Genomic DNA, 115,343 nt, shown 5'->3' with positions numbered 1-115,343 from the left:
GCCGATGTGCCGCTGCAAACGCTGCGCATCCTCCCGGCCAGCGAACGCGAACACTTGCTGTACGGCGTCAATTCGCCGCTGGCACAGTTCCCGGAAACCCTGTTGATTCATCAGCAATTCGAAACCCATGCCCAGGCCCAGCCTGAGGCCACGGCGCTGATATTCGACGGACAAACCCTCAGTTACGGCGAACTCAACCGCCGTGCCAACCAGGTTGCACATCATCTGCTGGCTCTGAACATACGTCCCGACGACCGCGTGGCAATCTGCGTCGAGCGTGGCCCGCAGATGATCATTGGCCTGCTTGGTGTGCTCAAGGCCGGCGCCGGTTACGTGCCGATCGATCCGGCCTATCCGCTCGACAGAATCAGCTTCACCTTGCAGGACAGCGCCCCGGCAGCGGTGCTGATGCAGGCGGCGACGCGCGAGCGCGTGGCCGCTCTCGAAGTGCCGCAGATCGACCTCGACAGCGCTCACCTCAAGGCCGAACTCGACAGCAACCCGCAGATCCCCGAGCTGACCCCGGCGCATCTGGCGTACGTGATCTACACCTCCGGTTCCACCGGTTTACCCAAAGGCGTGATGGTCGAGCACTGCAACGTGGCGCGGTTGTTTTCCGCCACCCACGATTGGTTCCAGTTCAACCCGCAAGACATCGGGGTGTTGTTCCATTCCTTCGCGTTCGACTTCTCGGTCTGGGAAATCTGGGCCGCGCTGGCGTTCGGCGGGCAATTGCTGCTGATCCCGCAAGCCGTCAGCCGTTCGCCGGACGACTGCTATGCATTGCTCTGCCAGACCGGCGTGACCGTACTCAACCAGACGCCGAGCGCCTTCCGCCAACTGATCGCCGCGCAGGGCCGCAGTCAGCTGCAACACTCGTTGCGGGAAGTGGTGTTCGGCGGCGAAGCGCTGGAACCGGGCTTGCTCAAGCCGTGGTATGCGCGGGTCGGCAATGCCGGCACGCGGTTGGTGAACATGTACGGCATCACCGAAACCACCGTGCACGTGACCTATCGGCCGCTGCAAGCCGCCGACGCGCAGTTGCTCGGCGTCAGCCCGATTGGCGTGCGCATTCCCGATCTGCAACTGTATATCCTCGATGCTCAGCGCGAACCGGTTCCGGTCGGCGTGGTCGGCGAGTTGTACGTCGGCGGGGCCGGGGTGGCGCGCGGTTATCTGAATCGTGAAGCATTGACTGCCGAGCGTTTTATCAATGATCCGTTCACTGAAAATGTCGATGCGCGGCTGTACAAAACCGGAGACCTTGCGCGCTGGGCTGCGGATGGCAGCCTCGAATACCTCGGTCGCAATGACGATCAAGTAAAAATTCGCGGCTTCCGCATTGAGCTGGGCGAGATCGAGGCACGTCTGTCTAGTTGCGAAGGCGTGCGCGAAGCCGTGGTCATCGCCCGGGAGGACAGCCCCGGCGATCAGCGTCTGGTCGCCTACTGGCTGGCCGATGAAGGTGCGGCGCCGGATGTGGCGCAATTGCGTGATCAGCTGTTGGCGGGGTTGGCTGACTACATGGTGCCGAGCGCCTTCGTGCGCCTGGAGGCCTTCCCGCTGACCACCAACGGCAAGCTCGACCGCAAAGCCTTGCCGGCACCGGACAGCGATGCATTCGCGCGGCGCGGTTTCGAAGCGCCGGTCGGAGCGGTAGAGAATCTGATCGCTGGTCTCTGGCAGACATTGCTTGGTGTCGAGCAGGTCGGGCGTCATGACAATTTCTTCGAGCTCGGCGGTCATTCGCTGCTGGCAGTGAAGCTGATCGAACGCATGCGCCAACAGGATCTGCACTGTGATGTGCGCGTGCTGTTCGGTCAGCCGAGTGTGGCCGCGCTGGCGGCGACCTTGAGCAGCGAACGCGGCATCGTCGTTCCCGACAACCTGATCGAGCCGGGTTGTATGCGCATCACCCCGGCCATGCTGCCGCTGAGCAATCTCGATCAAGCCGCGATCGACCGTGTCGTAGCAACCGTGCCGGGCGGCAGCGCCAATGTGCAGGACATCTATGGCCTGGCGCCGTTGCAGGCGGGGATTCTCTATCACCATCTGGCAACCAGTGCCGGTGATCCGTATGTGTTGCAGGCGCAATTTGCCTTCGACGGTCTGGCGCAGATCAAAACCTTCGTTCGCGCCTTGAACGGCGTGATCGCGCGCCACGACATTCTGCGCACCGGCATCTTCTGGGAGGGGCTTGAAGAGGCGGTACAAGTGGTCTGGCGCGAGGCGCCGCTGGCGCTGGAACGCGTCGATGCCGACGAACTCGACGGCGACGTGCTCGAGCAGATGCAGGCGCGTTTCGATCCACGCCACTATCGTCTGGACCTCAATCGCGCGCCGCTGATGCGTTTTGTCTACACCGAAGATCAGCCAAACCAGCGCTGGATCGGCATTCTCCTGATGCACCATATCGTCCTCGACCACACCGCACTGGACGTGCTGGTCGCGGAAATGAATGACGTCATGCTTGGCCGCAGCGAGGATCTGCCGCCGCCGGTGCAATACCGCCACTTTGTCGCCCAGGCGCGGCTCGGCGTTGATGATCAGGCCCATGAGGTGTTCTTCCGCGAGATGCTTGGCGATATCGACGAGCCGACCGTGGCCTTCGGTCTGCAGGACGTGCACGGCGACGGCAGCGACATTCTCGACAGTCATTCCGAGCTCGATGCCGACCTCGGTAAACGTCTGCGTGAGCAGGCGCGGCGGCTCGGTGTCAGTGTGGCCAGTCTGGTGCATCAGGCCTGGGCTCAGGTGTTGGCGCAGGTGTCCGGCCAGCAGGACGTGGTGTTCGGCACGGTATTGCTCGGGCGCATGCAGGGCGGCGAAGGCGCAGATCGGGCGTTGGGCATGTTCATCAACACCTTGCCGCTGCGCGTCAGCGTCGGGGCGGATTCGGTAGAGAGCAGCGTGCGGGGTACCCATGCGCGTCTGGCGCAATTGCTCGGCCATGAGCAAGCCTCGCTGGCGCTGGCCCAGCGTTGCAGTGGTGTTAGCGGTGCGCAGGCGCTGTTCAGCACTTTGCTCAACTACCGCCACAGCGCGCCCGAGTCGGCCGCTGTAGCGTGGGACGGCGTGCAGATTCTCAGCTCCCGCGAGCGCAGCAATTATCCGTTGGTGGTCAGCGTCGACGACCTCGGCGAAGGCTTCCGTGTGAGCGTGCAAGCTGTGCCACAGGTGGACGGCGCGCGGGTCTGCGATTTCTTGCAAACCGCGTTGCACAGTCTGGTCACGGCACTGGAGTACACGCCGCAGGCACCGTTGCAGCAACTGTCGATCGTGTCGCCGAGTGAGCGGCAGCGCGTGCTGGTCGGCTTCAACATCAGCGGTCGTGAATTCCCGCCGGCGCAGACCGTGCCGCGCCTGTTCGAAGCGCAAGTGGCGGCACATCCCGAAGCGCTGGCGGTGGTGCAGGGCGAGCAACGGCTCAGCTACCGCGAACTGAATCAGCGCGCCAATCGTCTCGCTCATCACTTGATCGGCCTCGGCGTACAAACCGATGACCGTGTCGCGCTGTGCCTGCGTCGCGGCCCGGACATGCTGGTTGCGCTGCTGGCGATTCTCAAGGCCGGCGCCGGTTATGTGCCGATCGATGCGGATTACCCGGCTGAACGCATCGCCTACCTGTTGCAGGACAGCGACCCGATCGCGGTGCTGGCGCAGGCGTCGACGCGTAACCTGCTTGGCGCTGTCCCCGTGATCGATCTGGACGCCACCGACTGGCAGCACTTGCCTGACACCAACCCAGCGCTGTCGAGGCTGACCCCGGCGAATCTGGCCTATGTGATCTACACCTCGGGTTCTACCGGGCAGCCGAAAGGCGTGATGGTCGAGCACCGCACCCTGGAAAACCTCGTGCACTGGCACGCCGAGGCCTTCGATCTGCATGCCGGCAGCCACACTGCCAGCGTCGCCGGTTGCGGTTTCGATGCCATGGCCTGGGAAGTCTGGCCGGCGCTGTGCGTCGGTGCGACCGTGCATCTGCCTCCGCCCGCGATCGGCAATGAACACCTCGACGAACTGCTCGAATGGTGGCGCGCGCAGCCGTTGCAGGTGAGTTTTCTACCGACTCCGGTGGCCGAATACGCCTTCAGTCGCGGGCTGGGCCATCCGACCCTGCGCACGTTGCTGATCGGTGGCGACAAGTTGCGCCAGTTCCCGCGTGATCAGACATTTGCCGTGATCAATAACTATGGCCCGACCGAAGCCACGGTGGTGGCGACGTCCGGGCGCGTCGAACCCGGGCGGGTTTTGCACATAGGCCGGCCGATTGCCAATGCCAAAGTCTATTTGCTGGACCGTCAGCAACAACCAGTGCCGACCGGTGTGCAAGGCAAGTTGTATGTCGGCGGCGCCGGGGTTGCGCGCGGTTATCTGAATCGTCCGGAACTGACCTCAGCACAATTCCTTGACGACCCGTTCAGCGATGAACCGCATGCGCGGATGTACCGCACCGGCGACCTCGCGCGCTGGCTGGCGGACGGCAATATCGAATACCTGGGGCGTAACGATGATCAAGTCAAACTGCGCGGCGTGCGCATTGAACCCGGCGAAATCGAAGCGGCGCTGAGCGCTCACGCCGCGGTGCGCGAATGCGTGGTGCTGGTGCGCGACGGCCGTCTGGTCGCCTGGTTTACCGCCATCGAGTCTGTCGAGATCGGCGATTTGCACCAGCATCTGCAAGCACTCTTGCCGGACACGTTGGTGCCGGCGGCGTACGTGCGTCTGGACAGCCTGCCGCTGACCGCCCACGGCAAACTCGACCGCAAGGCCTTGCCCGAACCGGATCAGGACGCGTGGCTCAGCCGTGAATATGAAAAGCCCCAAGGCCCGGTCGAAATGGCGCTGGCGCAGATCTGGGCCGACGTCCTCAACATCGATCAGATCGGCCGTCACGACAATTTCTTCGAACTCGGCGGCCATTCGCTGTTGGCGGTGAGCCTGATCGAACGCATGCGTCAGGCCGGTCTGAGCGCCGATGTGCGCGTGCTGTTCAACCAGCCGAGTCTGGCCGCACTGGCGCGAGCCTTGGGCAGTGGCCGGGAAATCGCAGTGCCGGCCAATCTGATTGCGGCCGATTGCACGCACATCACCCCGGACATGCTGACCCTGACCACGCTGGATCGGGCCAGCATTGATCGTATCGTCGCGACGGTGCCGGGCGGTGCAGCGAATGTGCAGGATATCTATCCGCTGGCACCGTTGCAGGAAGGCATTCTTTATCACCACCTCAGTGCCGAACAGGGCGATCCGTACCTGCTGCAATCGCGTCTGGCCTTCGACAGCCTTGAACGTTTGCACAGCTTCGCTGAACACTTGCAGCAGGTCATCGCCCGTCACGACATTCTGCGCACCAGCGTGGTCTGGCAAGGCTTGCCGAGCCCGCAGCAAGTAGTCTGGCGGCAGGCGCAGATGGTCGTCCAGCAGGTGCTGCTGGATGCGCAGGACGGCGACATTCTCGAACAGCTGCACGCGCGTTTCGATGCCCGGCATTTCCGCCTCGACCTCAATCAAGCTCCGTTGATCCGCATGGTCTACGCCGAGGATCCGTTGAACCAGCAAGTGGTCGCCATCGTGCTGTTCCATCACTCGATTCTCGACCACACCGCCATGGACGTGATCGGCCGGGAAATGCACGCGTTGATGTTCGATCAGCTCGACACGCTGACGCCGCCGATGCCGTACCGCAATTACGTGGCGCAGGCACGCTTGGGCGCCGATGCGCAGGAACATGAAGCGTTCTTCCGCGAGATGCTCGGCGACATCGACGAGCCGACTTTGCCCTTCGGTCTGCAGGATGTTCAGGGCGACGGGCGTGGCATCGAAGAAGCGCTGCAAGCGGTCGATGCCACGCTCAATCTGCGCCTGCGTGAACAGGCGCGGCAGTTGGGCGTCAGCCCGGCGAGCCTGATGCACATGGCCTGGGCGCAAGTGTTGGGCGTCGTTTCCGGCCGTCGCGACGTGGTCTTCGGCACCGTGTTGATGGGGCGCATGCAGGGCGGTGAGGGCGCCGACCGCACGTTGGGGGTGTTTATCAACACCCTGCCGCTGCGGGTGGGGCTCGCTGAAAGTGTGCGCGCCGGGGTGAAAACCACCCACGCGCGGCTGACGGCGCTGCTCGCTCATGAACACGCGTCACTGGCGCTGGCTCAACGCTGCAGCGGCATGCCGGGTTCGGCGCCGCTGTTCAGCGCCTTGCTCAATTACCGGCACAGCGCCGCCGCACAACAGCCGCGCGACGGCCAGGGGATCTGGCAAGGCGTGCGCATGCTCGGTGGCGAGGAGCGCAGCAACTATCCGCTGACCCTGTCGGTGGATGATCTGGGCGACGGTTTTGCCTTGGACGTGCTGGCGCTCGCCGAGATCGGTGCGCAGCGGATCTGCAGTTACATGCACACCGCACTGGAGCAACTGGTGCAAGCGCTGGAGCAGCAGCCCCAAATGCCACTCAATCAGCTACCGATTCTGTCGCTGCCGGAGCAGGCGCGACTGCTGGTCGATTTCAATCGGAGTGCCGTCGCGTTTCGCCGTGGCGCAACCCTTCATGCGCTGGTCGAGGCTCAGGCGGCACAACGGGCGCATGCGCTGGCGGTGGTGCAGGGCGGGCAAGCGCTGACCTATGGCCAGCTCAATCAACGCGCCAACCGCCTGGCTCACCATCTGCTCAGCCTTGGCGTGCAGCCTGACGACCGCATCGCCGTGTGCGTGCGGCGCAGCCCGCAGATGCTGGTGGCGCTGCTGGCGATCCTCAAGTCGGGCGCCGGTTATGTGCCGGTCGACCCGGCCTACCCGGCGGAACGCATTGCTTACTTGCTTGAGGACAGCGCGCCGTTGGCGGTTCTGGCCGAGGCTTCGACGCGTGATTTGCTCGGTGCTGCGTCTGTGATCGATCTCGATGGCAGTGACTGGGCGCATCTGCCGGACCGCAATCCGCAGGTGCCGACGCTGACCCCGGCGCATCTGGCCTACGTGATCTACACCTCGGGCTCCACCGGCCAGCCGAAAGGCGTGATGGTCGAACACGCGACGCTGGAAAACCTCGTGCACTGGCACAACGGCGCCTTTGACCTGCACGCCGGCAGTCACACGTCGAGTGTCGCCGGGTTTGGTTTCGATGCCATGGCGTGGGAGGTCTGGCCAGCGCTGTGCATCGGCGCGACCGTGCATCTGCCACCGCAATCGGTGAGCAATGAGCACCTCGACGAGTTGCTGGCGTGGTGGCGCGCGCAGCCGTTGCAGGTGAGTTTCCTGCCCACGCCCGTCGCCGAATACGCCTTCAGTCGTGACCTCGGCCACCCGACCTTGCGCACGCTGCTGATCGGTGGCGACAAATTGCGCCAGTTCCCGCGTCAGCAGACGTTCGCGGTGATCAACAACTACGGCCCGACCGAAGCCACGGTGGTTGCCACCTGCGGCGCGGTCGAGGCCGGGCGGGTGCTGCATATCGGTCGGCCGATGGCCAACGCGAAGATTTACCTGCTCGATGACCAGCAGCGCCCCGTACCGGTTGGCGTTGCTGGCGAGTTGTATGTCGGCGGTGCCGGCGTGGCGCGCGGTTATCTGCATCGCCCCGAGCTGACTGCCGAACGCTTCCTCGGCGATCCGTTCAGCGATGAACCGCAGGCGCGCATGTACCGCACCGGCGACCTCGCACGCTGGCTGGCTGACGGCAACATCGAATACCTGGGGCGCAACGATGATCAGGTCAAACTGCGCGGCGTGCGCATCGAATTGGGCGAAATCGAAGCGGCGTTGAGCGCTCACGAGGCTGTGCAGGATTGCGTGGTGTTGGTGCGCGACGGCCAGTTGCTGGCGTGGTTTACCGAACGCCTGAACGTCGAGATCGAGGATTTGCGCAGTCATTTGCAAGCGCAGTTGCCGCAAGCCCTGGTGCCTGCCGCTTACGTGCGCCTGCCAGCACTGCCGCTGACCGCCAACGGCAAACTCGACCGCAAGGCGTTGCCAGAACCGGATCAAATGGCGTGGCTGAGCCGTGAATATGCCGCGCCACAAGGTTCGGTGGAAATCGCCTTGGCGCAAATCTGGTCGGACGTCCTCAAGGTCGAAAAGATCGGCCGTCACGACAACTTCTTCGAACTGGGCGGGCATTCATTACTGGCGGTAACGCTGATCGAACGTATGCGTCAGGTCGATCTGAGCACCGACGTGCGCGTGCTGTTCAGCCAACCGACCCTGGCTGCGCTGGCGGCGGCGGTGGGCAGTGGCCGCGAGGTCGCCGTGCCGGACAATCTGATTCCTGCCGATTGCACGCGCATTACCCCGGAAATGCTGCCGCTGGTGCAACTGGATCAGGCCAGTATCGAGCGCATCGTCGCCACGGTGCCGGGCGGCGCGGCCAACGTGCAGGACATTTATCCGCTGGCACCGTTGCAGGAAGGGATTCTGTATCACCACCTCAGTGCGGTTCAGGGCGATCCGTACCTGCTGCAATCGTGTCTGGCGTTCGACAGTATTGAACGGTTTCAAGGGTTCGCGGCGGCGTTGCGTCAGGTCATGACGCGCCACGATATCCTGCGCACATCGATTGTCTGGCAAGGCTTGGCGGCGCCGGTGCAAGTGGTCTGGCGCCGTGCGGAGTTGCCGGTCCAAGCGGTGGTGCTTGAAGCCGCGCAGGGCGAAGCCATCGATCAACTACGCGCACGCTTCGATGCGCGGCACTGGTGTCTGGAACTGGATCAGGCACCGTTGCTGCGTTTGGTGTATGCCCTCGATCCGGACAATCAGCGTGTCGTCGCCATGCTGTTGTTCCATCACATCGCCATGGACCACACCGCGCTGGCGGTGGTCAGCGCAGAAATGCAGGCGATTTTGCACGGTGATGAGCGACTGCCTGTGTCCGCCGTGCCATACCGCAATTATGTCGCGCAGACCCGCCTCGGCGTCAGCGAACACGAGCACGAAGCGTTCTTCCGCGAGATGCTCGGCGACATCGACGAGCCGACACTGCCGTTCGGTTTGCAGGATGTGCATGGCGACGGGAATGACATCGAGGAAGTCTGCCAGCCACTGCCTGCCTCGGTGGCGCAGCGTTTGCGCAGTCAGGCGCGCTTGCTCGGCGTCAGCGTCGCCAGTCTGTTTCATCTCGCCTGGGCGCAGGTGCTGGCGGCAACGTCGGCCCAGGAGCGCGTTGTCTTCGGCACGGTGCTGCTGGGCCGCATGCAGGGCGGCGCGGGCGCAGATCGCGGGCTGGGCATGTTCATCAACACTTTGCCATTGCGCGTGGATGTCGACGAAACCGCCGTGCGCGCCGGGGTCAAGGCAACGCATGCGCGGCTCAGTGCGCTGTTGGCACACGAACATGCTTCGCTGGCATTGGCCCAGCGTTGCAGCGGTGTCGCGGCGCCGTCACCACTGTTCAGCGCGATGCTCAATTACCGCCATAGCGACAGCGAAGCTCAGCAAAATACCAAGCGCGAGGCCTGGCAGGGCATCGAATCCCTTGCTGGCGAGGAACGCACCAACTACCCGTTGACCCTCAACGTCGACGATCTGGGCAGCGGTTTTGAACTGACGGTGATGACGCCGTCGCGCATTGGCGCGGCACGTCTCGGCCAGTACATGCACAACGCGCTGATCGTGCTGGTTGAAGCGTTGGAGCACACACCGCAGCAACCGTTGAACGGCCTGACGGTGTTGCCGGACGAAGAGCGCCGGGCGTTGCTGTTCGGCCTCAACGATACCGCCGTCGATTACGACTTGCAGCAGACGCTGCACGGCTTGTTCGAAGAGCAGGTGCAGCGTACGCCGCAGGCTGTGGCCGTCGTCGCCGGCGAACAGGCATTGAGCTACACGCAGTTGAACGAACGCGCCAACCGCCTGGCCGGGCACTTGCTCAGTCTCGGCGTGCAAGTGGATTCGCGGGTGGCGATCTGCGTCGAGCGCAGCCTGGAAATGGTCATCGGCCTGCTGGCAATCAACAAGGCCGGTGCTGGTTATGTGCCGCTCGATCCGGCCTATCCGCCGGAGCGTCTGGCCTACATGCTCGAGGACAGCGCGCCGGCCGTGGTGCTGGTGCACGGGGCTACCAGCGAGTTGCTGGGAGATATCACGGCGGCAGTGGTCGATCTTGACCAGAACAGCTGGCACTCCTTGTCCGCCGAAAATCCGCAAATCCCGACGTTGACACCACAGCACAGCGCCTACGTGATCTACACCTCCGGCTCCACCGGCCAACCGAAAGGCGTGGTCAACGAACATGCCGGGGTGGTCAACCGCTTGCTGTGGATGCAGGACGCCTATCGCCTGACCGCTGCCGATTCGGTGTTGCAGAAAACCCCATTCAGTTTTGACGTCTCGGTATGGGAGTTCTTCTGGCCGCTGATGACCGGCGCGCGCCTGGTCATGGCGCAGCCCGGCGGGCACAAGGATCCGCAGTACCTGAGCGAAGTGATCGAGCGCGAACACATCACCACGCTGCACTTTGTGCCGTCGATGCTCGATGTGTTCCTCGCCAACAGCGACACCACACGCTGCGACAGCGTGCGGCAGGTAATGTGCAGCGGCGAGGCGTTGCCGGGCCGTGTGGTGCGGCGTTTCAAACTGCAATTGCCGGGCAGCGCGTTGCATAACCTGTACGGCCCGACCGAAGCCGCCGTCGATGTCACCGCGTGGGACTGCGCGGGAACGATCGAGCAGACCCCGGACAACACGCCAATTGGCAAACCGATCGCCAACACCCGCATGTACATCCTTGATGCGCAACAGCAACCCGTGCCGCAAGGCGTGATCGGCGAGCTGTACATCGCTGGCGTGCAGGTGGCGCGCGGTTATCTGAACCGACCTGAGCTGAGTGCCGAGCGCTTCCTCGACGATCCGTTCCAGGCCAACGGGCGGATGTATCGCACTGGTGACGTCGCCCGCTATCTGGCGGACGGCAACATCGAATACCTGGGGCGTAACGACGATCAGGTGAAGATCCGTGGCTTGCGTATCGAACTGGGCGAAATTCAGGCCGGCATTGCCCGGATCGAAGCTGTGCAGGAGGCGGTGGTGGTCGCCCGCGAAGATGTGCCCGGCGACAAACGTCTGGTCGCCTATTACACCGGCGAACGCCTGGAAATCGACCTGCTGCGCAGTCACTTGCTCGAGCACTTGCCGGATTACATGGTGCCTACGGTGTTTGTGCATCTCGATAGTTTGCCGCTGAGCCCCAACGGCAAACTCGACCGCAAGGCCTTGCCGGCGCCGGATCAGCAATCGCTGAAAACCCGCGAATACGAAGCCCCGGTCGGCGACGTCGAAATCACCCTGGCACGGCTCTGGGCCGAACTGCTCAACGTCGAACGGGTAGGGCGTCACGACCATTTCTTTGAACTGGGTGGTCACTCATTACTGGCGGTCAGTCTGATCGGCCGGTTACGTCAGGAAGGCATGGAAGCCGATGTCAGGGCGTTGTTCGAACAACCGACCCTGGCCGGCTACGCCGCAATTACGGAAAGAATGGAGATCGTCCTGTGAATGTGCTCGAACTGTTGGCAACCCTGAAGACAAAAGACATTCAGTTGGCGGTGACCGATGAGCAATTGCGCGTCAACGGCAACAAACAGGCGTTGAGCGATCCGGCGCTGCTGGCCGCGCTGCGCGAGCACAAACCGGCGCTGATCGAACTGATCAAGGCCGGCCAATACTCGGCCAGCCGCGTCGGCCAGATCGACGTTCCGGCCAACGGCATCCTCCCCGGCACCACGCGCATCACGCCAGCGATGGTGACCCCGGCTGACGTGGATCAGGCGACCCTCGACCGCTTGCTCGCCGAGGTGCCGGGCGGCGCCGCCAATGTGCAGGACATCTACCCACTGGCGCCGTTGCAGGAAGGCATCCTCTATCACCACGCGAGCAACGAGCAGGGCGATCCGTACGTCATGCAGTCGTACTTTGCGTTCAGCAGCCGCGAGCGTCTGCAGGACTTCGCTCAAGCCTTGCAAAAGGTCATCGATCGCCACGACATCTTGCGCACGGCGGTGCATTGGGAAGGGCTGGACGTGCCGCTGCAAGTGGTGTGGCGTCAGGCACCGTTGCCGATGGAGGAGATCGTGCTGGCAGACGGCGCAAGTGATGCGCTGCAGCAACTGCACGAACGTTTCGATGCGCGGCATTTCCGTCTGGACGTCCGGTGCGCGCCGATGATGCGTCTGGCCTACGCGTGGGATGAGGGCGGTCAGCGGGTGGTCGCGACGTTGTTGTTCCATCACATGGCGCTGGACCACTCGGCGCTCGACGTGGTGCGTCACGAACTGCTCGCCTGCCTCACTGGCCAGGCTCAATCGCTCGGGCGTCCGGTGCCGTTTCGCAATTACGTGGCGCAAGCGCGACTGGGCATCAGCGAAGCCGAACACGAGGTTTTTTTTCGCGACATGCTCGCTGACATAGCCGAGCCGACCCTGCCCTACGGTTTGCAGGATGTGCAGGGCGACGGCCTCGGTATCGCCGAGCTGAGCCTGCCGGTCAACCCATTGCTCGGCCAGCGTTTGCGCGCACAGGCGCGGCAGCTCGGCGTGAGTGTCGCGAGCCTGTTTCATCTGGGCTGGGCGCAGGTACTGGCGGTGCTCACCGGCAAACAAAACGTAGTGTTCGGCACGGTGCTGATGGGGCGTATGCAAGGTGCCGAAGCCACCGAGCGGGCGCTGGGGATTTTCATCAACACCTTGCCGCTGCGGGTCGATGTCGATGCACAAGGCGTGCGTGCGGCGGTGGAGGCGACGCACAAACGCCTGACCACGCTGATGCGTCACGAACACGCACCACTGGCACTCGCCCAGCGTTGCAGTGGCGTGGTCGCACCGACACCGTTGTTCAGTGCCTTGCTCAATTACCGCCACAGCCACACGGCGGCGACGGCGAGTGCCGAGACCCTGGCGGCGTGGGAAGGCATCAGCACGATCAGCTCCGAAGAACGCACCAACTACCCGCTGACCCTGAGCATCGACGATTTCGGCGATGCCTTCAGCCTGACGTTGCTGGCCACCACCGAGGTCGATCCACAGCGCATCTGTGATTACCTGCACTGCGCCATGGAGAGTCTGGTGCTGGCACTGGAGCAGGCACCCGACACCGCGCTCAACCAGTTGCCGATTCTGCCGACGGCCGAGCGCGAGCAGGTGCTGTTGGCGTTCAATGACAACCACGCCGAATTCCCGGCAATGTTGACCATCGCCCAGCGTTTCGAGGCGCAAGTGGCGCAGCGGCCCGAAGCCGTTGCCGCGCAATACCTCGGTGAGCAATTGAGTTACGCCGAGCTCAACCGGCATGCCAACGCCTTGGCTCATCATCTGATCGCACTGGGTGTGAAACCCGATGATCGCGTCGCCATCGTCGCTCGCCGTGGCCTCGATACGCTGGTCGGGCTAGTGGCGATTCTCAAGGCCGGTGCCGGTTATGTACCGGTCGACCCGGCGCACCCGGCCGAACGTCTGCACTACTTGCTCAGCGACAGCGGCCCCGTTGCTGTGCTGACCCAAAATAATCTGCGGGAGCGCTTGCCGACGCTGGCGGTGCCGGTGATCGATCTTGACCCGCGCACCTGGCCGCTGAGCGAGACCCTTGATCCGCAGGTGCCGGGCCTGACCGCCGCGCACCTGGCCTACGTGATCTACACCTCCGGCTCCACCGGCCTGCCCAAAGGCGTGATGGTCGAACACCGCACCTTGTCGAATCTGGTCGACTGGCATTGCACAGCGTTTGATCTGTGCGTCGGTCGCCACACTTCAAGCCTTGCCGGGTTCGGTTTCGACGCCATGGCACTGGGAAGTCTGGCCGGCGCTGTGTGCCGGCGCGACCCTGCATCTGGCACCGACTCACGAGGGCACCGAGGACATCGATGCGTTGCTCGAGTGGTGGCGCGCGCAGCCACTGGACGTCAGTTTCCTGCCGACGCCCGTCGCCGAATACGCCTTCAGCCAGAACCTTGAACACCCGACGCTGCGCACACTGCTGATCGGTGGCGACCGCTTGCGCCAGTTCAGCCGCAACCAGCAATTCGACGTGATCAACAACTACGGCCCGACCGAAGCCACCGTGGTCGCGACCTCTGGGCGAATCGAGGCAGGCGATGCCTTGCACATCGGCAAACCGGTGACCAATGCCACGGTGTATCTGCTCGACGAACAGCAGCGTCCGGTGCCGATTGGCGTCATGGGCGAGTTGTATGTTGGCGGTGCCGGGGTCGCTCGCGGCTATTTGAACCGTGCCGACCTGAGCGCCGAGCGCTTCCTTCATGACCCGTTCAGCCCTTTGCCGAACCCGCGCATGTATCGCACCGGCGATCTCGCACGCTGGCGCGCGGACGGCACGATCGAGTACCTGGGGCGTAACGACGATCAGGTGAAAATCCGTGGCGTGCGCATCGAACTCGGGGAAATCGAAACCCGCCTCAATCAGTTGCCCGGCATTCAGGAAGCCGTACTGCTGGCGCGTGAAGATGAACCCGGCCAGCCGCGGCTGGTGGCGTATTTCACCGAGCAGAGCCAGGTCGAACCGTTGGCCGTGGCCGAGTTGCGCGCGCACCTGCTGACCCAGTTACCGGAGTACATGGTGCCGGTGGCCTTCGTCAGACTCGACGCGCTGCCGTTGACCGCCAATGGCAAGGTCGACCGCAAGGCCCTGCCGAAACCCGAGCGAGCGGCGCTGTTCACCCGCGAATACGAGGCGCCGCACAACGAACTGGAAAGCGCCTTGGCGCAGATCTGGGCGCAGGTGCTGCAAGTCGAGCGAGTCGGGCGTCAGGACCATTTCTTCGAACTCGGCGGCCATTCGCTGTTGGCCATGCGCATGGTGTCCCAGGTTCGCCAGCGTCTTGGTGTCGAGCTGGCGCTGGGCGACCTGTTTGCCAACGCCGAACTGGCAGCGGTTGCCGAGGCGGTGGCGCAAGCCGGGCGCAGCACGCAACCGGAGATTGTCGCGGTGGCTCGTGACGGCGCGTTGCCGCTGTCGTTCGCCCAGCAACGCTTGTGGTTTCTCGCACAAATGGAAGGCGCCAACACCGCGTACAACATTCCCATCGGCCTGCGCCTGCGTGGGCAACTGAATGAGCATGCGCTGCAACAAGCCTTGGCGCGTATCGTTGCGCGTCACGAAACCCTGCGCAGCCGTTTCGCCCAGTTCAATGACCAGGCGCAAGTGCTGATCGCCCCGGTCGACAGCGGTCTGCTGCTGCGCGTTGAAGATCTGCGCCAGCATCCGCAAGCCGACCAGACCTTGGCGGCGCTGATTCAGGGCGAGGCCTCGGGACCGTTTGACTTGCAGGATGATGCACTGATTCGCGGACGCCTGGTGCGGCTGGCCGACGATCATCATGTGCTGTTGCTGACCCTGCACCACATCATCTCCGATGGCTGGTCGATGGGGGTTTTGACCCGCGAACTGATGGCGTTGTATCAGGCGTTCAGCCACGGTCAACCAGATCCACTGCCGCCGCTGGCGCTGCAATACACCGACTACGCAGTGTGGCAGCGGCGCTGGCTCAGTGGCGAGGTTCTGGAGCGTCAAAGCGAGTATTGGCAACAAACGTTGGCGGGCGCTCCGGCACTGTTGACGCTGCCGACTGATCGCGTGCGCCCGGCGCAGCAGGATTACGCCGGCAACACCGTCGAGGTGGTGCTCGACGAACGCCTGAGCGCCGGGCTCAAGGCTTTGGCCCAGCGTCACGGCGTGACGATGTACATGCTCATGCTCGGCGCATGGGCGAGCCTGTTGAGTCGGTTGTCCGGGCAATCGGAAGTGGTCGTCGGTTCGCCCGTGGCCAACCGCAGTCGGGCCGAGATCGAAGGCCTGATCGGCATGTTCGTCAATACCCTGGCCCTGCGTATCGATACCTCGGGCGCTTTGAGCACCGAGGCGCTGCTGGCGCGGGTCAAGGCGCGGACGCTGGATGCGCAGACGCATCAGGACCTGCCGTTCGAACAAGTGGTGGAAATCACCAAGCCTGCACGCAGCATGGCGCACAGCCCGTTGTTTCAAGCGATGTTCAGTTGGGACAGTGGCCACGGTGCCAGCCTGAGTCTCGGCGAGCTGACGCTGGAAAGTGTTGCCGAACCGAGCCACTTTGCCAAATTCGATCTGTCACTGACGCTGGCAGACGCGCCGGACGGGATACGCGGTGTGCTGGAGTACGCCGTTGCCTTGTTCGATGAGTCGACTATTCAACGTTACGTCGGCTACTTCCAGCGCCTGTTGCAGGCCATGGTCAGCAACGATCAAGCGGTGTTGGAGCAGGTAACGTTGTTGGCGGACGATGAGCGTCAGCATCTGCTGGTCGATCTGAACGCAACCACTGTCACCCACGATCTTGAGCAGACTGTTCATGCTCGCTTCGAGACGCAGGTGTTGCGCACGCCAGACGCGGATGCCGTGGTGGCCGGTGAATTGCGTTTGAGTTACGCCGAGTTGAACCATCGCGCCAACCAGCTCGCCCATCACCTGCGCCAGTGCGGCGTGGGCCGCGATTCGCGGGTGGCGATCTGCGTCGAGCGCGGGCCGCAATTGCTGGTCGGTCTGTTGGCGATTCTCAAGGCCGGCGGCGCTTATGTGCCGCTGGACCCGGGGTATCCTGCTGAGCGTCTGGCCTACATGCTTGAGGACAGCGCGCCAGTGGCGGTGCTGGTGCATGCGCCGACGCGTGCGCTGATCGGCGAGTGGGCCGGCGTGTTGGTCGATTTCGACCATTGCACCTGGCAAGACCTTGCGCAAAGTAATCCGCAGGTGCCAGGCCTGAGCGCCGCGAACCTGGCCTACGTGATTTACACCTCCGGCTCCACCGGCATGCCGAAGGGCGTGATGGTCGAACACCGCAATCTGGGCAATCTGCTGCACTGGAGCGCCAGCCTGTGTCCGCTTTCTACCGGCGCCGCGCTGTTGCAGAAAACCCCGCTGAGTTTCGACGCCTCGGTGTGGGAGCTGTTCTGGCCGTTGAGCTGCGGTATGCGTCTGATCCTCGCTGGCCCGGACGACCACCGCGATCCAGCCGCGCTGGTGCAACTGATTCGTGAGCAACAGGTCAACGTCGTTCAGTTTGTGCCGGCGCTGTTGCAGCAATTCCTTGAAGTGGCAGAGGTGGGCGAGTGCAGCAGCCTTACCGATGTGTTCTGTGGTGGCGGTGCGCTGACGGCCGCGTTGGTGCGCAGCGTGCGCGAACATCTTCCGCAGGTGCGCCTGCACAACGTTTATGGCCCGACCGAAGCCACCGTCGACAGCACCGTATGGACGCTGGAGGCGAATTCGCCGGTACCGCAAGGCGCGCCACCGATTGGCAAACCGCTGTGCAACACCCGCGTGTACATCCTTGATGCTCACCAACAACCGACGCCATTGGGTGTGGTCGGCGAGATGTATCTCGGCGGCGTGCAGGTGGCGCGGGGTTATCTGAATCGGCCTGAGCTGAGCGCCGAACGTTTCCTCGACGATCCGTTCAGTGATCAGCCCGGCGCACGTTTGTACCGCACGGGTGACGTCGCACGGTATCTGGCCGATGGCAACATCGAGTACCTGGGGCGTAATGACGATCAGGTCAAAATCCGTGGTTTACGCATCGAACTGGGCGAGATTCAGGCGCATCTGGCGCAAGTCGACGGTGTCCGCGAAGCGGCCGTGCTGGCCCGTGAAGACGTGCCGGGCGATCAGCGTCTGGTCGCGTACTACAGCGGCGAACTCGTCGAAACAGATCAGCTACGCAGCCAATTGCTCAAGCATCTGCCGGCCTACATGGTGCCTGCCGTATTTGTGAATCTGCCGGCGTTGCCACTGAGCCCCAACGGCAAACTGGATCGCCAGGCCTTGCCGGCTCCTGACCAGACTGCGCTGCTGAGCCGGGAATACGAAGCTCCGATCGGTGAAGTCGAAACCGTGATTGCCGGGATTTGGGCCGAGTTGCTGAAGGTCGAGCGGGTAGGGCGCTTCGATCATTTCTTCGAACTGGGCGGTCACTCGTTGCTGGCGGTCAATCTGGTTGCGCGCATGCGTCGGGCCGGCCTGTCGGCGGATATTCGTGTGCTCTTTGGCCAGCCGACATTGGCCGCGCTCGCTGCGGCTGTGGGCGGCGAACCTGATGCGGCGGTGCCGGCAAACCTCATTGCGGCCGATTGCCCGCGCATCACCCCCGAATTGTTGCCGCTGGTAGCGCTGGACCAAGCGACGATCGACCGTATCGTTGCGAGCGTCCCCGGCGGTGTGCGCAATGTTCAGGACATCTACCCGCTGGCACCTTTGCAGACCGGCATCCTGTTCCATCATCTGTCGGCCGCGCACGGCGATCCATATGTGCTGCAGGCGCAGTTTGCCTTCGCCGATGAACAGCGTTTGCAAGTGTTCACTGATGCCCTGAAACGGGTAATCGAACGCCATGACATTTTGCGCACGTCGCTGTTCTGGGAGGGGCTGGAAGAGCCGGTGCAAGTGGTCTGGCGTCAGGCTTCGCTGGGCTGCGAGGCCTTGCCGCTAGACGCCGAAGCGGGCGATGCGCTGAGCCAGTTGCGCAGACGCTTCACCATCGATAACTACCGTATGCCCGTCACCGAGGCGCCGCTGATGCGCGTGGTGCACGGCCGCGATGAGGCCAATCAACGCGTGGTGGCGTTGCTGCTGTTCCATCACCTGGTGATGGATCACGTGGCGCTGGAGGTGTTGCAGCACGAGATGCAGGCGTTTCTGCTGGGCAACGACGGGCTGCTGAGCGAACCGGTGCCGTACCGCAATTACGTGGCGCACACCCGTTCCGGTCTGACCGCGCAAGCGCACGCCAGTTTCTTCGGCGAGATGCTCGGCGCTGTTGATGAGCCGACCTTGCCTTACGGGCAGAATCTGGCCAGCGACGGCCCTGCACAAGAGGCGCAACTGGACCTGGAAAACGCGCTGAGCCACAGCATCCGTCAGCAGGCCAGGCGTTTGGGCGTCAGCGCCGCCAGCCTGATGCACCTCGCCTGGGCACAGGTGCTGGGGCAATTGTCCGGACGCGACGCCGTGGTGTTTGGCACGGTGTTGCTCGGGCGATTGCAGGGCGGTGAAGGATCGGAGCGGGCACTCGGTGTGTTCATCAATACCTTGCCGCTGTGCATCGAGCTGAACGCCCATAGCGTCAAAGGCGCCGCACTGGCGACCCACGAACGCCTGAGTCAGTTGCTGGCCCATGAACATGCACAACTGGCGCAGGTGCAGCAATGCAGCGCCATGCCGGCGGGCACGCCGCTGTTCAGCACGCTGCTCAACTATCGTCACAGCGTGCCGGTCGGGCCGATATCCGCTGAGGTGCAAGCGGCGTGGCACGGCATGCAATTGCTCGCTGCCGAGGAACACACCAACTATCGCCTGACTCTCAGCGTTGATGATCTCGGTGAAGACTTCCGCCTGAAGGTATTGGCCGGGGCCGGCATTGATGCGCAGCGTATCTGCGGGTACATGCAGGGAGCGTTGATGACGTTGCTGGAGGCACTGGAGCACACGCCGCACGTGGGCTTTGACCGGTTGTCGATCCTGCCGGCAGCTGAGCGCGAACAGTTGCTGGTGGATTTCAATGCGACCGAGGCTGACTACCCGCGTGAGCTGACGATTGCCCGGCGCTTCGAGTCGCAGGTCACCGAGCGTCCGCAGGCTATTGCAGCGGTGTTTGCCGGACAGCCACTGACTTACTTGCAGCTCAATCGCCAGGCCAATGCCTTGGCGCATCACTTGATCGCCATCGGGGTGAAAGCCGATGACCGCGTGGCCATCGTCGCCCGCCGGGGTCTGGATACATTGGTCGGGCTGGTCGCCATCCTCAAGGCCGGCGCCGGCTATGTGCCGATCGATCCGGCGCATCCTGCCGAGCGGATCAGTTATTTGCTGAGCGACAGCGCACCGGTCGCGGTGCTCACGCAAAGCGATCTGCACGAGAGACTGCCGCAATCGGGCGTGCCAGTGATTGATGTCGATCTGTGCGCATGGCCGGCGCAGGCGCAGCACAACCCCGCAGTGCCGGGCCTGAGCGCTGCGCATCTGGCGTACGTGATCTACACCTCGGGTTCGACCGGTCTGCCCAAAGGGGTCATGGTCGAACATCAGACGTTGTCCAATCTGGTCGACTGGCACTGTGAAGCGTTCGATTTACGCGCCGGCAGCCACACCTCAAGCCTTGCCGGATTCGGTTTCGATGCGATGGCGTGGGAAGTCTGGCCGGCCATGTGCGCGGGCGCGACCCTGCACCTGGCCCCAACCCATGACGGCGCTGAAGACATCGATGGGTTGCTCGACTGGTGGCGTGCGCAGCCGCTGGACGTGAGCTTTTTGCCAACACCGGTCGCCGAATATGCGTTCAGCCAGAACCTCGATCATCCGACCTTGCGCACCTTGCTGATCGGTGGCGATCGCTTGCGCCAGTTCAGCCGTCAGCAGCGCTTCGCCGTGATCAACAACTACGGCCCGACCGAGGCCACCGTGGTCGCGACTTCCGGGCGTATAGACGTTGGCGCGGCGTTGCACATTGGTAAACCGGTGGCGAACGCGGCGGTTTATTTGCTCGACGAGCAGCAACGGCCAGTGCCAATGGGTGTCATGGGCGAGTTGTACGTCGGTGGCGCGGGCGTGGCCCGGGGTTATCTGAACCGCGCCGATCTGACCGCTGAGCACTTTCTGCACGACCCGTTCAGCCCCTTGCCGAATGCGCGCATGTACCGCACCGGTGACCTTGCCCGTTGGCGCGAAGACGGCTCGCTCGACTACCTGGGGCGTAACGACGACCAGGTGAAAATCCGTGGCATGCGCATTGAATTGGGCGAAATCGAGACTCGCCTCAATCAGCTCCCTGGTATCAACGAAGCGGTGTTGCTGGCCCGCGAGGACCAACCCGGCCAGCCGCGACTGGTGGCCTATTTCACCGAACAGGCGGGGGCCGAGCCACTGGCAGTGGGCGAGTTGCGCGAGCATCTGCTGACGCAGTTGCCGGACTACATGGTGCCGGCAGCGTTTGTCCGGCTCGAGGCTTTGCCGCTGACCGCCAATGGCAAGGTCGACCGCAAGGCATTGCCGAAACCGGACCTGGCCGCGCTGCCGACCCGCGAATACGAGGCTCCGCAAGGTGAACTGGAAACCGCGCTGGCGCAGATCTGGTCCGAAGTGCTGCAAGTCGGGCAGATCGGCCGTCACGATCACTTCTTCGAACTGGGCGGTCATTCGCTGTTGGCGATGCGCATGGTCTCGCTGATCCGTCAGCGCCTCGGCGTCGAACTGGCGCTGAGTGATCTGTTTGCCGATGCGCAATTGAGCGCAATCGCTGCAGTATTGAACCGCGCCGGGCGCAGCGCGTTACCGGAGATCTTGCCGGCACCGCGTGCTCAGGCGCTGCCGATGTCCTTCGCCCAACAACGCCTGTGGTTTCTTGCGCAAATGGCGGGTGGCAACTCGGCGTACAACATTCCTCTCGGCTTGCGCCTGCGCGGTCACCTCGACGTCGATGCCCTGCAATCGGCGCTGGCGCGGATCGTCGCCCGCCACGAAACCCTGCGCAGCCGTTTCATCCGCCTCGACGACAGCGCGCAGGTGTCGATTGCCCCGGTCGATAACGGTTGGCTGCTGCGCGTAGAAGATCTGCGCCAACAGCCGCAGGCCGAGCACACCTTGCAAATATTGCTGGCGCAGGAAGCCTCGACAACGTTTGATTTGCAGAACGATTCGTTGATTCGTGGACGATTGGTGCGTCTGGCTGACGATCATCATGTGCTGCTGTTGACCGTGCATCACATCGTTGCCGACGGCTGGTCGATGGGCGTGCTGACCGGCGAGTTGATGGCGTTGTATCAGGCGTACAGCCAGGGACAGCCTGACCCGTTGCCAGTCCTGACGTTGCAATACGGCGACTATGCCGTGTGGCAACGGCGCTGGCTCAGCGGTGAAGTGCTGCAGCAGCAAAGCCAATATTGGCAGCAGACCCTCGACGGTGCGCCGGCCTTGTTGACGCTGCCCACCGATCGCCCGCGACCGGCGCAGCAGGATTACACCGGCGGCAACGTCGAAGTGTTGCTGGACGAGCGCCTGAGTACTGGCCTCAAAGCGTTGAGCCAGCGTCATGGCGTGACCCTGTTCATGACCCTGATGAGTGCCTGGGCGTTGCTGATGAGTCGGCTGTCCGGGCAATCCGATGTGGTGATCGGCGCGCCGGTGGCCAACCGCAGCCGCGCTGAAATCGAAGGCCTGATCGGCATGTTCGTCAATACGCTCGCCGTGCGCATCGACACCTCGGGCGCGCCGAGCGTCGAAGCGCTGCTGGCACAGGTCAAGGCGCGGACACTGGAAGCGCAGGCGCATCAGGATCTGCCGTTCGAGCAAGTGGTGGAAATCGTCCGACCGGTGCGCAGCCTGGCGCACAGCCCGTTGTTCCAGACCACGTTGAGCTGGGACGGCAGCGTTGGCCCGCAACTGGCCTTGGGCGAGCTGACGCTGGAGGGTGTTGCCGGGACCGGCGATGTCGCCAAGTTTGACCTGACGCTGACACTGGGCGAGGTCAACGGAGTGCTGCGCGGCACGCTGAACTACGCCACGGCGCTGTTCGATGCGCTGACGATCAAGCGGTACATCGGCTACTTCGAACGTCTGCTCGAGGCGATGGTTGCCGATGATCAAACGGTGCTGGAACGTGTGCCATTGCTGGCAAACGATGAGCGCCAGCGCTTGCTGTACGACTTCAACGCCACGGCGCGTGGCTACCCGCAAACACTGACCGTACACGGGGTTTTCCAACAGCAGGCAGCCGCGCATCCCAAAGCTGTGGCGGCCGTGCATGGCGCGCATTCGCTGAGCTACTTTGAACTCAACGCCCAAGCCAACCGCCTGGCCCATCACCTGATCGCTCACGGCGTGCAACCGGGTGACCACGTGGCGATCCTGTTGCCGCGTTCGCTGGAGTTGCTGGTCGCGCAACTGGCCATTGCCAAATGCGCGGCCGCTTATGTGCCGCTGGACATCAATGCACCGAGCGAACGCCAGGCGTTCATGGTCGAGGATTGCCGCGCGGTGGCGTTGTTGACCTTGAGCGGCGAAGTCATCGACTACGCCGCGCCGCGTATCGACCTCGACAGGCTGACCCTCAACGGCCAGCCGACGCACAATCCGAATCTGCTGCAGTCGTCCGAGTCGCTGGCGTACATCATGTACACCTCCGGTTCGACCGGCACGCCGAAAGGGGTGATGGTGCCGCACCGGGGTATCGGCCGCTTGGTGCTCAACAACGGTTACGCCGATTTCAATGCACAGGATCGTGTGGTCTTCGCCTCGAACCCGGCGTTCGATGCGAGCACCATGGACATCTGGGGGCCGCTGCTCAATGGCGGTCGCGTGGTGATCATCGACCATCAAACCTTGCTCGATCCGCATGCCTTTGGCCGTGAACTGAGCAGCAGTGGCGCAACGATCCTGTTCGTCACCACCGCGCTGTTCAATCAATACGTGCAACTGATTCCGCAGGCGCTCAAGGGCCTGCGGATTCTGCTGTGCGGCGGTGAACGTGGCGATCCGGCGGCGTTTCGTCGCCTGTTGGTCGAGGCGCCAACACTGCGCATCGTGCATTGCTACGGCCCGACTGAAACCACCACCTACGCCACAACCTTTGAAGTGCGCGAAGTTGCGGAAAACGCCGAGAGCGTGCCGATTGGCGGGCCGATTGCTAACACGCAGGTTTACGTGCTCGATGCGTATCAGCAGCCGGTGCCAATGGGCGTCACCGGCGAGCTGTATATCGGCGGGCAGGGCGTGGCGCTGGGGTATCTGAACCGGGCGGATCTGACTGCCGAGAAATTCCTCTGCGATCCGTTCAGCGAGATGCCGGGCGCGTTGCTCTATCGCACGGGCGACCTCGCGCGCTGGCTGGCGCCGGGGCAACTCGATTGCATCGGGCGTAACGACGATCAGGTGAAGATTCGCGGTTTCCGCATCGAACTGGGAGAAATCGAAAACCGCCTGCTGAATTGCCCGGGGATCAAGGAAGCGGTGGTGCTGGCGCGCCGCGACGGACAGGACTCCCCGCGTCTGGTGGCGTACTACACGGCGCACGATGAACACTTGGACAGCGCTGAGCTGCACGCGCAAATGCACGCGCGACTGCCGGAATACATGGTGCCCACCGCGTGGGTGCAACTCGATGTATTGCCGTTGAACAACAACGGCAAGGTCGATCGCAAGGCGCTGCCGGCACCGACGCAGGAGGCACTGCTCAGTCGGGCCTACGAGGCACCGGCCAATCCTCTGGAAGCAAGCCTGGCGCAGGTCTGGGCCGAGGTGTTGCAGGTCGGGCAGGTCGGTCGCTATGACAACTTCTTCGAGCTCGGCGGCCATTCATTGCTGGCCATGCGCATGCTCTCTCAGGTGCGCCAGCAATTGGGCGTGGAGCTGGCGCTGGCCGATCTGTTTGCCAACCCGGAACTGGCGACGGTCGCCGAAGTGTTGAGTCAGGCCGAACGCAGCAGTTTGCCGCCGATTCTGCCGGCGCCGCGCGATCAGGCACTGCCGTTGTCGTTCGCCCAGCAACGCTTGTGGTTCCTCGCGCAAATGGATGGCGGCAACACCGCCTACAACATTCCTCTGGGCTTGCACCTGCGTGGCCGACTCGACGCCGTGGCACTGCAACGGGCATTGGCGCGAATCGTCGCTCGTCACGAAACCCTGCGTAGTCGGTTCACCCAACTGAACGACGAAGCTCAGGTGCTGATTGCCCCGGTCGACAGTGGTCTGCCGCTGATTGTGGAAGACTGGCGGCAACAGCCGCAGACCGAGGAGGCCTTGCGTGCTTTGGTCGACGCTGAAGCGCGCGGGCCGTTCAACTTGCAGGACGATCCGTTGATTCGCGGTCGGCTGGTGCGTCTGGCCGATGAGCACCATGTGCTGTTGCTGACGATGCACCACATCATCTCCGACGGTTGGTCGATGGGCGTGCTGACCCATGAATTGATGGCGCTGTATCAGGCGTTCAGCCGTGGCGAGGACGATCCGCTGCCACCGCTGGCCTTGCAATACACCGACTACGCGGTATGGCAACGGCGCTGGCTGAGCGGCGAGGTGTTGCAGCGCCAGAGTGATTACTGGCAGCAGACCCTGGCCGGCGCTCCGGCGTTGTTGAGCCTGCCGACTGACCGACCACGGCCGGCGCAACAGGATCACCGCGGCGGCAGTGTCGAGATCGTACTGGACGCGCAGACCAGCGCCGGTCTCAAGGCGTTGTGTCAGCGCCACAGCGTGACGCCGTACATGGTGATCATGAGCGCCTGGGCGATGCTGCTTACGCGTCTGTCCGGGCAGTCCGATGTGGTCATCGGCTCGCCCGTCGCCAACCGTACCCGCGCCGAAATCGAAGGGTTGATCGGCATGTTCGTCAACACCCTGGCGCTGCGCATCGATACCTCGGGCGATCTGACGGGGGCAGCGCTGCTGGCGCGGGTCAAAGCGCAGACGCTGGCCGCGCAGGCGCATCAGGATCTGCCGTTCGAACACGTGGTGGAAGTCACCCGACCGCTGCGCAGCCTTTCCCACACACCGTTGTTCCAGACTTTGCTGAGCTGGGACAGCAGCGTGGCGCCAGCCCTGGCACTCGGCGAGCTGACGCTGGAAGGCCTGGCCGGGGAAAATCACTTTGTGAAGTTCGACCTGTCGCTGAGTCTGGGCGAAAGCCAGCACGGGGTTCGTGGCTCGCTGCGCTACGCCACCGCGCTGTTCGATGAGTCGACCGTGCAGCGTTTTGTCGGTTACTTCCAGCGCTTGCTGGCGGCGCTGGTCAGTGATGATCAGGCGGTGTTGGCGCAAGTCGAGTTGCTTGCGGCGGATGAGCAGCAACGCCTGCTCGGCGACTTCAACGCGACGGCGCTTGATTGCCCGGTCGAGCAACCGGTGCAGAGCCTGTTTGAAGCACAGGTGCGGCGTCAGCCGGACGCCATCGCCGTGCAGTCGGGCGAACACAGCCTGACCTATCGCGAGCTGAATGCCCGTGCCAACCGCCTCGCGCATCACCTGCGTGAGCAAGGCGTCGGGCCGGATGCGCGGGTGGCGCTGTGCGTCGAGCGTGGGCTTGATCTGGTGGTGGGGCTGCTCGGCATTCTCAAGGCCGGTGGCGCGTACGTGCCGCTGGATCCGGCTTATCCGGCGGAGCGCCTGGACTTTATGCTCAGGGATTGCGCGCCGGTGGCGGTGCTGGTGCAGACGGCCACGCGATCGCTGTTTGCCGAGGCCGGGGCAGTGCTGATCGACTTTGACCAATGCACCTGGCACGACCAGTCAGAATACGATCCGCAAGTGCCGGGCCTGAGTCCTTCGAATCTGGCGTACATGATCTACACCTCAGGTTCGACTGGCACACCCAAAGGCGTGATGCTCGAACATCGTGGCTTGTGCAATCTGGTGCATTGGGGCTCGCAGATTTGCCCGCCAGCTCCAGAGGGCGCGTTGTTGCAGAAAGCCCCATTCAGTTTCGATGGTTCGGTGTGGGAATTCTTCTGGCCACTGACGGCCGGTGTGCGTCTGGTGCTGGCACGGCCGGGAGGTCACCGGGAACCGGCATACCTGGCGCAAGTGATTCGTCAGCAGCGGGTCACGGTGGTCAAGTTCGTGCCGGCGCTGTTGCAGCAATTTCTCGAGCTGCAAGACGTCAGTGAATGCACCAGCCTCACCGATGTGTTCTGCGGTGGCGGCGAACTCACGGCGGCCCTGGCCCGCGAAGTACGCCAGCAACTGCCGTGGGTGCGCCTGCATAACGTGTATGGCCCGACCGAAGCCACGGTCGACAGCACCGCGTGGACACTGGAACCGCACATGCCCGTGCCATCCACCGAATTGCCGATTGGCACGGCCATCTGTAACACCCGTTTGTACGTGCTCGATGCGCATGACCAAGCGGTACCGCTCGGTGTTATTGGCCAGTTGTACATCGGCGGCATCGGCGTGGCGCGAGGGTATATGGGACTGCCACAGATGCAGGCCGAGCGCTTTATCGACAGTCCGTTTGTGCCCGGGGACCGCTTGTACCGCACCGGCGATCTGGTGCGGTACCGCGCGGACGGTAACCTCGAATTCCTCGGGCGCAATGACTTCCAGGTCAAGCTGCACGGCTTGCGCCTGGAACTCGGTGAAATCGAAGCGCGGTTGATCCAGCACCCGGGTGTGCGCGAGGTGGTCGTGCTGATGCGCGACGAGCGTCTGGTCGCGTATTTCACAGTGCGCGAGGGCAGCGCTGCTCCGGCTATCGACATGCTGCGCGCGTTCATTCTTGAGCAGTTACCCGAGTACATGGTGCCGGGTGCGTTTGTTGCGCTCGACGTCCTGCCCTTGAGTCCCAACGGCAAGATCGACCGTCAGGCGCTGCCGGCGCCGGGCCTCGACGCGGTACTCAGCCGACATTACGAAGCACCTGAAGGCGAGGTCGAAACCGTGTTGGCGCGGGTCTGGGCTGAGGTGCTGAATGTCGAGCAGGTCGGACGCCACGACAACTTCTTCGAATTAGGCGGGCATTCGCTGCTGGCGATTCGTCTGGTCAACCTGCTGCAGCGTGCGGGGCAACAGGTGACGCTGGCGGAGCTGTTCCAGCGTCCGAGTGTCGAGTCGCTGGCCGCATTGCTCGGTCAACGCCATGCCGCGCCCGAACAGCCGGAAGGACTGGTTGTGGTGCGGCCGGGCGAGGGCGGCGATGCGCTGTTCCTGATCCATGAGTTCAGCGGCAGGGAGGTGTATTTCCCGGCATTGGCGATGCACATCGAGGGGCAGTTTGCGATTTACGGTTTGCCCGGTGTGCCGTTGGGGCAGCCGCAGCTGCGCACGCTTGAGTGCATGGCCACGCGGATGGTCGGGATTATCCGGGCGGTACAACCGCATGGGCCGTATCGTCTGGCCGGGTGGTCGTTTGGTGGCTTGCTGGCGTATGAAATCGCTCAGCAGTTGCTGGGTCTCGATGAGACGGTGGCGTTTGTCGGCCTGCTCGATACTTACGCGCCGCATCCGGCCAGTCAGGATAAAACCCGCTGGAGCGGCGCGCATCGCGACAAGCATCAGTTGCTGGAGCACTGCCGCGCGCGTTCGCAGATGCGCGGTGCGGAAGGGCTGCCGGCGTTGGCTGAGGTCGAGCGGCTGGAGGCTGAAGTCGAACGCATTGCGTTCGATGAGCTGTTCCAGCGCTGCTGCGAACAGCAATTGCCTGACCCGGAACTGGCCGCACTGAGTGCAGCGGATGCCTGGAGTTACTTTGATCGTGAGGCCGCTCATGGCCTGGCGCTGGCGCATTACCGGGTCAGCCCGGCCAGTCAGCCGGTGCACTTGTTCCGCGCTCAGGCACTGATGCCGGGGCAGGCGCAGCCGAGTCCGACCCGTGGTTGGGAAAACAAGATCAGTACAGGTTTGCTGCGCTGCATCGATGTCCCGGGTGATCACCGCAGCATGATGAAAGCTCCGGATATTCAGGCGCTCGGCCAGGCCTTGAGTCAGGCTATGGCCGCTGCGCTGGTTCCGGAGCCAGAGACCTATCAGCCGCTGTTGACCATTCAGAGCGGGCACGCTGGGCATGCGCCGATCTTCTGCGTGCCGGGGGCGGGCGACAGTGTCACCGGGTTCATTCACCTGACCGAGGCCTTGGGCCCGGAGTGGCCGATCATCGGCCTGCAACCGCGCGGGCTCGATGGCAGCGGCGTGCCGCACAGCCAGGTTGAAGCGGCAGCGAAGTGCTATCTGCAAGCTGTCGAGCAGTTGTATCCGCAAGGTCCGGTGCACCTGATCGGCCATTCCTTCGGCGGCTGGGTCGCGCATGCCATGGCCGCGCAGTTACAGGCGGCGGGGCGTGAGGTGGCGTCATTGACCCTGATCGACAGCGAATCGCCCGGCGGCAACGGTACGGCGGGCAAACCGTACACCACGACTGCCGCACTGGAACGCTTGATCGAGACGCTGCAACTGTCCAGCGGCAAGTCGTTGGGCATCGACCCGCTGGCGTTCGCCGAGGCTGACGACACCACGCAAATGCGCCTGTTGCACGAGGGCATGGTGCGCGCCGGTGTGTTGTCTGCGCGTTCGTCAGCGCAGGCCATGCACGGCCCGGTCCGCACCTTCGCCACAGCCTTGCGCACGGTCTATCAACCGCAGTTGGCCTACACCGGGCCGGTGCGGCTGGCGCTGGTCGATGACCCGACGCTGGATGCGTGGGGCAATCAGCGTGAGCAAGCGGCGATGGTCGAAGGCTGGCAACGCCAGGTGACGGATCTGGCGGTGTGGTACGGGCCGGGCAACCACTTCACGATTCTCAAGACGCCCAACGTTTTCAGTCTCGCGGCGTGGTGGCATGACGGCCTGAAAGTGCCTGCCGGCCAAGTGGTTTCCTGATTGTTGTTTATCTACCAGAGCCCGGCTGCTGGCCGGGCTCACCCCTGAACGGACTTGTGGTTATTTATGGAAAAGTCGAAGTTGCGCAAAGTCGGTATGGGTTTAGCGTTAGTGGCAGTAGCGGGATTGGCTTTCTACACGGTGCAGGCACCGGCCGAGGCGCCGCAATACCTGACCGCGCCGGTGGAACGCAGTGACATTGAAAACGCGGTTCTCGCCACCGGGTTGCTCGAAGGCATCAAACAAGTGGACGTCGGCGCGCAAGTGTCGGGGCAATTGAAGTCGCTCAAGGTCAAGGTTGGCGACAAGGTGAAGAAAGGGCAGTGGCTGGCGGAAATCGATCCGCTGGTGTTGCAGAACACTTTGCGTCAGGCCCAGGTTGATGAGGAAAACCTGCAAGCGCAAAAACGCGCGACCCAGGCTCAGCTCAGGCAAACCAAAGCGATTTACGAGCGCTACAAGAACTTGCAGGACGACGCGTCGATCTCGCGCCAGGATTTTGAAACCGCCGAGTCGGACTATCAGGTGCAGCAGGCCAACCTGATGTCGCTGGATGCGCAGATCAAAAGTGCGCATATCCAGATCGACACGGCCAAGGTCAATCTGGCGTACACGCGGATTGTCGCGCCGATTGATGGCGACGTGGTCGGCGTGGTCACGCAGGAAGGGCAAACGGTGATTGCCAGCCAACTGGCGCCGGTCCTGCTGAAACTGGCAGATCTGGACACCATGACGGTCAAGGCGCAGGTGTCCGAAGCCGACGTGATTCACATCGCCCCGGGGCAAGAGGTGTATTTCACCATTCTCGGCGAGGACAAACGCTACTACGCGAAACTGCGCGGCACGGACCCGGCGCCGCAGAACTTTCTTGAAACACCGCCCGCCGGCACGCCTAAGCAAAGCAGCGCGGTGTTTTACAACGCGTTGTTCGAGGTGCCCAATCCCGACCATCGCCTGCGCATCTCGATGACCGCGCAGGTGCGCATTATCCTCGACACCGCCAAGTCGGTGCTGACCGTGCCGGTGGCGGCGCTCGGCCCGCGCAATGCCGACGGCAGTTTCCCGGTACGCGTACTCGACGCCAAGGGCCACGCGCAGTCGCGCAACGTGCAGACCGGGATCAACAACAACGTCAAAGTGCAGATCAACGCCGGTCTGGCAGAAGGCGACCGCGTGGTGATCGGTGATCCGGTGAACAATGTGGCGGGGGCCTGAGCATGACTGAGCCACTGCTACAACTGACCGGCATCACCCGCAGTTTCACCGCTGGCGACCGCGAGTTTCTCGCGCTGAACAACATCAACCTGACGATCAATGCCGGGGAAATGGTGGCGATCATTGGTGCCTCCGGTTCCGGCAAATCGACGCTGATGAACATCCTCGGTTGCCTCGATTACGCCACCGCTGGCAGCTACAGGATCAACGGCCAGGAAACCCGTGATCTGGACAATCAGGCCCTGGCCGAGCTGCGCCGCGATTACTTTGGTTTCATCTTCCAGCGTTACCACTTGCTGCCGCATTTGAGCGCAATGCACAACGTCGAGATGCCGGCGATTTACGCCGGTACGCCGCAGCTTCAACGCCATGCCCGTGCCCGTGAGTTGTTGGCGCGACTGGGTCTGGAAGGCCATTTGACGCATCGGCCGAGCCAGCTCTCCGGCGGTCAGCAACAGCGCGTGAGTATCGCCCGCGCCTTGATGAACGGCGGCGAAGTGATCCTCGCCGACGAACCGACCGGCGCCCTCGACACGGCCAGCGGCAAGGAGGTCATGCGCATCCTGCTGGAGCTGCACGCGGCGGGGCACACGGTGATTCTGGTCACTCACGACCCGAAAGTGGCGGCCAATGCCGAGCGCATCATCGAAGTCAGCGACGGCGAAATCCTCAGCGACCGCAGCAACGAACGCGATACCACGCACCTGCTCAGCGAAGAACCGGTGGCACCGAAAGCCACCGCTTCGCGTCGCCTGGTCGCCAGTCTCGGGTTGTTCAAAGAAGCGTTCGCCATGGCGTGGGTGGCGTTGATCTCGCACCGCATGCGTACCTTGCTGACCATGCTCGGCATCGTCATTGGCATCACGTCGGTGGTGTCGATTTCGGCGGTCGGGGAGGGTGCGAAAAACTACGTGCTCAAGGACATTGCGGCGATTGGCAGCAATACCATCGATGTCTATCCCGGCAGCAGTTATGGCGACAAACGTGCCGCCGCCATTGAAACCCTGACGCCGGCCGACGTCACCGCGCTGAATCAGTTGTACTACGTCGACAGCGCCACGCCGATGATCGGCCGCAGCCTGTTGTTGCGTTATCGCAATATCGATCTGGATGCGCAGGTCAACGGCGTCAGCGATCAGTACTTCAAGGTGCGCGGGATCAAAATGGCCGCGGGCATCCCGTTCAGCGAAAGCGATGCGCGGCGCCAGGCGCAGGTGGTGGTCATCGATCACAACACCCGGCAGCGCCTGTTTGGCCAGGATGTCGACCCGTTGGGCCAGGTGATCCTGATTGGCAACCTGCCATGCACAGTGATCGGCGTGGCCGCGCAGGATAAAAGCCTGTTTGCCTCGGGCAAGACCCTCAACGTCTGGGTGCCCTACGAAACGGCGGCCGGGCGGGTGTTGGGCCAGCGTTATCTGGACAGCATCAGCGTGCGCATGAAGGACGGCCAGCCGAGCAAAGTGGTGGAAGAGCACGTCACCCAACTGCTGCTGCAACGCCACGGCACCAAGGATTTCTTCACCAACAACCTCGACAGCGTCTTGCAGACCGTGCAGAAAACCAGCCGCTCGCTGGCGTTGCTGCTGTCGCTGATTGCGGTGATTTCCCTGGTGGTTGGCGGCATCGGCGTGATGAATATCATGCTGGTGTCGGTGACCGAGCGCACTCGCGAGATCGGTATTCGGATGGCGGTGGGGGCGCGGCAGTCGGACATTCGTCAGCAGTTTCTGGTGGAGGCGGTGATGGTTTGTCTGTTGGGCGGGGCGATCGGGATTTCCCTGTCGTATGCCATCGGGCACTTGTTTTCGGTGTTTATCAAGGAGTGGGAGATGGTGTTCTCGCTGGGGTCGGTACTGACGGCGGTGGTGTGCTCGACGTTGATCGGGATTGTGTTTGGCTTTGTGCCGGCGCGGAATGCTTCGCGGCTTGATCCGATCGAGGCGTTGGCGCGGGATTAAAAGCGGCCCTCATCAAACCTGCTGGGCATTGGGGGGGATTGCCGGTGAATCAGGCATTGGAGCACGTCGCGGGATTGCCCTCACCCTAACCCTCTCCCAGAGGGAGAGGGGACTGACCGCAGTGTTTGCTGGAGATACGCCGACGTGGGATACCGAGTCGAACTCAGGTTTTGAACAGCACAAAAATCGGCTCCCTTTCCCCCTCGCCCCCCTGGGGGAGAGGGCTGGGGTGAGGGGGTAGATCCAACTGACACACCGCAAAACCTCGAATCACCGCCATCCAGAATTTCCATCAATAAACATAACGCCGTGAGCGCGTTTAAATTACACGACCCGTTACGTCATACCGCCTACAACACCTTGCGTCGTTACCTACGCGTACGCCAGAATCCGCCGGCTTGTGCGCTTATCCCATGGGCTCTATCGTTTCCCTGCCACTGCCTATCAGTGGTCGGGTTTAGTAGCCCGATTGGTATTAGTAAGTGCATGAGTTCCATTTAGTCAGGTGCGTCTCTGCCTGCACTCAATGGTGGTTGTGCGCAGGGCGCCCTCGGGCGCGCCGGTCTTGCTAATTCCACCGGTCTACTAACCTGTGCACAGCCGCCACCCTTCTTTTAGTAGAGAACGGTCGCGGCCCTATTTCAGGAATTAGATGAATATGTTCAAAGTTACGCCGAACCCTCCGGACACCGATCCGATCCCCTACGACGCCGCACTGGAACCTCAAAACATCAAAGAGGCCACAGAACGGGCGATCAATTTCTACCTCAATCCTTCCGCGCTCAAAACCTCAAAACCCACCCGCAAAACTGGCAAGATCTACCTGATCGACCCCACCATCGACGACGAAACCCTACTCGTTGAAGCCTACGAATCGTTGTCCTCGGCCAGTGACATGGCCCGCGACCTTGCTGACTCGGTCGACAGCCCTCACCGTAAGAAAATGCTGATCCTGCAGCAGGTGATCATGTTGAGTGAATTGGTGGTGAGTCGCGTCCTCGACAACCAGCGCCTGCCCAACTAATTGCGGAACAGCCGCGGGAGGGAGCCTGCTCCCTTGCTGCGCAGAAGGAGTTTGAGCTTATGTCCAAGACATCTGATCCACCGGTGACTGCAGCCAACATCATGGCCACGCCCTATACGCCCAACGCTATGTTCCGGGTCAACCCGCAAACCGATACCGAATCCCTGCTGGCAAACGCCTGTGAATCGCTGGCCTCGGCCTCGGTCATGTTGGCTGATTTTGCCGGGATGCTGGAGGGGCCGCATCGCAATACCTTGCTGGGTATTGCGCAAGTGGTGATGTTGGGGGAATTGGCGGTGAATCAGGCATTGGAGCACGTCGCGGAATTGCCCTCACCCTAACCCTCTCCCAGTGGGAGAGGGGACTGACCGCGGTGTTTGCTGAAGATGCACCGACGTGAACTACCGAGTCGAACTCAGTTTTTGAAAACCACAATGATCGGCTCCCAAGCCGAGCTCAGGTTTTGAACAGCACAAAGATCGGCTCCCTTTCCCCCTCGCCCCCTTGGGGGAGAGGGCTGGGGTGAGGGGGTAGATCCAACTGACCCACCCAAATACCGAAGGCGTCGCAATCCCGGCGTATCAAGCCGCACTCGACGCCAACGCCTCCAACGGCGAATACATCCAGCGCATCAACGAATGCCGCCCGCTGATGCCCAACTTGATCGCCGCGCGTTTCAGATAACTCTCGACGGTGTTGACCTTCAACGCCAATTGCTCCGCCAGTTCCGGCGCCGTGCGGCCGGCGAGCAGGCCGACACACACTTCGGTTTCGCGGTTGGACAGGCTCAGTCCCAGTTGCTCCAGGCGCTCGTCAAAGCGCAGGCGCAAGGTTTCCAGGCCGCTGCCTTCGGCTGCTTCGGAGGGAATTTGTGGATCAGGGGTGGCCGGTTGCAGGGCGTTGATGTGTTTTTCCACCATCGGCAGCAGCACCGGGGAAATGTCCTGCAACAGGCTGCGCTCCTGCGCGGAAAAGCGCTGCGACTCGCCGTTGCGGTACACCGAAATCACGTAGCGATAGCCGTCCTTGCGCCGGGTCAGGTGCAGTTGCGAGGCGTCCGCACTGGTCGCGGCCGGCGGATTCTGTAAATGGTGAGCCGCCGCACTGTGTTCGGAAAACACCGTTTCGGCGAGCAGGGCCGGCTCTTTCAGTGGCTCCGGCTCACTGCGGCTCGACGCGCGGCTCACCGGTTCGACACGCATCTGCCGGATGTGCGTGGCGTCGACCGCCAGTTGCGTCAGGATCAGGTCATGCAGCATGCGCGGAAAGTGCCGGCTGCCGGTGCTGGCGATGACCTTGCCGATGTGGGGGAACAAGTGTGAATTCATATGCGTGTCATCCCTGAGAGGCGTTAATTCAAAAACGTCTGCAGCCCTGTCGACGATCTCCTTGGTCGACGAAAAACCGCAGACTTGGATCCTATCCTAGTACAACGTTTGAGCGACGGTTTAATGAAGGTGTTATTAGCTAATAACCCTGAATTTGCTGGCTTCAACGTGGGAACAAAGAGAATACCGTCATTGAATTGTCCTGTTCAGGTTGACGGTGAAACCCATTTCAACCGATTTATCCCTTTTTGATGCGTCAGTAACCTGTACACAACTTGAACGCAACAACAACTTCCAACATTGAAAAGGGACGCACACCATGACCACTCCAACCTACAACCGCCTGAACAAAGACGACGCTATCGTGCTGCTGGTCGACCACCAGACCGGCCTGATTTCCCTGGTGCAGGACTTCTCGCCAAACGAGTTCAAGAACAATGTGCTGGCCCTGGCTGATCTGGCGAAGTTCTTCGAACTGCCGACTATCCTGACCACCAGTTTCGAACAAGGCCCGAACGGCCCGCTGGTACCAGAGCTGAAAGAGATGTTCCCGGACGCGCCGTACATCGCTCGTCCAGGTCAGATCAATGCCTGGGACAACGAAGACTTTGTGAAAGCGATCAAGGCTACCGGCCGCAAGCAGATCATCATTGCCGGTGTGGTCACGGATGTCTGCGTAGCGTTCCCGACCTTGTCGGCGCTGGCAGAAGGGTTTGATGTGTTTGTGGTGACCGACGCTTCCGGCACTTTCAACACCACCGTGCAACAGGCTGCGTGGAGCCGCATGACCCAAGCCGGTGCGCAGATGATGAACTGGTTCTCGGTGGCCTGTGAGCTGCACCGCGACTGGCGCAACGATATTGAAGGCTTGGGTAATCTGCTGTCGCAGCGCATCCCCAACTACCGCAACCTGATGAACAGCTACTCGGCGCTGACGGCTCAGCAGAAGTAAGCCGACGCGACCGAACAAAAGCCTGCTCTGAAAGCAGGCTTTTGTCGTGTCTGCGCTTTAACGTGCTAGCAGCGTTTCGATGACGTTACTTCAGGTTATGGCTGAAGAACGTGGTCAATTTGGCGAAGGGAATCAGGTTGACCCGGTCGTACAAGTCGACATGGCCGGCCCCTGGAATGATCAGCAGCTCTTTGGGCTCGGCCGCGCGCTGGTACGCGTCTTCACTGAACTCGCGGGAGTGCGCCTGAGCACCGGCGATGAACAGCAGCGGGCGCGGGGAGATGCTCTCGATGTCATTGAACGGGTAGAAGTTCATGAACTTCACGTTGCTGATCAGCGTCGGCATGGTGGTGGTCTGCGGCGAAGCACCGGCCGGGGTGACCTGGCCACGCGGGGTGCGGTAGAAATCGTAGAACTCGTCACCCACGGCATTGCCAGTGAGTTTGAGCGGTGTGCCGCCGGTGTAGCGGACCGGGCCGCCCCAGGACTGCGCGTCACGCTGCTGCGCCGCCTGTTCAATGATCGATTGGCGTTGCGCTGGCGTGAGCGAATGTTTGAGACCGTTACGGTTGGCAGCACCCATGTCGTACATGCTGACGGTGGCAATCGCCTTCAAACGTGGGTCGATCTTGGCGGCGCTGATGGCGAAGCTGCCGCTGCCGCAAATACCGATAACGCCGATACGCTCGCGATCGACCAGTGGGCGAGTGCCGAGAAAGTCCACCGCTGCGCTGAAGTCTTCGGCATAAATGTCCGGCGCAACCGACTGGCGTGGCAGGCCCTCGCTTTCGCCCCAGAAGGACAAGTCGAACGACAGCGTGACGAAACCCTGTTCCGCCATTTTGGTCGCGTAGAGATTGGCGCTTTGCTCTTTCACTGCGCCCATCGGGTGGCCGACGATGATCGCGGCATTTTTTGACTGTGGGTCAAGGTTCTTCAGGCTGAACAGATTGCCTGCGACCTTCATTCCGTACTGGTTCTTGAAGGTGACCTTTTCCACGGTCACTTTATCGCTGGTGTAGAAGTTGTCTGCGCCGTTCGACATATCGGCTCCCATGGCTGAAAAAGTACTGAAGAGCAGCCCGAAGGCCAAGCAAAAACCTTTCACTGGAATGTCCTTGCGATTGAGGGTTTATTCGTCTGAGCCTGTGCACGAACATTCTCTCGATCAGCGCCTCGGCGCCGAAGTGCATTCCTCTGGATTGCTTGCCTGATCCACTGAGTCCTGGATTTTTAATGCCGCGCAAACACGATTTGGCGGCGATGAGAGGGCAGGGACGGGATATGGATTACGCTGAGGATTCGGTGCTGGCCTCGACCAATCCGGTTTCAGCTTGCCGGCCACTGCGCTGAGTTTCCGGAACACCCATCGCGAGCAACACAACCGCTACCGCCGCAATAGCGGCCAGGGTCAGAAACGCCGCGCTGTAACCAGCCTCTTGCACCACGAGTCCGGCGAGGCCGTTGCTCAGTGCCGCGCCGAGTCCGAAGGCTGTCGTCAGCGCGCCGAGGCTGATGTTGAAGTGACCGGTGCCCTGGGTGAGGTCTTTGACCATGATCGGAAACAAGGCGCCGAACAGACCGGCGCCGACGCCGTCGAGCAGTTGCACCGCGACCAGCCAATAGGCATCGTCCGACAGCGTGTAGAGCACGCCGCGCAAGGGCAGGATCAGAAAACCGGCCAGCAGCAGCGGCTTGCGTCCCCACAGATCGGCTTTTGCCCCGACCAGCAATGCCGCCGGCACCATCACCAATTGCGCCGCGACGATGCAGGCCGAAGTCAACGGGGTGGCCATCTGCAAATTGGCTTGCGCGAGTTTTTGACTCACCAACGGCAACATCGCCGCGTTGGCGAGGTGGAACAGCGCACAGCAAATGGCGAACAGCAACAGCGGCCGGTTGCTCAGCAGCACCGACAAACCGGAAGGCTGGCGGTGGCTGGCGTCGGCCGGATCCAGTCCACGGGCCAGATCATGGTCGATGGCGGCTGGCGAAACGCAGGCGATGGCAATGACACTGGCCAGGGCCATGGCCGCCATCAGATAGAACACCGCCACCGGGCCGAACAGGTAGGCAAATATACCGGCCAGCAGTGCGGCGCAGGCATTGCCGGCATGATTGAAGGTTTCGTTGCGCCCGGTTCGCCGAGTGAACGCCCGTGGCCCGGTCATGCCCAGGGTAATCGCACAAATGGCCGGGGCGAATATCGAGGCGGCCATTGCGCTCAAGGTTTGCGTCAGCGCCACCCAAGTGAACGACGTCACGAATGGCAGCACCAGGCAGCTTCCGGTCACCACCAGCGCGGCGATCGCAATCAACGCACGTTTGCGCCGGCTGTTGTCGACCCAGGCGCCGGCGGGTGTCTGGGTGATCAGCGCAGCGACCCCGGCGATGGTCATCACCAGACCAATGCTGGCCGGCTCCCAGTGATGCACCGCCAACAGGTAAATGGCCAGATAGGGGCCGAGGCCGTCGCGCACGTCGGCGAGGAAAAAGTTCAGGCTGTCCAGGGACAGGTTGTTGCGGCGATCGAGGTCAGCGGCCACGGCGGTGTCTTCAATGTTCGAGGTTTGCGGATGGATTCAACCTCAGCAAGCCTAATGACCTGCGCCCGTGAATATAAGTTGCAGGCCGCTGCCGTGTCGTTGCGAAACAACACCAAGGGGCTGAAAACGACGTTCCGTCATACGGTTGCTGCACGTTCGACGCGCTACTTGTATCCTTGCGCCGGTCGAGGACATACGACCGCTGTTATTGCCTTGAATCAGTAACGGCCGGAACCGGAAACCGGACTTTCCATTAGGTACTTTCGTGAAGCGTGATACACACCTCGTCATCCTCTTGCTGCTGGTCATCGGCTGCTCCCTGGCGTCGCTGACCATCTGGAAAGTGCTGTCTTCGCGCGATCGCGCGCTGGAGGAAGTCAACGTGCACGGGTTGAACCTGACCCAAGCACTCGAGACCTATTCCGAAGGCATTGTCCGGCAAAGTTCGCTGCTGTTGCTCGGGCTGGTCGAACGCCTGGAGACCGAAGGCAGTGGCCCCGCGCAGATTCAGCGCCTGAGTGCCCTGATCAACCGCCAGCAACCGCTGATGCCACAACTGAGCGGTATCACCATCTATGACCGCCATGGCCATTGGCTGATGTCGTCGAACCGGCCGATTCCGGTCGGTGCCAACAGCAGTGATCGAGCCTATTTCATTCATCATCGCGCCGATCCGAGCCGCGAACCCTTTATCGGGCCACCGATCCGCAGCCGTTCCAATCAGGAGTGGGTGATCACCGTCAGCCGCCGTTTCAATAATGATCGCGGCGAGTTCGCCGGGGTTGTGGCCGTGACCCTGGGCGTGGAAAACTTTCTGCGCCTGTTCGGCAAACTCGACATCGGCCAGGACGGCGCCATCGGCTTGTCCTATACCGACGGTACGTTGCTGGTGCGCTATCCCTTCCGCGAGCAGGACATGGGCCGCAACTTTTCCAAGTCGCCGATCTACGCCAAGTACCTGGTCGATCAATCGGTCGGCACCGCGTCTTATACCTCCAGCCTGGATGGCGTCGAACGCCTCTACGCCTTCCGCAAAAGTGAGAAGTTGCCACTGATCACCACGGTCGCCATCGGCAAGCGTGAAGCGCTCAAGGCGTGGCGAACCGAGGCACTGCTGTCGGCGGTGGTGGTGGCGGGGCTGTTGGGGCTCACCGGTCTGATCGGCTGGTTCTTGATCCTCGACATCCGCCGTCGGACCCAGGTTGAAGGCGAACTGCGCATCGCTCAGCAGCAGTTGCTCGGCTCCAATCGGCAACTTGAGTTGTTGGCCATGAAGGATGCGCTGACCGGGCTGGCGAATCGGCGCTGCTTCGACCAGACCCTGGCCACGGAGGCGCGTCGGGCAAAGCGCGACGGATCGTCACTGGCCTTGCTGATGATCGATATCGACTATTTCAAGCGCTTCAATGATGCCTTCGGGCATGTTGCCGGCGACGCTTGTCTACAAACCGTCGGTAGCGTGCTGGATGAGTGTGTGCGGCGACCGTCGGACCTGGTGGCGCGCTACGGCGGCGAAGAGTTCGCCGTGATCATGCCCGACACCGATATGGGCGGCGCTGCGGTGGTGGCGCAGCTGATTATCGAGCGCCTGCAGCAAGCCAACATTGCCCACCCCACCAGTCCGGTGGCTCGTGTGAGCCTGAGCATCGGCATCGCCGCTGCGCGCGGTGCGCACCTGGAGCCGGTGAGCGCTCTGATCGAGTGCGCCGACCAAGCGCTGTATCAAGCGAAAACGGCAGGGCGCAACAGGTTCATGACATCCGCTGCGCAACCCTCACTCAACGTCGATGGACAGCAGGCCACCGACCCTTGACACCAGCGTGTCGACGGCAAACGGTTTGGTCAGTACCTGCATGCCCGGGCCGAGCTGACCGTTGCCGATCACTGAGTTTTCCGCGTACCCGGTGATGAACAAAGTCTTCAGCCTCGGCCTGATTTCCCGGCCCGCATCGGCCATCTGCCGGCCGTTCATGCCGCCCGGCAAGCCGACATCGGTGATGAGCAAATCGATGTGCGCGCTGGAACGCAATACTTCCAGTCCCTCAACGCTGTCGGCCGCTTCGAGCAGGTTGTAGCCGAGGTCGTTCAGCACGTCTTTGAGCAGCGTTCGAACGGTGGGTTCGTCGTCGACAATCAGGATGGTTTCACCGGCCTTTGCCGGTAAGGTTGCCGAGTTGTGCGTGTCATCGTGATTGCGCTGCGTTTCGCCGCGGTAGCGCGGCAGGTAAATGCAGATGATGGTGCCTTGCCCCACGGTCGACTGCACCCGCACCTGGCCGCCGGATTGCTTGGTGAAACCGTAGATCATCGACAGCCCCAGCCCGGTGCCCTGGCCCAGCGGTTTGGTGGTGAAAAACGGGTCGAACGCCTTGGCCATGACCTCCGCACTCATACCGGTACCGGTGTCGGCAACCGACAGGCACAGGTATTGCCCTTCGGGCATCTCCCTGATGCGCGCCGATTCAGCATCGAAGGTTCGATTCGCGGTTTCAACGGTAATGCTGCCGCCATCGGGCATCGCATCACGGGCGTTGATGCACAGGTTGAGCAAAGCGTTTTCCAGTTGGCTGGCGTCGACCAGCGCCGGCCACAGATCGGCGGCAACGACCGTCTTCAGGCGAATGCTCGGGCCGACGGTGCGCTGGATCAGTTCGGTCATGCCGGCAATCAGTGCGTTGACTTCAGTCGGCCGAGGATCGAGGGTCTGCCGGCGGGAGAACGCCAGCAGGCGATGGGTCAGGGCGGTCGCGCGTTTGGCGGCGTCCTGGGCGATCAGCATGTATTTGTCGATGTCCTTCAGACGACCTTGGGCGATGCGTTTTTCCATCAGCTCCAGAGAGGCACAGATCCCTGCCAGCAGGTTGTTGAAGTCATGGGCCAGACCGCCGGTGAGTTGCCCGACGGCTTCCATTTTCTGCGATTGGCGCAACTTCTCTTCGGCCTGCATCAGCTCTGCGGTGCGCGCCGAGACCCGTTGTTCCAGTGTGTCGTTGAGCGCTTTTAAAGCGGCGGTGACCCGGTCGCGTTCGTCTTCGACATTGCGCCGGTCTTCGACATCGATCAGCACGCCGGGAAAGCGTAAAGGCGTGCCGTCCTCGGCGCATTCGACGCGTCCGTTGGCTTCGATCCAGGTGTATTTGCCATCCGCACCGCGCACTCGGTACTGATGCGAATAGGCGCCACCGCGGGCAAGGGCGTCATTGATTGCCATTGTCAGCCCCTCGCGGTCATCGGGGTGCACGGTGACTACCACTTGCTCCAGGCTCAGACCGTCGCGGCCCAGTGCCGGGTCAAGGTTGAAGACCCGGGCGAAAGCTTCGTCGACGTAGAAACGATCGGTGGGCAAGTGCCAGTGCCAAGTGCCGATAATGGCGCCGGCGGCCAAGGCCAGTTGGACCCGTTCGACGTTTTCCCGAGCGATCGCCTCGCTGACGCGCAAGCGTTCCTGCGCGTCGCGGCGCTCGGTGACGTCGCTGAAGAAGATCGCAATCTGCCGATCGGCCGGGTCACCGACACGGACGGCGCGCACGTCGAACCAGCGTTCGAAGGTATTGGCGTAGTTCTCGAAGTTTGCCGGCTCGCCGGTCTTGGCCACATGGCCGTAAGTCTCGAACCAGAATTTCTCCAGGTTGGGCGCAAACTCGGTGACCCACTTGCCCCGCAGGTTGACCCCGGCCTGACGCTCGAACGCCGGGTTGGCTTCAACGAAGCAGTAATCGATGGGGTAGTCGTCGGCGTCGAATTTGACTTTGACGATGGCGAACGCGGCTTCGATGGTTTCCAGAATGGTACTGAAGCGCTCTTCACTCTTGCGCAGTGCGGTTTCGGCACTTCGCGAACGGGTCAGGTCGAGCATGGCCCCGATCATGCGTTCGGCTTTGCCGTCGGCATTGCGGATCAGATGCCCGCGGTCGAGCACCTCGGCGTAGGATCCGTCCTGACAGCGGAAGCGGTACTCGGCACTCCAGGTGGTGCCTGTGCCCGCCATCGCCGCCCGAATCGAAGTCTCGACCCGCGCGCGATCCTGCTGGTGGATCTGCGCAAAGCGCCAGTCACACGTCGGTTCGATGGCGCTGGGGGCATAGCCGTACGCCTGTTCCAACGCGTCGTTCCAGACAATCTGATGGGTTGTCAGATTCCAGTCCCAGACGGCGTCGCAGGTCGCTTTGACGGCCAGGCGCAGGCGCGTGACCTCGGACTCAAGCTCCTCGCGAGTAAGCTGTTTCAGGATATCCACCCCTCATGCCTTGATTATTGGTCTGCGTTAAATAGGCGTGTTTCAAGCGAACACCCAGGTTGCTTCGTAAGCTTTGTGAGCCATTGACCCGGGGCGCCCTGTTTAAGTTGCACGCGGGGCACGGGTGCGTGCGTTTTCATAACGAGTCGCCGTTATCCAGCGTGTCGAGCAACTGTTGGCCGCGTTGCCACAGTGCCTGTTGTTTGGCTGGCGGCATGCGGTCGAGGTTTTTGTACATCATGGCCATGCGCTGATTGCTCCGTAGAAGGTCGGCGTGGCGCATCAGGAAATGCCAGTACAGGGCGTTGAACGGGCAGGCGTTGTCGGCCGTGGTTTCGCGCACGGAGTAAGCACAGTCGCGACAGTAGTCGGACATCCGGTTGATGTACTGGCCGCTGGCGCAATAAGGCTTGGAACCGAGGTAACCGCCATCGGCGTGCATGACCATGCCGAGGGTGTTGGGCAGTTCGACCCAATCGAACGCGTCCATGTAGATCGCCAGATACCATTCACAGATCTGCTTCGGCGCGATGCCGGCGAGCAGGGCGAAATTACCGGTGACCATCAGGCGCTGGATGTGATGGGCGTAGGCGTGTTTGAGGCTTTGGCCGATGGCCTGGCGCATGCAATTCATTTTGGTAGCACCGGTCCAGTAGAACTCCGGCAATGGCCGCTGGTTGGCGAATGCATTGCCCTCGGCGTACTCGGGCATGTGCAGCCAGTAAACGCCACGGACATATTCGCGCCAGCCGATCAGTTGGCGGATGAAACCTTCGGCAGCATTCAGCGCGATGCTGCCGGACCAATAGGCCGACTCCACATCAGCGCAGAGCTGGCGCAGGTCGAGCAAGCCAATGTTCAGCGCCGCGCTGATGCGCGCATGGAACAGAAACGGCTCGTCGCTGGCCATGGCGTCCTGATAGTCGCCGAAGCCGGCCAAGGCGTAGTCGAGAAAGTACGCCCAGAGCGCCTGCGCATCGGCGTGCGTCACCGGATAGTTGAAGTCCTCCAGACTGCCGTAATGACTGGCGAAACGGTGTTTTACCAAGGCGAGGACTTCGACGGTGATTGCATCGTTGGCAAAACCGGCCGGGTAGGGTGCCTTGACGGTTTTCGGCAAAGCTTTGCGATTCTCGGCGTCAAAGTTCCACGCGCCGCCGACCGGCGTGCCGTCACCGTTGAGCAACAGGCGACTTTTGCGGCGCATCTCGCGGTAGAAGAATTCCATGCGCAACTGTTTTTTGCCTGCGGCCCAAGCGCGAAACTCATCGCGGCTGCACAGGAAGCGGCCGTCGGCGTGCCAGTGGATCGGCACACCACATGCTTTGAGCGATTGCTCCAGGCGCCAGTCTCCGCACTCCGTCACGTGCAACTCGCTGGCCTGCAACAAAGCCTGCCAGCGCTTCAGCTCGCCGAGCACCGAGCCGCTGTTCTGCGGGTCGTCGAGGGCCACGTAATGCACGTGGATGCCCTGGTTCTCCAGCGCCTGAGCAAAGTGACGCATGGCACTGAAAATCAGCGCGATCTTCTGCGGGTGATGGGCGACATGGGTGGCTTCTTCCATGACCTCGACCATCAGCACACGGTCGTGTTCGCTATCCAGTCCGGCCAATGACGCCAGATCAAACGATAACTGGTCACCCAGCACCAGGCACAACCGACGGGTTTTGTTCATTTCACGAATTCAGCGTAAAGGCAGCAGGCTGCCGCGTGGACGTTTAAGTGCTAAGTCCAGATAGTTGTACAGATTGTAGTTTGTGTATAGGTTTTTGTGCGGTGAATTGCGTGATATTCAGATCTTCCCTGTGGGAGCGAGCCTGCTCGCGAAGGCGGCGTCACATTCAATATTTTGGCTGACTGACATGCCGCTTTCGCGAGCAGGCTCGCTCCCACAAGGGCTTGCACTCTGACTCGGATGAACGCTCCCGCTGTTGCGGGAGCGCTTGACGCCGCGTGGAAAGGGTTAGCCGGGATAAACGGGGTAATCCACATAGCCCTCGGCGGTGCCGCCATACACCGTCGCCGGGTTCAGCGCGTTCAACGGCCAGTCATTGGCAATGCGCGCCGGCAGGTCGGGGTTGGCCATGAACGGGCGGCCGAAAGCGATCAGATCCGCCAGCCCGGAGTCGAGCAGTTGCGCCCCGGATTCGGCGGTGTAGCGCCCGGCGTAAATGATCGCGCCGCTGAAGGTTGCGCGTACTGCCTGACGAAACGTCAATGGCATCGCCGGGGCGTTGTCCCAATCGGCTTCGGCGATCGACAGATAGGCGATGCCCACGTCCTGCAGCACTTTGATCGCTTCGATGTAAGTCGTGTGCGGGTCTTCCTCGACCATGCCCAAATAGGTCCGCGCTTCATCAGTGGTGGTGAACAGCGGGGCGAAGCGCACGCCGACTTTTTCCTTGCCGATGCATTCGGCAACACCGGCCACCACTTCGCGCAGAAAACGCAGGCGATTGTCCAGCGAGCCGCCGTACTGATCGGTGCGCAGATTGCTGTGGGCCGAGATGAACTGGTTGACCAGATAACCGTTGGCGCAGTGCAATTCGATGCCATCGAAACCCGCGTCCATGGCGTTGCGCGCAGCCTGGATATACAGCTGCACCAGTTCCTGAACTTCATCAGTGCTCAGTGCGCGAGGTGCTGACGGTGGAACCAGTTCACCGGCGCCGGGCGCGGTTTCGATAAACACGCTGACGCGGTCGGTGGCCACGGCGGAGGCTGAAACCGGAGCTGCGCCGTTAGGCTGCAACGCGGTGTGCGAGACACGGCCAACGTGCCACAACTGGGCGAAAATCACCCCGTCCACGGCGTGCACGGCGTCGGTGACTTTGCGCCATCCGGCGATTTGCTCAGGCGTATGAATACCCGGCGTCCACGCATAACCCCGGCCACGAGGTTCGATTTGTGTGCCTTCGGTGACCAGCAGACCGGCGCCGGCGCGCTGTTGGTAATACTCGGCCATCAGCTCGTTGGCGATATTGCCCGGTTGCGTGCTGCGCTGGCGGGTGAGGGGCGGCAGGACGATACGGTTTTTCAGGGTGTGATGACCCAGTTTGGCGGGGGTGAAGAAACTGCTGTGGTTCATGGATGACCTTGTTTGTGGCTTATTAGACCAGTCGTCTATTGGTTGGGCGAAAAAATAACGCCGGGCAAGACGCACCCGGCGTTTGGAAGGGTTGTTCGAGGTTTTAGCCGAGCATCTTCAGCAGTTTCTCGGCGACGGCGGCGGAACTGGCCGGATTCTGGCCAGTGACCAGTTGCCCGTCGGCGACCACATGAACCTGCCAGTCAGCGACTTTCGAGTAATAACCACCGAGACGCTGGAATTCGTCCTCGATCAGGAACGGCACCACTTTTGTCAGGCCGACTGCTTCTTCTTCGGCGTTGGTGAAACCGGTGACCTGGCGATGCTGCACCAGCGGTTTGCCGTCAGCGGTAAGGACATGACGCAATACGCCAGGCGCATGGCAGACGAAACCGTGGGGTTTGTTGGCGCGGTCAAACGCTTCGATCAACGCGATCGACTGCTTGTCTTCGGCCAGATCCCACAGCGGGCCATGGCCACCCGGGTAAAACACGGCATCAAAGTCATCAGCGTTGACGTCGGCCAAGCGGCCGGTGTTGGCCAGTGCCTGTTGTGCGGCCGGATCCTGGCGGAAGCGATCGGTCTCGGCGGTTTGAGCATCAGGCTCATCGCTTTTCGGGTCGAGCGGCGGCTGGCCACCGGCTGGCGAAACCAGGGTGACGTCGGCGCCGGCGTCCTTGAAGGCGTAGTAGGGCGCGGCGAACTCTTCCAGCCAGAAGCCGGTTTTCTTGCCGGTGTCGCCGAGTTGATCGTGGGAAGTCAGAACCATCAAGATTTTCATAGAGCACCTTGCGTAGGTTGGGCGTTTTCGATTGGGCGAAACATTCGCGCATCGGCCACACCGGTCAGAAAACGTTTGTCGGGGCGCAGCATAGATTCCAATTAGACCAGTCGTCTAGTAATTTTTTATCCGAAGGTTTTTCATCGACAGGTATGGCAAACTTCCGTTCCTCCGAAAATACGACTGGTCTATTGCCTGGTAATTCGCGCCCCATGAAACCGACCTACGACGACACCCGCCAACACTTGCTCGACACCGGCCACCGGATGATGGCCGAAAAGGGCTTCACCAGTGTCGGCCTCAACGAGATCCTGCAAACCGCCGGTGTGCCCAAGGGTTCGTTCTATCACTACTTCAAATCCAAAGAACTGTACGGCCAGGCATTGCTGGCGGATTACTTCGTCGATTACCTCGCTGACATGGAACGGCGCCTGACGCTGCCAGGACTGAGCGCGTACGAGCGGCTGATGGATTACTGGCAGGGCTGGCAGAACCGCTGCACCCTCGAAGGCCACGGCGATGAATGTCTGGTGGTAAAGCTCAGTGCCGAAGTCGCCGACCTGTCGGAGTCGATGCGCCTCACCTTGCGCGATGGCGCCGAGCAAGTGGTGGCGCGCATTGCGCTATGCATCGAACAGGGTCAGGCCGAAGACAGCCTGCCCAAAGGCGATGCCCGGCATCTGGCGGAAACCTTGTATCAGCTGTGGTTGGGCGCGAGTTTGCTGAACAAGTTGCAGCGTACCGGGCAGTCGCTGGAGACCTCGATGGCGATGACGAAACAACTATTGCACGTTTGACCAAGGTTTTTGTGCGACGCAATGGGTGACCTACCTGTCGGCACTCGATCGGTTAAATATACGAATGGGAATAAGTTTCAATAACGGAACGCTTGGTATACCATCGCCGCGTTTTGCTGGCGGTTTTACCCTTCGTTCTGGCCTATTCGTAAGGTTTTCATTTCATGCGTCGTACTCTGCTTTCAATTTGCGTGCTGCAGGCGTTGTCCCCTTCCACATGGGCCGAACAGGCCGAATCAACACCCGCAGCGCTAGAGCTGGAGGCGACCGATGTGGTTGGTACAGCGGATTACGAACGGGCCGACGGCCCGGTGCAGGGTTACCGCGCCACACGTTCCGCCAGTGCTACCCGTACCGACACCTCTATTCATGAAACCCCGCAATCGATCAGCGTGGTCACCAAGGATGCTGTCGAAGACCTCGGCGCCACGCGTCTGCAAGATGCGCTGGACTATGCCGGTGGTGTGGGCCGGGCGAACAATTTCGGCGGGCAGGGTCTGACGACGTTCACTGTGCGTGGCTTTACTACCGGCGAGTTCTATCGCAACGGTTTCCCGATCAATCGTGGCTACCCGAACATGCCCGACGCCAACACCATCGAGCGTCTGGAAGTGCTGCGCGGGCCGGCAACGATGCTCTATGGCCGTGGCGATCCCGGCGGCACCTTCAATGTCGTGTCCAAACAGCCGTTGGCCGAGCGCACGGTCACGTTGGGCAGTCAGTTGAATGATCAAGGCATGAAGCGCGGCACCCTGGACGCGTCCGGCCCGCTGGATGAAGACGGGCGTCTGGCCTATCGACTGAACGTGGTAGGTGAGGGCGGCGATACCTTCCGCGATCACGTCGAGACCGAGCGCTACGGCGTGACCCCGGTGCTGACCTGGCAGGCCAGCGATGCCACCCGGGTGATCTTCGAAGGCGATTTCATGCGCAACAATCATCCGCTGGATCGCGGCGTGACGCGTTACGCCAAGCAGATTGGCACCGCCTCGCGGGATACGTTTTTCGGTGAGAAAGACGCCGGCAAATTGCACAACGACAACAACATGGCGCAACTGCGCTTCGAACATCTGCTCAACGATGACTGGACCCTGGGCGGTGGTTTCCAGTGGCTCGACGGCTCGCTTGAGGGCAATGCGATCGAGGCCAACGGCATTGCCGCTGACGGTCGAACCCTGGGGCGCAACTTCAACTACCGCAAACTGGAGTGGACCGACAAGGACACCCAGCTCAATCTGACCGGGCATTTCAGCACTGGTGGTTTGCAGCACACCTTGTTGACCGGCATTGAGTATGAAGATTATGACTACAAGTCGATCATTCAGCGCTCCAGCGGAGCGGTCGGCGCCTACCCGATCGACATCTTCGATCCGGTCTACGGCCAGCCGCGTCCGGCACTGACGCGCACGCCGACCCATGACAAGGAAAATCTCAAGACTTACGCCGCGTTTGTGCAGGATCAGGTCGCGTTGACCGAGCGTCTGAAGGTCTTGGCCGGCGCACGTTTCGAGCGTTTCGAGCACGACTATGAAACCTATGTGCCGGGCGGCAAAAACTGGCAGGCCAGTGACAACGCGGTGACTCCACGCCTCGGCGTGACCTACGACCTGACCGAGACCCTGGCGATCTATGCCGACACGGCGCGCTCGTTCAAGCCCAACACCGGCGCGAGCCGCACGGGCGGAGGCTTCGCACCGGAGAAAGGCAAGTCTTACGAAATGGGCATCAAGTGGGAAGCGCTGGACCATCAGTTGAGCGTGGATGCGGCGATCTACCAGATCGAAAAACGCAATGTGCTGACCACCGACCCGGTGGACTCGACCTTCAGCGTCGCCGCCGGGGAAGTGCGCAGCCGTGGTTTTGACCTGAACGTCGCCGGCAACCTGACACCCGAATGGCGGGTGATCGGCGGCTACGCCTACGTCGATGCCGAGGTGACCAAGGACAACGTGATCCGCTCTGGCACGCGCCTGATGAACATTCCGCAGAATAGCTTCAGTCTGCTCAACGTCTACGAGTTTCAGGACGGTGCACTAAAAGGTCTGGGCCTGGGCACCGGACTCAAGTACGTCGACCAGCGTGCCGGGCAAACCGCCAATACCGCGTTCTCGATGGACAGTTACACCGTTGTCGACCTGCTCGGCTTCTACAAGGTCAACGAGAAAGTGCGGCTCAACCTTGACCTGAAAAACCTGTTTGACCGCGATTATGAAGAGGGCGCGTTCGGTAACGTCTACGCCTATCCAGGTGCACCAAGAACCGTGCAGGTGGGGATTTCCTACACCTTGTAAGCCGAGCTCGACGCTGCAACCACAGCCCCTCACCCCAGCCCTCTCCCTGAGGGAGAGGGAGCCGACCGAGGTGTTTTGCGTTATGCATCGACCTGACAGGTCGTGTCGATTACGCGGGCATCGGCAATGCTTGGTGGTATTGGATTCACCGGCGCTATTGCACGTCGGCGCTCATCGCCAATATCCCCCAATCGGCCCCCTCTCCTCGGGAAGAGGGAGCCGACCGAGGTGTCTTGCGTTATGCATCGACCTGAAAGGTCACGTCGATTACGCGGGCATCGGTAATGCTTGGCGGTATTGGATTCACCGGTGCTATTGCACGTCGGCGCTCATCGCCAATCTCCCAATCGGTCCCCTCTCCTAGGGGGAGATGGAGCCGACCGAGGTGTGTTTTGTTATGCATTGACCTGACAGAACGCGTCGATTACGGGTTCATTCGTAGTGCTTGGCGGTATTGGATTCACCGGCGCTATTGCACGTCGGCGTTCATCGTCAATATCCCCCAATCGGTCCCCTCTCCTGAGGGAGAGGGCTAGGGTGAGGGCAGCTGCTTCGGCACATGCCCGTTAGTGAGCGAGTGCTCGAAATCAGGATGCACGCGGCGCGCAATTTCTTGCTCAACAGCACGCGCTCGTGGGCGAAGTGGCGCGATTGTGGTCGCTAGAGATTGTCCTTTTTGAGTTGACGGATAAACGCTTTTCAGCCGATTTATCCCGTCCCTGTGCGTCAGTAATCTGTACCCAACTTGAACGCAACAACAACTTCAAAAACTCAAAAGGGAAGCAAATCATGACCACTCCAACCTACAACCGCCTCAACAAAGATGACGCCATTGTGCTGCTGGTCGACCACCAGACCGGTCTGATTTCCCTGGTGCAGGACTTCTCGCCAAACGAGTTCAAGAACAACGTGCTGGCCCTGGCCGATCTGGCCAAGTTCTTCGAACTGCCAACCATCCTCACCACCAGTTTCGAACAAGGCCCGAACGGCCCGCTGGTGCCAGAGCTGAAAGAGATGTTCCCGGACGCGCCGTACATCGCTCGTCCAGGCCAGATCAACGCTTGGGACAACGAGGACTTTGTGAAGGCGATCAAAGCCACCGGCCGCAAGCAGATCATCATTGCCGGTGTGGTAACGGATGTCTGCGTAGCGTTCCCGACCTTGTCGGCGCTGGCAGAAGGGTTTGACGTGTTTGTGGTGACCGACGCTTCCGGTACCTTCAACACCACCGTGCAGCAAGCCGCGTGGAGCCGCATGACCCAGGCCGGCGCACAGATGATGAACTGGTTCTCGGTAGCCTGTGAGCTGCACCGCGACTGGCGCAACGATATTGAAGGCTTGGGCAATCTGCTGTCGCAGCGCATCCCCAACTACCGCAACCTGATGAACAGCTACTCGGCGCTGACCGCTCAGCAGAAGTAAGCCTGCGCGATCCGGACAAAAGCCTGCCCTGAAAAGCAGGCTTTTGTCATTTGTTGCGCCGATTTAATCCGCGTTAACCGGCCCACTCATCACGAAACTGCAGCAGAAAATCGACAAACGCCCTGACCCGTTGCGGCACATACCGGCCGTGCGGGTAGAGCAAGGTGTAAGGTCGCGAGCGCCCGGCGTAAGGTTGCAGAACCTCGACGAGGCTGCCGTCGGCCAGTTCTTTTTCGACAATGAATTTGTAGGTCTGAAAGACCCCGGCGCCATGTTTGGCCAGCGTGACGCCGCCGAGCACATCGTCTGAGCAGGAGTAGCCGCCGTCGGAAATCACTTCCCGATCATCGCCATTTTCCTCGAACAGCCAGGAGATCCGCCGTCCGCTGCTCGGCAGTTCGAACTGAATGCATTCATGTTGCACCAGGTCTTCCAGCGTCTGCGGTGTGCCAGCCTTTTTCAGATAGTCGGGAGACGCGACCACCACCAGTTTTGCATCCTCCAACAGGCGCGCGACCATGGTCGAGTCCGGTTGGGCGCGGACGCGGATCGCCAGATCGTAGCCTTCGCCGACGAAGTCGATATTACGGTTGCCCAAGTGGATGTCGACGGTGACGTCGGGATAGAGCGCACGGAATTTCGGCAGCAGCGGCAGGATGCGGTGATGGCCGTAAGTGGTGGGAAGGCTGATGCGCAACTGACCGGACGGTGAGGTCTGTGCGCCCATGACTTCTTGTTGCGCTTCGACCAGTTGGGTCAGGGCCTGGCTGCACTGCAGGAAAAAGTTTCTACCGGCCTCGGTCAAGCGAATGCTGCGGGTAGTGCGGGCAAACAGGCGTGAACCCAAGCGCTTTTCCAAGCGAAGAATCGACCGGCTCACGGCGGCCGGTGTAACCCCAGCGAGCTGGGCGGCAGCGGTGAAACTGCCGGCTTCAGCGGCGAGGCAAAAGAGTTCGATACTGCCTAACTGCAAGTCTTCAAAGTGGCGCTTCATGGGATAAGCCTGAGGATCAACTGACGGTTCATCCTCAGGCTTATCTCATGAAGCGGCACCGCCGGTACACACCGACGATGCAGCAGGGAGGTATCAATGGCCAGCGCTTTGACCACCGTCGACATGGAGGATTTCGCCAGTGACGAAGTTCGCGCCGTCCAGGTAAAGGATCGCTTGCACAATGTCATCGATCTCACCCATATGCCCGACCGGGTGCAGGCTACCGAGGGCGGCGTGAGTTTCTTCGCCGTGCATCGGCGTTTTGATGATGCCGGGCGATACCGCGTTGACCCGAATGCCGCGCTTGGCGTACTCGATAGCCAGAGACTTGGTCGCCGCGTTGATGCCACCCTTGGTCAGCGAAGCGAGCACCGACGGCACGCCGTCAATCGCGTGGTCGACCAGGCTGGTGGTGACGCTGACAATATGGCCGCTGGCGTTTTTCTCCATTTCGGCAATCGCCAGTTGCGAGATATGGAAGAAGCCGCTCATGTTGGTCGCCACCACTTGTGCGTAGTCTTCCTGGCTGTATTCAGTGAAGGGTTTGGCGACGAAGATCCCGGCGTTGTTGACCAGCGTATCGATACGGCCGAAATGTGCGACGGCTTCACGGATCACGCGCTCGGCGGTTTGCGGGTCGGCGATGTCTCCGGCGACGGCGAGAATGTCCGGGTCAGAGGAAGGCTTGATTGAGCGCGAGGTCGCGACAACCTGATAGCCGCGCTCACGGAATCCCTTGACCAGGCCTGCGCCAATGCCTTGCGAGGCGCCGGTAATCACTACAACTTTCTTGGACGTGCTCATGATGTTTCCTCATGCAATCTGGATGGTTTGAATAAACGGATTTCGAAGGTCAGGCGTGAGCCGCAACCTGTGCTGCCTGACGTAGCGCTTGCTCGTAATAAGCGACGGACTGGGAACCGGGGATGACCTGTTTGTCATCGATGACCATGGCCGGAACCGAATCGATGCCGCGTTGCTGATAAAACCGTTCGAGTTCACGTACTGGCTGGCTGAACTCAGCGGTGGCCAGAAGCGCTTGCGCACGCTGGCCATCGAGTCCGACTGCTTCTGCCAGTGTCACCAGCGTGGCGTGGTCATTCGGGTTCTTGCCGTCAGTGAAGTAGGCCTTGAGCAAGGCCTGCTTCAACTCACGCTGACGTCCTTGTGTGGCGGCCCAGAACAGCAGTCGATGGGCGTCGAAGGTGTTGTGGAAATGGCTGCGTTTTTCCAGGTCGAAGTGAAAACCGATCTGCTCGCCGCGCTCGACGATCATCGCGTTGCGGTCCGCCACTTGCTCGGCGCTGCGTCCGTATTTGCGCATCATGTGTTCGATGGCGTGTTCACCTTCGGCGGACATGTCCGGATTCAGTTCGAACGGTTTGTAGGTCAGCTCCACGTCGACTTCGCCTGCCAGGTTGCGGATCGCTTGCTCCAGAGCGATGGCGCCCAACGCACACCAGGGGCAAACGACATCCGAGACGAAATCGATTTTCACGGCCCGGCTCATGACTGCGAGTCCGCCAACTGCTGGCGATACTCGGTGGTGGTGATGCCGGCATAACCCCAGTTATCGGTGTCGACTTCTTCGATCACGATGTGGGTGAGTTTCGGATCCTTGTGCAGTACCCGCTGCATCGTTTCGGTGATTTCCTTGATGACCTGGGCTTTCTGCTCCCGGGTCACGCCGTCACGGGTGCTACGTACGCTGATGAAAGGCATTTGGGGTATCTCCAGTCGCTGGCCCGTCGGAGTGATGGGCGGCTGTTGGAGAGGACTTTAGGGGGAGGGCTGGAATTGATAAATGGGGATTGAGGTACATCATTTGTGATGTGGTGTATCAAATGAGGGCGTGAGGACTCAGGTGATCCTGGCGCGAAACGCTGGCGCTCAGGCCAGCAGTTCGTTGATCCAGCGTGCTTGTCGGGTGATGTCCTGCAGCTTTTGCTCAGGCAGATTGTGCTGCACGCGAGCGAGATGGCTCAGGGTCTTTTGCTTGTGGCGGAGTTTGTGCTGCCACTTGGTCAGGAATGCGGGGCTGCGGGTCTGCAGGTGCAAGGGGCCGAAGTACAGTTCCTGGTCGGAATAGCTCACCGGTTCGGCGCGTTCGGCGACGATGATTTCGTAGTCGAAGCGGTTTTCCCGCAGCACTTCTTCGCTGAGGATGCGGTAGCCGTTTTCCATCAGCCACTGGCGCAGGGGTTGTTCACCGCCGTTGGGCTGCAGGATCAGACGTTCCTGGCCGCTGAGGTGAGCCTTGCCGCTGTCGAGGATGTCGCGGATGGTTTCGCCGCCCATGCCGCAGACGCTGACGGCGGTGATGCCATCGCAGGCTTTGATCGCCGCCAGACCATCAGCCAGGCGCACGCTGATGTGCTGTTGCAGATCGTTCTCGCGCACGGTGCGTTCGGCCGCGTGGAACGGCGTCGCCGCAACCTCGCCAGCCACCGCCGCAGTGATCGAGCCACGACGCATTAGCGCCACCGGTAGATAGCCGTGATCCGAGCCGATATCGGCCAGTCGCGCACCGGCAGGTACGTGGGCAGCCACGCGCTCGAGGCGCATGGACAATGTCTGTTCGTTCAACGGCAACCCCTTGATGGCAGGCAAAGGGGTGCGACTCTGGCGAGCAACGCCGGGCCTGTCAAATCCCGGCGACGGAATTCAATGGCCCATTGGCCGCACTTAATGGCCAATGGGCGCTGAGGCTTAGCCGGCCAACGTGGCGTTATCGATCACGAAACGATACTTCACATCACCCTTGAGCATGCGCTCGTAGGCGTCGTTGATCTGGTCGGCGCGGATCAGTTCGATGTCGGAAACGATGCCGTGCTCGGCGCAGAAATCCAGCATCTCCTGGGTTTCCGGAATGCCGCCGATCATCGAGCCGGCAATCGTGCGGCGCTTCATGATCAGATTGAACACGTTCGGCGAAGGGTGCGAGGTGGCCGGCGCACCCACCAGCGTCAACGCACCATCTCGCTTGAGCAGCACGAGGAATGCGTCGAGATCGTGCGGCGCGGCGACGGTGTTGAGGATCAAGTCGAAACTCTTGGCGTGGGCGGCCATTTCTTCGGCATTGCGCGACACCACCACTTCATCGGCACCCAGCGCTTTGGCCGCTTCGCGTTTGGATTCGGAGGTGGTGAAGGCCACAACGTGGGCGCCTAGGGCGTGGGCCAGTTTGATGCCCATGTGGCCGAGGCCGCCGATGCCGACCACACCGACTTTTTTGCCCGGGCCAGCGTTCCAGTGGCGCAACGGCGAGTAGGTGGTGATGCCGGCACACAGCAGCGGTGCGACGGCGGCCAGTTGCGCTTCGGGATGACGGATGCGCAGCACGTAGCGTTCATGCACGACGATGTTTTGCGAGTAGCCGCCCAGCGTCCAGCCCGGTGCATCCGAGGTCGGGAAGTTGTAGGTGCCGATCATGCCGTCGCAGTAGTTTTCCAGCCCGCTTTCGCAGTCATCGCAATGTTTGCAGCTGTCGACGATGCAACCGACGCCGACCAGATCACCGACCTTGAAATCCGCGACGTGCGCACCGACAGCCGAAACACGACCGACAATTTCGTGCCCCGGTACGCACGGGAACTGCGTACCGGCCCATTCCGCCCGTACCTGGTGCAGGTCGGAATGGCAGATACCACAGAACGCGATGTCGATCTGCACATCATGGGCGGCCGGCGCGCGGCGGTTGATCTGCATCGGCTCAAGGGGTTTGTCGCCAGCGTGGGCACCGTAGGCTTGAACAAGCATGGGAACATCCTCAATCGGTTTGTCGTAAGGCATTGTTGCTTGTTCAGCGCTGCGGGCAGTAGTGCATTCCTGTGCAATCCTTGCCTGATCCTGTGCGTCGTTGTGACATTGCGCGGACAGACGCTCGTGGCGTTTGCAGGTAATCTCCCGGTTCACTGACGACAACAAAATCAAAACAGGAGTCATTGATGCAACCAATCCGTCTCGGTCTGGTGGGCTACGGCAAGATCGCCCAGGATCAACACGTCCCGGCGATCAACGCCAATCCCGCTTTCCACTTGGTCTCCGTCGCCACTCAAGGCAAACCCTGCGCGGGCGTGGAGAACTTCCAGTCCTTGAGCGAGTTGTTGGAAAACGGTCCGCCGGTGGATGCGATTGCCTTCTGCACGCCGCCGCAAGGTCGTTTTGCGCTGGTGCAGCAGGCACTGGCCGCCGGCAAACACGTGCTGGTGGAAAAACCGCCGTGCGCCACCTTGGGCGAGGCGCTGGCGCTGGTCGATCAGGCTGCCGGGCAGGGCGTCAGCGCCTTGTTTGCCTGGCACTCACGCTACGCGCCAGGCATCGAAGCCGCCCGCGACTGGCTCGCCTCGCGCACCCTGCAAAGCGTGCAGATCGACTGGAAAGAAGACGTGCGCAAATGGCACCCCGGTCAGGCCTGGATCTGGCAACCCGGCGGCCTCGGCGTATTCGATCCGGGCATCAATGCCTTGTCGATCGTCACTCATTTGCTGGCGCTGCCGTTGTTTGTCGAATCGGCTGAACTGCGCGTGCCAAGCAACTGCCAGTCGCCAATTGCCGCGTCGATCAAAATGTCCGACCCGCGCTGCCTCGATGTGCGCGCAGAGTTTGATTTTGACCATGGGCATGATGAGCTGTGGAGCATTGAGGTGCGTTGCGCTGAAGGCGTGTTGCGCCTGGATAACGGCGGCGCGCTGTTGAGCATTGACGGTGTGCGCCAAGCGGTGTCGGAGGAGGGTGAGTACGCAGCGGTGTATCGGCATTTTCAGCAGTTGATTGGCGACAAGGCCAGTGACCTGGATGTGCAGCCGTTGCGCTTGGTGGCGGACAGTTTTTTTGTCGGCAGTCGGGTGTTGGTTGAGGCGTTTTACGACTAGTGCACCTTCAGCGCTCACCGCTACACACAACGAAAAAAGCCTGCCCTGAAAAGCAGGCTTTTCGTTTGTGGCGTGACCGTCAATGCGACGAAACATACTCCGACGGTGTGGTTGGCAATGGCAGTGCATACGTTGCCTTCATCCATTCGATCTCTGCCTGTGGCGTTCTGCCGAAGAAGCGTTTGAACTCACGACTGAATTGCGAAGCACTTTCATAGCCAACGTTGAAGGCGGCTGCCGAGGCACTCATGGCCTGGCGCAACATCAACAGGCGCGCCTGATGCAAACGCGTCGACTTCAAATACTGCATGGGTGAGGTGTCGGTCACGCTGCGAAAGTGCAGGTGGAAGTTCGGCACGCTCATGCTCGCTTCATGGGCCAGTTGCTCGACGTCGAGTCGCTGCTGATAACAACTATGGATCTTGCGGATCGCACGACTCACTTTGCCGAAATGTCCCTGCCGGTTGAGCGCGGCGCGCATGGAGCCACCTTGCTCGCCGGTCAGGATGCGGTAATAGATTTCCCGCAACAGTGCCGGCCCGAGGATTTGCGCTTCGCCGGCAACGCTCATCGCTTCCAGAAAACGCAGGGTGGTTGCCCGCAGTGAAACGTCCATCGGCGAGGCATACATACCTTTGGGCGGGGCATCGCTTGGGCCATGCACGTCATCCACTTGCAGCATCAACTCGCTGGCCAACTGGAAATCGAGGTGCATGTAGATCGCGAGCATCGGCTCGGTCTCAGTGGCATCGGTCTCCATGGTGAAAGGGATCGGCACCGAGACCACCAGATAGTGCTGGGCGTCATAGACGTAGGTGTCCTCTCCCAGATAGCCGCGTTTGCGGCCCTGGCAGAGAATCACGATGCCGGGGTCATACAGCACCGGGGTGCGCGTCAGGGGGCGATTCGAACGCAGGAAGCGCACGCCTTCGAGGGCGCTGAGGTTGTAGCCCTCGATCGGTGCGAGGGCTTTCATGAGCTGCACCATGCGCGCGGTGCCTGCATCGACCTGCGTCATCACATCCTCTCTCAATGATCGGTGGACCGGCTCAGCGCTTCCCATTGGTCAATCTCGCTGGCAGCATTTTTCAGTTTGTCACGGACCAGACGCAAGGCGTCACTGCCCAATAGCAAATGGGCCGGTGGTGTCGGGCTGGCGATGATCTGCAGCATCGCTTGGGCAGCCTTTTGCGGGTCGCCGAGTTGCTTGCCGCTTTTCTCTTCGCGGGCTTTGCGGATCGGATCGAAACTGGCGTCATAGTCGGCAATGCTGCGCGCGGTGCGTTGCATCGAACGGCCCGCCCAATCCGTGCGGAACGAACCCGGTGCGACGGCAGTGACGAAGATGTTGAACGGCTGCAGCTCCTTGCTCAGGGTATCGGAGATCCCTTCGAGCGCAAATTTGCTACCGCAGTAGTAAGCGATGCCCGGCATGGTAATGGTGCCACCCATGGAGGTGATATTGAGGATGTGCCCCGCACGACGCTGGCGAAAGAAGGGCAGAAACGCTTTGATCACCGCCACCGCGCCGAACACGTTGACGTCGAATTGATGACGCATGTCTTGCAGCGGTGATTCTTCGCAAATGCCTTCGTGGCCATATCCGGCGTTGTTGACCAAAACGTCGACGGGACCGTGAGTGGCCTCGACCTGCATAACGACGCTGTCGATCCGCTCAAAATCAGTGACGTCCAGCACCACCCCGTAAGCGTTGTCCGGGGACAGTGCCTGGAAGTTTTTCAGGTCGGTTTCATTGCGCACAGTGCCGATGACACGGTGGCCGTTGGCAATGGCTTCATTGGCCAGCGCATGGCCGAAACCGCTGCTGACGCCGGTGATGAACAGGGTTTTAGCGTGAGTCATGTCGAGCTCCCATTGGGTCAGGTCTGAGTCCATGGTAGCGATCAGCAAACGGGGCACCTATGCCGGTTTATCTTCGAGCATTGCCTATTCCTATCGGGCGCTCTTGATGTTGAAAAAAAACGGCGGCAACGCAGCTACGCTCGCTCACCGTCGAACTTGCAGATCAGTGCCGTCAGAAACGCGCCAACCTATAGGGCTCGCCACTCGGCAATGCCGTTGCCGGGAAGGCGTACAGGCCCGCCATCCGCACCACCATCTCCGCCGTCACCGCCGCCTGCGTCAGCCCCAGATGCTGATGCCCAAAAGCAAGCAACACCTTGCCCCCGCACACCTGATCAATCACCGGTAATGAATCGGGCAATGACGGTCGAAAACCCATCCACGGCGTCGCTGCTTCAGCATTCAGATCCTGGCGAAACAAGCCCTGACTCAACCGGTGCAATTGCCACGCACGCTCCATGTTCGGTGGTTTCTCCAGTCCGGCGAATTCAACCGTGCCAGCCAGGCGCAACCCTTCGGACATTGGCGTCATGATGAATTTGCGCTCCAGCGAGGTCACGGGGAAGGGCAGTCGGTCGTGTTCCTGCGGCAGCATCAGGTGATAGCCGCGCTCGGTGTCCAGTGGGACTTTTTTGCCGGTGAGGGCTGCGGTGAGTTTTGCTGAATGTGCGCCGCAGGCGATCAGGACGCGGCTGGCAGTCAGGCCGCCATTGCCAGTGGTCAGCGTAACCCCGTGCTCCTGCACGTAGCCGCCCTGAACCTGTTGCTGGACAAAACTCACGCCGCTGGCCTTGGCCGCTTCGACCAGTTCGCACACCACGCGGTAGGGATCGATAAAGTGCCCGGTGCGTGAAAAGAACAAACCGCCCTGGATCTGTTCACTGAGTTGCGGCGCGGTTTCGCGGATGGCGCCGGCCTGCCAGTAATCGACCGGTACCTGCTGCTGATGCAGGCGAGCCTGTAATGCCTGGATGGCCTGACGCGATTCGGGGCGTTCGAACACCAGCAGCGAACCATCGATCTTCAGCAAGTCCGGCCTCTGGATGTCGGCGAGCAAGCGCTGCCAGGCGTCCAGGCTGTTTTCATTGAGCGCGCGCAAACCCGCCACGGTGTTCTGAAAAGACACCGGGCGCAGATTCAGCAGCAGGCGGGTGAACCATGGCAGGGCGCGCGGCAGGTATTTCCAGTCCAGTCGCAACGGCCCCATCGGGTCCATCAGCATGGCCGGCAGGCGCTTGAGGATGGACACGTCGGCAATCGGAAACACCTGCTCGGTCGCCAGATGCCCGGCGTTGCCGAACGAGGCGCCGTGGCCGGGTTGCTGCTGATCGATCACGACCACGCGCAACCCTTGGCGAGCCAGACGCAGTGCGCAGGCGACGCCGATGATGCCGGCGCCGACCACGGCGATGTCGTGGGAGCCGTTATTCGCCATGGTGCTGCGCTTCCCTTTGGCCATCGAGCAGACGGCGCAATTGCAGCGGATTGGCCTGTTTCAGTGCGGTAGGCAACAAGCTGTCCGGGAAGTCCTGATAGCACACCGGGCGCAGGAACCGCAGGATCGCCGCAGTACCGACCGAAGTCGTGCGGGCGTCGGAGGTGGCCGGGAAAGGCCCGCCATGCACCATCGCGTCACACACCTCGACGCCGGTTGGCCAGCCGTTGACCAGCAACCGGCCGGCCTTGCGTTCCAGCGTCGGCAGCAGAGCGCGGGCCTGTTGCAGGTCTGGCTCATCCAGGTGCAACGTCGCGGTCAACTGGCCTTCCAGGTGTTCGGCGACCTGGCGTATTTCCGCTTCATTGCTGCATTGCACGATCAGCGCCGCCGCACCGAACGCTTCGGCTTGCAGGCGCTGATCGGCGAGAAAGTCGGCGGCTTCGGTCACGAATACATGGGCCTGGCATTGATTCGGGCCGTTGCCGGTCTGACCGATGCCGGTGATGCGTGCAGCGGCATTTTCGGCCAGTGCATTCACGGCAGACTCGTAAGCGCAGAAGATGCCGGGTGTCAGCATCGTCTGCGCGGGGCTGCGTTGAATCACCTCGGCGGTGGCGGCGATGAACTTGTCCAACGCCGGTCCTTTCAAGGCAATCACCAAGCCCGGATTGGTGCAAAACTGGCCCGCGCCTAATGTCAGCGAAGCCACAAACCCTTCCGCCAATGCTTGCGTGCGTTTATCCAGCGCCGCCGGAAACAGCAACACCGGATTGATCGAACTCATTTCCGCGTACACCGGAATCGGCTCGGGCCGCGCTTGCGCCGCTTGCATCAGCGCCAGACCACCGCTACGCGAGCCGGTGAAACCCACTGCGTTAATCCGTGGATCCGTGACCAGCGCAATGCCCACTTCGCGGCCGGAACCGTACAGCAACGAGAACACGCCTTCCGGCAAACCACAGTTTTTTACCGCCCGAGCGACGGCGCGGCCGACCAGTTCGCTGGTGCCGGGATGCGCACTGTGCGCCTTGACGATCACTGGGCAACCGGCGGCCAGCGCCGATGCGGTGTCACCGCCGGCCACGGAGAACGCCAGCGGGAAATTGCTCGCGCCAAACACCGCGACCGGCCCCAGCGCGATCTGCCGTTGACGCAGGTCGGCGCGCGGCAACGGCTGACGTTGCGGTTGCGCGCTATCGACACGCACATCCAGCCATTCACCGGCGCGGACCGTGCGAGCGAACATTCTCAATTGTTGGCAAGTACGCCCGCGTTCTCCTAGCAGACGCGCGTGCGGCAGGCCGGTTTCGGCGTGGGCACGGTCGATCAGTTCATCGCCGAGGCCTTCGATTTCTTCGGCAATGGATTGCAGGAATTCAGCGCGGACATTCAGGGTTGTCTCGCGATAAACATCGAACGCTGCCCGTGCCAGCGCGCAGGCCTGTTCGACATGCTCGGCCGCTCCACCGGCGTACGCCGGTTCCAGCGTTTCATTCGTAGCCGGATTGATCCCGCGAATGGCGCTGCGATTGCCGGCAATCATGTGCTGCCCGATCAGCATGTGGCCCGTCAAAGTCATGGTGTCTTCCTGATAAAAAGAGGGAGGCCTGCCGCGAATCACAAGGCTTCGCGGCAGGTGAGGGGGACGTGATCAGGCGAAGTTCTGTTCCGCCGACCAGTTCTCGTACCAGTGACGGAACAGCGAATACTGCTTCTCGGCATACCGCCGCTGCGAGTCGCTCAACGCATCGGTTTCGTTGAAGTGCAGGGTGTATTCCTTGTCGCCGTTGAGCACCATCAGGTGTTTGTAATACAGCACCAGATCGCAGCCCTCATCGAACGACGACAGCACCGCCAGCGCCGATTCCAGTTCCCGCGCCTGACGCCGGGCCTTGGCGTCACCTTTGGCCGCTTGCTTGCTCAGGGCGACCAGTTGCAGCACCTCGCGGGGCAGAGCGTTGCCGATACCGGTGATGGCGCCGGTGGCGTTGCAGTTGACGAAACCGTGCACCACTTGCGTGTCGACGCCGACCATCAAGGTCACGTCATCGTCCTTGGAGGTGATGTTTTCGGCGGCGTAACGCAGGTCGGCGCCACCGCCGAATTCCTTGAAGCCGATCAGGTTCGGGTACTCGCGGCGCAGTTCAAAGAACAGGTCAGCGCGGGTGGCAAAGCCGTAGTAAGGGCTGTTGTAGATCACCGCCGGCAAATTTGGCGCGGCTTGCAGAATCGCGGCGAAATGGGCCTTTTGCGCGGTGACCGAAGCGCCGCGAGACAGTACGCGGGGAATCACCATCAAACCCTGTGCGCCGACTTTCGCCGCATGGGCCGCGTGGGAAACCGCTTCGCGTGAGTTCACCGCGCCAGTGCCCACGATCGTCGGAATACCCGCCGCGACCAGACGCGCCACGCCTTCTTGACGCTCGGCTTCGGTCAGCAGCGGCCAGTCCCCCATCGAGCCGCAATACACCACGGCGCTCATGCCGATATCGATCAGCTCGCGACCCTTGGCCACCAGCGCGTCGAAGTCCGGTTTGCGCTGGGCGGTGCACGGGGTCATCAGGGCCGGCATGCAACCGGTGAAGATGTTGTCGCTCATTGTTTTAACTCCTTGGCACATCATTCAAATTGAGGTGAAAAGTCAGCGTGGCGGTTCAGATGCCCCACGCGAACGGGTCTGCTTCGTCGATCAGCAAGGTGCTGTCGGCGGTCATGTAGGCGCGGCCGGTGATGTACGGGCGGATGCGTTCGCCTTGCCATTCGAAGCGACCTTCGAACTGGCTGCCGGTGATGCTTGCCTGCACCCAGGTTGCGCCGGGTTGCAGCTTGTCGTCGGCGGCCAGACAGGCGAGTTTGGCGCTGGTGCCGGTGCCGCACGGGGAGCGGTCGTAGGCTTTGCCGGGGCACATGACGAAGTTGCGGCTGTCGGCCTGATCGTCATCGGCGAACAGTTCGATGTGATCGATCACCGCGCCGTCCTCGCCGTAAATGCCTTGGTCTTCGAGGGCCTTGAGCATGGCCCAGGTGTACGCCGTGAGGTGTTCGACGTTGTCCATGGTCAGCGTCTGACCGTGCTCGGAAACGAGGAAAAACCAGTTGCCGCCGTAGGCGATGTCGCCCAACACGCGGCCGTAACCCGGCACATCCACCGGCACCTGTTGGCGATGGCGATAAGCGGGGACGTTGCCCAGGGTGACGGTTCCGTCGTCATGCAACGTGGCGCTGACCGGGCCGACCGGGGTGTCGATTTTGTGCTCGCCCGGTTCGATTTGCCCCAGGTACTGCAGCGAGTTGATCAGGCCGATGGTGCCGTGGCCGCACATGCCGAGGTAGCCGGCGTTGTTGAAGAAGATCACCCCGCAAGTGGCGTCCGCCGAGACCGGTTCGCAATACAACGCGCCGACCAGCACATCATTGCCGCGCGGTTCCAGCAGGCAGGCGCGGCGCCATTGATCATGTTGAGTGCGCAGCGCATCGCGCTTCTCGACCATGCTGTTGCCGGGCAGCTCGGGGAAGCCGTTCATTACCGGGCGCGTCGGTTCACCGCCGGTGTGGGAATCAATCACGTGTACTCGTTTCATGAACATGTCCCGTTGGATGATTTCAGTAGGCGCCAGCAGGGCGCGCAGAGACGGTCGAGGCGGGGGCAGCGATTTCGCTGTCCTCGTCGTCCTCTTCCAGGCGCAGCAGATGCGCCGGTACACCGGTCGCCGCGCCCCAGTAGTAAATGCCGGTGGCACACGCCGCGACGACAAGGGTGTCGAATGGATGGGCGAGGATGCCGAGGCCGCCGAAGGTGCCGAGTTTCGACAGCACGATGGTCACCGCGTAGAAGGCGATCAGCCACGCCGAGGAACGCACTTGGCTGGCCAGATTCAGGTGAGCGGTTGGCACAAATCGACCGCACAGCAGATACACCACGAACATCAGGATCTGCAGGCCGAGCAGCCACGACACGGTGCTCCAGCCCGACCAGTAGACGATCAGCGCGGCGATGATGAACGACACCGGCCCGAGCACGCCCATGCACTTGACCCGGAACGGCCGTGGCATGTCCGGCGCATTGCGGCGCAGCGCGGCCACCGACACCGGCGCCACGGCGTAGCTCAACACCAGCGCAGCGGAGACCACGTTGATCAGCGCCTCCCACGACGGGAACGGTAACGTCCAGAACACCGACAGGGCGAAGGTCAGCCACAGCGCCGGGCGCGGGATGCCGGACTTTTCATCGATGTGGGTGAAGACCTTGAAGAAGGTCCCGGTCTGCGCCCAGCCATAGATCACTCGCGGGGTCGCGTTCATGTAGATGTTGCCGCAGCCGCTCGGCGAGATCACCGCATCGGCGACCACCAGATACGCCAGCCAGCCCACGCCCAGCGCCAGCGCTATATCGCGGTACGGCAGGGCAAATTCCTTGCTGATTCCGGCCCAGCCGTTGGCGAGCATTTCCGTCGGGATGCTGCCGAGAAAGGCCATTTGCAGCAGCACGTAAATCAGTGTCGACAGCAGCACCGAGAGGATCAACGCAATGGGAATGGTGCGCTGCGGATTCTTCACTTCACTGGCCACCGAGATGATCGGCGTCAGGCCCAGATACGCGAAAATGATGCCACCCGCCGACACGGCCATCTCGACGCCGGACAGGCCAAACGGGGCAAAGCCTTGCACCTCGAAGTTGGCCGGTTTGAAGAAGGTGAACAGCACCCCGATCACCAGCAACGGCACGATGAATTTGAACACGCTGACCAGATTGTTGGCCTTGGCGAAGGTTTTCACGCTGCGGTAGTTGAGCAGGAAGAACACGCACAACAGCCCGAACTGCACCAGCCAGCCGAGAATCGTCGGATCGCCGGTGCCAGCTTTGGACAGGCCGGGAAACCACGCCGCTGCGTATTGGCGCGAAGCGACCACTTCGATGGCGACCAGACTGGAAAACGCAATCAGGGTGATGAAGCCCATCAAGTAGCCGAGCAGCGGCCCGTGGGAGTAAACCGGATAACGCACCACGCCGCCGGCACGCGGCAGTGCAGCGCCGAGTTCGCAATAGACGATGCCCAGCAACAACACGGCGAAGCCGCCCAGCAGCCAGGAAAAAATCCCCGCCGGGCCGGCAATGGCGGACACATGACTGGCCGCGAACAACCAGCCGGAACCGAAGATCGCCCCCAGCCCGATAAATGTGAGGTCGATCAGTGAAAGCTGTTTTTTGAACTTGCCTTGGCCTGACATGGCATCGCCTTCTTGTGAGTTATTGGATAGGCAGTTGTGTCACTGGGACGGCCAGACTTTGAACTCATCGACCTCGCGGCGATTGATGTTTTTTGCTGGCTTCGATGACGAAATCAGCACAATGACGCCGATAAAACATGGCCCTCGACACGCCGCGAACGATGCTGCAATCTGCGGGCGAACGGCGCATGGCGGGCATTTGGTCTGTCCACGTTACGAGGGGAATCTTTGATGCAGCAGGCGTTTTCGATCCTCGCTCAAGGCATGAATGGCCAGCGTCCGCAGACACTGGAGGAACTCTTGGCCGGCGCGGCGCTGTTGTTGCCGATGCTTGATGTGATCCCCAACGCGGCGATTTTCATCAAGGATGTGCAGGCCCGATACGTGCTTGCCAACCGCACGCTGGTGCAGCGCTGTGGCTTGAAGGATTTGCGTCCGTTACTGGGCAAGACCAGCGCGCAGGTGTTTCCGGCGCAACTCGGGCCGGGCTACACCGAGCAGGATCGCAAGGTGCTGGAGGAGGGTTTTGTGCTGGAGGATCAGCTCGAACTGCATCTGTACGGCAGCCGCGAACCGGGGTGGTGCCTGACGCACAAGCAGCCACTGTATAACCGTGACGGGGTGATTATCGGTCTGGCGGGGATTTCGGTGGACCTGCAATCGGCCAGTGAAACCCACCCGGCATTCGAGCGGCTGGCGGCTGTCGATGAGCATATTCGCGCGAATTTCAATCGCCGCGTGACCCTCGGTGAACTGACCCGCATCGCCGGTATTTCCGTGGCGCAACTGGAGCGTTACTGCAAACGGGTATTCCACCTGACGCCACGGCAGATGATCCAGAAAGTACGCCTGGAGCATGCGCATCGATTGCTGCACACCGACCTGCCGATAACGGACGTGGCGCTGCAATGCGGCTACACCGATCACAGCGCGTTCACGCGCCAGTTCAAGGCGTCGACCGGGTTTACACCACGCGAGTATCGGCAGGCCACTTCACCCTGATCAAGTGACCATTGAAGATCAATGCAGGCGCTGCCGAACCTTCGGCAACTCCTGCGTCGGCCTGGGCCGACCTGCGGTGCTTGTCAGGAAAATCCTACAGGAGTACAAATGTACTCCATGACGAACCTGACTCCCCGCCGTACTGCCATTCTGACTTTTATCCGCGATCGAATCGCCGAACACGGTCAGCCCCCAAGCCTCGCTGAAATCAGCGAGGCTTTTGGTTTTGCCTCGCGCAGCGTGGCGCGCAAGCATGTACTCGCGCTCACCGAAGCCGGTTTTATCGAGGTCAATCCGCATCAGGCCCGTGGCATTCGCCTGCTCGGGCAGCCGGCGCGCCCGGAATTGCTCGACATTCCCGTGCTCGGCCGCGTCGCTGCCGGTGCGCCGATTGGCGCCGATGCCGACATCCATAGCCGCTTGCTGCTCGACCCGGTGCTGTTCTCCCGTACGCCCGATTACATGCTGCGGGTGCAGGGCGATTCGATGATCGAGGACGGCATTCTCGACGGCGATCTGGTCGGCGTGAAGCGCAATCCCGAGGCGCTCAACGGCCAGATCGTCGTAGCGCGCCTCGACGGTGAAGTCACCATCAAACGTTTCGAACGGCTGGGCGATGCAGTGCGCCTGTTGCCGCGCAACCCGGCGTATCAGCCGATTGTCGTGCGTGACGATCAGGATCTGGCCATCGAAGGGGTGTTTTGCGGTCTGGTGAGGCAAGGCTGATGGGCGCCGTCGTTGCGTTGGATACGCTGTTCAATGGCGGCCAGGTCTGGAAAGGCCGGCCTGCGCCACCGGCCGCCAGCCCGCAGCCGACCGGCCACGCCGCGCTGGACGCGGCACTGCCCAGCGGTGGCTGGCCGGAAGCGGCGTTGAGCGAAATCCTCCTGGCCGGTCCCGGTGTCGGCGAACTGCAGCTGGTCTGGCCGACGCTGGCGCGGTTGTCGGCGGCGGGCGAGCGCATCGTGCTGGTGGCGCCGCCGTTCGTGCCGTACCCGCAGGCGTGGGCAAGCGCCGGGGTCGATCTGCGCCAGTTGTCGGTGATCCAGGCCACCGAGCGCGATGCCTTGTGGGCGGCGGAACAATGTTTACGTTCGGGCAGTTGCGGCGCGGTGCTGTGCTGGCCGCACAAGGCTGATGATCGCGCGTTGCGCCGTTTGCAGGTGGCGGCGGAAACCGGTCAGACCCTGGCGTTTGCCTGGCGCCCGTTGAGCGAAGCGATCAACCCGTCACCGGCGGCGTTACGCATTGCCATCGACGCCAGACCTGCACAGTTGCGCGTACTCAAGTGCCGTGGCGGGCTGGCGCGTACGGCACCGATTGCCTTTGCTGTGGGGCACTGAGGTCAGCATGCGCTGGGTGTGTATCCTGTTTCCGCAATTGGCCCTGGACGCCGTGCTGCGTCAGCGTCCCGATCCCGATGAACCGTTGGTGCTGCTTAACGGACCGGCCCAGCGCCGGGTGTTGCAAGCGGTCAACCCGGCGGCGCGCAAGCTTGGTTTGCGCGCAGGGCAGTCGATGACCGCTGCGCAGGCGATGAGCAAAGGCTTTGCCACGGCTGATTACGAGGCCGCCGAGGTCGAACACTGGCAGCAGTTTCTCGCCGCGTGGGCCTACCGTTTCAGCTCGCAGGTCAGCGTGCATTACCCGCGTACCGTGGTGTTCGAGATCGAATCCAGCCTGGGTCTGTTCGGTTCGTGGGCGCAGTTCGAAGCACGACTGCGCCGGGAACTGACCGACCTGGGCTTCCGCCATCGCATCGTCGCGGCACCGAATCCCGTGGCGGCGCGGGTGCTGGCCAACGCCTATGACGGCTTGGTGGTGCCGGACGGCGAGGCCTTGCAGCATCATCTCGGTCAGTTGCCCGTCGACCGCGTCGGTCTGGAACCCGCAGTGGCCACGGCGTTATCACGTATGGGCCTGCGCAATCTCAGTCAGGTGCAGAGCCTGCCGCGTCAGGCGCTGGCCCGGCGCTTCGAAGCGCAGATGCTCAAGCATCTCGACACGCTGTTCGGCGCGCGGCCATTGGCGCTGGCGTTTTACCTGCCGCCGGATCGTTTCGACGTACGCATCGAACTCAACTTTGACGTGCAGTCCCATCAGGCACTGTTGTTCCCGTTACGCCGTTTGACCGGCGATCTGTCGGCGTTCCTCTGCGGGCGTGACAGCGGCGTGCAGCGTTTCGATCTGCACCTGGAACACGCCGGGCTGCCGGACAGCATCATCAAGGTCGGCCTGCTCAGCGCCGAACGTGATCCGGCGATGCTCTTCGAACTGGCCCGTGGCCGGCTGGAACAAGTGCAAGTCGAGGCGCCCGTGCGCGGCTTTCGTCTGCGCGCCGAGGACCTGCCGAGTTTCGTGCCGCAGTTTCAGCAACTGTTCGACGACCGTCCGCAGCAGACCTTGCCGTGGGAGCAGTTGCGCGAACGCCTGCGTGCGCGCTTGGGCGATGACGCGGTGCAGGGGTTGCGTTTTCAGGCCGATCATCGTCCCGAGTGCGCGTGGCAGCACGGCGTTGATAAACAACGCTGCGCAGGTTTGCCGAACGTGCATCGTCCGGGCTGGTTGCTCGGCGAGCCACAAAGCGTGGCGGAAGGTTCGGCGCGGATTCTCATGGGCCCGGAGCGCATCGAGTCCGGCTGGTGGGACGGTGACGACGTGCGCCGCGATTATTACCTGATCCAGAACCGCGCCGGTCAGCAGGGCTGGGCTTATCGGGCGGTGGGTGAGGGCGGTCCGCTGTGGCTGCAGGGCTGGTTTGCATGAACGACGGTTATGCCGAACTGCACTGCCTGTCGAACTTCAGTTTTCAGCGCGGTGCGTCCAGTGCGCTGGAACTGTTCCAGCGTGCAAAAAAGCACGGCTATCAGGCACTGGCGATCACCGATGAATGCACGCTGGCCGGGATCGTTCGGGCCTGGCAAGCGGCGAAATCGGTGGAGCTGCCGCTGGTCATCGGCAGCGAAGTGCGTATCGAAAACGGCCCGAAACTGGTGCTGCTGGTGGAGAATCTGGCGGGCTATCAAGCGCTGTGCGGCCTGATCACCCGCGCCCGACGGCGCACGCAGAAAGGCCAGTATCAGGTGCTGCGCGAAGACTTCGCCGAGCCGTTGCCGGGGTTGCTGGTGTTGTGGGTGCCGGACTCGCTTGATGACGTGGAGGAGGGGCGATGGCTGCAGCAGACCTTTGGCGAACGGTTGTGGCTGGCGGTGCAATTGCATCGTGGCCAGGACGATCAGCAGCGGTTGGCGGCGATGTTGGGGCTGGCCGCCGAGTTGCAGATTCCTGCCGTGGCCAGCGGCGATGTGCACATGCACGCCCGTGGCCGGCGTGCCTTGCAGGACACCATGACTGCGATCCGTCATCACGTGCCGGTGGCCGAGGCGGGGTTACGTTTGCACCCCAATGGCGAACGGCATTTACGCAGTGTCGAGGTCGTGCGCGAGTTGTATCCGCAGGCCTTGCTCGATGAGTCGGTGAGCCTGGCCCGGCGCTGCACCTTCGACCTGGGCGAGTTGCGTTATCAGTATCCGAAAGAACTGGTGCCGGAAGGGCACAGCGCCAGTTCCTGGCTACGGCATCTGACCGAAGAGGGCATCGCCTGGCGCTGGCCACAGGGGCCTCAAGCCAAAGTGCTCAAGCAGATCGACGATGAACTGAAGCTGATCGCCGAACTCGGTTACGAAAGCTACTTTCTCACCGTGCACGATGTGGTGCACTTCGCCCGCGAGCAGAAGATTCTGTGTCAGGGCCGTGGTTCGGCAGCCAACTCGGCGGTGTGTTTTGCCTTGGGCATCACCGAAATCGACCCGGATCGCACCACGCTGCTGTTCGAACGCTTCATGTCCAAGGAGCGCAACGAGCCGCCGGACATCGACGTCGACTTCGAGCACGAGCGCCGTGAAGAAGTCCTGCAATACGTGTTTCGCCGTTACGGCCGTGGTCGTGCGGCGCTGACGGCGGTGGTCAGCACCTACCACGCTGCCGGCGCGGTGCGCGACGTGGCCAAGGCCTTGGGCCTGCCGCCGGATCAGATCAACGCACTGGCTGATTGCTGCGGCCACTGGAGCGATGAAACACCGCCGGTCGCGCGTTTGCTCGAAGGCGGTTTCGACCCGGACAGCCCGGTGCTGCGCCGGGTGCTGAGCCTGACCGGGCAGTTGATCGGTTTCCCCCGGCACCTGTCGCAGCATCCCGGCGGCTTTGTGATTTCCGAGCAGCCGCTGGACACGCTGGTGCCGGTGGAGAACGCCGCCATGGCCGAGCGCACGATCATTCAGTGGGACAAGGATGACCTCGATGCAGTCGGCCTGCTCAAGGTGGATATTCTCGCCCTCGGCATGCTCAGCGCGATTCGCCGCTGCTTCGACCTGCTGCGCCACCATCGCAATCTGGATCTGAGCCTGGCGACGATTCCAGCCGAAGACAAACCGACCTACGACATGATCAGCCGCGCTGACACCATCGGCGTGTTCCAGATCGAGTCGCGGGCGCAGATGTCGATGCTGCCGCGCCTGAGACCGGCGAAGTTCTACGATCTGGTGATTGAGGTGGCCATCGTCCGCCCGGGACCGATTCAGGGCGGGATGGTGCATCCGTATCTGCGTCGCCGGAACAAGGAAGAAGAGGAAACCTACCCGTCACCAGAACTCAAGGTTGTTCTGGAAAGAACCCTCGGCGTGCCGCTGTTTCAGGAACAGGTGATGCAGATCGCCATCGTCGCCGCCGATTACAGCCCCGGCGAGGCTGATCAGTTGCGTCGCTCGATGGCTGCGTGGAAACGCCACGGTGGACTGGAACCGCACAAGGAACGCCTCGCCGCCGGCATGAAGAAGAACGGCTACACGCCGGAGTTCGCCGCGCAGATTTTCGAGCAGATCAAAGGCTTCGGCAGCTACGGTTTTCCCGAGTCCCACGCCGCCAGTTTTGCCTTGCTGACTTACGCCAGTTGCTGGCTCAAGTGCCACGAACCGGCGGCGTTCGCCTGCGCGTTGATCAATAGCTGGCCAATGGGCTTCTACAGCCCGGACCAGATTCTCCAGGATGCGCGCCGCCATCAGTTGCAGATCCGCCCGGTCGACGTGCGCGCCAGTGACTGGGATTGCAGCCTGGAAACCACCACGACGGTGCAACCGGCGATTCGCATGGGCCTGCGGATGATCAAGGGCTTTCGCGAGGACGATGCCCGGCGCATCGAAGCGGCGCGCGCGCGCGGGGCATTTGCCGATGTCGCCGACCTGGGCGAGCGGGCGGCGCTCGACAGTCGGGCGCAGGCGTTGCTCGCCGATTCCGGGGCGTTGCGTGGCCTGGCCGGACATCGGCATCGGGCGCGCTGGGAAGTCGCCGGGGTGCAGAAACAGCTGGGCCTGTTTGCCGGGTTGCCGAGTCAGGAGGAGCCGGAGGTGGTACTACCCAAACCCAGCGTTGGCGAGGATCTGCACGCCGATTACAGCACCGTCGGCACCACGTTGGGGCCGCATCCGCTGGCACTGTTGCGCGGCGAACTCAAAGCCCGGCGCTGCCGCAGTTCGCAGGAGTTGCTTGAAGTCGAACATGGCCGACCGGTGAGCATCGCCGGGCTGGTGACGGGACGGCAACGACCGGGCACCGCCAGTGGCGTGACCTTTGTGACGCTGGAAGATGAGTTCGGCAACGTCAACGTGGTGGTCTGGCGGGATCTGGCCGAGCGTCAACGGCAAGTGCTGGTGGGCTCGCAACTGCTGAAAGTCGACGGCCGCTGGGAGCGCGAAGGCGAAGTGCGCCACCTGATCGCCGGCCGCCTGAGCGACCTCAGCTCGCTGCTCAATGGCATCCGCGTGCAGAGCCGCGATTTCCATTAGCGCGCCCTGATCTGATCGTTCCCACGCTCTGCGTGGTAACACCTCCCGTGACGCTCCGCGTCACAGCGGACGCGGAGCGTCCGTGGCTGCATTCCCACGCAGAGCGTGGGAACGATCAAGTCCGGAACAGCCAATTCACTGGCGTCAAAAAAGCCTGTCGTGAATGATGGCACTTTGTCATAATGCCGCCCCTTTTCAGCTCCCGAGCGCCTTGCCGTGTCGGGGCATCCCCGTTTTTCAAAAGGAATACTCAGTGAGAATGATCTCCCGGATGCTGGTCTCAGGCGTTGCGATTGCCGTGCTCGGCACGATTGCCGGCACACTCGCCGGTTGCGCCACTGAAAGCTCCCGCGCGCTGCCGGTGGCCAAGGTTGAAAGCGCCACACAAGTCTGGACCGGCGTTCGCGTGCCAATGGCCGTGGGCAAGTTCGACAACCGCTCCAGCTATATGCGCGGGATTTTCTCCGACGGCGTCGACCGTCTCGGCGGTCAGGCCAAGACCATCCTGATCACCCATTTGCAGCAGACCAACCGCTTCAGCGTGCTGGATCGCGACAACATGGGCGAAATCCAGCAGGAAGCGGCGATCAAGGGCCAGGCTCAGCGTCTGAAAGGTGCTGATTACGTGGTAACCGGCGACGTCACCGAGTTCGGCCGCAAAGAGACCGGCGATCACCAACTGTTCGGCATCCTCGGCCGTGGCAAGACTCAGGTGGCCTACGCCAAGGTCAACCTGAATATCGTCAATATCAGTACCTCCGAAGTGGTCTATTCGACCCAGGGCGCCGGCGAATACGCCTTGTCCAACCGCGAAATCATCGGTTTCGGCGGCACCGCTGCCTACGACTCCACCCTCAACGGCAAAGTACTGGATCTGGCCATGCGCGAGGCGATCAATCGTCTGGTCGATGGCATGAACGCCGGTGCCTGGAAACCGGGCAACTGATCGACGCCCATTGCAAGGAGCAACACCCATGAATCTGACTTTGTCGCGCGCGCTGATGGCGCTGACGCTGGCCGCCAGCGCCTTGTTGGCCGGTTGTGCCTCCGGCCCGCAAACCCTGTACCAGTGGGAAGGTTACGAGCCCCAGGTCTACGAATACTTCAAAGGCGAAGAGCCGAAAGAAGCCCAGGCCGAAGCGCTGGAACGTGACTTGCAGAAAATCCGCTCCACCGGCAAGGCTGTACCGCCGGGTTACCACGCGCACCTTGGCCTGCTCTATCTGAGCATGGGCAAGGACGACCAGATGGTGCAGCAGTTCAAAACCGAGAAAACCCTGTTCCCCGAGTCTGGGACGTACATGGATTTCCTGCTCAAAAACGCCAAGACCGGAGACGCGAAATGATCGCGCGCACCTTGAAACTGCTGGTCGCCGGTCTGGCCCTGACCGTGCTGGGTGGCTGCGTTGCGCCCAAGACCGTGGATTACTCGGCCTACAAACAGGCGCGGCCGAAAACCATTCTGGTGCTGCCTCCGCTGAACACTTCGCCGGATGTGAAGGCGTCCTACAGCCTGTTGTCGCAGGTGACCTTCCCACTGGCCGAAGCCGGTTACTACGTGCTGCCGATTGCGCTGGTTGATGAGACGTTCCGCCAGAACGGTCTGAGCACCCCGGACGACATCCACCAGGCACCGCCAGGCAAACTGAAGGAAATCTTCGGTGCGGACGCTGCGCTGTACATCACCGTGACCGAATACGGTACGCGCTACATGGTGATCAGCAGCGAAACAGCAGTGACCGCGACGGCGAAACTGGTCGACCTGAAAAGTGGCACGACGCTGTGGACCGGTTCGGCCCGGGCGTCGAGTGAAGAGGGCGGCAATAGCAATGCCGGCGGTATCGTCGGCATGCTGATCTCGGCGGCAGTGAAGCAGATCATCAACAGCTCCACCGATGCCGGCTACCCGATTGCCGGTGTGGCGAGCAATCGTCTGCTCTCGGCCGGACACCGGGCAGGCCTGCTATACGGCCCGCGCTCGCCGAAGTACGGCACTGACTGAGCCCGGTAAGATCTTTCCCACGCGCTGCGTGGGAAAGATCAAATGTACGCGTGAGCCTGCTCACCGCCCCCTCCCGGCACATATGTCCTGCTTGCAACGAGCAGACAAGTAGCGCGACGCCGCCTCGATGGCTGATCGGCACTCAACGTGCAATCAAGACCCTGCATCTCGAAGCCGAAGGCTATATCCTGCGTGGCACTCAGTTGCTCGACGTTAAAGGAGTGCCCAAATGACCGAAAAGAAACCGGAAACCACGGTCGACCGCGTCTACCAAGGGGTTTACGAGGCGATCAGCAAGCGTTCGTTGCGCCCGGGGATGAAACTGGGTGAGGCCTCGCTGGCCGAATTATTCAAGGTCAGCCGCACGTCGGTGCGCGCGGCATTGAAGCAATTGGAGGCCGATGGACTGGTCACCACCGAGCCGAATAAAGGGGCATCGGTGTCGCTGCCGAGCAATGAAGAGCTCCGCTCGCTGTTTGAAACCCGCCGGCTGATCGAGATCGGCATCGTTACCGAACTGTGCCGGCGCAAGGACAGCGCGGCGATGCAGGATTTGCGCGAACACCTGCTGCTGGAAGATGAAGCCCACGCGGCGGGCGATCACGAACGGCTGATCCATCTGCTCGGTGAGTTCCACATCAAACTGGCGTGCAGCCTGAATAACCCGGTGCTGCTCGACTGGTTCCAGAAACTGATCTCCCGCGCTTCGCTGTACGCTGCAGCGCTGGACGACGACAGCCATGAAGTCTGCCGCGACAACGAACACCTGCGCCTGATCGAATACATCGAGGCCGGCAATCAGAGCGCGGCCATCGAGCTGACCTGCACGCATCTGAACGGCATCGAGAAGGCCATTCTCGACGCCGCCGCCAAAATGAAAACCGGCTACCACCCGCTCAAGCACCTGATCGGGGTTTAGGTTCCGGGCGCGGATGAAATCGGCTATATATCATATGAAACCAATGCGACTGGAGGCGCTCGAAACAGACGGGCGTCGCGTTGTTATGGCGTCGCGATTTATCGGGCAATCACCACAGGACACTGAGTCAGTCGATGCAGTTTTTATCCGATAGCCATGGTTGTGACGGCTGGAAAGGCGAAATGGCCGGGCGCATCAGTGCGTTCGACTGGAGCCATACTGAACTCGGTCCGCTGAACAGCTGGCCGGCCAGCCTGTGCAGCGCGGTGCAACTGATGCTGGCGTCGCCGCTGCCGATGGTCATGCTCTGGGGCTATGCCGGGTACATGATCTACAACGATGCCTATTCGAAATTTGCCGGTGGTCGGCACCCGTATCTACTCGGTGCGCCGGTGGAGCTGGGCTGGCCGGAAGTCGCCGATTTCAACCGGCATGTGGTCGATACCTGCCTGGCCGGCGGCACCTTGTCGTTTCGCAATAAAGAGTTGGTGCTGTTGCGCGATGGCGTCCCCGAAGACGTCTGGATGGACCTGTATTACAGCCCGGTGGCCAATGATGACGGCAAGCCGGCCGGGGTGATGGCGATGGTGGTGGAAACCACCGAGTTCATGCACTCCGAACGCCGGCGTCAGGAAGCCGAAAGCGCTTACCGCGCCGACAACGAGCGGGTGCGTCTGGCGTTGAATGCCGGGGCCTTGCTCGGCTCGTTTGTCTGGGACGTGAAAAACAACACGTTGTCGGCAGACGAGCGATTCGCTCGCACGTTCTCCTATCCGCCGGAGCATGACCTGAGCAATCTGGCCCAGGACATCGCCGAGTCGCGCATCCATCCCGATGACCACGCCTGGGTACAAGAGCGCGTCGCCCATTCCGTGCAGACCGGTGAGCCGTATAACGCCGAGTATCGCGTGCGGCGCAGTGACGGCAGTTATTCCTGGGTGTTGGCCAGTGGCGCCTGTGAGTTCGACGAACACGGTGCGCCGTTGCGCTTTCCCGGCGTGCTGATCGACATTCATGAACGCAAGATCGCCGAAGAATCCCTGCTCAAATTTACCCGCAACCTCGAACAGCGCGTGGGCGAAGAAGTCGAGGCGCGGCTGGCGGCTGAAGAGCAGTTGCGCCAGTCACAGAAGCTTGAAGCGATTGGTGGCCTGACCGGCGGCGTCGCCCACGATTTCAATAATCTGTTGCAAGTGATCGCCGGCAATCTGCATCTGCTCGCGCGCCATGAACCGAACAATGCCAACGTGCAGCGCCGCGTCAGCGCCTCGCTGGCAGCAGTCGAGCGCGGCGCCAAGCTGTCCTCGCAATTGCTTGCGTTCGCCCGGCGCCAGCCTCTGTCGCCGGCGGTGTGCAACCCGCAGCAGATTTTCGAAGGTGTCGGCGAATTACTGCAGCGTGCGCTGGGTGAGACTATTCAGATCGACGTGCAACTGCCGCAAAAGCCGTGGCACATCAACGTCGACCGCAACCAGTTGGAAAACGCCATTCTCAACCTGGCGATCAATGCTCGCGATGCGATGAAGGGCGAGGGCACCATTGCGCTCAGCGCTGCCAACGTGCGACTCGAACGCGAGTTCTGTGCCGGTAAAGGCATCGTTCCCGGTGAGTTTGTCCGCGTCGCGGTCAGTGACTCCGGCGCCGGCATCCCGCCAGATATTCTCGAGCAAGTGTTTGAGCCGTTCTTCACCACCAAGGCTGACGGTCAGGGCACCGGGCTGGGCTTGAGCATGGTGTTTGGCTTCGTCAAACAGAGCGGCGGGCATGTCGAGATCACCAGCACCCTCGGCGAGGGCACGCGGGTGCAGTTGTACTTCCCGCGCAGTCTGCGGCCGATCCTTGATGAGGCGCCCGGTCTGCAAAGGCAGCAGAGCGGCGGCCACGAAACAATTCTGGTGGTCGAGGACAATGACGCCGTGCGCGCTTCGGCGGTCGAATTGTTGCGCGAGGAGGGTTATCGCGTGCTGACCGCCGGTCATGGCGATGCGGCCATGCAAATGCTCCTCGAAGGTGTCGAGGTGGACCTGATCTTCACTGACGTGGTCATGCCGGGGCTGATCAAAAGCTCCGACCTGTTCGCTTGGGCCAAGGTGCAGACACCGCCGGTGGCGGTGCTGTTCACCTCCGGGCACACCCGCGACATCATTTCACGCAATCACCAGTTAAGCCCTGACACGCACTTGCTTGGCAAACCGTACAGCCCGGAGGCCATGTTGCAGATGATTCGGGTGGTGCTCGGTAGCTGAGCGTAGAACATTCCTTCACAAAGGCAGGTCGATGACTTCCAAACGCACCTCCAAAGCGCCCACCGGCATGGTCCGGGTACGTGGCGCCCGTGAACACAACCTGAAGAACGTTGATGTCGACATTCCCCGCGATGCGCTGGTGGTGTTCACCGGGGTGTCCGGGTCTGGCAAGTCGTCACTGGCGTTCTCGACCTTGTATGCCGAAGCCCAGCGCCGTTACTTTGAGTCGGTGGCGCCGTACGCGCGACGGCTGATCGATCAGGTCGGCGTGCCGGATGTCGACTCCATCGAAGGCCTGCCGCCGGCCGTGGCCCTGCAACAGCAACGCGGCACGCCGAGTACGCGCTCATCAGTGGGCAGCGTGACCACGCTGTCGAGCCTGATCCGCATGCTCTATTCGCGCGCCGGCAGTTATCCGCCGGGGCAACCGATGTTGTATGCCGAGGACTTCTCGCCGAACACCCCGCAAGGCGCGTGCCCCGAATGCCATGGCCTCGGCCGGGTGTACGAGGTCACCGAAGCGCTGATGGTGCCGGACCCGAACCTGACCATCCGCCAGCGCGCGGTGGCGTCCTGGCCGCTGGCGTGGCAGGGGCAGAACCTGCGCGACATCCTCGTGACCATGGGCATCGACGTCGACATCCCGTGGAAAAAACTGCCGAAAAAGCAGCGCGACTGGATTCTCTTCACCGAAGAAACCCCGACCGTGCCGGTGTACGCCGGGCTGACCCCGGAAGAAACCCGCGTCGCCCTCAAACGCAAGATGGAGCCTAGTTACCAGGGCACCTTCACCGGCGCCCGGCGCTACATTCTCCACACGTTTACTCACTCGCAAAGTGCGCTGATGAAAAAGCGCGTTTCGCAGTTCATGCTCGGCAGCCCTTGCCCGTTATGCGATGGCAAACGCCTGAAACGTGAAGCGTTGTCGGTGACATTTGCCGGGTATGACATCGGTGAGCTGTCGCAGATGCCATTGCTGCAAGTGGCCGAGGTGCTGCGGCCGGTGGCGGCGGCCAGCTACCTCGAACACGCTGAAGAAACCGGCGAGACCTTAAGTCACGCGCAAACCCGCGAGGCCCGCCAGCAGCGCGTGGCCCACGGTGCCAGCGGCCACGGCAGCGCGCCAGACGTGCGCCACACGCCAAACCTGTCGCTGGAGAAGCGCCTGGCGGCGCAGCGCATTGCCGAGGATCTGCTGGAGCGGGTCAGCACCCTGACCGATCTGGGCCTCGGTTATCTGGCGCTGGAGCGCAGCACCCCGACGCTGTCGTCCGGTGAGTTGCAGCGCTTGCGCTTGGCGACGCAACTGGGTTCGCAATTGTTCGGGGTGATCTACGTGCTCGACGAACCCTCCGCCGGTTTGCACCCGGCCGATGGCGAGGCGTTGTTCGAGGCGTTGCAGCGCTTGAAGGCAGACGGCAACACGCTGTTTGTGGTCGAGCACGACGTAGAAACCATGCGCCGCGCCGACTGGCTGATCGACGTCGGCCCGGCGGCGGGCGAGCAGGGTGGGCAGGTGCTGTACAGCGGCCCGCCGGCTGGTCTGGCCGAGATCGAGCAATCGCAGACGCGGGCTTATCTGTTTGCCGAGTCGCAGCGCCAGGCACGCACCGCGCGCAAACCGACGGCGTGGCTGAAACTTGATGGCATCACCCGCAACAACCTGAATAACCTCAGCGCCGAATTTCCACTGGGTTGCTTCACCTCGGTGACTGGCGTGTCCGGCTCGGGCAAGTCGAGTCTGGTCAGTCAGGCCCTGCTGGAACTGGTCGGCGCGCAGTTGGGGCGGCCAACGGTGGACAGCGAGCCGGAAGAGCTCAGCCTCGAGGACGACGCGCCGCAGATCAGCAGCGGCCAGGTGACGTCGGGGCTGGAGTCGATCAAGCGACTGGTGCAGGTCGACCAGAAACCCATCGGCCGCACGCCACGCTCCAATCTGGCCACTTATACAGGGCTGTTCGACAACGTGCGCAAGCTCTATGCCGCGACCGACGCGGCACGGGCCGCCGGGTACGACGCCGGGCAGTTTTCCTTCAACGTCGCCAAGGGCCGTTGCGCCACCTGCGAGGGTGAAGGCTTTGTCAGTGTCGAGTTGTTATTCATGCCCAGTGTTTATGCGCCGTGCCCGACTTGCCATGGCGCGCGCTACAACCCGCAGACCCTGGCGATTCTCTGGGAGGGTTTGAGCATTGCGCAGGTGCTGCAATTGACCGTCGAGGAAGCGGTGACGGTGTTTGCCGAGCAAGCGGGGATTCGCCGGTCACTGGAAGTGCTGCGCGATATTGGCCTGGGTTACCTGCGCCTGGGTCAACCGGCCACGGAGTTGTCCGGTGGCGAAGCGCAGCGGATCAAACTGGCCACCGAGTTGCAGCGCAATCAGCGCGGCGCGACCTTGTATGTGTTGGACGAGCCGACCACCGGGCTGCATCCGCGTGATGTCGATCGGCTGCTGGAACAGCTGGATACGCTGGTGACGGCGGGGCACACGGTGATTGTCGTTGAGCACGAAATGCGCGTGGTCGCGCAGAGTGACTGGGTGATCGACATCGGGCCGGGCGCGGGGGATCAGGGCGGTCGAATCGTGGTGGCGGGCACACCGCAGAAGGTTGCGGCGAGCAAGAAGAGCAAAACCGCGCCGTTTCTCGCTCGGGCCTTGAGCCGGTAATTGCGGCGTTCCGACTGGCACCATCAAGCGGGCGGCGAAGTTTTGAACGTTGGCGCGGGCCAGGCTTCGAATCTTTGACACCCGACGGATGTGTGTCGGGGGTGTTTTGACCGACGAGGTGGCCATGAACGAGCAAACCAGGCAACAGAGTCAATCTGGCGAACCGATTAACCGCAATGATCCAGCGATTGACCCGCAGGTGCCGGGGCAGCCGGCGCCGACGCAGCAGCAGGGCGAGGATGGTCAGGCGCAGAGCGCAGACCCGGCAGTGGACCAGAAGAACAAGCACACGGACAACGACAACGAGTTCAGTCCGGGCTTCGAACCGCAACCGGATCGGGCGAAGCCGGGGGAGGAGACGGATGCCGATATTGATACCGATGGCGGTTGATTTCGGCGGATATGACAAGGCCGCATCTATCTGGATGCGGCCTTTTTTTTGCTTTGGGTTTGTGGTGTTGCTGACATCGATCCCCCTCACCCCAGCCCTCTCCCCCAAGGGGGCGAGGGGAAAGGGAGCTGATCTCGGTGCCTTTCAAAAGCCAGGTTCAACTCTGGATTTCAGGTCGGTGTGACTCGAACATTCAACACGATCGGCTCCGTCTCGCTCTCCGGAAAGACGAGGGGGAAAGGGAGCCGATCGGGGTCTATTCAGAACCTGAGTTCGACGCAAGACTTTCAGGTCGGCGTAACTCGAACATCCACCTCGATCGGCTCCCTCTCCCTCCGGGAGAGGGCTGGGGTGAGGGTAAAGCTTTTACTTACTAGGATGTTTGGCCTGCAGCTCTTTCGCCGCAGCCAGATGTTTCTCCAGCGCCGGCAACATTTTCTGTGCAAATGCCTTCAGTTCAGGGGCGCCTTTGACCTTGTCATCCGTCACGGTATTGGCTTGTTTCTTGAACAGCTCGATGGTCTCTTCATGAGCCTTCACCTGATTATTGGCGTAAGCGGCGTCGAAGGACTCATCGCGCATATCGAGGATCTTTTCCTTGGCCTGTTTGACCAGCGTCGTTTCGTCCGGCACTTCGATGTCATTGGCCTTGGCAATAGTCGCCAGCTCATCGTTGGCCTTGCCGTGATCGGTGATCATCATGTTGGCGAACGCTTTGATGTCAGCCGATTGGCTTTTTTCCAAAGCGAGGCGGCTGGTTTCGATTTCGGCAATACCACCGGCCGCGGCGTTATCGACGAAGTCATTGTCAGTCGCAGCGAAAGCGCTGCCCATGCCGCTGCTCAACGCGACAGCCAGAACCAGATGACGCAGGTTGAATCCGTCCATTGGTGTATCTCCACGCAGTTTTTGTTGGTGTTAACCAATGGAGGGAACACGACGAGCAAAGGTTTGATCGCATTTGCGACAGGGCGACGAACGGACACCGCTGGTCTGACAGGTGGTCGACAGAACCGTGCAACCGAGGCCATTCTGATAACTGGCCAGCGCAATCGGTCGCGTTGGCCAGCCGATCAACTGACGGAGGTGTTCCATGCCGGTTCCCCATGACCTGTTTCAGGACTTGAAGCTTACAAAGGAAGAGATCCAGCAAAAACGCACCGCGGATCCACATCTGGACGCACTGATCAACAAGTATTCCCAGGCGGACGCCGACGTAGTCAAGGCCGAGACTGCCACCTCGGATGCTCCCAGCGACGACACGCTGAAAAAACTCAAAGAGAAGCGCTTGCAGGTCAAAGACAAGATCGTCGAGCAATTACAGGCGCGATCCTGAAGCCCGGTTGACCCGCCGACCTGCGGTTGCGGATCGACGGGAACGACAGCCACGACCGGCACCTCGAATGTACAGAGTCTTCCATCCGACTCATTGCGAGGTGCCTTATGAACGATCCCAAATTCCCCAGTGAAGAGCAGGGCGCATTCGACCCGGTTCCCACGCATCCCGAACCGAACAGCCCGGCGCATACCACGGCCAATCCCGAAGAGCCGGATGAGGATCTGCCCGAAGACGAAGATCCGGACAAGTTCGACAAGTCCAGCAACTGACAGACCGTCTTCGTCGGAACGCCGCCCGGAGCACGCTCGCTCCCACAGTGGATTGCGTTGAGCCCAAATGCTGTGGTCAGCAAATAACCCTGTGGGAGCGAGCCTGCTCCGGGCGACGTTCCGACGATGGCGTCAGCGCATTCACCACAAAGTTGCCAGATTCACTTCAGGGCCACATCCAACGGCATCCGCGCCATATGCGTCGCCTTCAACGAGCCGAAATACAACCACGGCCCATACTCGCGCACCGTGGTAATCGGCGAATAGTTGCCACTGCTGGCGTCCTGCAAATTGGCAATTACCTTGCCCTCCAGATCCAGCCCCAGGACAAACCCGCGCTTCTCCACCGGTTTCGGCAACAGCGTCAACGCCCGCACGATCATCTTGCGCACGAGCGGATGCCCGGCGGTATCGTCGAGCAGAGCATTGCGCGGCGCATACAACGCCACCCAAAACCGATTGCTGCCATTGAACGCCAGGTTGTCCGGCAGCCCCGGCAGGTTATCGATAAACAGGTCGTGAGTGCCGGCTTTCGGCCCGGTCAGCCAATAGCGGCTGATGCGATAGGCACCGGTTTCGTTGACCAGCACATAGGCGTCATCCGGGCCGAGGGTCACGCCGTTGGCGAACTCCAGCTTGTCCAGCAGGACACTGGTTTTGCCGCTCTGGAAGTCATAGCGCAGCAGGCGTCCATCGCCGCCGTGCTCGATGATTGCTTCGCCGTCATGGCCATAACCCCAGCGGCTGGAAGCATCGCTGAAATAGGCGTAATGCCCGGACTTGTCGATGGCGACGTCATCAGTAAAACCGAAGGTCAGACCATTGGCCGCCGTGGTCAAAGGCACCAGCTGACCCTGCGCATCAAGGGACAGCAAACCCTTGATCGCATCGGCAATCACCAGCATGCCGTTCGGGTGCCGGGCCAGGCCCAGCGGGCGGCCACCGGTGTCGGCGAGTACTTTGCGTTGCTGGCCGTCGAGGCTGGTGCGGATCAGTCGGCCGTCGTGCAGCCCGGTGATCAGGAAGTCACTTTCCAGCAGCAAGGCTTCCGGCCCTTCGATGTCGCTCGGCCCGACCTGCGCTGCGCCTTTAAGTTTCTGGTTCTCGGCGTAGAGACCTTCTGTCAGCGATGGCGCTGGCGGCGGCGTCCAGGCCACGGGTTCGACCCTGGTGGGCATCAACAATAAAAAGCCGATAACGATGAGGACCAGCAACAACAGCAGATGTCTCAGCTTCACGCGCTGGCCCTCGCTGAGGCCATGTCGCGCAGCGCCAGCATCGATGCGGCGGATTCGCGCTCGATGCGCCGTTTGAGCAGCAAGCGATTGGCGATGCGCATGCCCAGTCCGTCGAAGCGATAATCCAGCGTGCGCACAAAACGCGTGCCGCTGCCCTCGGGGCTGCATTCATAGGTCAGCAGCAGCGACAAACCATGATCGCCCTGCGCCCGCGCGCACCAGCGCCGGCCGGGCAGGTATTCGGTGACTTCCCAGCGCAAATGGCCCGCGCGCCCGCCGGCATGAATGTCCTCTTCGAAGCGCGCGCCGGCATGCAACGGGCCTTGCGCACCATCGATTTTCAGCGACGAGGGGTGCCACTCCGGCCAGCGACTGACACTGGCGGCATAGGCCAGCACGGCGATGGGTTCACCAGCGATATCGATCGGGTGTTGCAGGTGGGTCATGGGCATTTTCGAATCGCTCAAAGGGGTGATTTCCGGCTCCCGGTAAAGGGTGCCGAACAGGTAGTCCATCAACGGCAAAACGATGTTGAAATTGCGATCCTGCATGCGCTCGCGGCGGTGATGCAGCTCGTGCAAGTGGCGCATCTGGCGGATCCACGGCAGGCGGGTCAGCGGGTTGTGCGGCGGCAGGTGTTCGCAGGCGTGGAATATCTCGTAAGTCAGATAACCGAGGACCATGCAGCCGCCAAACAACCCGGCCACGTTGGCGTCTACCTGTGCGAGCAGCCACCACAACGGTAGGGTGATCAGCAGTGTGTGCAGCACGATCAGCCACGCGGGGAACAGAATCACTCGCCAGTCGCGGGCGCTGTCGTAGGTCATGTGGCCGGGGGTGAAGAAACTGTGATGATCGCCGGCATGCCGGGCGTAGAACATTTTCGCGAAGGTCTTTTTGTGGTGGCCGAGATGACGATGGACCATGTACACGGCGAAATTGAAGAACAGCAGGGTCAACGGCACCGTCAGCCATTCCAGCAGGCTGACCTGCTGCACGCTGCTCCAGAAACCACCAATGGCCAACACACCGAACAGCAGCACGAAGGCGCCGTGCAACCAAGGGTTGTACAGCGGATGAATGGCCGCACGATAGCGGCTGCGAAATGCCTCGGTGGTCTGCCTCACTGCATCACCTGCGGGATTGTTGTTATACCCGGCAGATTAGCCGATCCGGCCGTATGTGCAGGCCGGACCTCAATGGCACATGCGCCATGATCGGCTGTGAAGCCGCCGCTTCAGCTCAGCGGGTTCCAGCGTTGCGACCAGTCATCATCGGTGCGGATCACTTCGCGCAGCAGATGGAAGGCTTGCTGCAGCGTCGCCGAATCGCGATCGCGTGAGTACACGAGGTAAGTCGGATAGCCGAATTCCGGGGCTTTGGTCACCGCTTCCAGGGCACCGCTTTCCAGATACGTGCGGACCACGCGGGTGCGGAAGTAGCCGCTGCCGCCGTGTTCGAGAATGTACTGCAGGGCCAGCGGGCCGAGGTTGAAACTCAGCGCGGCTTTGGCTTTTTCCGGCAGGGCCGCGTCATGCTGGCGGCGGAAGTCCGGGCCCCAGTCGATGTAGACGTAGGGATCGGGACGATCGGGGGCTCGCACCAGGATCAGTTTTTCTTCCAGCACTTGCTCGACCTGCAAGCCTGGCCAGTATTCCGGCTGGTAGACCAGTGCGGCGTCGAGCACACCGAGTTCGAGTTGGCGCAGGAGGTTTTCGCCGTCGCGGATTTCCATGCGCAGGGCATGCCCCGGAATCTTCTCGCGCAGTTCCGCCGCCCAACTGAGCATCAACGGGTTGCACAGACTGACTTCGCCACCGATGTGCAGCACGTTGTGATAGCCCTCGGGCAGCGGCAGGTCGCGGCGCGCGGCTTCCCAGGTTTGCACCAGTTGATTGGCGTAAACCACAAAAGCCTCGCCATTGGGCGTCAGTTTCGCCCCGGCGCGGTTACGCACGAACAGCGTGCTGCCCAGCTGACTTTCGAGTTTCTGCACGCGAGCGGTGATCGCCGTTTGCGTGACGAACAGCTTCTGCGCCGCCGCGGCGAGGCTGCCGTGGCGGACGATTTCCAGAAAGGTGCGAGCGAGATCGATGTCCATGGGCGGGCCGGTGTTTGAGGTGGCGGGCATTGTAAAGGCAAAAGCCCCTCATCGGATCGCCGCCCGCCTAACCCTCTCCCGGAGGGAGAGGGGACTGACCGAGGTGTCTGGCGTCATACATCGACCTGAAAGATCGCGTCGATTATGGATTCAGAGCAAGACCCTCAGGTCGGTGAAGATCGCTAATATCCCCGGCTCGGTTCCCTCTCCCTTGGGAGAGGGCTAGGGTGAGGGGAAAGCAGTCACCGCGAAATCAACTGGCCAACTCAACCGAACGCACCCGCGCCCACTCTTCAATCAACCGCGCCGGCGTGCCACACACCTTGCGCTTGAAGACAAAATTTCGGCACTTCTCGGCAAACTGATTACGGTTGTAGAGCATGTCTTCCTGCATCTCCTGCAGCTCGGTTTCGCGGCATTGCTGGATCAATACCTGATCAACCCGCACCTTGCGCTCGCGTACCGCCGCGTAAGTCGGATCGCTCACCACGCTGTTGGCCCGTTGCAGCAACCACAGGGCAAACTCGTCCGGGCAGCGCGGGCCGATTTCCTGAACCATGCCCAGTTGCCACGCCTGTACCGCGCTTACCGGCAGGCAAGCCTGGGTCAATTGCTCGGCCATTGCCGGGCCGACGGCGCGGGGCAGGCTGTAGGTCCAGTATTCGGAGCCGTACAAGCCCATGCTCTTGTAATGCGGATTGAGCACGATATCGGCGCGGGCAAAGACAATGTCGGCCGCCAGCGCAAGCATCACACCACCGGCGCCCGCGTTGCCGGTGACGCCACTGACCACCAGTTGCCGGGCCGTCAGCAGTTCTGCGCAGACATCGTCGATTGCCTGAATATTCGCCCAGGCTTCGGCGCCAGGATCCTGCGCGGCCTGAATCACGTTCAAATGCACGCCGTTGGAAAAACTGCCGCGCCCACCCTTGATCAACAACACCTGGGTATCACGGGATTTGGCCCAGCGCAGTGCGGCGACCATGCGCTGGCACTGCTCGGTGCTCATGGCGCCGTTGTAGAACTCGAAGGTCAGCTCACCGACGATGCCGGATTCCCGGTAGCGGATCGGTTGATAGGCTTCGTTACTGAACGGCTGCGTGGCGATCGACCAGTCCAGCACAGGCACCTCGGCCAGTTGCCCGGCCAGCACGTGCCGCGCCGGTTGCTTGAAGGTCTCTTCGCCAGGTTGCGGTTTGCGCCGTAGCGCGCCGATCCACAGGCTTTGATCACCGGCGGCGACCAGCACCGCATCGTCATGCACCGCAAGAATCTCGCCGGGCATGCCGCTACGCGAATCCAGGTGCGCGTCGTACACGTAATACTGACCGCCGGCGAGGCTCGCCAACACGCCGGGCTGGCCGTCGGCAGCATCGATGCAGCGTTTGATGAAGCGTGCGCAATCGTGCCAGCTGAAGCTGCGGTCGACCTGTTTCATGTTCGGCTGCAAGCGTCCGCGTACTTTCGTATCGGCATAGTCGAGGGCAACCGGTTCAAACCCTTCGATGAATTTCTCCACCACTTCGCGAATACAACGAATCGCCGCATCACTGACCCGGCCGTTGTACAGTTCGGATTTGCGCAGGCCCGCCGGCAGGTTGAACTCGCAGGTGGCCCACACCGGGCCGGCGTCCATTTCCTCAACTGCCTGCAACGCAGTGACGCCCCAGCTCGGCAGCTCGTTGGTAATCGCCCAGTCGAGGGCACTGGCGCCCCGATCGCCGACGATACCCGGATGGATGATCACCACCGGCCGTTCGGTGTTGCTCCACAGCGCCTGCGGCACGCGGTCCTTGAGGAACGGGCAGATCACCAGATCCGCGCCGCTGTGTTCGATCTGTTCGCACACGGCCTGTTCATCGGTAAACAGCACAACGCTGGGTGAGTGCCCGGCCTCGCGCAGTTCCAGCCAGGCGCGTTGAGTCAGGCCGTTGAACGCTGACGACAGCAGAATGATGTTGAGTGATCGCATGATTGCTCTTCCTTGAGTGGATTAGGCCGTGGGCTCTCGCTGAGCCGTCCCTGGCCTTCGATTGAGCCGCGAGATTAATCAGTGACCACCCACGCGCCAGTGATCGAGGTCAACGTTCTGTCAGCCAATGTTTCTGCGGCGACCAAGCGCCTTATGTTCAGTGGTTTGAATGTGGTGATTTTTTATTGCTTAAAGTGTCGCCGAGGCTGCTGCACAGTCGCGCCTGGCTTAGAGCCAGACGGGCAGCAGTGGTGGCTGGCTGTGAGTGATCAATGCGGCAGCTGCTGGCAGGATTTTTGTGTTTACGTCCTACGGAAAATGCAGGGTTTTGCGGCAAGCAGGGGATATTTCCGACGACCTTTTCAGGTTGGTCGTCGGAAGCGCGATCTATAGCATCGGTCCTGACATTGAAGTCGCTGAGCGGCTTGAACGCTCAGGCTCCCAGATCAAGGATCAATTATGCGTACCCCACACATTGAGCATGAAACCTCTGTTTATTCCCTGCGCAATTTCTGGATCGACGATCGCGCCAGATGCCCCATGGAGGATATCGCGATGCCCACACCCAAAGCGCCCCGGCTGACGGGGCTGAAGAAGGTCGCGGGCAAGCCTGTCGATCTGCTCGTGAACGGCCAGAACATCGGTGACGATGCCCTGCTGATCATCCGCCTTACCGACGAGGGCTTTGAGCTGAGCGATGTCGTCAACATGCTTTCAACTTGCGAGTTGTATCTGCGCGAAGACATGGTCAAACGTATCACCGGCAAGTCTGTAAGAACCGTGCGCCGGCTCATGAAGGAAGGCAAACCGGTACGGCTTGACCCGCAACAGAGTGTCGTCGCCTACCAATATGCGCTGGTGCTGGAGATGGCCACTCGGGCATTCGCCGGGCAATCGCGGGCGGAGGTATGGATGCAGAAACCCAGCCCTTATCTGAGCGGCCGCGTGCCATTGGAATTTATCCGACATCCACTGGGTTTCCAGATGGTGGAACAATATTTGTGGCAGATCATGTCCGGGGTTTACCCATGAATCCCTTGCCTTGGGACGAGCACTGGTATGCCTGGCGGCTGGATCCCGAGGTTTACGGGACTACGTGGGACAGCGGGATAGGCTCAGAACTGAATGGAGGTCGATGGAATGTGCCTGGCCGGCGAGTCGTTTATGCATCAGTCGATCCGTCTTCGGCCATTTTGGAGGTGGCAGCCAACAACAGTTTTGATGCGCTCGACAGTGAGCCGTACGTGCTGACGTGCTTTGAAGTCATCAGCGATGCCAAGGTCAGAATCGTGCAGCCGGAAGAGGTGCCGAATCCGTACTGGTTAAGCCCTGCCCGACCTTCACCCAATCAGCAGTTGTTTGCCGAGGCGCTGCTGGCCGAACATCCGTTTGTGCTGATCCCCTCGGCGGCGACTCGGTATTCCTGGAATCTGCTGGTGAGCTGCGAGCTGGCAGAGGGGCAGTTCAAGATGGTCTCTCAAGAAAGGTTTGGCCTGGATACCCGGTTGTTGAAGGACATGGCATTGGCCTGACAAGCAAAGATGCTGTTCATGATTCAGTTTTTACCCGTCAAATTACCTTTGAGCCTGGCCTTGCGGCTGGCCATCAACACGCTGCCGGCCATTGCCGCCGACGGCATGGCAACAGAATGTGAGAGCGGGAATGCGCAGTAAATTTGAGCGCGCGAATGAAAAAATCCCGCCATGAAGGCGGGATTCTTATGCCGCTGAACGTCGCTATTACGACGGGAACAGCTCGGACAGTTTCATCGACAGCATCATGTCGCCTTCAACGCGCAGCTTGCCGCCCATGAAAGCCTGCATGCCGTCGGTTTCGCCGCTGACGATACCTTTCAGGGTTTCGCTATCCAGTACCAGCGTGCAGTTGGCGTCCGGGTTCTCGCCTTCCTGGATATCGCAGGTGCCGTCTTTGACGATCAGCGAGTACTGCTTGTCTTCGTCAGTGATGTTGAAACCGAAAACCAGATCCAGACCGGCAGCAGCGGCTGGGTTGAACTTGGCTTGCATTGCTTTTACGGCATCGGCTACGGAGGTCATGGTTCGATCCTTATGAGGTTGATTACAGCAAGGTTCACAGTTAACCGGACTCAACGGAAAGTGATGAGTTCCGGAGCCTTCAACAGCTGCAGGTGTGCATGACTGTTGAAGGAGGCCAAAGCCACCTCGCGACCGCGGAACTTCAGCTGGTTGAGCGAGGTGTTGACGATTTGCCAGTTCAATTCAAAGGCCTGTCTGGCAGGCATTTGCGTAATGAGGTGGAGCAGGGCGGTGATGGTGCCGCCGGAGGTGAACACGGCGATTTTCTGTTTGTCGCCAGCCTGTTCAAGAATTCGCTGCAGTCCGGCCTGAACCCGTTCGACGAAACCCAGCCAGCTTTCCAGCCCCGGCGTGTCAAAAGTGCCGGCCAGCCAGCGCTCGATGATCAAGGCAAAAATCCGTTGGAATTCGCCACGGTTCTGTGCGGCGTTGCGCAGGATGTCGAGGGCTTCCGGCTCGTCCGCCAGCATGTCCGGGAGCAGCGCGCGAATGACCGCGTCGGCATCGAATTCGTTGAACGCAGAATCGGTTTCCAGGGTCGGCACCGGCAGGCCTTTGGCGGCGTATTGCGCCAGCGCGCTGGTGGCCGTGTGCTGTTGGCGACGCAGGTCACCGGCGAGGCAGCGATCGAAGCTGATGCCCAGTTCAGCGAGGTGCTGACCGAGGATTTCTGCCTGACGCACACCGGTCGGCGACAGGACGTCATAGTCGTCTGCACCAAAGGAGGCCTGGCCATGTCGTATCAAGTAGATGCTGCCCACGTCCGCGTCATCCCGGTACGTTGAAGGTTGTGGCGAGGTTATGAGGATGACGGGTAGCTGTCAATGAAAAAACATACGCTTGTTTGAAATGCCCGTTACAGGGGTGTTGCCAGAGGTTTCACGGCTGGCCGACAAGCCGACGCATGGGTATGCTGGAGCCATCCCGCGTGTGTCTCACATCCGCGCATCGTTTAAGGAGTCTTTGTGGAGTTTTTCACCGAATACGCCAGCTTCCTGGCCAAGACCGTCACCCTGGTAGTCGCCATTCTGGTGGTGCTTGCCAGTTTTGCCGCATTGCGCAGCAAGGGCCGGCGCAAATCGGCCGGTCAGTTGCAGGTCAGCAAACTCAATGATTTCTACAAGGGCCTGCGTGAGCGCCTGGAGCAGACGTTGCTCGACAAGGATCAGCTCAAGGCTTTGCGCAAAGGCGAAGCCAAGTCCGAAAAAAGCGCGAAAAAGCAGAAGAAACAACCTGACGCCAAACCCCGCGTATTCGTCCTCGATTTCGACGGCGACATCAAAGCTTCCGCCACCGAAAGCCTGCGCCACGAAATCACTGCGTTGCTGACGCTCGCCACGCCAAAGGACGAAGTGGTCCTGCGTCTGGAAAGCGGCGGCGGCATGGTTCACAGCTATGGTCTGGCATCATCGCAACTGGCGCGTATCCGCGAGGCCGGCGTACCGTTGACCGTGTGCATCGACAAGGTCGCGGCCAGCGGCGGCTACATGATGGCGTGCATCGGCGAGAAGATCATCAGCGCGCCGTTCGCGATTCTCGGCTCGATCGGCGTGGTTGCACAGCTGCCCAACGTCAACCGCTTGCTGAAGAAACACGACATCGACTTTGAAGTCCTCACCGCCGGTGAATACAAGCGCACCCTGACCGTGTTTGGCGAAAACACCGAGAAGGGCCGGGAGAAGTTTCAGGAAGACCTGGACATCACCCATCAACTGTTCAAGAACTTCGTGGCCCGCTATCGCCCGCAACTGGCGATTGACGATGTGGCCACCGGTGAAGTCTGGCTCGGCGTCGCGGCGCTGGATAAACAATTGGTCGATGAACTAAAGACCAGTGATGAATACCTGGCCGACCGGGCGAAAAAGGCTGAGGTCTACCACCTGCACTACGCCGAGCGCAAAAGCCTGCAGGAGCGTATCGGCATGGCCGCCAGCGGCTCGGTCGACCGCGTACTGCTGAGCTGGTGGAGTCGTCTGACCCAGCAGCGCTTCTGGTAATTCGAGCAGGCATAAAAAAACGCCGGTCACATGACCGGCGTTTTTTTGTCCGCAGCAAACCTTCAGCGGCGACGGAACAGCGGCAGCGGTTCGTCGGTGGCGGCCTGATAGGTCACCGAAAAGTCCTTGAGACCTTCCAAAGCTTCGTACGGGTCTTTGTCCGCACGCACGGCAAAGGCGTCGAAACCACAGCGGTGCATGTAGAACAGCTGATCGCGCAGCACGTCGCCAATCGCCCGCAGTTCACCTTTGAAACCGTAACGGTCGCGCAGCAGACGGGCGTTGGAGTAGTTGCGGCCGTCAGTGAACGCCGGGAAGTTCAGGGCAATCACCTGGAACTCGGCGACGTCTTCACCGATTTCCTCGGCTTCTTCGTCGGCGTCCAGCCACACACCCAGACCACCGTCGCGAGCCTTGAGCATGCGACTGTGTTCACGCCACAGTTGCAGCGGCACGATCAGGTCGTCGCAGTTGCTGATCTCGTCGATGTTGAAATCCTTGGGCAGCAAGTGCCAGGTTTCGTCGACGACCGCGTTGTTCTTAATGATTCGCTGCATAGACGCGTTCCTTGAAGAGGTCGATGCCAATACGCTGGTAGGTGTCAATGAAGCGCTCGTCTTCAGTACGTTGTTCAACGTACACGTCGATCAGCTTCGAGACCACGTCCGGCATGGCTTCCTGGGCGAAGGACGGGCCGAGGATCTTGCCCAGGCTCGCATCACGGCTGGCACTGCCGCCGAGGGAGACCTGATAGAACTCTTCGCCTTTCTTGTCCACCCCGAGGATGCCGATGTGGCCGACGTGGTGGTGACCACAAGCGTTCATGCAGCCGGAGATGTTCAGGTCCAGCTCACCGATGTCGAACAGGTAGTCGAGGTCGTCGAAGCGACGCTGGATAGACTCGGCAATCGGGATCGACTTGGCGTTGGCCAGCGAGCAGAAATCACCGCCAGGGCAGCAGATGATGTCGGTCAGCAAGCCGATGTTCGGCGTGGCGAAACCGCCTTCACGCAGCTCACCCCACAGGGCAAACAACTGGCTTTGCTCGACGTCGGCAAGAATGATGTTCTGCTCGTGCGAGGTGCGCAGTTGACCAAAGCTGTAGCGGTCGGCCAGATCGGCGACGGCGTCGAGCTGCTTGTCGGTGATGTCGCCCGGGGCAACGCCGGTCGGTTTCAGCGACAGGGTCACGGCCACGTAGCCCGGCTTTTTGTGCGCCAGGGTGTTGCGGGTGCGCCAGCGAGCGAAGCCTGGATGCTCTTTGTCCAGCTCGGCCAGTTGCGCGGTCTGGTTGTCCAGCGCCTTGTAGTCCGGGTCGACGAAGTGCTTGGCGACGCGATGCAGTTCAGCCTCGGTCAGTGTGGTCTGGCCACCGCGCAGGTGTTCCATTTCCGCATCGACTTTCTGCGCGAACACTTCCGGCGTGAGGGCTTTGACGAGGATCTTGATCCGCGCCTTGTATTTGTTGTCGCGACGGCCGTAGCGGTTGTACACGCGCAGGATGGCGTCGAGGTAGCTCAACAGATCCTGCCACGGCAGGAACTCGTTGATGAACGCACCAACCACCGGAGTACGACCGAGGCCACCACCGACCAGCACGCGGAAGCCCAGTTCGCCAGCGGCGTTGTGCACCGGCTCAAGGCCGATGTCGTGAACTTCAATGGCCGCACGGTCAGCGGTCGAACCGTTGACGGCGATCTTGAATTTACGCGGCAGGTAGGCGAATTCCGGGTGGAACGTGGTCCACTGACGGACGATCTCGCACCATGGGCGCGGGTCGATCACTTCGTCGGCAGCGACACCGGCGAACTGGTCGGTGGTGACGTTGCGCAGGCAGTTGCCGCTGGTCTGGATCGCGTGCATCTGCACGGTGGCCAGTTCAGCCAGAATGTCCGGGATGTCTTCCACCGCGGGCCAGTTGAACTGCACGTTCTGCCGCGTACTGATGTGGGCGTAGCCCTTGTCGTAGTCGCGGGCAATCTTGGCCATCATGCGCACCTGACGCGAAGTCAGCTGGCCGTAAGGCACCGCCACACGCAACATCGGCGCGAAGCGCTGGATGTACAGGCCATTTTGCAGGCGCAGGGGGCGGAATTCTTCTTCGCTCAGCTCACCTGCCAGATAGCGTCGGGTCTGATCACGGAACTGCTTGACGCGGTCCTCGATGATCCGCTGATCGTACTCGTCGTATACGTACATATAAGTCCTGTTCTCAGGCTTGGGCCATTCGGAGTAGCACTGCGTTTTCGCTTGCTGGAGTCCGATTGTGCCTCTGCAATTCTGCGCGCACGGCCGCGCACTCCCTAACGGAGCCGGGGCAATATACCCGTTTGCAGTTATGCGCAAAAGTGATGTTTGAGTATATGTAAAGAACCAAATCGCCTAACGAGAATGGCTGTCAACTAACCCACATTTGTCGTGCGGACAATCATCGTCTTAACTGTGGTCGAGTCTTTCTGCAATCACCGATAAAACCGACAAGAGGCGATGCAATGAGCAATCCGACCAAGGCAAGAAAAAGCGACAGCAGTGTCGATGCGTGGGCCATTTTGTTCCTGATCATTCTCGTAGTAGGGACAGCGGTATTCTGGGTCAGTCATCAGTAAACGACCCATCCGGGCCCGCTTCCGACAGATTGTCGGACAAAAAACGGGATCAGGCATCAATAGCCGGTGGAACGAGGGCTATAATGCGCGGCCATTTTTCCTTGGGCCTGGATGCTTCATGTTCAAGTTTGTCCACATCAGTCTTCTGTTGTTCGGCGCGCTGTTTCAGACCAGCGCGCGGGCAGAGTCTGTGCTGTTTTTGAATCCGGGCTCGACGCAGGAAGCATTCTGGGTCAGCTATTCGCAGTTCATGCAGGCGGCCGCCCATGATCTGGGCATCGATCTGCAGATTCTCTATTCCCAACGTCAGCCCGAACTGACCCTGGCTCAGGCGCGCATCGCGTTGCAGGGGCCGAATCGTCCCGAGTACCTGGTGTTCGTCAACGAACAATACGTCGCCCCGCAAATTCTGCGTCTGGCCGAGAACAGCGGCGTGAAGCTGTTTATGGTCAACGCGGCGCTGACACCTGACCAGCAAGCGCTGGTCGGTGAGCGGAACGACCGCATCGGCAGCCTGGTGCCGAACGACGAGGAGGGTGGTTACCTGATGATGAAGGAACTGATCCGCCTGCACCCGTCGACGCCCGCTGCTGAGCCGATTGAAGTGTTGGCGTTCTCCGGGTTGAAGGTCACCCCCTCGGCGCAATTGCGCGAGCGCGGCATGCAGCGAGCGCTGGCCGAACACCCACAGATGCGTCTGCGGCAATTGGTCTACAGCGGCTGGACCCAAGAGCGCGCCTATGAGCAGGCCAAACAGCTGTTTGCCCGCTACCCGAAGGTGTCGCTGGTGTGGTCGGCCAATGATGAAATGGCCTTCGGCGCGATGCGCGCTTACGCCGAGACCGGCAAAGTCCCCGGCAAAGATGCCTTGTTCAGTGCGGTCAATACCTCACCGGCGGCCTTGCAGGCGTTGGTTGACGGGCGTTTGAGCGCGCTGGTCGGCGGGCATTTCACCCTGGGCGGCTGGGCGTTGGTCGAGTTGCATGATGTTGAGCAGGGCGTCGATTTGAATCATTACGGCGGCCGTGACCGGCAGATTCCCTTGTTGCAATTGATCGACAAAGCGCACGCCCGGCAAATGCTGGCCATGGGCACGTCGCCTGACTACGGCGTGAATTTCCGCAAGCTCTCGGCCAAGGGGCAACCGGCGTCGTATCGCTACCCCTTCACCTTGCAGACCCTGATGCGCTGACCGCGTCAGACCCCGGCGAAATGCAGCACCAGTTTGACGATGGCAAACAGCGTCAGCGCAAACACCGCCGTGAACAGAATGCCCAGCATCACGAAATGGCTGGGTTTGCCATGGGTGAAGTCCCTTGCCCGGTTCTTGCCGCTCTGCACCCCGAACGCCGCCGCCATCACGCTGTGCAGCATCTGCCAGAAGGTCGGCGGTTTGTTGTCGACTGGATCGTCCATAAATCCCTCTTCGAAAGTCGTGCCTTACAAGCATAGTCAACATACGCGCATGCGCCTGAGGTGGCCGCCCAGACATATCGTTACAACTGCGTCATGGCGCGATAACTATGTACCGCAGAGGCGTTCGCCCGGGATGGTCTGCTGACGCTCCATTTACAGGAGCGATGTATGTCCCCCGATTCCAGCCCCCAGCAGGTCAACGACAAACCAGCCAAACCTGTGGTCACGGGCAGTCTCCACGCTGAGTATCTCGAAGGCGCGGTTCCGCAATGGCTGGTCGACGCTGCTGCGCAAAGGAAGGATGAGATCAGACAGGCCAGGCCAGTGATACCGGCCTGGTACAGACAAGCGTCGTCGCAGCAACGCCAGGCGCTGGACAGCAGTTTCAGGAACAGTGTCCTGGCCCAGTCTGCACTGGACAAAACAATGTCTCCGCTCAAGGACATCGACGCGTTTGCCCGCCCGCTACTGACGCAAGCGCTGCAAGAACGCTGCAAGGTCACTGTCGATGTCGACAAGACGTTCCTCAGCCTCCGGCGTTCTTTGACCATGGGTATTTTCAGTGTGGAAATCGGCTCGTTCGAAGTCTTGAACCTGACGATGCTTCAGGCTGCACTGCACAATTTCGAAATCCGCGAATGCCTGCCCGGTGCCTTTCACGACAGTTCGGGTTTTGAGGAAGAAACCACCACGGCTGGTACTTTTGCGCCCGTAACGGTCAACCTGACCGTCATGGAGTTTCTGCGTTTGTGCCGTCATCTGGATCTTGGCGCGAAGTACCAGGCGTATCTCAAGGCGTTTTTCCACACTGCCGACCCAGACCTGGCAAAGACATTGCGCTCGCAGTTCATTGCCAGCCAGAAAGCCGCCATGCGGGCGGCGGCCGAGCAAGCGTTGCTGACCAAGGATATTCGGTCTGAGGAACACGCGATGATCGTCTCGGTCATCGACGGTGAAAAACATCCTGAGGTGAGCGGCAGGCAGGTCTGGTTTCACGATTTGAGTCTGATGCGGCACAGACTGACCGGCTGCGTCGCTTTTGCTATTGGCCAGAGGCGTCGCGCCCCTGAAGCAGTCATTGTCTACGTGCCCAATGATCCCGAGCATCCGCTGAAGCGCTACACCGGGACGCAAATGGAGGAGACGTTCAAGCGCCGATTGACCGCCCGGGATACACAAGCGGAGCAGAGTGCCGGGCCGACGCCGTACCAGCAATTCATCAGCCAGTTCCTGGATTATGACCAGCGCCCTTACTATTTCAGTCAGTTCGTGCGCGAGTCAGCCGATTCGCCGCCGAATATCATTTCGTCGCCCTGGCGCAGAGTTCCGGCGGCATTCGGTATGTTGTCGGCTTTTGTCGATTTCAAGGAGTTGCCACCTGAGTATCCGCCAATGGAACCAGAGCCTGACCCTTATATTGCCGTCTCGATCATGGCGCACAATGAGCGCGATCCATGGGCTGAAAACAGCGACCTCTGGGCCAGGCTCTATACGCAGCATTGCGAAAAAGTGCTGGCCGATGCCCGTAGTCATGCGGTGCCGTCGAGTGACATCGACGCCAAGGTGCGCGATGCAAAACTTGCGGCCCTGCTGCAAGTCGGGCTGCTGGTGCTCAACCTGGTGTCCATGTTCGTGCCGGTACTCGGCGAGGTCATGCTGGCGATCATGGCGGGGCAACTGCTGTACGAAACCTTCGAGGGCGCGCTCGAATGGAGTGAGGGCGACAAGCACGCAGCCAAGGCGCATTTGATCGATGTCGCGGAAAACCTCGCACTCCTCGGTGTAATGAGCGCCGCCGGGGCAGGTCTTCGCAAGCTCGGCGCGGTCAAGCCGGAACCGGTGATCGAGGACTTGCACCCGGTGACCTTGCCCAACGGCGAAACACGCCTGTGGAACCCAGACCTCAGCGGCTACCAGCAAGACATCAGCTTGAGTGACGCGACCGGGCCGGATCAGTCGGGCCGGTATCAACTCGACGGCAAGACTTACCTGCGTCAGGGCGAAAAGGTCTACGAGCTGATTGTCGATCCGAGCACAGCGCAGTGGCGGATCAAACATCCCGCTGAGCCCAACGCTTACCAGCCAGTGCTGCAACACAATGGCCAGGGTGCCTGGCGCCATACGCTGGAACAACCGATGAGCTGGAATCGCCTGACGCTGTTGCGGCGCATGGGGCATGTGACCGATGGGCTCTCTGATGAAATGTTGCTGACGCTGGCCGATGTCAGCGGCGTCAGCGAAAACAGCTTACGCAAGATGCACCTGGATCACGCGTCCGCGCCGCCCGAGTTGCGCGACGCCCTGCGCTTGTTCAAAGCTGATGCACAAGCCGTGCAAATGATCGAGCAATTGCGCGGCGCGACACCGATTGATGACCGTTATTTGCTGGCTTTGCCGCTGGTCACGCAAATGCCGCGCTGGCCCTACGATCGGGTATTGGAGGTCTTCGCCGGCCCCGAGCTGTCAGGGCCGTCGATTCGCTATGGCAGCGAAAAAGCTGTGCCCGGAGTCAGCATCAAGCCAGCGATCCAGCTCACGCGCACACAGGTGCTGAATGGGCAAATGCCCGAACGGATTCTTGCGGCACTGGAAGAGAATGAGATCAACTATTTGCTTGGCAGGGAAACCGCGCAATTTCGTGTAGCGCGCCCCGAGGCGTTCGGCCAGCAGATGACGGAGCATGTTTATACGCGCCAGGCTTCAATTGTTGAGAGTCTGTACCGCAGCAGTGAGCCGGACAGTGTTCGCCTGCGTATCCTGCGGCGCGAAACGCCTGGTCTGAGCGAGGCCGCGGCGCAGGATGTGCTCGATCACGCCACACCGACAGAACGGGTGCGTCTGGACACAACCAGGCGGGCACCGCTGAACATGCTTGAAGAAGCGCGCTGGCATGCCGGTCGCGGCCGCCAGACGCGCGCATTTGCCGGTTTGCACAGCGAAAACCTTGCGTCGGCGGATAGCCGCCGCCTCGCCTTACATGCGATGTCAAAGTTACCGGGCTGGCCGCAGTCGTTACGTCTGGAAATTCGCGCGGGCAGTCCGACTGGCGCGTTGCTCGACAGCCTCGGTGAAAACACCGCAGCCAACCGAAAGTATCTAATCAAGGACGGGCTGTTTTACCAGGCCTTCGACGATCGAGGGCAACCGCTCAACAGCACGCCCAGACCGGCTGACAGCTTTTACCGCGCGATCATGCGCGTGCTGCCCGATGACAATGCCGCCGCGATGGGATTGAGCGATGGCAGCCGAAGTCATGCGTTGCAGCGCAAGGTTATCGAGTCTGCGTTCAAGCACCGTGAGGGCGTTGCGCAATTGCTGGCGCCACAGGCCAAGCGGTTCAAAGCACCGAGCCGAATCGGCGCCACGCTGAAGGGCTATTACGCGAGCGGGCGTGGCTCCGGCCTGCTTCCCTCGCTTTGGGTGCGGGTGATGGAGCTCTATCCGGGCCCGCAACAGGCGGAGGCATTTCTCCAGCAGCAACGTGGCCGGACCGACCAGCAAATCTTCTCGGTGTTGCAGATGCGCCAACGTGAGTGGGAAGGGCTCAACGCTGCGCTTGATCAGTGGCAGGCCGGTCCGTCCGGCAGCGAGGCTGCACAGGGCAGGGCGCGGTTTGCCCAGGCCGTGCGCGACGCATGGCGCAATGCGCCGCTCGCCGCGCAGGTTCCGGACGCGGCACGCTTGGCGCTGGTGTGTGATGCGCCGTTGCCAGAGCTGAACACTTCTTTTGCACACATACGTGAGCTGTCGGTGGCTGGCAGCGGCTTGACGGACGCCAATGCGGATGCCTTTCTGGCGCAATTCCCCGAGGTGACCCATCTGTCGATAGGCAACCTTGAGCGTGGTCTGGAATATCTATCGTCCAGAACCCGGCCGCTCACTTCAGTGCCGTCGGCGGTCGCCCGGTTGCCCCGGCTTGTCAGTCTGCGCTTTTCCACCCATGCGCCAGCACTGGCAGCGGACTTTCCGGCAACGCTGGGTACGCTTACGTCGCTGGAAACGCTGCATCTCGACTATGCCGGCTTCGACGCCAGAAGCCTGCATGCGCTGGATCTGAGCCCTTTGCGGCACTTGCGCTCCTTGCGCATCGACGCGCCCCATGCGTTATGGCAATGGCCGGCGTACGTCGAGCGGCTCGCGCAACTGGAACGTCTGGATCTGACGCACAGCGCAATACGCACGCTGCCCGAATCGCTGTATAGCGGACAAGAGCGGCTCTGGGCCGGACTGTCGCTGGACTGGGCGGCGCTGGCTCCGGCGCAGTTCATGCGTGCTTACGAATATGTCCGCAACTACTCCGGTGAGCTCGGCCATCTGGTCGATCTGAATCAGATGGTCAGCCAGTATTGCCGGGCGGAGCTGGACTTCATGGCGACCTTGCCCGATCTGCTCGATCCCTTACCGGCAAGCTTCGATGCCGCATGGACAACGCCCGAGGCGAGAATGACGGCGATTACCCGACTCAGGGCTGAACACGACGCAATCTTTGCCCAATTTCATATGCCGGCGCATCCGCAGGCGATGCGCTCTGCAGGGCTTCGCTGGCAATGGGCAACGGGGCGCAACGCGGGGACTTTACGCGCCCTCAAGCAAAGCTGGAATGCCGCCATCCGCCAACGTTATGGCGTGCCCGGCGACATTGCCACGTTCGAATTGCCTGTATCGAGAGTGGGGCTGATTGAACAGGCAGGCATGGAGCAGATCATCGAATTGCCAGCACTGCCCGCCGGCAGCTTTGCCCATGTCCGCACGCTGCGTCTGGGGCAACTGGACGTTCCCGTCGAACAGGCGCGCGCCTTTATCCGGGGGTTCAGTGCAACCGAAACGCTGGTCATGACGGGGAACAACTTCACCGAGTTGCCGTTCGCTGCCGCTGATCTGCCAGCGTTGAGACAACTCGATGTATCGGCCAACAGCATCGTGATCACCCGGGCGGTGCAGGCACAATTCAATGGCTTGCAACGACTCGGCAGCCTGAACCTGCAAGCAAACCCGCTGGGCCAACTGGATGTAAGCGCCTTCAGCCACCTTCAGGCGCTGAACCTCAGGGCGACGCGGTTGCAAGCCTGGCCTGCCGGTGCCGAGCGTCTCGAGCGGTTGTACTGGCTCGACTTGCGTGACAACGCGATCGCAGCGCTCCCGCCACAAGCCTTGGCCGATCCGCACGCGCTGATGAAAGTCAATCTGAGCGGCAATGCTTTCAGTCCTGCCGGTGAGGTTGCCCTGAACGCCGCGTTGCAGCGCATCGAACACAGCTTCGTGTTACCCGAAGGCACACTCGCACGTTTTGCCGAGGAGCCCGTCCCGGACAACATTTTGCCGAGCCAGTCGGGCTGGTCGTTGACGAGCTTGTTATTGAAGCTTCCCGAACAGCGTATCGCATCCCCGGGCGAAGCCGGGAGACTGACCAATCTGCAGCGCCTGCATCCGGGCATGACGCAGGAGCGCGCCGTGCAGGTATTGCAGAACCTGCGTGAAACAGGATTGAGCAGTGGGCAAATAGATGTGCAGATCGCTCAATGGCATCAGGCTTGCGAAGGGCTGACCCGGCAGTTGAATGGCTGGCTGTTTACGCGGGGTGTACCCACAGGCGAGCGCCGAGTATCTGCGCAAAGCCGTTCCCGCGCGGCGGTACGTATCCGCGAAGCCTGGCGTGCGGGACTCGGACATAGCCCCGGTGCAGAAGGGCTGACACTTGGCCTTGAGGGCTTGCAGACTGGCGACTTGCCAAGCCTGATTGTGCCGCTTGCGAGCGTCACCACGCTGGATCTGAGTGGTGTGGGTATGACCTCCGCCGGCGCATCCGGTTTTCTGGGAGCCTTTGCCAATCTCAGGACATTGAGACTGAGTGGCAATGGGCTGACGGCTGTTCCAGAGCCACTGCTGCGCATGAGTCAGCTGGAACGTCTGGAAATGCAATATTGCGACCTGTCCAGCGCCACCAGCGTCTATCCGTTGCTCGGTAGTATCCGGTTGCGCTGGCTCGACCTCAGTTATAACGAACTTCAGGTTTTCAACCCGCCTGGATCAGGTGCTGTCGAAACGCTTGATCTGCGCTTCAACCAGCTGATTGATTGGCCCGGTGGAGCACTCGAGGCGCCAAACCTGCGGACGTTGAACCTCAGTGGCAACGACATTACCGAGATTCCCGATGAACTCTTCGACGGTAGTCACGCGCAACTGATCGCGGGCACGGACTTGTCTGAGAACACTGAACTGTCACTTCACGCGTTACAGCGACTCAGATTCCAAAGCCGCGTCAACCACGCTCCAGAGATACTGGGCATTGCGCGTGAGGACATTGACGGCATGATTGACGCGCACGTCTTCGGCATCGACGAAAGCGGTTTTTCAGAGTCGGGCAGTGACAGCAACGGTTCTGCTGAGGGGGCTGTCGGCGTTGACATATATGCCGTGGTGGCGCCCGTCGAACCCGTCTCTAATCCGGCTCTGGCTATATCGCCTGAAGCATTGAATCCCTGGCTTGCGGGTGCTCCGCCGGCATTGGCCTCCACGCGAACAACCCTTTGGACGCGGTTGGCGGAAGAGCCCAATCACGAGCGCTTTTTTCAGCTGATCTACCTGTTGCGTTATGCCCAGGACTTCCGGATTGCGCGCGCCGAACTGACCCATCGGTTGTGGCGTGTCATGGAGGCTGCCAGTGAGAACAGCGAACTGCGCGAATTGATGTTCCACAACGCCGAGACGCACGGTGCGTGTCCGGATGGCCGAATCCTGACGTTCAGCGAGCTGGAGGTTCGCGCTTATGAATACACCGCACTGCGCGATATTCCGCACGACCGTCCGGACCTTCGCGGGCGAGCCTTGCTCGATCTGACTCGGCGGCTGTTTCGACTGGAACGGGTCGACAGGCTGGCAGAAGTCGCCGGACGCCATCAAGACCGGGCGCAAATCCGCCTGCGTTACCGGCTTGGCATGACTCGCGGCTGGCCGGACGGGCTGGAGTTGCCGGGTCAGCCAGAACACTCGCTATACGACACGCCGATCAGCGGGCAGCGCTTGATCAATGCTCGGGCTGCGGTATTGGCGGATGAGGCGTCCAGCCTGTTTCTGGACGATCTGATTTCGCGTGACTACTGGAGCCGTTACCTGAAAGATATTTACCCTGACGTTTTCGACGAACTGGAACGCAACGCCACACAACGCCTGGAAGAGGTCGAGGACGCCCATCCGGACAAACACGGCGATGAAGCGTCGCGCGAGCGCTATCTAGAGGCCATGAACCTGCTGGAGATCGAGTTGGCGCTGGCACGCGCCGACAGGCTGAAGGAACTGTCCCGAACGGAATTGCAAAAGCTGGCGACGGTGGTTATCGATGCACCACCCGCGCCATCATCACCGCAACCGGGGCCCTCAAGACGCCAATGAATGCCTGAACGGACCTGGGACTGAGCTCCCAGATCCGTGGCGGGTTTCAGTTGTCGTAGCCGAGGTTCGGCGCCAGCCAGCGCTCGGTCACGCTCAGCTCCTGGCCTTTGCGCGAGGTGTAGCTTTGCACCTGATCCTTGTCGACCTTGCCCACGGCGAAGTACTGCGCTTGCGGGTGGGCGAAGTACCAGCCGCTGACCGCAGCCGCCGGGAACATCGCGTAGTGTTCGGTGAGGAACACACCACTGCGACCGGCGCGCATTTCTTCGGCTTGCGGATCGAGCAAGGCGAACAGCGCCGCTTTCTCGGTGTGATCCGGGCACGCCGGGTAACCCGGAGCAGGGCGGATGCCGCTGTATTGCTCTTTGATCAGCGCGTCGTTATCGAGCTCTTCGTCCTTGGCATAACCCCAGTGCTCTTTACGCACTTGCTGGTGCAGCCACTCGGCGCAGGCCTCGGCCAAACGGTCGGCCAGGGCTTTGACCATGATCGAGTTGTAGTCGTCGCCAGCGTCTTGATAAGCCTTGGCCACTTCTTCGGCGCCGATGCCGGCGGTGGTGATGAAACCACCGACGTAGTCGGTCACTTCGCTGTCCTTCGGCGCTACGAAGTCAGCCAGCGAGAAGTTTGGTTTGCCGTCGGTCTTGATGATCTGCTGGCGCAGGTGATGCAGCTTGGCCAATGGCTTGCCGTCATCGCCGTACAGTTCGATGTCGTCGTCATGTACTTGATTGGCCGGCCAGAAGCCGAACACCGCACGGGCGCTGATCAGCTTCTCGTCGATCAGCTTGGCGAGCATCTCCTGCGCGTCCTTGTACAGCGCGGTGGCGGCCTCACCGACCACTTCATCTTCGAGGATGCGCGGGAACTTGCCAGCCAGGTCCCAAGAGATAAAGAACGGCGTCCAGTCGATGTATTCGGCCAAGACCTTGAGGTCGATGTTGTCCAGTACCTTGCTGCCGGTGAAGGTCGGTTTGACCGGCTGATAATTGGCCCAGTCGAACTGTGGCTTCTTGGCGATGGCCGCTGCGTAGCTCAGGCGCTCGGTGCGGGCGCTGCGGTTCGAGGTACGTTCGCGCACATCGATGTATTCCAGACGCGTCTTTTCGACGAAACCGGCCTTCAATTCTTTCGACAGCAACTGCGTCGCCACGCCCACTGCACGGGAGGCGTCGGTCACGTAGACCACGGCATCGTTGCTGTACTTCGGCTCGATCTTCACCGCCGTGTGCGCTTTGGAAGTGGTCGCGCCACCGATCATCAGCGGCAGGTGAAAGTCCTGGCGCTGCATTTCACGGGCAACGTGAACCATTTCGTCCAGCGACGGCGTGATCAGGCCGGAGAGACCGATGATGTCGCATTTCTGTTCTTTGGCGACCTGCAGAATCTTCTCCGCCGGGACCATCACGCCAAGGTCGACGATGTCATAGCCGTTGCAACCAAGTACCACACCGACAATGTTTTTGCCGATGTCGTGCACGTCGCCTTTCACGGTTGCCATGAGGATCTTGCCTTTGGCTTCCGGCTTGTCGCCTTTTTCCAGTTCGATGAACGGGATCAAGTGCGCCACCGCCTGCTTCATCACTCGCGCGGATTTCACCACTTGCGGGAGGAACATTTTGCCGGCGCCGAACAGGTCGCCGACGATGTTCATGCCGGACATCAGCGGGCCTTCGATCACTTCGATCGGGCGGGCGAACGACTGGCGCGACTCTTCGGTGTCTTCAACGATGTGCGTGGTGATGCCTTTGACCAGCGCATGCTCCAGACGCTTGTTGACCTCCCAGCTACGCCACTCTTCGGTCTCGGCTTCCTTGACGCTGCCGTCGCCCTTGTACTTGTCGGCGATGGCGAGGAGGGCGTCGGTGCCTTCTGGCGTGCGGTTGAGAATCACATCTTCCACGGCGTCGCGCAGTTCCTGCGGGATCTGGTCGTAGATCTCCAACTGCCCGGCGTTGACGATGCCCATGGTCAGGCCCGCGCGGATCGCGTACAGCAGGAACACCGAGTGGATCGCCTCACGCACCGGGTTGTTGCCACGGAACGAGAATGACACGTTGGACACGCCGCCCGAGGTCAGCGCATACGGCAGTTCGTCGCGGATGTAGGCGCAGGCGTTGATGAAGTCCACCGCGTAGTTGTTGTGTTCTTCAATACCGGTGGCGACGGCGAAGATGTTCGGGTCGAAGATGATGTCTTCCGGCGGGAAGCCAACTTCGTTGACCAGAATGTCGTAGGAGCGTTTGCAGATTTCTTTCTTGCGCGCTTCGGTGTCGGCCTGGCCAGCTTCGTCAAACGCCATCACCACAACGGCGGCGCCATAGCGCTTGCACAGTTTGGCGTGATGGATGAACTGCTCGACGCCTTCTTTCATGCTGATCGAGTTGACGATGCCCTTGCCCTGAATGCACTTGAGGCCGGCTTCGATCACTTCCCATTTCGACGAGTCGATCATGATCGGCACGCGGGAGATGTCCGGTTCACCGGCAATCAGATTGAGGAAGGTCACCATGGCCTTCTTCGAATCGAGCATCCCTTCGTCCATGTTGATGTCGATCACCTGCGCGCCGGCCTCGACCTGTTGCAGGGCGACTTCGAGGGCTTCGGTGTAGTTGTCTTCACGGATCAGCCGGGCGAACTTGGCCGAGCCGGTGATGTTGGTACGCTCGCCAACGTTCACGAACAGCGAGTTGCGATCGATGGTGAACGGCTCCAGACCCGAGAGGCGGCAGGCCTTCGGAATGTCCGGAATCTGACGCGGCGCGTAACCGGCGACGGCTTTGGCGATGGCTTCGATGTGCCCCGGGGTGGTGCCGCAGCAACCGCCGACGATGTTGAGGAAGCCGCTCTGGGCGAATTCTTCGATGACTTTGGCGGTTTCCGACGGCAGTTCGTCGTACTCGCCAAACTCGTTCGGCAGGCCGGCGTTCGGGTGCGCGGAAACGTGGGTGCTGGCCTTGTTCGACAACTCTTCCAGGTACGGACGCAGCTCACTGGCGCCGAGCGCACAGTTGAGACCGACGGAGATTGGCTTGGCGTGCGCCACGGAGTTCCAGAACGCTTCGGTGGTTTGCCCCGACAGGGTCCGGCCGGAGGCGTCAGTGATCGTGCCGGAAATCATGATCGGCAGTTCGATGTGCAGCTCTTCGAACACGCCTTGCACGGCGAAGATCGCCGCTTTGGCGTTGAGGGTGTCGAAAATGGTTTCGATCAGGATCAGATCCGCGCCGCCTTCGATCAGGCCTTTGGTGGCTTCGGTGTAGTTTTCCACCAGTTCATCAAAGGTGACGTTGCGGTAGCCGGGGTTGTTGACGTCGGGCGACAGCGAGCAGGTGCGGCTGGTCGGGCCGAGCACGCCGGCGACGAAGCGCGGCTTGGCCGGGTTCTCGGCGGTCTTGGCGTCGGCAACCTTGCGCGCCAGACGTGCGCCTTCTACGTTTAGCTCGTACGCCAGTTCTTCCATGCCGTAGTCGGCCATGGAAATGCGCGTGGCGTTGAACGTGTTGGTTTCGAGGATGTCGGCGCCGGCATCCAGATAGGCTTTCTCGATGCCGCCGATCACGTCCGGACGGCTGATGACCAGCAGGTCGTTGTTGCCCTTGACGTCACTCGGCCAGTCGGCGAAGCGTTTGCCGCGATAGTCCTGCTCTTCGAGCTTGTAGCTCTGGATCATCGTGCCCATACCGCCATCGAGTATCAGGATGCGCTCTTTGAGAGCTTGCTTGAGAGCTTGAAGGCGGACGCTGCGATCGGACATTTGGACTACTCGGAAAGACCATTACGAAGGAGCGGGATCATAGCAAACCTGTGCGCTTTTAGAGCATATGGGACTTTTGCATGAATATCGCTCATGTTGGTACGAACGTCATACTGTAGAATCGCGGCGTTTTTTTCTGGATCGGGATCAAGGGCATGTCGTACCGCGTCATCAGCATTTTATTGCTGCTTCTAAGCTGGGGCGCCGTTGCGCAGGAACCCACGATCTCGTATAGCCGTGATATCCAACCGATCTTCACCGAGAAGTGCGTGGCCTGCCATGCTTGTTACGACTCGGCCTGCCAGTTGAATCTGGGCAGCGGTGAGGGCGCGGCCCGTGGTGCGAGCAAAATGCCGGTCTACGACGGCGAGCGCACACAAGCGGCACCCACCACCCGACTGTTTTACGATGCCTTCGGTAAACGTGCCTGGCAGCAAAAAGACTTCTATTCGGTGCTCGATGCCCAAGGCAGCCAGGCTGCGCTGATGGCGCGCATGCTAGAACTTGGACACAAGACGCCACTGACGCCGAACGCCAAGCTCCCGGAAGACATCGTGCTGGGTCTGAACCGCGAAAACCTGTGCGCGATGCCCGCCGAGTTCGAAGGCTATGCCGGCGCGCATCCGAAAGAAGGCATGCCGCTGGCAGTCACCGGGCTGACCGATCAGCAATATCAGACGCTGCAACGCTGGCTGGCCTCGGGTGCGCCGATTGACGAACAAGGCCTGGCGCCAAGCACCAAAGAGGCGCTGCAGATCGTCCAGTGGGAAAACCTGCTCAACACTCCCGGCGCACGGCAAAGTCTGGTCGGTCGCTGGTTGTACGAGCATTGGTACCTTGCGCATATCTATTTCAAGGACGGCGAGCCGGGCCATTATTTCCAGTGGGTACGTTCGCGCACGCCGACCGGGCAGCCAATCGACCTGATCGCCACCCGTCGCCCCAACGATGATCCGGGCACTCAGGTGTATTACCGCTTGTGGCCGGTGCAAGGGGTGATCGTGCACAAGACCCACATCACCTATCCGTTGAGCGCGGCGAAAATGGCGCGGGTCAAAAGTCTGTTCTATAGCGGTAACTGGCAGGTTAATGCCTTGCCGGGCTACGGCCCGCAGAGCCGCGCCAACCCGTTCGCCACATTTGAAGCGATCCCGGCGCAGGCGCGTTATCAGTTCATGCTCGATAACGCCGAATACTTCGTCCGCACGTTTATTCGCGGCCCGGTGTGCCGTGGGCAGATCGCCACCGACGTGATCCGTGACAACTTCTGGGCGCTGTTCCGGGCGCCGGAACATGACCTCTATATCACTGACCCGAACTATCGCGGCCAGGCCACGCCGTTGCTGGCCATGCCCGGGCAGAACGATGACGTCGGCAGCGTACTGAGCCTGTGGCGTAACTACCGTGACAAACGAAACGAATACGAAGCCTTGCGCCGCGACAGCTACGCTGATTTGCCGGCGCCCAGCTGGTCGACCCTGTGGGCCGGCAACGACAACGCGCTGTTGAGCATTTTCCGCCACTTCGACAGCGCCTCGGTGACCAAAGGCCTGATCGGCGAGGTGCCGCAGACAATGTGGCTGTTCGACTATCCGCTGCTGGAGCGCACCTATTACCAGTTGGCAGTCAACTTCGATGTGTTCGGCAACGTCTCCCATCAGGCGCAAACCCGTCTGTATTTCGATTTGATCCGCAATGGCGCCGAGCAAAACTTCCTGCGCCTGATGCCGGCCGACTCCCGAGAGGATTACCTCGACGATTGGTATCAGAACAGCGGCCAGTTCAAGATGTGGCTCGATTACGAAGCGATCGACGACGACAAGCCGACGGCACTCAAACTTGATGACAAAGACCCGAAATACGACTTCGCCATGCAGTTGCTGGCGCGTTACGGTGATCTCAATGCGCACCCGGATCCGATCAACCGCTGCGATGGGGCTTACTGCTCGCGGCCGAATATTGACCCGGCCCTGCAAAATGCCGAGCAGGCGCTGAGCCGCCTGACCTCGCGTCCGGCGGCCGGTTTGAAGGTCATCGACCAACTGCCGGAAGCCACCATGCTGCGCATTGCAACCGCCAACGGCAAACGCGAGGTCTACAGCCTGTTGCGCAACCGCGCGCACAGCAACGTGGCGTTCCTGCTTGGTGAGTCGCTGCGCTATCAGCCCGGGCTGGACACGATCACCATTTACCCGGGCGTGCTCAGCAGCTATCCGAACTTCATCTTTAATGTCCCGGCCGATCAGGTGCCGGAGTTTGTCGATGCAATGGAAAACGCCAAGGACGCCAATCGTTTCGAAAAAATCGTCGAACGCTGGGGTATTCGGCGCAGTCACCCGCAATTCTGGTTCTATTTCCACGATCTGAGCCAATACCTGCACGAAACCGACCCGGTGGAAGAGGGCGTGCTGGACATGAACCGCTACGAGAATCTTTGATCGTTTCAGATTGGCCTGCTGTCCCAACTTGAAGCAACACAACCAAACCCTTGTAGGAGTGAGCCTGCTCGCGATGGCGGCGGTACATTCAACATCTCTAGTGCCTGATTTTCCGCTATCGCGAGCAGGCTCACTCCTACAAGGGATCTGAGGTGGATTCAGGAATTGTGATCGGGAGCAGGTGATGTTGATTTCAGTGCAAGCCCTGCGTGCGCTGGCCGCGTGGACGGTGGTGTGCCACCACTTCATGCAGATTTTTTTGACTTCAAGGCGCGCGAACCGGTCGGCCAGTTCTTTATCGACAAAGGCGCGGTGGGCGTCGACATTTTCTTTGTCATCAGCGGGTTGGTGATTTTCCTCTCGACCGAAAACAAACCGCTGCCGCCCGCGCGTTTCCTGCTGTACCGGCTGTTTCGCATCGTCCCGGCGTACTGGCTGTACACGCTGCTGATGGCGCTGCTGGTGGTGTTCGCCCAACCTTTGCTGCCGGATCAGACGGTGGACTGGGGCCATCTGCTGCTGTCGTTGCTGTTCATTCCTACCGAGAATCCTGGCGGCTACGGTATCTATCCGACGTTAAATGTCGGCTGGACACTGAATTACGAAATGCTTTTCTACGTGCTGTTTGCCTGGGCGCTGCTGTTTCGTTTGCAGGTGCGCCTGCTGGTGGTCGCGGCGCTGTTGTTTGCCGTGTGTCAGGCCTGGACCGGGTTTGGCTGGGTCAGCGCGTTCTATCGCTCGGACATCGTTTATGAGTTTCTGCTGGGGATCGGCATTGGCATGCTCTATCGGCGGGGCTGGATCGGTGCGGGACTGTGGCTGCCGATAGTGGCCATCGTCGCGGCGTTGCTGACGATCTATCACTTGGCACCGGCGCCAAGGCTGCTGAACTGGGGCGTGCCGAGTGCAGTGCTGGTCATGGCGTGTATCTCACTTGAGCGTTATGTCGAGCGCAGCCGAATGCTCAAACTGCTTGGCGATTGCTCGTATTCGGTTTACCTGATGCACGTGCTGGTGCTGTCGGCGGGGGGATTTATCGCGCAGCGCTACGCGATCAACCCGTATTTGATGTTTGCCCTGTGCGCGCTGGCGATTGGCGTTGGCTCGTGGTTGAGCTACGAATGGGTGGAAAAGCGCAGCTACCATTGGCTCAAGGCGCGGGTTGACATGGAGCCGGACGAGAATCTTTCCCGACAAAAATACTAGGACTTTGTCCGGCGCAATGATTGGCGTAAACTGCGCCCAAGCCTGCGAGGAGTTTCCATGACCGCTATTACCATTACCGACGCCGCCCACGATTACCTGGCTGATCTGCTCTCCAAGCAGAACACCCCGGGCATTGGCATCCGCGTCTTCATCACCCAGCCTGGCACCCAGTACGCTGAAACCTGCATTGCCTACTGCAAGCCGGGCGAAGAAAAACCTGAAGACACCGCGTTGGGGCTGAAAAGCTTCACCGCTTATATCGATCACTTCAGCGAAGCGTTTCTCGATGACGCCGTTGTCGACTATGCCACCGACCGCATGGGCGGCCAGCTGACCATCAAGGCGCCGAACGCCAAAGTACCGATGGTCAACGCTGACAGCCCGGTCAATGAGCGCATCAACTATTACCTGCAAACCGAAATCAACCCGGGGCTGGCCAGCCACGGCGGTCAGGTCAGCCTGATCGATGTGGTTGAAGACGGCATCGCTGTTTTGCAGTTCGGTGGCGGTTGCCAGGGCTGCGGCCAGGCGGACGTAACCTTGAAGGAAGGCATCGAGCGCACCTTGCTCGAGCGTATTCCGGAGCTGAAAGGCGTTCGCGACGTGACCGACCACACGCAGAAAGAAAACGCCTACTACTAAGGTGTTCGCTGCGGACATGAAAAACGGCGCCCCGTGAGCGCCGTTTTTTTATGGGTGACATGTACCGACGCCTTCGCGAGCAAGCTCGCTCCCACATTTGATCGCATTCCAAATGTGGGAGCGAGCTTGCTCGCGAAGGCGGCTTCATGGGCGATAGAGATGCGCATGCCCGGCGCGATACAACGATGACTCGCTGAACACCTCACTGCCCAATACCCGACCCACCAGAATCAACGCCGTACGCCGAAACCCTTTGGCCTCGACCTTTCCGGCGATATCCGCCAGTGTCCCGACTACCCAATCCTGATCCGGCCATGTTGCTCGGTGAATCACCGCAATCGGGCAATCCGCGCCGTAGTGCGGCAACAGTTCGGCCAGAATCTTATCCAGATGATTAACGCCCAGATGAATCGCCATGGTCGCGCCATGCTGCGCCAGACTGCCAAGCTCTTCGCCTGCCGGCATCGCGGTTTTGTCGGCGTAGCGGGTCAGAATCACGCTTTGCGACACGTCCGGCAGCGTCAATTCCGCGCCAAGCAACGCCGCACAGGCTGCGGTGGCCGTCACGCCGGGAATGATCTCGAACGGAATATCGAGCTCACGCAGATAACGGATCTGCTCGCCAATCGCGCCATACAGACTCGGATCGCCGGAATGCACCCGCGCCACATCCTGACCCTTGGCATGCGCGGTCTTGATCAATTCGATGATCTGTTCCAGATGCAGTTCGGCGCTGTTCACCACCGTTTCGGCTTGATGGCCGTCGAGTACCGCCGCCGGCACTAGCGAACCTGCGTAGATAATCACCGGGCAACTGCGAATCAGCCGCTGGCCTTTGACAGTGATCAATTCCGGGTCGCCGGGGCCGGCGCCGATGAAGTAGACGGTCATCGTTGAATCCTGAGTAAAAGAGGGCACGACTGCGTTGCAGATGAACAACGCTCATGATCAATGGCGGGGATTATCGGGATTTTACGCCGCGCCGGCCAATGCCAGCGTGGCCTGAGCGTATTTTTGCCGGGAGATCAGCAGTTTTGCCGGCGCTTGAATCAGCTGTTCAGCGAGCGCAAGCGCGGCACTTTCGGCGACGCCGTAGCAACCGGTGCGTTCGTAAGCAATCTGTGAATGGTGACTGAGCCGCTGTTGGTAGCTGGCCAGTTCGTCACTGCTGAAGTACAGCAGGGGCAGGGCCAGTTGTGCAGCAAGTTCTTGCAGGCCCGGCTCGTCGCGCTTCAAGTCGATACTGGCCAACGCTTTCACCGCCTCAAGCTCAATGCGATGCGCCTGTAGCGCTTGATCGAGTAACGCGCGCAGCGTGCTGGCCGGGCAGCCGCGCTGGCAGCCCAGGCCGACCACGAAGGTCGGCGCTGCGCGGTCATCGGTCATGCGTGGTATTGACCAGCGCTTTTGCGGCGGAACAACCAGGCGCTGATCAGGCCCAGGGCCAGCCAGAACGCCACGTTGGTCAACTGCGAAGCGATTTTGAACTGAGCTTCGAGTGCTTCGGGGGCGAGCATCGAATGCACTTCCGGTTGCGGTGCGCCGATCACGTGGGGCACGGCGAGGATGGCCACACCGAGGACCTTCATCAGCCAGTGACGGCTGAACGCGATCAGCGACAGACCTACAGCCGTCGAAGCGGCCGTGCCGATCCACCACGTCTGCCGCGAAGCCAGATCAGCGGCAGCGGTGCCCGGCAGTTCTGGTGGCAGGCCCAAGGTCGGAGCAAGCACGAACGTCGCGTAACCGGCCAGGCCCCAGAGCAGGCCCTGCGAAGTTTTGGTCGGCGCGCGCAGGGTGTAGAGGCCGGCGAGCATCAGGGCGAAACCGACGGCTACGACCAGATTACCGCCAGTGGTCGAGACTACGCGCTGCCAGCCGTCTTCCGGCTCCCAGGCCTCGGCATCATGGGTGTGCGCAGCCACGCCAGCGGCATGTTCGTGAACCGCCACCGGCTCGGACTTCTCGAAGGTTTCCGCCTGCAGAATCAGCGGCGAAACCCAGAAGCTTTGCAGCAGAGTGAGGAGCAGGGCGGCCAGCAGACCAGAGAAACCTGCAGTTTGCGCGATACGCTTGATCATGTCGGCAGGTCTCAATGGCACGGGAACGCGGCGCTGTGGCGGGTATCGTGGGCGGCGTTGTGCACCGCTTCGATGTGCGAGAAACCGGCAAAGTAAACCAGACTGGCGCCGAGGATCGATGCAAAGATTGCGGCGGTCAGGCGTTGGCTCAGGGTGGTGGTGCTGGCGATTTTGTCCGTGTTGCTGCCGGTGCTGCTGATAATCGACATGGCGCTTCCCTCTGGAGTGTCAGCGGGTGAATAGAGCGCATGAAAACCCCTGCGGGTCGGGCTCGCAGAGGTTCGAACAGCGCCCGCCCACCGCGGGTTTGTTATGTGCAGCGCCGCACAAATGCGGGCTGTGTGTTGCGGGCCGGTCTCCGGGCTCACGAGGGGCTGGCGTCAGGCCGACCTGCAAGCGTCACCTTCCCATACCGTATTGGCACAGTGGTTTTGACGCTTCGCTCGCTTACCGTTGCGGGGGCAGCACCGGACTGACATGGGCTTGAGTAAAGCACATGATTCACCGGTTTCCCGTTTCACCCTGTGAAGGGCACCCGTAACAAGTTGTGTAGGAGAGCATGGGCGGGGGATTTGAGTCAATCGACGCCTAGCGCATGATCAGCAGGACGTACACCCCCAGCGCCATCAGGAACGCATAATAGGATTTGATTCGCGTCAGGCTCAGCAGCCACGCCAACGCCACCGGCAGGATCCATGGCATGGCCGCCAGGTGCTGGCTGGCCAAAGGATAGAGTGAGACCGCCAGCAGGCTGACGAGCATCGCCACCGATGTGTATTTTCCCAGACGATCGATGAAAGCGCGGGCAGTTGCCGAAAGCCGTTCGACATCGACGGCCAGCGGCAGCAAGCGGCAGACGATCGAAACCAGCGCGCAAATCAGTACGTACAGCCAGAAAGTACCAGGTTCAATCATAGACATAGCTCGTCAGAACGGTGATGGCGAGCACCAGCAGCAAGCTGACCTCGCCCAGCCACAACAAGCTCGCGGCGGTGGCCAGGCCGGCAATCCATTGCGCATGGAAGCTGTGACGGTCGCGGGCCATCTTGCCAAGCGAAGCGCTGATGAAAATCGCGATCACCACACTGACGTGATCCATCACTGCGTTGTCGGCCACGCTGGCGAAACAGTACCCGACCACGGTGCCAAGCAGGGCGGCGGCGTACAGCAGAAAGCACACGGTGTTGGCATACGGGCGGCTGATCGGTTGCTGATCCTTGCGGATCGACATCAACGTGAAAGCCGCATTTGCCATCACCGCCAGGGCGGGGACGAACGCTTTGACCGGGCCCTGGAGGCTGGATTTCAGGCTCAGTGTGAAGACCAGAAAACGCAAGTTGATACTCAGCGCCGAGACCAGCACGCCAAAGGCGTTAAGCAGGTGCGCGGGGGTTTCCAGCAGCGTCAGTTGCAACGGCGAGGCCATTACCGTACCGCTGAAAACCACCATGGCCGGAAGATCCAGATCATGGCGGCGCCCGAGCATGCCGATCAGGGTGAAGGTCAGCAGCAGCGAGAAGACGAACGGTAGCGCATCGCGGATACCGGTCGCGATCTCGCTGCGCGATGCCGGTTTTGCCAGGTTCGACTCAACCAGCATGAGTGCTGTGCCGCGAGCCGGCCAGCAATTGCTCTACGCCGTTCTTGTAGGCCAGGGCTTTTTCCAGGTAGTACTCGGTGGAGAAGCGCGGAATGAACTCCTCCACCACGGCCACACCCCGATAGCCGTTGACCGCGAAGCGATTGAGCACATCGCTCAGGCGCAAGTTGCCTTCGCCAATCGGCAGATGTTGATGGTGGGTGTTGTTGAGGTCGGCAATGTGCAGATGCCGGGTAACCGGCGCCAGATCGGCAATGGCTTTGAACAGGCTTTCACCATACGGCAGCAGTGAGCACAGATGCGTCACGTCGATGGTCACGAAGCACCCGGTCTCCTTGTGAAAGCGCAGGTGTTCCTCGACGGTGAAGACCGGGAATTTCGGCCGCTGACCGCCCATGTTCTCCAGGCACAGGGCGATGCCATCGGTGTTGCAGCGCTTGGTCACCTGGTTGATCGCTACTATCAGGTTGTCCAGCAGTTCGCCGTTTTCCAGTTGATCTTTGTAGCCGGGATGAAAAGTGACGCTGGTGGCGCCGGCCTCGTGGGAAAACTCCACGGCGGCACTCAGACAGTCCACCGCTTGGGCACGTTCGGTCAAATCCGGGGAGCACAGGTTGTACTGGCGACCCCACCATCCGGCGTGGACGGTCAGCGTGATGCCATTGTGTTCGGCGAAGCTGCGGATTTTCCCGGCAAGCTCAGACCGGTCTTCGGCGCTCAGCGACCAGAAGGTTTTTTCGGCGTCTTCGCCGATCTCGAACTCGACCGCTTGGAAATGTCTGGCCAGATCGGTGATCGAACCCAGGATGTC

At 61.3% G+C, this 115,343-nt stretch carries 72 protein-coding genes, 2 pseudogenes and 1 riboswitch (2 of these 75 running past the window's edge); of the genes and pseudogenes, 36 read left to right on the top strand and 38 right to left on the bottom strand.

Features of this window, described 5'->3' with window-relative positions:
* The 7 genes and pseudogenes from AB4O11_RS25160 to AB4O11_RS25130 all read left to right on the top strand — a co-directional run.
* Positions 1–11,478, top strand: the 3' portion of a protein-coding gene (locus AB4O11_RS25160) for an amino acid adenylation domain-containing protein (protein ID WP_460129093.1). It extends 1,539 nt beyond the left edge of the window; only the last 11,478 of its 13,017 coding nucleotides appear in the window; its start codon lies off the left edge, out of view; its stop codon occupies positions 11,476–11,478.
* A pseudogene (locus AB4O11_RS25155) lies at positions 11,475–13,628 on the top strand (condensation domain-containing protein); the annotation flags it as partial. The gene AB4O11_RS25160 and the pseudogene AB4O11_RS25155, both read left to right, overlap by 4 nt.
* Positions 13,629–13,698: 70 nt before the next feature.
* Positions 13,699–29,319, top strand: coding sequence for an amino acid adenylation domain-containing protein (locus tag AB4O11_RS25150; protein ID WP_460129090.1), 15,621 nt, complete (start codon positions 13,699–13,701; stop codon positions 29,317–29,319).
* Between the two features lie 66 nt (positions 29,320–29,385).
* Entirely contained in the window at positions 29,386–30,534 is a 1,149-nt protein-coding gene (gene macA / locus AB4O11_RS25145) for a macrolide transporter subunit MacA (protein ID WP_095047884.1), read from the top strand.
* A gap of 2 nt (positions 30,535–30,536) precedes the next feature.
* Positions 30,537–32,495: a MacB family efflux pump subunit gene (locus AB4O11_RS25140; protein ID WP_095047883.1), complete on the top strand. Its 1,959-nt coding sequence runs from the start codon at positions 30,537–30,539 to the stop codon at positions 32,493–32,495.
* A gap of 658 nt (positions 32,496–33,153) precedes the next feature.
* A complete protein-coding gene (locus tag AB4O11_RS25135; protein WP_095118447.1) occupies positions 33,154–33,519 on the top strand; it encodes a DUF6124 family protein in 366 nt (121 codons plus the stop codon).
* The gene (locus AB4O11_RS25130; RefSeq protein ID WP_460131157.1) at positions 33,474–33,860 is read left to right on the top strand and encodes a DUF6124 family protein; all 387 of its coding nucleotides are present in this window, start codon (positions 33,474–33,476) and stop codon (positions 33,858–33,860) included. The genes AB4O11_RS25135 and AB4O11_RS25130 overlap by 46 nt, the downstream gene beginning before the upstream one ends.
* Before the next feature lie 240 nt (positions 33,861–34,100).
* On the opposite strand, the gene AB4O11_RS25125 is transcribed toward AB4O11_RS25130, so the two are convergent.
* A complete protein-coding gene (locus AB4O11_RS25125; protein ID WP_093430747.1) occupies positions 34,101–34,847 on the bottom strand; it encodes a response regulator transcription factor in 747 nt (248 codons plus the stop codon).
* Between the two features lie 319 nt (positions 34,848–35,166).
* Between AB4O11_RS25125 and ycaC (AB4O11_RS25120) the strand changes: the two genes are divergently transcribed.
* Positions 35,167–35,799, top strand: coding sequence for an isochorismate family cysteine hydrolase YcaC (ycaC, locus tag AB4O11_RS25120; protein WP_007916011.1), 633 nt, complete (start codon positions 35,167–35,169; stop codon positions 35,797–35,799).
* A gap of 85 nt (positions 35,800–35,884) precedes the next feature.
* On the opposite strand, the gene AB4O11_RS25115 is transcribed toward ycaC (AB4O11_RS25120), so the two are convergent.
* Both AB4O11_RS25115 and AB4O11_RS25110 read right to left on the bottom strand, forming a co-directional pair.
* The gene (locus tag AB4O11_RS25115; RefSeq protein ID WP_099756485.1) at positions 35,885–36,907 is read right to left on the bottom strand and encodes an alpha/beta hydrolase; all 1,023 of its coding nucleotides are present in this window, start codon (positions 36,905–36,907) and stop codon (positions 35,885–35,887) included.
* Between the two features lie 181 nt (positions 36,908–37,088).
* Positions 37,089–38,345 (bottom strand): MFS transporter, encoded by a 1,257-nt coding sequence (locus tag AB4O11_RS25110; RefSeq protein WP_320336623.1) that lies wholly within the window; start codon positions 38,343–38,345, stop codon positions 37,089–37,091.
* Between the two features lie 265 nt (positions 38,346–38,610).
* Here AB4O11_RS25110 and AB4O11_RS25105 point away from each other — a divergent pair, with 265 nt between their 5' ends.
* Positions 38,611–40,158: a sensor domain-containing diguanylate cyclase gene (locus tag AB4O11_RS25105; RefSeq protein WP_099756483.1), complete on the top strand. Its 1,548-nt coding sequence runs from the start codon at positions 38,611–38,613 to the stop codon at positions 40,156–40,158.
* Here AB4O11_RS25105 and AB4O11_RS25100 read toward each other — a convergent pair.
* The 4 genes from AB4O11_RS25100 to AB4O11_RS25085 form a co-directional block, all read right to left on the bottom strand.
* A complete protein-coding gene (locus AB4O11_RS25100) occupies positions 40,120–42,582 on the bottom strand; it encodes a PAS domain-containing protein (protein ID WP_460129087.1) in 2,463 nt (820 codons plus the stop codon). The two genes, AB4O11_RS25105 and AB4O11_RS25100, sit on opposite strands and share 39 nt — an antisense overlap.
* Positions 42,583–42,718: 136 nt before the next feature.
* The gene (locus AB4O11_RS25095; protein WP_460129086.1) at positions 42,719–44,257 is read right to left on the bottom strand and encodes a cryptochrome/photolyase family protein; all 1,539 of its coding nucleotides are present in this window, start codon (positions 44,255–44,257) and stop codon (positions 42,719–42,721) included.
* A gap of 288 nt (positions 44,258–44,545) precedes the next feature.
* Positions 44,546–45,670 (bottom strand): alkene reductase, encoded by a 1,125-nt coding sequence (locus AB4O11_RS25090; RefSeq protein ID WP_460129084.1) that lies wholly within the window; start codon positions 45,668–45,670, stop codon positions 44,546–44,548.
* Between the two features lie 103 nt (positions 45,671–45,773).
* Positions 45,774–46,451 (bottom strand): type 1 glutamine amidotransferase domain-containing protein, encoded by a 678-nt coding sequence (locus AB4O11_RS25085; protein WP_116254878.1) that lies wholly within the window; start codon positions 46,449–46,451, stop codon positions 45,774–45,776.
* A 212-nt stretch (positions 46,452–46,663) separates the two neighbouring features.
* Between AB4O11_RS25085 and AB4O11_RS25080 the strand changes: the two genes are divergently transcribed.
* The 3 genes from AB4O11_RS25080 (at position 46,664) to ycaC (AB4O11_RS25070) (ending at position 50,961) form a co-directional block, all read left to right on the top strand.
* On the top strand, positions 46,664–47,248 hold the full coding sequence (locus AB4O11_RS25080) for a TetR/AcrR family transcriptional regulator (RefSeq protein ID WP_093430772.1): 585 nt from the start codon (positions 46,664–46,666) through the stop codon (positions 47,246–47,248).
* A gap of 164 nt (positions 47,249–47,412) precedes the next feature.
* Positions 47,413–49,539 carry a TonB-dependent siderophore receptor gene (locus AB4O11_RS25075; RefSeq protein ID WP_460129082.1) on the top strand — a complete coding sequence of 709 codons (2,127 nt, stop codon included), beginning with the start codon at positions 47,413–47,415 and terminating at the stop codon, positions 49,537–49,539.
* 789 nt (positions 49,540–50,328) lie between these two features.
* A complete protein-coding gene (ycaC, locus tag AB4O11_RS25070) occupies positions 50,329–50,961 on the top strand; it encodes an isochorismate family cysteine hydrolase YcaC (protein WP_007916011.1) in 633 nt (210 codons plus the stop codon).
* A 73-nt stretch (positions 50,962–51,034) separates the two neighbouring features.
* Here ycaC (AB4O11_RS25070) and AB4O11_RS25065 read toward each other — a convergent pair whose 3' ends face one another.
* The 6 genes from AB4O11_RS25065 to AB4O11_RS25040 all read right to left on the bottom strand — a co-directional run bounded on the left by AB4O11_RS25065 (position 51,035) and on the right by AB4O11_RS25040 (position 55,714).
* On the bottom strand, positions 51,035–51,955 hold the full coding sequence (locus AB4O11_RS25065; RefSeq protein ID WP_257355351.1) for a LysR family transcriptional regulator: 921 nt from the start codon (positions 51,953–51,955) through the stop codon (positions 51,035–51,037).
* Between the two features lie 93 nt (positions 51,956–52,048).
* Entirely contained in the window at positions 52,049–52,759 is a 711-nt protein-coding gene (locus tag AB4O11_RS25060) for an SDR family NAD(P)-dependent oxidoreductase (RefSeq protein ID WP_460129080.1), read from the bottom strand.
* Positions 52,760–52,808: 49 nt separating this feature from the next.
* Entirely contained in the window at positions 52,809–53,465 is a 657-nt protein-coding gene (locus tag AB4O11_RS25055; protein ID WP_460129078.1) for a DsbA family oxidoreductase, read from the bottom strand.
* A complete protein-coding gene (locus AB4O11_RS25050) occupies positions 53,462–53,677 on the bottom strand; it encodes a tautomerase family protein (protein ID WP_460129076.1) in 216 nt (71 codons plus the stop codon). Before AB4O11_RS25050 ends, AB4O11_RS25055 begins: the two co-directional genes overlap by 4 nt.
* 168 nt (positions 53,678–53,845) lie before the next feature.
* Entirely contained in the window at positions 53,846–54,541 is a 696-nt protein-coding gene (locus tag AB4O11_RS25045; RefSeq protein ID WP_286079813.1) for a tRNA (adenine(22)-N(1))-methyltransferase, read from the bottom strand.
* Positions 54,542–54,664: 123 nt separating this feature from the next.
* Positions 54,665–55,714, bottom strand: coding sequence for an NAD(P)-dependent alcohol dehydrogenase (locus tag AB4O11_RS25040; protein ID WP_460129073.1), 1,050 nt, complete (start codon positions 55,712–55,714; stop codon positions 54,665–54,667).
* 188 nt (positions 55,715–55,902) lie between these two features.
* On the opposite strand from AB4O11_RS25040, the gene AB4O11_RS25035 reads away from it, so the two are divergent.
* Positions 55,903–56,829, top strand: coding sequence for a Gfo/Idh/MocA family protein (locus AB4O11_RS25035; protein ID WP_093430789.1), 927 nt, complete (start codon positions 55,903–55,905; stop codon positions 56,827–56,829).
* Positions 56,830–56,908: 79 nt separating this feature from the next.
* Here the strand turns inward: AB4O11_RS25035 and AB4O11_RS25030 are convergent, their stop codons facing one another.
* The 7 genes from AB4O11_RS25030 to AB4O11_RS25000 form a co-directional block, all read right to left on the bottom strand.
* Complete coding sequence (locus tag AB4O11_RS25030; RefSeq protein WP_460129071.1) at positions 56,909–57,847, bottom strand: AraC family transcriptional regulator; 939 nt, start codon at positions 57,845–57,847, stop codon at positions 56,909–56,911.
* Positions 57,848–57,858: 11 nt separating this feature from the next.
* Entirely contained in the window at positions 57,859–58,692 is an 834-nt protein-coding gene (locus AB4O11_RS25025; protein ID WP_186624522.1) for an oxidoreductase, read from the bottom strand.
* A 172-nt stretch (positions 58,693–58,864) separates the two neighbouring features.
* On the bottom strand, positions 58,865–60,127 hold the full coding sequence (locus AB4O11_RS25020; protein ID WP_460129069.1) for an NAD(P)/FAD-dependent oxidoreductase: 1,263 nt from the start codon (positions 60,125–60,127) through the stop codon (positions 58,865–58,867).
* Positions 60,117–61,709, bottom strand: coding sequence for an aldehyde dehydrogenase (NADP(+)) (locus AB4O11_RS25015; RefSeq protein WP_460129067.1), 1,593 nt, complete (start codon positions 61,707–61,709; stop codon positions 60,117–60,119). The genes AB4O11_RS25020 and AB4O11_RS25015 overlap by 11 nt, the downstream gene beginning before the upstream one ends.
* Positions 61,710–61,781: 72 nt before the next feature.
* Positions 61,782–62,729 (bottom strand): dihydrodipicolinate synthase family protein, encoded by a 948-nt coding sequence (locus AB4O11_RS25010; protein ID WP_007916052.1) that lies wholly within the window; start codon positions 62,727–62,729, stop codon positions 61,782–61,784.
* A 55-nt stretch (positions 62,730–62,784) separates the two neighbouring features.
* Positions 62,785–63,711 (bottom strand): 4-hydroxyproline epimerase, encoded by a 927-nt coding sequence (locus AB4O11_RS25005; protein ID WP_460129065.1) that lies wholly within the window; start codon positions 63,709–63,711, stop codon positions 62,785–62,787.
* A 22-nt stretch (positions 63,712–63,733) separates the two neighbouring features.
* The gene (locus AB4O11_RS25000; RefSeq protein ID WP_095047859.1) at positions 63,734–65,359 is read right to left on the bottom strand and encodes an APC family permease; all 1,626 of its coding nucleotides are present in this window, start codon (positions 65,357–65,359) and stop codon (positions 63,734–63,736) included.
* Positions 65,360–65,590: 231 nt separating this feature from the next.
* Here AB4O11_RS25000 and AB4O11_RS24995 point away from each other — a divergent pair, with 231 nt between their 5' ends.
* The 12 genes from AB4O11_RS24995 to AB4O11_RS24940 all read left to right on the top strand — a co-directional run bounded on the left by AB4O11_RS24995 (position 65,591) and on the right by AB4O11_RS24940 (position 80,424).
* The gene (locus AB4O11_RS24995; RefSeq protein ID WP_093430807.1) at positions 65,591–66,361 is read left to right on the top strand and encodes an AraC family transcriptional regulator; all 771 of its coding nucleotides are present in this window, start codon (positions 65,591–65,593) and stop codon (positions 66,359–66,361) included.
* A 108-nt stretch (positions 66,362–66,469) separates the two neighbouring features.
* Positions 66,470–67,087, top strand: a complete 618-nt coding sequence (lexA, locus tag AB4O11_RS24990) for a transcriptional repressor LexA (protein ID WP_116254867.1) — start codon at positions 66,470–66,472, stop codon at positions 67,085–67,087.
* On the top strand, positions 67,087–67,704 hold the full coding sequence (imuA, locus tag AB4O11_RS24985; RefSeq protein WP_093430813.1) for a translesion DNA synthesis-associated protein ImuA: 618 nt from the start codon (positions 67,087–67,089) through the stop codon (positions 67,702–67,704). Before lexA ends, imuA begins: the two co-directional genes overlap by 1 nt.
* A gap of 7 nt (positions 67,705–67,711) precedes the next feature.
* Positions 67,712–69,127, top strand: coding sequence for a Y-family DNA polymerase (locus AB4O11_RS24980; RefSeq protein ID WP_220556363.1), 1,416 nt, complete (start codon positions 67,712–67,714; stop codon positions 69,125–69,127).
* The gene (locus AB4O11_RS24975; RefSeq protein ID WP_460129063.1) at positions 69,103–72,201 is read left to right on the top strand and encodes an error-prone DNA polymerase; all 3,099 of its coding nucleotides are present in this window, start codon (positions 69,103–69,105) and stop codon (positions 72,199–72,201) included. The genes AB4O11_RS24980 and AB4O11_RS24975 overlap by 25 nt, the downstream gene beginning before the upstream one ends.
* Positions 72,202–72,460: 259 nt before the next feature.
* On the top strand, positions 72,461–73,147 hold the full coding sequence (locus tag AB4O11_RS24970; RefSeq protein ID WP_161986630.1) for a CsgG/HfaB family protein: 687 nt from the start codon (positions 72,461–72,463) through the stop codon (positions 73,145–73,147).
* Between the two features lie 28 nt (positions 73,148–73,175).
* Positions 73,176–73,547 (top strand): DUF4810 domain-containing protein, encoded by a 372-nt coding sequence (locus AB4O11_RS24965; RefSeq protein WP_093430820.1) that lies wholly within the window; start codon positions 73,176–73,178, stop codon positions 73,545–73,547.
* Positions 73,544–74,203 (top strand): DUF799 domain-containing protein, encoded by a 660-nt coding sequence (locus AB4O11_RS24960; protein WP_093430822.1) that lies wholly within the window; start codon positions 73,544–73,546, stop codon positions 74,201–74,203. Before AB4O11_RS24965 ends, AB4O11_RS24960 begins: the two co-directional genes overlap by 4 nt.
* 229 nt (positions 74,204–74,432) lie before the next feature.
* Entirely contained in the window at positions 74,433–75,122 is a 690-nt protein-coding gene (locus AB4O11_RS24955) for a GntR family transcriptional regulator (protein WP_093430824.1), read from the top strand.
* A gap of 134 nt (positions 75,123–75,256) precedes the next feature.
* Positions 75,257–77,368, top strand: coding sequence for an ATP-binding protein (locus AB4O11_RS24950; protein ID WP_460129061.1), 2,112 nt, complete (start codon positions 75,257–75,259; stop codon positions 77,366–77,368).
* A gap of 31 nt (positions 77,369–77,399) precedes the next feature.
* Positions 77,400–80,033, top strand: a complete 2,634-nt coding sequence (locus tag AB4O11_RS24945) for an excinuclease ABC subunit UvrA (RefSeq protein WP_116254863.1) — start codon at positions 77,400–77,402, stop codon at positions 80,031–80,033.
* 124 nt (positions 80,034–80,157) lie between these two features.
* Entirely contained in the window at positions 80,158–80,424 is a 267-nt protein-coding gene (locus AB4O11_RS24940) for a hypothetical protein (RefSeq protein ID WP_093430830.1), read from the top strand.
* A gap of 366 nt (positions 80,425–80,790) precedes the next feature.
* Here the strand turns inward: AB4O11_RS24940 and AB4O11_RS24935 are convergent, their stop codons facing one another.
* Positions 80,791–81,312, bottom strand: coding sequence for a DUF4142 domain-containing protein (locus AB4O11_RS24935; protein WP_186624531.1), 522 nt, complete (start codon positions 81,310–81,312; stop codon positions 80,791–80,793).
* A gap of 205 nt (positions 81,313–81,517) precedes the next feature.
* Between AB4O11_RS24935 and AB4O11_RS24930 the strand changes: the two genes are divergently transcribed.
* Positions 81,518–81,760, top strand: a complete 243-nt coding sequence (locus tag AB4O11_RS24930) for a YdcH family protein (RefSeq protein WP_099756464.1) — start codon at positions 81,518–81,520, stop codon at positions 81,758–81,760.
* A 107-nt stretch (positions 81,761–81,867) separates the two neighbouring features.
* Positions 81,868–82,032, top strand: a complete 165-nt coding sequence (locus AB4O11_RS24925) for a hypothetical protein (protein WP_007912545.1) — start codon at positions 81,868–81,870, stop codon at positions 82,030–82,032.
* Between the two features lie 161 nt (positions 82,033–82,193).
* Here the strand turns inward: AB4O11_RS24925 and AB4O11_RS24920 are convergent, their stop codons facing one another.
* From AB4O11_RS24920 to AB4O11_RS24905, 4 genes are all read right to left on the bottom strand, one after another.
* A complete protein-coding gene (locus tag AB4O11_RS24920; protein WP_460129059.1) occupies positions 82,194–83,270 on the bottom strand; it encodes an SMP-30/gluconolactonase/LRE family protein in 1,077 nt (358 codons plus the stop codon).
* Positions 83,267–84,397 (bottom strand): sterol desaturase/SRPBCC family protein, encoded by a 1,131-nt coding sequence (locus tag AB4O11_RS24915; RefSeq protein WP_460129057.1) that lies wholly within the window; start codon positions 84,395–84,397, stop codon positions 83,267–83,269. The genes AB4O11_RS24920 and AB4O11_RS24915 overlap by 4 nt, the downstream gene beginning before the upstream one ends.
* A gap of 110 nt (positions 84,398–84,507) precedes the next feature.
* The gene (locus tag AB4O11_RS24910) at positions 84,508–85,371 is read right to left on the bottom strand and encodes a LysR family transcriptional regulator (RefSeq protein ID WP_007912548.1); all 864 of its coding nucleotides are present in this window, start codon (positions 85,369–85,371) and stop codon (positions 84,508–84,510) included.
* Between the two features lie 253 nt (positions 85,372–85,624).
* Complete coding sequence (locus AB4O11_RS24905) at positions 85,625–87,343, bottom strand: hydrogenase maturation protein (RefSeq protein ID WP_460129055.1); 1,719 nt, start codon at positions 87,341–87,343, stop codon at positions 85,625–85,627.
* A 555-nt stretch (positions 87,344–87,898) separates the two neighbouring features.
* Between AB4O11_RS24905 and AB4O11_RS24900 the strand changes: the two genes are divergently transcribed.
* From AB4O11_RS24900 to AB4O11_RS24890, 3 genes are read left to right on the top strand one after another with little or no spacing between them, the layout of a single operon-like run.
* A complete protein-coding gene (locus tag AB4O11_RS24900) occupies positions 87,899–88,375 on the top strand; it encodes an MbcA/ParS/Xre antitoxin family protein (RefSeq protein WP_175559577.1) in 477 nt (158 codons plus the stop codon).
* On the top strand, positions 88,372–88,875 hold the full coding sequence (locus AB4O11_RS24895; RefSeq protein WP_093430855.1) for an RES family NAD+ phosphorylase: 504 nt from the start codon (positions 88,372–88,374) through the stop codon (positions 88,873–88,875). The genes AB4O11_RS24900 and AB4O11_RS24895 overlap by 4 nt, the downstream gene beginning before the upstream one ends.
* Before the next feature lie 18 nt (positions 88,876–88,893).
* A complete protein-coding gene (locus AB4O11_RS24890; RefSeq protein WP_460091183.1) occupies positions 88,894–89,016 on the top strand; it encodes a hypothetical protein in 123 nt (40 codons plus the stop codon).
* 66 nt (positions 89,017–89,082) lie between these two features.
* Here AB4O11_RS24890 and AB4O11_RS24885 read toward each other — a convergent pair whose 3' ends face one another.
* The gene (locus tag AB4O11_RS24885) at positions 89,083–89,400 is read right to left on the bottom strand and encodes an SCP2 sterol-binding domain-containing protein (protein WP_007912567.1); all 318 of its coding nucleotides are present in this window, start codon (positions 89,398–89,400) and stop codon (positions 89,083–89,085) included.
* 50 nt (positions 89,401–89,450) lie between these two features.
* A complete protein-coding gene (locus AB4O11_RS24880; RefSeq protein WP_186624538.1) occupies positions 89,451–90,161 on the bottom strand; it encodes a histidine phosphatase family protein in 711 nt (236 codons plus the stop codon).
* Positions 90,162–90,365: 204 nt separating this feature from the next.
* Between AB4O11_RS24880 and sohB the strand changes: the two genes are divergently transcribed.
* Positions 90,366–91,397: a protease SohB gene (sohB, locus tag AB4O11_RS24875; RefSeq protein WP_460129052.1), complete on the top strand. Its 1,032-nt coding sequence runs from the start codon at positions 90,366–90,368 to the stop codon at positions 91,395–91,397.
* A 62-nt stretch (positions 91,398–91,459) separates the two neighbouring features.
* On the opposite strand, the gene AB4O11_RS24870 is transcribed toward sohB, so the two are convergent.
* Together AB4O11_RS24870 and AB4O11_RS24865 are read right to left on the bottom strand one after the other, a co-directional pair.
* Complete coding sequence (locus tag AB4O11_RS24870) at positions 91,460–91,954, bottom strand: DUF934 domain-containing protein (RefSeq protein ID WP_093430863.1); 495 nt, start codon at positions 91,952–91,954, stop codon at positions 91,460–91,462.
* Entirely contained in the window at positions 91,938–93,596 is a 1,659-nt protein-coding gene (locus AB4O11_RS24865; RefSeq protein ID WP_460129050.1) for a nitrite/sulfite reductase, read from the bottom strand. The genes AB4O11_RS24870 and AB4O11_RS24865 overlap by 17 nt, the downstream gene beginning before the upstream one ends.
* Positions 93,597–94,121: 525 nt before the next feature.
* Here AB4O11_RS24865 and AB4O11_RS24860 point away from each other — a divergent pair.
* The gene (locus AB4O11_RS24860; RefSeq protein ID WP_257355329.1) at positions 94,122–95,195 is read left to right on the top strand and encodes an ABC transporter substrate-binding protein; all 1,074 of its coding nucleotides are present in this window, start codon (positions 94,122–94,124) and stop codon (positions 95,193–95,195) included.
* A gap of 5 nt (positions 95,196–95,200) precedes the next feature.
* On the opposite strand, the gene AB4O11_RS24855 is transcribed toward AB4O11_RS24860, so the two are convergent.
* Complete coding sequence (locus tag AB4O11_RS24855) at positions 95,201–95,419, bottom strand: DUF2970 domain-containing protein (RefSeq protein WP_016983294.1); 219 nt, start codon at positions 95,417–95,419, stop codon at positions 95,201–95,203.
* 168 nt (positions 95,420–95,587) lie between these two features.
* Here AB4O11_RS24855 and AB4O11_RS24850 point away from each other — a divergent pair, with 168 nt between their 5' ends.
* Positions 95,588–102,808 (top strand): dermonecrotic toxin domain-containing protein, encoded by a 7,221-nt coding sequence (locus AB4O11_RS24850; protein ID WP_460129048.1) that lies wholly within the window; start codon positions 95,588–95,590, stop codon positions 102,806–102,808.
* A 46-nt stretch (positions 102,809–102,854) separates the two neighbouring features.
* Here the strand turns inward: AB4O11_RS24850 and metH are convergent, their stop codons facing one another.
* A complete protein-coding gene (gene metH / locus AB4O11_RS24845; RefSeq protein ID WP_460129046.1) occupies positions 102,855–106,565 on the bottom strand; it encodes a methionine synthase in 3,711 nt (1,236 codons plus the stop codon).
* A 155-nt stretch (positions 106,566–106,720) separates the two neighbouring features.
* Here metH and AB4O11_RS24840 point away from each other — a divergent pair, with 155 nt between their 5' ends.
* From AB4O11_RS24840 to nfuA, 3 genes and pseudogenes are all read left to right on the top strand, one after another.
* Positions 106,721–109,003 (top strand): fatty acid cis/trans isomerase, encoded by a 2,283-nt coding sequence (locus AB4O11_RS24840; protein WP_460129044.1) that lies wholly within the window; start codon positions 106,721–106,723, stop codon positions 109,001–109,003.
* Positions 109,004–109,187: 184 nt separating this feature from the next.
* Positions 109,188–110,209: pseudogene (locus tag AB4O11_RS24835) on the top strand (acyltransferase family protein).
* Between the two features lie 57 nt (positions 110,210–110,266).
* Positions 110,267–110,851, top strand: a complete 585-nt coding sequence (nfuA, locus tag AB4O11_RS24830; RefSeq protein ID WP_007912592.1) for a Fe-S biogenesis protein NfuA — start codon at positions 110,267–110,269, stop codon at positions 110,849–110,851.
* 144 nt (positions 110,852–110,995) lie between these two features.
* On the opposite strand, the gene cobM is transcribed toward nfuA, so the two are convergent.
* The 7 genes from cobM to AB4O11_RS24795 form a co-directional block, all read right to left on the bottom strand.
* Positions 110,996–111,742: a precorrin-4 C(11)-methyltransferase gene (gene cobM, locus AB4O11_RS24825; protein ID WP_320336643.1), complete on the bottom strand. Its 747-nt coding sequence runs from the start codon at positions 111,740–111,742 to the stop codon at positions 110,996–110,998.
* An 81-nt stretch (positions 111,743–111,823) separates the two neighbouring features.
* The gene (locus tag AB4O11_RS24820) at positions 111,824–112,237 is read right to left on the bottom strand and encodes a cobalamin biosynthesis protein (protein WP_003225490.1); all 414 of its coding nucleotides are present in this window, start codon (positions 112,235–112,237) and stop codon (positions 111,824–111,826) included.
* Complete coding sequence (locus tag AB4O11_RS24815) at positions 112,234–112,932, bottom strand: CbtA family protein (RefSeq protein ID WP_093430887.1); 699 nt, start codon at positions 112,930–112,932, stop codon at positions 112,234–112,236. Before AB4O11_RS24815 ends, AB4O11_RS24820 begins: the two co-directional genes overlap by 4 nt.
* A gap of 11 nt (positions 112,933–112,943) precedes the next feature.
* Positions 112,944–113,141 carry a CbtB domain-containing protein gene (locus AB4O11_RS24810; protein ID WP_093430890.1) on the bottom strand — a complete coding sequence of 66 codons (198 nt, stop codon included), beginning with the start codon at positions 113,139–113,141 and terminating at the stop codon, positions 112,944–112,946.
* A 123-nt stretch (positions 113,142–113,264) separates the two neighbouring features.
* Positions 113,265–113,486, bottom strand: a riboswitch (cobalamin riboswitch).
* 34 nt (positions 113,487–113,520) lie between these two features.
* Positions 113,521–113,847, bottom strand: a complete 327-nt coding sequence (locus AB4O11_RS24805) for a hypothetical protein (RefSeq protein WP_093430893.1) — start codon at positions 113,845–113,847, stop codon at positions 113,521–113,523.
* Positions 113,840–114,532, bottom strand: coding sequence for an AzlC family ABC transporter permease (locus tag AB4O11_RS24800; RefSeq protein ID WP_460129042.1), 693 nt, complete (start codon positions 114,530–114,532; stop codon positions 113,840–113,842). Before AB4O11_RS24800 ends, AB4O11_RS24805 begins: the two co-directional genes overlap by 8 nt.
* Positions 114,522–115,343, bottom strand: the 3' portion of a protein-coding gene (locus AB4O11_RS24795; protein ID WP_099756449.1) for a sugar phosphate isomerase/epimerase family protein. Its footprint extends 96 nt past the window's final position; only the last 822 of its 918 coding nucleotides appear in the window; its start codon lies off the right edge, out of view; its stop codon occupies positions 114,522–114,524. Before AB4O11_RS24795 ends, AB4O11_RS24800 begins: the two co-directional genes overlap by 11 nt.

This window comes from Pseudomonas sp. H1_D05, from assembly GCF_054682705.1.
The sequence above is the reverse complement of the archived record's forward strand: the minus strand, read 5'-3'. Positions and strand labels throughout refer to the sequence as shown.

Bases quoted from the DNA above. Each gene is read 5' to 3' on its own strand.
- AB4O11_RS24905 (WP_460129055.1), bottom strand. From the start codon at position 87,343: ATGCGATCACTCAACATCATTCTGCTGTCGTCAGCGTTCAACGGCCTG.
- ycaC (WP_007916011.1), top strand. From the start codon at position 50,329: ATGACCACTCCAACCTACAACCGCCTCAACAAAGATGACGCCATTGTG.
- AB4O11_RS24970 (WP_161986630.1), top strand. From the start codon at position 72,461: ATGATCTCCCGGATGCTGGTCTCAGGCGTTGCGATTGCCGTGCTCGGC.
- AB4O11_RS24935 (WP_186624531.1), bottom strand. From the start codon at position 81,312: ATGGACGGATTCAACCTGCGTCATCTGGTTCTGGCTGTCGCGTTGAGC.
- AB4O11_RS25025 (WP_186624522.1), bottom strand. From the start codon at position 58,692: ATGACTCACGCTAAAACCCTGTTCATCACCGGCGTCAGCAGCGGTTTC.
- AB4O11_RS24945 (WP_116254863.1), top strand. From the start codon at position 77,400: ATGACTTCCAAACGCACCTCCAAAGCGCCCACCGGCATGGTCCGGGTA.
- AB4O11_RS25020 (WP_460129069.1), bottom strand. From the start codon at position 60,127: ATGGCGAATAACGGCTCCCACGACATCGCCGTGGTCGGCGCCGGCATC.
- AB4O11_RS24805 (WP_093430893.1), bottom strand. From the start codon at position 113,847: ATGATTGAACCTGGTACTTTCTGGCTGTACGTACTGATTTGCGCGCTG.
- cobM (WP_320336643.1), bottom strand. From the start codon at position 111,742: ATGACCGTCTACTTCATCGGCGCCGGCCCCGGCGACCCGGAATTGATC.
- AB4O11_RS24820 (WP_003225490.1), bottom strand. From the start codon at position 112,237: ATGACCGATGACCGCGCAGCGCCGACCTTCGTGGTCGGCCTGGGCTGC.
- metH (WP_460129046.1), bottom strand. From the start codon at position 106,565: ATGTCCGATCGCAGCGTCCGCCTTCAAGCTCTCAAGCAAGCTCTCAAA.
- ycaC (WP_007916011.1), top strand. From the start codon at position 35,167: ATGACCACTCCAACCTACAACCGCCTGAACAAAGACGACGCTATCGTG.
- AB4O11_RS24870 (WP_093430863.1), bottom strand. From the start codon at position 91,954: ATGCAGCGAATCATTAAGAACAACGCGGTCGTCGACGAAACCTGGCAC.
- AB4O11_RS24930 (WP_099756464.1), top strand. From the start codon at position 81,518: ATGCCGGTTCCCCATGACCTGTTTCAGGACTTGAAGCTTACAAAGGAA.
- AB4O11_RS25125 (WP_093430747.1), bottom strand. From the start codon at position 34,847: ATGAATTCACACTTGTTCCCCCACATCGGCAAGGTCATCGCCAGCACC.
- AB4O11_RS25000 (WP_095047859.1), bottom strand. From the start codon at position 65,359: ATGTCAGGCCAAGGCAAGTTCAAAAAACAGCTTTCACTGATCGACCTC.
- AB4O11_RS25080 (WP_093430772.1), top strand. From the start codon at position 46,664: ATGAAACCGACCTACGACGACACCCGCCAACACTTGCTCGACACCGGC.
- AB4O11_RS25050 (WP_460129076.1), bottom strand. From the start codon at position 53,677: ATGCCTTTCATCAGCGTACGTAGCACCCGTGACGGCGTGACCCGGGAG.
- AB4O11_RS24890 (WP_460091183.1), top strand. From the start codon at position 88,894: ATGATTCAGTTTTTACCCGTCAAATTACCTTTGAGCCTGGCCTTGCGG.
- AB4O11_RS24965 (WP_093430820.1), top strand. From the start codon at position 73,176: ATGAATCTGACTTTGTCGCGCGCGCTGATGGCGCTGACGCTGGCCGCC.
- AB4O11_RS25065 (WP_257355351.1), bottom strand. From the start codon at position 51,955: ATGAAGCGCCACTTTGAAGACTTGCAGTTAGGCAGTATCGAACTCTTT.
- AB4O11_RS25010 (WP_007916052.1), bottom strand. From the start codon at position 62,729: ATGAGCGACAACATCTTCACCGGTTGCATGCCGGCCCTGATGACCCCG.
- AB4O11_RS24925 (WP_007912545.1), top strand. From the start codon at position 81,868: ATGAACGATCCCAAATTCCCCAGTGAAGAGCAGGGCGCATTCGACCCG.
- AB4O11_RS25040 (WP_460129073.1), bottom strand. From the start codon at position 55,714: ATGCTTGTTCAAGCCTACGGTGCCCACGCTGGCGACAAACCCCTTGAG.
- macA (WP_095047884.1), top strand. From the start codon at position 29,386: ATGGAAAAGTCGAAGTTGCGCAAAGTCGGTATGGGTTTAGCGTTAGTG.
- AB4O11_RS25140 (WP_095047883.1), top strand. From the start codon at position 30,537: ATGACTGAGCCACTGCTACAACTGACCGGCATCACCCGCAGTTTCACC.
- AB4O11_RS24955 (WP_093430824.1), top strand. From the start codon at position 74,433: ATGACCGAAAAGAAACCGGAAACCACGGTCGACCGCGTCTACCAAGGG.
- AB4O11_RS24940 (WP_093430830.1), top strand. From the start codon at position 80,158: ATGAACGAGCAAACCAGGCAACAGAGTCAATCTGGCGAACCGATTAAC.
- AB4O11_RS25085 (WP_116254878.1), bottom strand. From the start codon at position 46,451: ATGAAAATCTTGATGGTTCTGACTTCCCACGATCAACTCGGCGACACC.
- AB4O11_RS24855 (WP_016983294.1), bottom strand. From the start codon at position 95,419: ATGGACGATCCAGTCGACAACAAACCGCCGACCTTCTGGCAGATGCTG.
- AB4O11_RS24885 (WP_007912567.1), bottom strand. From the start codon at position 89,400: ATGACCTCCGTAGCCGATGCCGTAAAAGCAATGCAAGCCAAGTTCAAC.
- AB4O11_RS24860 (WP_257355329.1), top strand. From the start codon at position 94,122: ATGTTCAAGTTTGTCCACATCAGTCTTCTGTTGTTCGGCGCGCTGTTT.
- AB4O11_RS25035 (WP_093430789.1), top strand. From the start codon at position 55,903: ATGCAACCAATCCGTCTCGGTCTGGTGGGCTACGGCAAGATCGCCCAG.
- imuA (WP_093430813.1), top strand. From the start codon at position 67,087: ATGGGCGCCGTCGTTGCGTTGGATACGCTGTTCAATGGCGGCCAGGTC.
- AB4O11_RS24815 (WP_093430887.1), bottom strand. From the start codon at position 112,932: ATGATCAAGCGTATCGCGCAAACTGCAGGTTTCTCTGGTCTGCTGGCC.
- AB4O11_RS25005 (WP_460129065.1), bottom strand. From the start codon at position 63,711: ATGAAACGAGTACACGTGATTGATTCCCACACCGGCGGTGAACCGACG.
- AB4O11_RS24810 (WP_093430890.1), bottom strand. From the start codon at position 113,141: ATGTCGATTATCAGCAGCACCGGCAGCAACACGGACAAAATCGCCAGC.
- AB4O11_RS24900 (WP_175559577.1), top strand. From the start codon at position 87,899: ATGCCCACACCCAAAGCGCCCCGGCTGACGGGGCTGAAGAAGGTCGCG.
- AB4O11_RS24865 (WP_460129050.1), bottom strand. From the start codon at position 93,596: ATGTACGTATACGACGAGTACGATCAGCGGATCATCGAGGACCGCGTC.
- AB4O11_RS25015 (WP_460129067.1), bottom strand. From the start codon at position 61,709: ATGACTTTGACGGGCCACATGCTGATCGGGCAGCACATGATTGCCGGC.
- AB4O11_RS25030 (WP_460129071.1), bottom strand. From the start codon at position 57,847: ATGACGCAGGTCGATGCAGGCACCGCGCGCATGGTGCAGCTCATGAAA.
- AB4O11_RS24910 (WP_007912548.1), bottom strand. From the start codon at position 85,371: ATGGACATCGATCTCGCTCGCACCTTTCTGGAAATCGTCCGCCACGGC.
- AB4O11_RS24950 (WP_460129061.1), top strand. From the start codon at position 75,257: ATGCAGTTTTTATCCGATAGCCATGGTTGTGACGGCTGGAAAGGCGAA.
- AB4O11_RS24980 (WP_220556363.1), top strand. From the start codon at position 67,712: ATGCGCTGGGTGTGTATCCTGTTTCCGCAATTGGCCCTGGACGCCGTG.
- nfuA (WP_007912592.1), top strand. From the start codon at position 110,267: ATGACCGCTATTACCATTACCGACGCCGCCCACGATTACCTGGCTGAT.
- AB4O11_RS25090 (WP_460129084.1), bottom strand. From the start codon at position 45,670: ATGAACCACAGCAGTTTCTTCACCCCCGCCAAACTGGGTCATCACACC.
- AB4O11_RS24895 (WP_093430855.1), top strand. From the start codon at position 88,372: ATGAATCCCTTGCCTTGGGACGAGCACTGGTATGCCTGGCGGCTGGAT.
- AB4O11_RS25095 (WP_460129086.1), bottom strand. From the start codon at position 44,257: ATGAACAAAACCCGTCGGTTGTGCCTGGTGCTGGGTGACCAGTTATCG.
- lexA (WP_116254867.1), top strand. From the start codon at position 66,470: ATGTACTCCATGACGAACCTGACTCCCCGCCGTACTGCCATTCTGACT.
- AB4O11_RS24850 (WP_460129048.1), top strand. From the start codon at position 95,588: ATGTCCCCCGATTCCAGCCCCCAGCAGGTCAACGACAAACCAGCCAAA.
- AB4O11_RS24800 (WP_460129042.1), bottom strand. From the start codon at position 114,532: ATGCTGGTTGAGTCGAACCTGGCAAAACCGGCATCGCGCAGCGAGATC.
- AB4O11_RS25055 (WP_460129078.1), bottom strand. From the start codon at position 53,465: ATGAGCCGGGCCGTGAAAATCGATTTCGTCTCGGATGTCGTTTGCCCC.
- AB4O11_RS24840 (WP_460129044.1), top strand. From the start codon at position 106,721: ATGTCGTACCGCGTCATCAGCATTTTATTGCTGCTTCTAAGCTGGGGC.
- AB4O11_RS25075 (WP_460129082.1), top strand. From the start codon at position 47,413: ATGCGTCGTACTCTGCTTTCAATTTGCGTGCTGCAGGCGTTGTCCCCT.
- AB4O11_RS25135 (WP_095118447.1), top strand. From the start codon at position 33,154: ATGTTCAAAGTTACGCCGAACCCTCCGGACACCGATCCGATCCCCTAC.
- AB4O11_RS24960 (WP_093430822.1), top strand. From the start codon at position 73,544: ATGATCGCGCGCACCTTGAAACTGCTGGTCGCCGGTCTGGCCCTGACC.
- AB4O11_RS24995 (WP_093430807.1), top strand. From the start codon at position 65,591: ATGCAGCAGGCGTTTTCGATCCTCGCTCAAGGCATGAATGGCCAGCGT.
- AB4O11_RS25060 (WP_460129080.1), bottom strand. From the start codon at position 52,759: ATGAGCACGTCCAAGAAAGTTGTAGTGATTACCGGCGCCTCGCAAGGC.